Origin of the sequence: Marinobacter alexandrii, from assembly GCA_039984955.1 — a bacterium.
GTDB lineage: Bacteria > Bacteroidota > Bacteroidia > Cytophagales > Cyclobacteriaceae > Ekhidna.
Window position 1 is genome coordinate 1,466,201 of sequence record JBDWTN010000007.1, and the last position, 115,343, is coordinate 1,581,543.

The window sequence follows — 115,343 nt, forward strand, 5'->3', positions numbered from 1 at the left end:
TGGGATTCAGTAAGTATGTAGACGTCAAAGAAAATAACGTTTTGAAACTCACTTATGAACATACTTCTTTGGATAAGCCAAAAAATTCAATCTTTCGTGGCTATAATTCATGGTATTCGCATCAGATAGTTCGCGCTGGATATACAATAGACGGACAGATAATAGGTGGTGGAATTGGAACAGGATCAGTAAGTGATCTATTCGCAGCGAATTACTTCATGCCAAAGGGGAGGTTGCTAATGAGAGCTCAAAGAATACGATTTGATGATGATTACTTCTTTGATGTAATTCAAGATGAATTTAATCATGATCATGAGTGGACTTTTGAAGCAAAATATTCTCAATTCGTAGGTTCCTACCTAATTGGTGTTGATTTAGGGTTCAGTTTTAGACAAAATCAATACTTCATTATCAATAATGATAAAAACAATGTATTCTTTGGGCTAAACTTCACTAAAAGCTTCAATCGATAAATGAAAAAGAAAGTATTGATCACTGGTTGTGCTGGTTTTATTGGTTTTCATACGGTAAAATCCTTAGTCGAAAATGATAATTATGATGTTATTGGTATTGATAATATCAATGATTATTACCCGATGACGCTCAAATTTGAACGATTGATGGCTTTAGGTATTCACCCAGACTTTATTAGATATAGCCAAAATACTTCTAGTAATATTCATGACAACTTTCATTTTGTCAGAATTGATATTACAGATGAAAAATCCATCAACTCACTGTTTGCAAAAAATGAATTCAACTATGTTATTCACCTGGCTGCTCAGGCTGGAGTCCGCTATAGTATAGATAATCCAAATGCTTACATTCAATCAAACGTAGTTGGATTCAATAATATACTAGAAGCATGTCGCTCATTTACTGTGGAGCATCTTGTGTATGCCAGCAGCTCAAGCGTATATGGACTTAACAAAGAACAGCCATTCTCTACTCATCATAAAACTGATGAGCCTATTAGCTTGTATGCCAGCACCAAAAAAAGCAATGAGTTAATGGCTCATACGTATAGTCATCTATTCCAAATACCTACAACTGGGTTACGCTTCTTTACAGTATATGGTCCATGGGGGCGTCCAGATATGGCTCCAATGCTTTTTGCCAAAGCAATAACAAGTGGTGAATCCATTAAAATTTTCAATAATGGGAAAATGGAAAGGGATTTTACCTATGTTTCTGACATTGTAAACGGTATATGTCAGGTAACGAAAACCATTCCAAAAATCAATGAAAAAGGAGTGCAATACAAGTTGTATAACATCGGTAATAGCAGTCCAGTCCAACTTATGGAATTCATTAATATTTTAAGCGAGGAACTAGGAATAGAACCTAAAAAAGAATTTCTACCACTTCAGGAAGGAGATGTGGTAAGCACCTATGCGGACATTTCAGATCTTCAAAAAGAAGTAGGATATCAACCTAAAGTTTCGATCAAAGAAGGAATACGAGAGTTTGTAACTTGGTACAAGAATTTCTACAAACTTCAATCATGATTACTGTTCTTGACTGCAATAATTTTTGGAGTCCTTCAGGCGGTGGAGTTCGTAGATATCACTTAGAAAAAATTGAGTATTTCAAATACCAGGAACATATAAAATATGTATTTGTTATGCATGATAGCAAAACATATAGCGAGCAGATAGGACCAAATGCCTTCATCGAGCATATCAAAGTACCAAAGGTTTTAGGAAACTGGGAATATCGTTACTTATTCAAAAGAGGCCCTCTAGAGCCTATTATATTAAAACATCGACCAGACCTTATTGAAGTTGGCTCACCTTATATCATGCCTTCAATTGTTCATTCAATTGTGAAACGCAATCACCTTAAAACGAAAGTCTTTGGCTTTTGGCATGCAGACTTTCCTGTTACCTATGTAGGTAGATCATTGAAAAACAGTTTTTTAAATCTTCAAAAAATTGGAGAAAATCTAGCATGGAGGTTTGCTAGAAAAAACTACAACCGAATGGATGGTGTGCTAGTAGCCAGTAAGACTATCATGGATCGAATGGATATGAATGGAATTAAAAATTTATACTATTCGCCACTTGGTGTAGATCACCTACTCTTTCATCCGGATAAAAGGGATCAGAATCTTGTTCAAAGCCTCCAAGACGAGAATCCTAATCGCCTAATTTTATTTTTCTCGCATAGGTTTTCCAAAGAGAAGGGGCTTCATATTTTGATAGAGGCCTACGACATTGTGGTAAAAAAAATAGAAATAGAACCAGCAATCGTTTTTGTTGGAACTGGACCTTATGAACATTTAGTCAAGAAAGCTGTCGTAAAGCATAGACATGCCCATTTCAAAGGGTTTATTAAAGATAAGGAAGAAATGGCTAGATACTATGCAAGCGCTGACTTAGGGTTTGCACTTAGTGAATGGGAAACTTTCGGACTTTCTCTGCTAGAAGCGCTAAGCTGTGGGCTTCCACTTATTAGTGCTGGAAAAGGAGCAGCGCCTGAACATATAGAAAAATCAGGAGTCGGAATAACTTTAGCAGAAATCACACCGTTAACTTTAGCAGAAGCAATTATAGATTTTTCCAAGAAGAAGAAAAAAGACTGGAACACTCAAACAAGACAATATGCAGAATCACTATCATGGAAGAAATGCTTTGATCGACAATTGAGTATATATAAAAATGCAATTCTGGATTAAAGGTAAAGCTTAATTTAAGCTAAAAGTATTTAGGGGTTTCGTGAAAAACAATTACCTTCTTTGAAAGGTCTCAATTAGTTAATAAAATAAATTTTATTCAAACCGTTCAATGTGTGATCTTTGTTAACTAACTATGAGTACGCAGAAAACTAAAATTGCCTTATTTGCGGATGTTCTTGAAGAGAATTTTGATGGAGTGAGTATAACTCTTCATAAAATTTTAAGGAATGCCCCCAAAGACAGGTTTGATTTTCTGGTAATCACACCTCATCCGCCTAAGGACTTGAAGTCTATTCCTTATCCGGTTTTTGTTGTAAAATCGTTGAAATTCCCCTTTCAAAAAGGGTATAAACTAGGAATTCCAAATAAGTCTCTAAAGAGAAAATTAGATAAATTCCAACCTGACTTACTTCACTTCACATCTCCATCCCTTCTAGGCAGATTTGCAATAAAATACGCAAAAGCAAAAGAAATTCCTGTCATAAGTATCTATCATACACACTTTCCTGCGTACATCAAATATTATATAGGTAAGCTTGGCGATATCATGGTTGGCCGCTTTATTAAAAAGGTTATGATGTGGCATTATCGCAGCATAAATCTCACATTAGTACCCACAAAACCTATAAGAAAGGATTTAGTGAAGCTAGGAATGCCAAAAAATAAAATGAAAATCTGGGGAAGAGCTATCGAACCTGGTAGTTTCAATCCTAATTATAGAGATGAATCTTTTTTTGATTTAGAGATACCCAGAGAAAATAAAAAAGTCCTTTTCGTCAGTAGACTGATTAAAGAAAAAGATATGCCTGCGATAGTTAAAATCTATCAAAAACTCAGGAAAACAGATATTAAAATCAATCTAATTGTAACAGGTGATGGTCCCAAAAGACAGTGGCTCAAAAATCGAATGCCTGATGCTTTATTTACCGGTAAGAAAACTGGAATAGAACTAGCAAAAATTTATGCATCAAGTGACGTGTTTCTATTTCCTTCTTCTTCTGAGACGTTTGGTAATGTAGTAATAGAAGCGATGGCTTCTGGATTGCCTATAGTATCTGCAGATGCTGGTGGCCCTTCTGAACTTATCATAAACAAAAAGACTGGATTTTTAGTCAAGACAGGAAAATCAAAACAATTCGTAAAGCGGATAATCCAATTGCTAAAAAATCCAACACTGCATGAGAGCATGAGTAAAGCGGCGAGGGAATCAATTGAGTCTCGATCAATTGAGAGCCTCCATGATCAGCTATGGAATATTTATGAAAGTACAATCTCGAGATGTAAAACTGAAAAAATCATTGATTCTCGTTACAAACCTGCTGTACCAAGAATAACTTCTATAGAAAAACCTGCTGTAAATCGATTAAACACTACACATATTTCTGATCAATAAAAGTATAAACCAAAATCGCTAATACTTAAACCATACAGTTTAGATCAATAAAAGGTAACTAATGAAATTTTTTCTGCAACTAGCTATACTACTATTATTTGTAAATGCCTGTTCAAGTCGCGGCGACAATAAAATCAAGAATATTCCTTTAGAAAAATCAAATGAACCTAAGCAGTCTACAAAAAAAACAGAAGGTGACCAATACACCTTAGTCTTTAGCCTTGTGGATAATAGGTCGGTTGTATACATTAACGATTCCATCATTTTTGATACCGGAATTATCGTTGGAGGCACTTATGAAAAAGAAATAATTTTAACTGAATTTGTTGAGGCCGGAAAAACAGAATTGAAAGTAGAATTGTATAATGTAAATCCCCCTAGCGAAACTAAGAGGCCTGGCTGGATGATTGTTTATGATATACTTATCAATGATGAATTGATAGAGTTTGTTAGAGATAAAAAGAATGAAGGGAAAGTAGGGCTTGTATATAGTGAAACTTATGATTTGAGTGATATTTGGTAAAAAATTCTCAGGTTGATCATTTTTTTGACGCATGCCAAAGACCTGTTTTTTGATCACGCCAGCCACCAGTACCAAGATATCCATACATGAGTTCCAAATACCCTTTTGTATCAAATGGAACAGTTACTTCTTCACCTAAAAACGCATCCTTCTTTAGTGGGAAAACAAGTTTTCTAGGTATGTGCTGTCGCTCATTTGGGTAGTCCGCTTCTACAAACGTTCGAATAGTGTCTTCTTCTTCTTCATAAAAGAAGATATCAAAATCATATCCTTTGTACGAAAAATAGATTTTTGGACCTTCATGATTTATCGAAGTGTCATAAAACCTTAATCCTGAAGGCATTTTACCTTTTAGATTTCTGACAGCTTCATAAGAGCTTTCCATCATCGCTACATCTATATCTATGTCATGAGGAATGATTCCTCCAGTACGATGATAACCTAATAACGTACCAAAATCTAGCCAATAGGGTTCACCTGATTCTTTGAGCACAGACACGGACTTCCGAAACATATCTTCTAAAATTTGAAGCTTTCGTTTTCGATATTGACCGGGCAATGCGAATAAAATTACATTTGCAATCCGTTTGATGTATTGGCTCATGCGAATCATGGAACAAAAAAAGGTAAATCAATCAACTATTCAATCATTGGATCAAAAAGACCTACAAAAGCCGATCGATTTAGTCTACACTTGGGTGGATGGAGATGACCTGACATATAGGAAATTAGTCAACAAATACTCTGAAAAGCCAATTGACTTAAACCCTGAGCGTACACGAGATATTTATGAGATGATTAAGTACAGCTTACGATCGGTTGAGAAGTATGCTCCATGGATCAATCACATTTATATTTTTACTTGCCGTCCTCAAAGACCCAATTGGTTGAAATCTGATCATCCAAAAATTTCTGTCATTCATCATGACGAAGTGTTTGATCCCGAAGACGTTCCCACATTCAACTACAATTTAATAGAAAGTTATATTCACAAGATCCCGGGCTTATCTGATGATTTCATTTACCTAAACGATGATTTTCTTTTTGGTAGCAATGTATCCCCTCAAGATTTTTATAGCAAGGATGGCAAGGTATTAATGCATGGAACTTTGTTTGGTGAAAACTTTGGATGGCGAGTCTACAACAAAAAAAATGATATTATCGGGCTGGGGTTGATTGAACATTCTCCGATATTGATCAGAAAAGAATGGTGGCAAGGCATGCAAGATGCTCGTCCTGAATTAATCAAGGAGATTAAATCCCACAAATTCAGAGAGGGAACGGATGTGATGACTTACAAATTATACCGTTGGTATAGCTTAAAATTTCAATCTGCAAATTCTAAGGCAATAAAACTTCCTGAGCTTTTGAAAAGCCATACTTTTCATAAAATCACGAACAATTTCAAAAGACAGCAAAGAGCTTTTAATTGGCTCGAGAAGAAATCGCCTAAGTTCTTTTGTTTGAATGATGATCAAGGAGATCGTCCTAATCCCGAAGTTGTAGAGTTGGTTCAGAATTTTTTAGATGAACAGCATCCTGAAAAATCAAGTTTCGAAAAATAGAAAGTGCTACTAATCTAAGAACTTAATCATGCCTTCATCAACCAACTCATTGCATCCATGATTCTTTTCATCGAAACCAGCACGTCCTACAGGTCGACCTCCAGATACATTTTGTCTCCCCATGTATTCTTCTAATGATTTGGTATAATAATGATTAATTCTCCATCCAATTTCATCATTATTCTGTAGCATTCCTCCACCTTTATACCATTTGTAGTGCCACCAATGGGCACTGTAGGCAAATCGGTTGCTTGATAGAAAGTCACCATTGCCTAGATCTTTATGATCTGAGTAATCCTTTTCTCGCTTGGTGTAAGCTTTTAGTATTGGATCAGTAGGAGTATTGTCATGCCCATTATTTCCGAAATTTATCCGCGGAACCTTCACCCCTTTAATCTTTTTTATATCGACTGTCTTTAACCAATCTAACAGACTCATCTTATCATCAAGTGGATAAAGAAATTCATCTACATCAATTTTCATTAGCCACTGAAACTCTTTGCGGTAGGTTTTAGCTGCATGTGCAAAACCCATATGGTTTTTATTTCTTTGCCACCACTTTGTAGCTCCATCATATTTTGTTCCATCCAGGTGAGTCCATGGATGACGAGTGACAACACCTCGTTCTTCATAAGGCTTTAATAGCTTCTTCGATTCATCGCTTCCATCTTGATCATAGAGATAGAAATGATCTACCCCTACTTTCAAATGATAATCAATCCACTCTTTCAAATACGGATTCTCATTTTTGAAATTTGTCGCGAAGGTTAAGAAATGCTTTTTAGCCATCGATGAATGTTTTATTGTGTTCAAAGTTATACAATGCGCTTTCAATCAGCTTAAGCTATTTATGAAATAACATCATTTAATACTTGTAGAAATTGCTTTGCCTGACTATTTAGTCCATACGGTTCAATCAGCGCTTCATTATCAACTAAACCAGTTTTTCCAGCCTTATAGTAAGTCGCAAATAGTTGTTCAATTTCCTCTGACTGATCGGTCTTTGCCCAAGATCCAGATTGGGTAATACTTATTAACTCATTTAGTTCATCATTATCAGATACTGCAAGAATAGGTTTTCTGGCAAAAAGATAATCATAGAATTTAGCTGAAATCATCCAACGAAAATCATATACTGCACTTAACAGGAGTACGTCCCATGATCTAAGCAATGCTATTGTGTCATCTAAATTGATTTCTTTCTCAACACTTACATAATCCTCTAATTCAAATTCCTTCACTTGATTCCAAAAATCTGAATAAACATTCCCCTTTACCTCTAATTTCACTTGAGTTGGGTCCAGTTTGATGTTTTCAACAAATGCGGCAAATCCCTTTAATAAATAGTTAGATGGGACAAATTTTCGAAACCCTCCATAGTACCCAAAAGTAAATACTTCATTTGGGGAAGTGACTAATCCTTCTTTAAGAAGTTTCTCATTGAAAGCATTTCTAATGAATGTGAATTTTTTATTTAAACTCCCCGAGTAGACTTCTTTGTATGCTAAACAGGAAGTTTCAGTATTCAACACCACTTTTGATGCTGACTCAAAAAACTTACGCTCATATCGTCGGATGGCATTAGCTGTTAGCTTGGGTCTAAGCTCCATTTTCTTTTCAAAAATGGTCCAAGGATCCCTCAAGTCTGCCACCCAAGGTATTCCAAACTTTCTACTTAATTTATCCGCTACTAAAAACCCCGACCATGGGTCTGCATTAACCCAAATTACATCTGGCTTGAACTTTTTGATGAGTTTTTTTCCATTTCGTACAGCCGAGCCAGTATCCCACAAGTACTGATCGAATGGTGTTAACGATTTGCTTGGTTTGCTTTTACTCTTCTTCTTCTTAGGCCCAGCAACTTTAGTGATTACTGGTTTTGATTTGCTTTTTTTCAATCCCTTTGCCAAAAATTGAATGATTGGACGAAAAATCCCTACAAAACCATAATTGACTGCTACATCGCTAGGTATTTGCTCAGTCAATCGAAAATCATTCTTATCATTGAAAGGCTTGCTAGCCAGGACTATTACCTCCCAATTATCCATACCATGTATGCCTTGTACAAAATTGATTGCTCGTTTGGTTCCTATAGTATTATGAGGTGGGAAATAAGGGGAAATTAAAAGAACTCGCTTTGTCAAGAATGTTTTGATTTTTCACAAAGAAACAGAATTATCATGCTTAATAAAATTGATATGCCTTTTAGGGGTTTCGAGATTCGAATCAGACTAATCAGACATCTTTAAGAGCAATTAAGTAGCTTCGCGGCTCCAAGTATTCATAATGGTAGTTATTCGTATTCTTATTAAATCATCCTTATCGCTATTTATTCTAGCAGCGGTTTCAAGTGTGCTTTCTGGTGCTACATCTACGTTAGTAATAGGGAGTATTCATCAAGCCATTGAAGATGATGAGTTCAACTTAAACTCTTTTCTTTTAGAGTTTGGAGGGTTTTGGCTACTATATGGCGCTTTTTCGATTTTGGCATCTTATGCTGTATCAAAACTTATGGAACGGATTATCCATGAGCTTCGAATCGATTTATCTAAAAAAATTATCCAAGCTCCATACGAAGAGATCGAACGAAATCAGTCTAACCTCATACCTATATTGACAACTGATATTGATCGAGTAGCCACTCAAATAAGAACACTGCCCACCGTTACAACCGGACTAGCAACTGTTATTGGAATTTTGAGCTATATGGTATGGTATTCGCCTATCCTTTCTTTATCTACAATAGTTCTTTTCGCGCTTGTCATTGTAATAACGAAGGTTGTTTTACCTCTTATTAGGAAGTATGCATATGGAGCCAGGAGTCACCTCAATAACTTATTTGCTCATTTTGAAGGATTAATATTTGGCATCAAAGAATTGGCATTAAACAAGCGCTTTTCAAAATCATTTATTGAAGACCATATAGTTCCTACCAGTAAAAGGCAAATGCGCTATTATTTGAAAGAAAGTATAGTGGCTTCAATCTATAATCGCTCTACAGATTTAATATTGTTGCTAGGCATGGGGGCATTGGTAGTGATCATATTTCAAACAGGTTTTGTGACACTTGAGTTTTTTGGAAAGTATCTCACCCTTGTCTTGTTTACGCTTGCTCCACTTTCTTCAGCAACAGCTTTTTTGCGGAATCTGAAAAACATCGAAGTATCATTTAAGCATATCGAACAAGTTGGGATTACATTAGAACCATCCTTTGAATATGATGAAGACATTGTCAATGAGGAATGGAAATCAAGTGACCCGCTTGTTGAATTAAAACAAATAGAACATACCTATTATCATGCTGATGAAGACGAGCACTTCAAGCTTGGCCCAATTGATCTAGGTATTAAGAAAGGAGAGTCTATATTCATCGTTGGTGGAAATGGTAGTGGTAAAACAACTCTTGCCAAAATAATGCTTGGACTTTATAAAAATAAAGCAGGGACTATTGAATATCGAGGAGTTCCTGTAAATGTGAAAAATCTTTCGTTTTACAGAAGTAAGTTTTCTGCTGTATTTACCGATTCTTACGTATTCCAAGAACTAGATCATATTGATCATGAGCTTTTAGCTAATAAAGGGCAAGAATTAATTGATTTGCTGGAGCTAAGTAAGAAAGTAAAAATTGCAGATCGTGGTTTTAACACGAAAAATCTTTCTGCAGGTCAGAAGAAAAGACTGTCTTTGATTAGCGCGATATTAGAGGACAAGGAAATCTATTTGTTTGATGAATGGGCTGCAAATCAAGATCCTCATTTTAAAGATATCTTCTACAGTAAGATTATTCCTTTATTAAAGAAAAAAGGGAAAACTTTAATCGTAATCACACATGACGATCGATATTTCCACCTATCAGACCATTTACTGAAACTTAGAGATGGTAAGCTTTTATCATATGAATAGTTGTTTTTATAAGTTCATTTTAACTTACCTGACACAAAATATCATAATCACTCACACATGAAGAAATTCTTTAAAGTATTGCAGCTGTATTATAGACTAGCTTTCGATCCAGATTCTTACTTCAAGCATTATGGTTTTTTGAGGTCGATTAAAACAGATAGACCATTTGATAAAAATGGAAATCCATTGCCGTGGATGAATTATGCCATATTAGATTTTTTTGAAGAAAAGCTAAACAAAGACTTGACACTTTGTGAGTATGGGCTTGGTTTTTCCACTTTATATTTCTCGAAGCGCGTAAAGTCTGTTAAGTCAATTGAGCATGATACAACATGGTTCAATGATATTCAGAGCAGTCTTCAGGGTAAAGAAAATGTAGACATAGAACTCGTTGAACTTGAAAATGGATATGAAAAGGCCATTAATAATGCTAAAGAGAAATATGACATCATCTTAATTGATGGTAGAGAACGAGTGAAATGTGCGACGAATTCTTTTGATCAGTTAAGCCCAAATGGTGTGCTCATTCTGGATGATAGCCAAAGGACAAAATATCAGGGTGCTTTCGATTTCTATGAAGAGAAAGGGTATAGAAAGCTCACCTTCACAGGAATAAAGCCAAGCGGTTTTAGAAGATATGCCTCAACAATCTTTTACAAAGCTGGAAACAATTGTTTAGACATCTGAAAGAGGTTTATAACACTTTAACGAAAGATAGAGCGGCATATACGTTTCCTTGATTTCTTCCTTCGATAAAGTAGATACTTTGTCTATCTGTATAATTAATTTCCAGTCCCAATCTTCCCGAGTTCATCAACCGTTCATATTGTAGTCCCCAAGACCACTGAAAATCGTGATTTTCTTTTCTGGCGAAATTCGCAAAAAAATAATCATCATCGAAGCGAATACGTTGCATGGTCCCTCCGATCATACTTCGATTAAAATAGATTTTAGCATCAAACCAACTATTATTAGATCCTGGTCCAATTCCTGCCCCTAACAATTGCCCCTGATGGGTAAACCCATTTCTAACTACTGAATGACTATAGTAGCGATTATACCTTCTAAAGATTGAATTTTTTGGTTGACCTATGGTCGTATGTTCATAGTTCAGTTTCACATCAATTTGATCAAATTCAAGCAATTTGATAAACCCGACTGTAAAGGCTCTCCCATGCTCGGGTTCAAACCTGAAAATATTACCACCAAAATCACTTTTGGCGAATTCCAAATATGCCTCAAACCCAACTTCAGGATATGTCCAACGCATGGTAAAAGATCCTGTCTGATCTAAGTCATCATTGCCAAAGACTCTATCCTCAGGAGGGTCAAATCTTGCAATAGCTGTTATATAATCCGAAAAAACAAAATCTTGCCAGCGTTTGTAGAACACTCGATTAACACCAAAATGGAGACCTTTGATCCACTTGGGGCTGTAACCAAGTGATAAAGCTGTAAAATACTGATTGGGATTGGTAGACAATTCATTGTTGTAACCTGATTCTGTCATACGACCCCAATATATTTTACCTTCTAATTGCCCAAGAAGAGTATTTACAGGACGATCGGTCCCTAAGTCTAGGTGAGGCATCATACCTCCTGAATTTCCTAAAAGAATGGAATTACGTTGCGCAGGCCCAAATACGATATTTTGTGTCGAAAGACCAACTGTAAACCAATTGAATACTGTCCTGATTTCAGATTGACCCAAATGAAAATTAAAAAAATTATCCAAACCAAATCGTTGCACATAATCAATAAAGCCTCTTTCATTGAATTGATAATTGTATTGGTTTATGTCTGGATTCGTGTTTTCAGCCAGCTCAAACGCTCGATTTTGACTCCAATAAACGACAGGAGCAAAGGTGTATTTGATTCGTCCATATCTCCCTGTAAATCCAGCTTGTGCTTGCGTTGTAAGTCCTCTCCCTTGCCACACCGCTCCATCATTATAGCTTCGTGAATAGTTCGAATTAAAAGATATTTTGGCCCTTACAGGTAATAGTTCAAGTGTTTTTTTCTTATCGTCCAGGCTTATCAAGTATTCACCCCACGGATTCCATGTCAAACTATCTTTTTGATAGCTGTTCACAATTGATGGATGAATATTAATCCTTCCCTGCATCTGCGGATTTTTTAGCTCCAATAGCTTATAATAATCCAGAAGCATGTCATTGGGATCAAGTACTTGCGCTGTACTAGCCACTCTCATAACTAATAAGACCATTATGAAAAGAATATATCGTATACACCAAGTTGTATTATTTAGCATCGACTTCACTTCAATCATCTTAGAGTATTAATGTAAGGGTTGATTTACAAAATTGAAACTTATTTCGAACATACAACGAGCTCAAACTCAAATCTTGCAAATAAGACTATTCCAGTCTGTGGTTTATGTACTACTCAAACTGTACTTTCATTTCAACTTAAGTACCTTTGGCATGGTTTTATCGTTAAAAGAATTCTAAAAAAATTAACATGACACGTTTATTACAGCTAGCAACGCTAGCGCTGATTGCAATCGCCTGCTCAGGTCCTCAAAAAAATAAAGAAGAGGATAAAGCCAAAGAAACCTCTGAATCGAATGAAGCTAGTCAACCTTCTGAAGAGTCTAGTGAAAAAATTGAAGGAGATCAATACAAATTAGTATTGAGGCATGTGGACAACCGAGTAATAGTTTACGTTAATGACTCCACCATTTTTGATACAGGAACAGTATACGGTGAATACGTGAGGAATATAGATTTAACAAAATATGTTAATGCTGGACAAACGGACTTGAAAGTAGAATTATATAACGGAAAGCCTCCCTATGATACCATGAGTCCTGGATGGATGATCGTATATGACATCTTTATAAATGATGAATTGGTAGAATTTGTTAGAGAAGAAAAACAAGATGGTAAAGTAGGCCTTGTTTATACTGAATCGCATGATTTGAGTGATATTTGGTAAAATAAGTAGCCTAAAAATTTCTATTCAAAACGATAAAGCATTCATTGCTTTTACTCCTATTACACCACTACTCAGAACTAACTAATGCTAGGAATTGACATTGTTGACCTTAAAGATCCATTACTTAGCAATCGTACTGATCGCACGCTCGAATTGATAAAAAGTCCTGAAGATGTTTTAATAGAGCATCCTCATTTATTTTGGATTCTATGGTCTGCTAAAGAAGCCATATTCAAATGCAGAAGAGAGCCCATTAACTTTGCCCCTTCTAAGATCCCTGTTGAGATACGAAAAGAAGGTGACCAAATTACTTTTGTATCAAATGAATTAAAGGGAAAGACACTCATAGAGACCGATTATGTGATTTCTTTGTGTGGAGATATTGAAGAAATAGCATTTAACGTATTTGATCGGCAAGGTGAAGATTGGAGCAACGGAATTAGAGATATGATCATTGACTATTTTAAAGAAAAAGGACGTCATTACACGGTGGGATCTGACGATCTCAATCTTCCTATTCTACTTCCTTCAAAATCGCTAATTTCTGTTTCTCATCACTGTCGATTTGGAGCTGTAGCATTTCCTAAAAAGCTGTTGTAGTTCATAACCTCATATTACTTTTACATCTATGCGTAAGAAGAATTTCATTGCCATTTTTCTGGTAGTATTCACAATGATGTTATCATCGTTTGCTTTTTATACTTATCAGATCCTGTATACTCCCAATGTATTGATAGAGGAAGACGATCGCTATTTTGCAATCCCCAAAGGAACTACGTTTAAGCAATTACAGAATAAGTTAGCTGAAGAACGCATTGTTAATGAGTTAGTTTCCTTCAGTTTCCTTGCCAAACTTAAGGATCTTGACACTCAAGTGAAGGCAGGAATGTATTTGATTAAAGGGGATATGACTAACCTTGAGTTAATTAACTTATTAAGATCTGGATCGCAGACACCAATCAAATTGACTTTTTCTAATGCAAGATTACTAAACCAGCTTCCAAAAATTCTGACCTACGGCTTGGCTATAGATTCTGCAGATCTAGCTACTATTCTGCTCCATGACACCACTGCTCAGTACTATGGATTCAATAAAGAAACTTTCATCAGCATGTTTATCCCCAATACCTATGAGGTATACTGGACATCAACACCCAAAGGATTACTAGATCGCATGAAAGCTGAGTATGATCGCTTCTGGAACGAGGAACGATTGCAAAAAGCAAAAAACCTTAATATGACTCCTGCACAAGTTTCTACACTTGCATCTATTGTGCTTGGAGAGACAAACAAAATGGATGAAGCTCCAACCATTGCTGGTGTTTACATTAATAGATTACAAAGAAGGATTCCGTTACAAGCTGATCCTACGCTCGTTTTTGCTATTGGTGACTTCAGCATCCGTAGAATTTTGAATAAAGACAAAGAGTTTGACTCTCCATACAACACTTATAAAAATAGAGGACTACCTCCTGGCCCTATAAACCTACCTAGCATACCAGCATTGAATGCAGTTTTGAATTATGAGGATCATAATTATCTTTATTTCTGTGCCAAAGCTGATTTTTCAGGGTACCACGCTTTTGCCAAAACACTGACGGAGCATAATAAGAATGCACGTAAATTTCAACGAGCATTGAATATGGAACGAATTTATCGATAATGTACACCCACGAGACAGAAATAAGAGTACGATACGCTGATACAGATAAAATGGGGTTCGCTTATTACGGTAACTACCCAAAATATTATGAGATCGCTCGTGTAGAAGGCTTTAGGGCTTTAGGGTTTCCATATAAAGAGATGGAGATCGGGGGTGTTGGTATGCCTGTATTATCAATGAATGTCAAATATCATGGACCTGCACGGTATGATGACTTGCTTATGGTCAAGCTGATCATCCCCGAAATGCCCCGTGCCCGAATGAAATTTCTGTACGAAATAAGAAATGAGGAAGGAAAGCTCATCAATACTGGAGAAACTGTTTTAGCATTCATGAATATGGAGACTGGCAGGCCTGTGAAAATGCCTTTGCGAATGGAAGAATCAATTTCTCCTTTTTTCAAGGACTAAGTTTGTCTGTTTGATGAAAACTACTACTTTTGCGATCCGATTTTCGTCACTATTAGTGAGTAAATTATACGAGGCTGATTGATCTAAAATCTTTTTTCCTCAGAATGAGTAGCAAGCTACTCGAAGATATTTTAGAGGCGTGGCAGAGTGCCCTAGCCGGACGCGACGAATGTGGCGGACCCGCCTTGAGAAAAATTTAAATGAGTAGGAAACTACTCACAAGATTTTGCAGAGACCCAGAGGCGTGGCAGAGTGGTCGAATGCGGCGGTCTTGAAAACCGTTGTACCGCGAGGTACCGGGGGTTCGAATCCCTCCGCCTCTGCATATTACCCTTCATACGGACTGTATGAGGGGTTTTTTCATTTTAGGGGGTCAACAAAGGGGTAAACATTTCATAATCAACCCTCCTTATCTATCTTACACCATCACTAACCTCACTACAATGAAGCAATACTGTTTGATAGTACTTGTCAACTTTATTCTTGGATGTAGCACACAAACCCAAGAAGCAAGTTCGGATCAAAATACATCGGACACTTTATCCTCAGTTCAGCCTTTGGAAATTGACACTATACCTCAAACTCGAATTCAAGTGAATCTAAAGCCTGTTGTGATTCCTGAGGATAATGTTCCACAAACTGACTCCAGTCAGATTCTCATTGTACCAGTTTACAACTTTGTCCCAACTTCCGAGGCTTACGTTTTTTTGAATTTTAATGAAGGCTATTCTTATGATTCAATGACCATGGTCAAATCACACCTTGACTCTGTTGTATTCGATGATATGGAAACAAGACGACGAAGGCTTCCTATGAATAAGGCCAAGGCCTTTCTTGATCTTTCACTCTTAGACTCAATATCGATTTTCAATTATTCACACGAATTCAAATCAATGGCTCGTCTCAAAAGAGTAGAGTACTTAGATGCAAATATCACTGGGGGTTTTGTGGCTGTGTTCGATACTCCAGGATTAAAAGAATGGGAGTTATATGGAATTAGTGGAACTTCTGACTTTATAGAAGGATTCAAATCAGAGTATTTTGAAGATAAGACGCTCAATCAAGCAATTAAAGAGAAGGTTAATCCGGGAAACCTTCGAGCTTATGATGTAACTCATGTCAACCTGCACTCCTATGGGAAAACCCTCAGTGCATACTCATGTGGTGATTATATAGATAATCATAAATCATACCTAATTGAAACAATTGGGGACCAACACGAAGTACTATTTGAGTTAGATGATGATTATACCATTTGGGACATTATCCCGATCCCAATCCAATTAAACCGATATCCTGTTTTGTTAGTACGTTTAGGTAAACCAGAGACAGATTTTATTTGGTATTTGCCAGTCATTTTTGACGGCACAAAGTATCAGTTAGCTAAGGAAAAAGTGGTTCTGTCAAATTTTCTTGATAAAGAGGAAATCGACTCAATAAAATGTAGCAGTGATGCACTTCTCCAAGTGAATGAGAATCTCTCTAACTTGAATAAGTCTCACATCAACCTTTTGCTAAGTACATTCTCAATAGAATGTAGAAATAATGTAGAGTATTCACAATGGAGCAATGGGCTCCTTTTTGAAGTATTGAGTACAAATTCATCTGACTTGATTGAACTCCTTAGCAAGGATGATAATTATGATATTGATTTTATCATCAAGGAAATAGAAACACCAATCAATGATAAATATATTCCTAATGACTTGATCGCAGAAATTGACAGTACAAGTGCAGACGATCCTATAAAAACAAGAATCATCAAAGCACTTCAGGTAGCTCAAAGCAAATACTAATGAAGAATCTTGTTAGAATATGTTCATGGTTCACTCTTATTCTTGGATCTGCTCTCGTACTTACTTCTGTCGTAATGCTATTCTCTAAGGAAATAAGTACTGCATCAGTCTTTACAGAAATATTTTTTGTTTCGGCAACAGTAATTGGATGGACAGGGAGAAAGTATGGATCAAGTGACCATTCAAATAATAAACTCTCGAAGATTTCAGCAATTGTGGTAATTATTTTCGGCTTCCTACTGATTGTATTTATCCCAATTCTCTCCATCAACCTTTTTGGGTTTAACGATTCTTACCTTGCAATCAGGAACATCATAATCATATTTGCCCCAATGGTAATTGTAGCAATTGCAGTCCTAAGATCGAAATGAAGATATCACAACTACTTTCCTGGAAGGGTGAAATAAAAAGAAAGCATTACCTCACTTGGGGTATTATTCTATTTGCTATTAAGTACAATTTAGATCGATTAATCGCGCTAAGCTTTGATCGAAATTGGTATATCATTGACTATTACTTGCGAGTAGATGAGTTATCCAACCTCGAAACTGGAACAACAGCATTTAATTTTTATCTCGCTTTATTAATATCCTCATTGCCATTCTTATGGTCTGGTACAGTCCTCTGCCTCAAAAGAATTCGTAATGCAAACTTGTCTCCAGCTTTAGTTTTGCTCTTCTTTATTCCCTATCTCAACTTCATACTTTTCATAGTTCTCGCTTCGCTTCCTGAGAAAAAACAAAAAGGAGAATCTAAAGAAAACTACCTGAAGCGCATGTTGCCAGACAATAAACTTGGAAGTGCACTTATATCGGTTGGCGTGGCAGTTATCATTACTTTCATACTTGCCTTTCTTTTTGTGGAACAGATGGGTAATTATGGATGGAGTCTTTTTGTTGGTTTACCATTTCTCATGGGGTATTTATCAGTCTACTTATACGGAAGACGAAATCCGATATCATTCAAGGAAGCTTCGATGCTAAGCTTGACAGTTGTTATGGTGTTTTGTGGTACTACATTCATCCTTGCTTTTGAAGGCATTATTTGCTTAGCCATGGGATTCCCAATCTTGTTTGTTGTTGCATGGATAGGAGCAATAATTGCATACGCAATTCAGGATCACCATAAAGCAGCGACTTACAGCTTTCCGATCATTTTTGTTTTAATCGCTGGATTGATTGAAGCAGAAATCGAAAGTTCCCCTCCTGTCCATTCCGTTTCGACTACAGTAATCATAGAAGCCGACAAACAATCTATTTGGAATGAATTGGTTGCTTTTTCCGAAATAGATTCTCCCAAGGAATTCCTTTTCAAAACAGGAATAGCCTATCCTACTCATGCTGAAATCATTGGTACTGGTGTAGGTGCAATACGTGAATGCCATTTTACCACCGGCTATTTTAAAGAGCCAATAACCATATGGAATGAGCCTGAACTCCTAAGGTTTGATGTTGCCCAACAACCACCTCCAATGACAGAGTGGTCATTTCATGAGAAGCTACATGTCCCACATCTTGATGGTTATTTTCGATCTATTGAAGGTCAATTCAAATTAATTCAAGAATCCAACGGAACTGTACTTCTTGAAGGAACAACATGGTACACGCATGATATTTGGCCTGGATTTTATTGGACGCTATGGTCTGACCATATACTTCACAAGATACATTATAGAGTCTTGAATCATATTAAAGAGAAGGTCGAGTGAAGTGGCTCAAAGGGATAGTAGTTTTCATTGTGGCTGTAATTGCCTTGTACTTCGGCTATACCTCTCTAATAGTATTTGATGGAGACATTGAGAATTACAAAAATCGAATAGAATTTGACTCGGAGAAATGGAAGAACTGGAAAGAAACGGAATCCACAATGTCCCTAAGATGGGATATGAGACATAGTTTATTAGATAAGCATGAATTAGTAGGTAGGTCAGTTTCAGAGGTTATCAAGCTACTTGGTAAGCCATCTCGTGAATCCTCCTCCGAGCTATCATACTATCTGGGAATGGCCAGAAGTGGAATTGATACTGGTTCATTGAATTTTACAGTAAAAGATGGGATTGTAACAGGTTATAGAATTTGGCAAGGGTAATATCTTTCATGCTGTAAATAGGTAGTAAATGATTAAGGTTAAGCCTAATAGGATAAGGACCATCAGCTTTGTACGTGACATCTTTTGATACCTCCTCCTTCGATCATAGGAATCCCTGAAGGAATCAAAATCTCTTTGCTCCCTCATTTGACTCCTGAATAAGTTTCTTCTCGCTCTAAAGTCTCGCTTTGTCATCTTCCTTTATCAAACGTTTCTTCAGCTTATCTAATAAACGGTATAACCGCATCTTGGTAGCACTTACCCCAATACCCATCAAAGCACTAATCTCTTCGAAGCTACACATCTCAAAGAATTTCAACTCCAACAACCTCAAATCATCTTCTGGAAGATCGTCCAGAAGATCAATAAGCGATTGCAGGTAGTCAGGTTTTGGCAACTGATTGATTTCTTCCCAACAATTCAGCTTGTCTTCTTCAATAACAAAAATCGGTTTTGCATCTCTGTAATGCTTCCTCAACTCATTCTGAGCTATTCTAAACAGCCATGCCCCGAACGGCTTTCCTTGCCATTCATATTTATTCAGGTTGTCAAGGGACTTGAAGAATGTCGTGGAACACAAATCTGCACTAAGTGCTTCATCATCAGTCCGACGAACAAAAAACCTAAAAAGTGAATCGTAGTATTTTTCATACAGAGGCTTAAATGCAGAGGTATCCTTCTTGGATTTTTCAATCCAGATTCGCTCTTGCTCGATATCAGCATTATGATCTGGCATTCAATGCATTTTCTATAACAATCCAAAAATTCTGCCAAGTCACATGTGACTATTACCATATCGCGGATTGTATAAGAAAAAATGATCAGATTAAAGAAGCCTAAATCAGAACCCAAAGTGTCTGCAGGATCGATGGCAGATATCGCATTTCTATTGCTGATATTCTTTCTTGTAGCAACAACACTTATGCAAGACAAAGGCCTCATGTTGCAACTACCGCCGGATGTCCCTCCTACAGAAACACCAATCAACGAAAGAAATCTTTTCAAGATTAGAATTAACTCAAAAAATCAATTTCTCATTGAAGAGAAGGTTGTTGATGATCTACATAACCTAAAAGAAGAAATCATGGATTTTGTATTAAATCCAAACTCGAATCCTTCACTGTCTGTGTCACCAGATAAAGCCATCATTTCAATAAAAACTCAGCGTGGTACATCTTACGCAAATTTCATAGATGTATTGGATGAAGTGAAGGAAGCTTACTACACCATGTATGGTGATCGAGTTGGACTTTCATCGAAAGAATTTAGAGCACTTGACAAGAAGAATCCATCACAAAATGAGCTTTATCTGATAGCTCGTGAAGGCCTTCCTATGAATATTTCAATTGCAGAACCTGATAAAATCAATTAATATGAGACTTAAGAAAAGAACAAAGGCTGAAACCGAAATATCCACGGCCTCCATGCCTGATATAGTATTCCTATTACTCTTCTTCTTTATGGTATCGGCAACAATCAAGACTGAAGATGAAAAACTAAAGGTTACCATTCCCAAGGCGGAAGCAATCACGAAAGTGGAAAAGAAGTTTCTAATCCGTGAACTCCATGTGGGTTTTCCGAAAAATCAAAAGTTGGGATCAGCTCCAAAAATATCAGCAGACGGAAAATTTCTTGAACTGAACGCACTTAGTAATTGGGTGCAAGAACAAAAAACAAGCTTAGGAGAAGCATATAGTGATCAGATGATTGTTCTTCTACGTGCTCATGAAGATGTTGACATGGGAATTATTGGAGACATCCAAAGTGAACTGAGAAAAAACAATGCAAGAAAAATTCTTTACAGGACGCTGGAAGAAAGTTAAAGAGGGCTTTAAAGCTCTATCTTCTTAGCTTTTTTAATTGTATAGCTAAAAGCATTATAAGCTGCCTCTTTCATTAGCTCAGTATCACCGGATGTGAAGTACTTATCCTTAACATTGCCATTGTTATCGGCTTTCAAAAGGATATGTTTAATCGAATCATAGACGGATTCAATAGGATCAATTATTTCACAATCTGCTTTCATGACCTGCGTAAGATTTGCCCTTAATGCAGGATAATGAGTGCAAGCGAGAAGAAGACGATCGTAATCTTTTATGGGTTTTAGAATCTTTCTAATCGTACGATCAACATCATTGCTGTGTACCTCTCCTTGTTCTACAAAAATCGAAAGCTGCTGAGCAATTCTTTGTCTCACATTCTTGCTTACCTCCTTCAAATGCTTTTGATAAAAGCGGGCTTTTATTGTTCTCCCTCCACCAATAATTGCAATGGTTTTATTAGGACTATTCTCAATAGAATCAATGGTTAGTTCTCGAATGCTGGTTAAGTTTCGATTGGATGCAACCACAGAGCTTGCTGAGTGGCATGCAGCAACAACATGTTGGGCACCATTCTCAAATAGAAAATTAACTACTTTATCAACTCTTGCTTTAAGGACATTGAATTTTAATTTACCATAAGGGACCTCCCCTGAATCAGAAAAATAAATTATTGGAATATCGGGATAATCTCTCTTTATCATAGACAACAAGCCAATTCCTCCAATCCCATAGTCCATTATAGCAATTGGATAATTCATGGGTAAGTCAGTTCGATATTTTTGATATCATTCATATCCTTGGAATCAAATGCTAATATTCTGGAGTGCATTCCAATATTGATTACCTCTACTTTCCTTCCTGGGAATCTACTTTCGAGGTACCATTTCATTTCATGCTGAGATCTGATGGGATTGTATTTTAACATCTGCGACCATCCGGGATCTGTAACTAACCTGTTTAAATTTTTGTGAAATTCAGGTTGTGTAAATCTGTTCATGTAGTGCAAAAACTTACCTTTTAACAGTGATGGCCACTCTTTCACCTTGACTGGAGCTGTCACCATATCCACGATTAGCAACTTCCCATCTTTCTTCAACACACGTTCGATCTCAATCATTATTGGGTCCCAATCGAGGTAACGGTAGGACAGCAATGAAATAACTAAATCAAATGAATGATCCTGAAATGGAAGGGTCGGACCGTCGATTTTTTGAAATTTTATTTGATCATTCCCTTTGTTTAGGTCTCTTGCAAATTCAAGCAACTGATCCGACACATCCACTCCAAGGCCTGAAGAAATACTATCCGATAATTCATTCAGTAGTGCCCCATTTCCACAACCAACATCAAGGACAGAGATGGCCTTATCTGGCAAGTGCTTAAGTATCCAGTTAAATTCATCCTTTCTAACTTTTATGTCTTTAAATGTTTCAGCATACAATGCAGCGACGGAGTTATAAGTATCATCTATTTTCTCCAAACTTGGCTCAAAGCTTTTAAGTGCTTCTGGCTTCATTTGGTCGAGCATCTTTTTCATACTTGCCATCCATCCATGCGATTTTTTCCCTGGACATCCGAAGCAATAAAGATTTCCCTTAGATCTCAACGGAATTTTGTATTTGTCTTTTCTTTCGGAGAATGTAGTATACCAATGATATCCGGCTGTCTTTACTTTCTGCACTCTTGCAAAATATGGAGCGAACCACCTTGCTGACCTACAGCAATGAAATATTGCTTCCGCGTCTTTCGAAAAGGGGATTTCAAGTTTTTCAATTTCAAATGGACTGAATTGTTCTGGATATTGTACTGTTCCATACATCGGCCCATACATACCAGAATGCCCAATAAAATGGAACTGGTCAATTTCATTGCCTTCCTCAGTAATCTTTCGAAACACTTCCCTTATTTCTTGCTTGGACTCAATTGCCTTACAGATAACCTCATTTTCTGACGATGCTAACTCTTTGGCCATTGTCTCTGCAACTCTTTGGAATTGAGCGCCTCCTTTACGGTAGAGCGTAGTATATAAGATTACAATTAGTTCTTTCAAAGCTTCTTTCCTTTGGTAAGATATTCAGGTCTATCGTAAAGTGGGTTGCCTCCTCTTTTTAGTAATTCCAGTATAGTCACATCTTTAGCATTGTAAACTCTTTCCAAATAAGATCTCCATATATTCTCCGGCATAGCATAATACTGTTGAGATAGTTTTTGGAGCATGTCAATTTCTCCTTGTTCCAAGTACTTTGTAAAATGAAAAAACTCTAGGTTCGATACAATCCTTAGTGTTTTGTCATAGTCCTCACCATTTGGAGGGTTCCAGTTTAATGCATCAAATGACGTTTCATAAATAATCATTTCTGCTAAGGATTTTTGAACAATTACTAATGAGTAGGATTGCGAGTTATAATTCTCACTGAGTCTTTTTACTACAATTGAGTAAAGCTTATTAGGTGGGTCATATTTACTGGAATCGTATGAGCTGTGACTAAAGAAGCTGAAGCATAATAAAAGAATGAATGCTGGATATACCAGCTTTGATTTCCATTTTGTTTTCATAAGAAAATAAGTACTCCATAATACTGGAGCGACTAAAAAAAATCTATAGCCCATGCTTCCATTATCCATTACAAAAAAAGGAAGTAAGCAAAGTATCAAAAGTGCCGGCCAACCGATGCGGCTCATTAGATCATCAGACTGATATTCTTTGTTTCTTGCGTAGTAGAAAATGGAGACGATCACCAGACTAGTGAAAATAATTAGATCCAATGTCCACCATAGAGATATGTCCTTTTCCATTATTCTGTAAAATGAAAAGGGGGCAAATTGTGGAATGAAGGAAAACTGATTTTCAAAGCGCATTAAATCACTGATATGAATAATACCTGGAAGTAGCGAAGCGATCACCAGAACAATAAATCCTAGAATAATCCACTTCAATTTTATGTATTTCAGACTATAAATAACAAGTAGTATGATACAAAAACCTCCAATCATTCGATGTGAGAAAATGCAAAATAGAAATGTGATTAGAATAGCTTTCCAAGAATGACTTATTAGTGACGAAAGGAAAAATGTGAAGAAAATCAACCCTAACGCATTCTTTGGAAATTGAATGATGAAAAAAGTCAGGGTGGGGCTAAAAAGGAGGTAACAACCGATGATGAGAACCAACAGCCAATTATTTGAATGCTTTCTGACAATGATGCAGGATGCACTTACCAACGCTGCACCCAATAGAGCAGAGCCAAATTTGAAGGCAAGTATATAATCACCAATAAGCCAGGAAAGAAATGTGAAATACGGGTAAATTATAGAATAGTCAAGCGATTGCAGATATCCATATGTTAACCATGAATGAGATTGCATGACATAATAATAACCGTCCCATCCATTTGGATATGGACTTTTATTTAGCACTATCATTCTCAACCCAAATGACAATAGTCCAAATCCAATAGCCGTCAATAGCCCAAACCTATTTTTTGAAGACCAAGGCATATTCTGATTTTAATTTTTCTCTTAAACTCTTCATGAAAACTGGGCCTGGATCAGGTTTGTCGTGTGGATAGTATGTGCTATCTAATTCAAGAAATAACTTGAAATGTGGTAACTCTTGTTGAGTGTACTCATCATGTCCAATTAAGTATTCTATTGAAGAGTATTTAGCAGTTAAATATTGAATAAGCAATGCGTTTGATGTCAGTTGTTTTACAGTCAACTCATCACTCGATCTTGCTACATTCTCAATTCCAATACTTACATGATTAAAGCCTATTATATGTCTGGCCATAACTGAATCAGGAAGTAAATTATAGATAGATCCATCCCTGTCAATAACATAATGTATACCCACATTTAGACTGCTGTAGTTAGCTATATCCGTTCTATTCTTAGCTAAGTGGTTCTGCTTAAACAGTTCAATAGTCTCTTCGAGTGTAGGTATTACTGTATGGTGAACTACAATCATTTTTGGCTGGTCTATCAAATAAGTATCCAGGCCATAATGCTTTGAACTGTAGCTTTTCGTAAGTTCTTTCTTTACTTCAGAAAAAGTAGAGATTGTGTCTACCTCCACATTAAGGGTAGGAGTAGATACTTGAGCAGTTCTACCAGAATTGTTGCACCCAAAAAATAGAATAAAGAAACTAAGACTCCATTGACTTAATGAATTGGGCATTCTTCTTCTCTATTTCATTAAGAAAATTAGTTGCATCATCAAAGTAAGGAGTATACCATTCTTTGAAATAAAAATGCTCTTTCATTCGATCAGTCTTAAACATATGTCCATGCCTAGCAAAAATTTCGTTTCTAAAATAAGCCAATTCATTACCATCCATTGCAGCTAGATCCTCCTTTGTTAACTCTGCAATTCTTGCCTTTAAATAAAGATTTGATCTATTGTAAATCACTGGCTCTACCAAATTGACTATTAAATTTTGTTCTAACCTTGAATTGGAAATATCTCTATCAAATTCACCGTAATAACTAGGTGCTAGAAATGACCGATAAAAATTTGATTTGATAGCTATTTTCACGTCCGTTACCTTCCCTTCTACCTGAGATGTCAAGAGATCTACAATTTCCAACTGACCAGTTATTTTTAATGTATCTCCTAAATGGTCATTAGCTGTATTGACAGTGTAATTAGCAAGTTTGATTAATGAATTACTATGATTCATAGTGATCTCCATCCTCTCCAATAAATCCCTTTCGATTAGCACGGCCGAATATTCAAACTCGGTACCGTCCATGGTCAGATTTTCATATTTCACAAAGGTATTTTCATCCACATCAACAGCCTCTTCTCTTAAGTGAAAAAAGAGCTGCTCCTTCAGTTTAAATTCATCTTTGCCTTTGAAAGAAAATTCTTTAGGAGTCTCCGTTTTCTCAGTAACTGGAGTTTCTCCATTTGAAGTGTTTGAATTGCTTGAGGAACACGAATAGAAAATCCAAATCAGTAGGGTTAAAAAAAAGAGATTGGTGAACTTCATTTTCTGAATTTTACTGGAAAGGTAAATAAAGTTTGAGTCCAGTCAAATACACTTGAGAATCAATTGCTAGCATCTCGCTGTGTCATGTTTTCGTGAAAAGTTAAGACTATTAGAATGGCTTTGTGATCTATTTCTGGGGCACCCATTGTGAAACTAGATTCAACTTTCTTTGTGGAAAGGTCTGGATGTAAATGATCAGGTCCATATTCCACGTTATGATGATCTGCTGAATCAAATCGAGCTATCTGCTTTCCAGATTTATCAAAAATCATATAACCATAATTCATTAATGAATCTAGTCTTAGAATCAACTTGAATGAACTTAGTCTTCGTTTTGCAGTTATGGCGTTCCCCTTAATAGAAACTACTGTACAATCAAGCTCCTGATCTAATGTTAATAGAGCTGAAAAAATGACCTCATCTTTGGTTAGTTTTCTAGTTTCTAATCTAGATTCCACTTTGAATTTTTTATTCAAATAGTCGAGAAAATTGCCATGTAGAGTGGCTTCATTAAAGTGTTTTTGACACAAATGAAACCCAACCATTATCCCTGAAAGATTATTAGCCATAGTACTTGAAGCAAACATTGAAACATCTTCTCCACAGATCACACAATTCTTGGTTTTAATGTAAATCCCTTGGTCAATAGATGTCGATTTCACTCTTCCATTTACCCAACCCTTGTAAAACTTGTTTTCCTCTTCTTGCCTTTTCTTATAAATAGAAACTCTCAATGATGCCTCATCCTTTTTGATTAAGTCATCAAATTCTTTGTGCATCAGAAACGGAAGATCGAAACCTCCGTCTTTCAATCTCAAGGCTGTATTGGACATTTTTCCCATATCCTTCTCTGAAATAAAGTAAAGCCTACCAAGTGGAATATCATCTTCAAAATTATAGTAGGCACAAAAAAAGAACGTACCTTCAGCAAGAAACAAGAAAGTTTTGTCCGCATCATAAAGCATAGTCAATAGATGACTTTCGTGATACAACTGAACTGAGAATACAGGACTCTCCATAGGAAAATTTCCTAATACAACTTGTATTCCCTTATCAATCTGATTTCCAGTTAGTCGATGAGAATAAAGGAAATCAAAGTATTCAAATAGGTTCATTTCTTAGTCCTTCTGGTCATCAATAGCGCTTTCATCTTTCCATTTCCTAAAAACTTTCAATATCTCCTCGTCAATATTGGTCCGGTCAGCATCATTCCAGTAGTATTGAAATTCATCAAACTCCAAATCCTCTTTAGCATACGATAGAAGATAAAAATCTAAGTATTCAGAATTGTAATCTGAAGCATAGTAGATGTCTCTCAATGAACTTAATAAAACTCTCAGTTCCTTCTCTCCCTTTAATCCAAGATCAACTAAATAAGTGGCATAATTTCGAATTACAGTCTCATTGTCTTCGTAACTCAACCCAAGTTCAACCAATATTCGATCGGTCAATTCTTTTAACTCAAACTGATTGTAAGGCTTTTCGAGTAGAGCAAGCATAGACAAGCTTTCAGTTTCAAAGCCTGCCTGCATCATCTCTACTGCCCAATCAGCCCATTTTTCATCAACACTTCTATTGAATACTTTCCAAGCAAGGATTTCATAAGTTCTTGGAATTGGTTCCATATCAGTCCACTTCATGAAATTTTTCATCACCACACATTCTTACAATCTTAGGCTGAAACGAACCAACAACATCAACTAAGTCTTTTTGAGACTCCATTACCTTCTCGATGTCTTTATAAGCCATCGGTGCTTCATCTAATCCAGAACCAATTACTTCAACTTTGGCTGCATTGATGTGATCTATCACGGTGTTCTTGTCCAAAGTGTTCTTAGCTTGAGTCCGAGACATTGCTCGACCTGCACCATGTGAAGCCGAGTTAATTGATGCCTCATCTCCTTTACCTCTAACAATAAATCCCGGTGCAGTCATAGATCCTGGAATGATACCTAAGACTCCTTTACCAGCAGGTGTTGCACCTTTTCTGTGAACGATGATCTCATCACCATTTCTATCCTTCTCCTTCCAAGCGAAGTTGTGATGGTTTTCAATCATTGTTACAGGATTAGCTCTTAGTCCAACAGCCATTCTCTCGTGGATTTGGTGATGACATGCTGAAGCATATTCTCCAGCAAGATTCATGGCCAACCAATACTCTTGCCCAAGCTCTGTATCTAAATCCAGCCACGCAAGGTGCCTTGCTTCATCGGGTAGCTTACAGTTTTCCATTGCAAGCTTTGTGTAATGTTTTGCAATGTTTGCTCCAAATCCTCTTGACCCTGAATGAGAAAGGACAGCTAAGTAATTTCCTGTTGCTAATCCAAATTCATTATTCTCATCTTCGATTTCAGTTATTCCAAATTCAACGAAATGATTACCTCCGCCTGAAGATCCTATTTGCATTGCCGCTCTATCTTTTAGGTCACCAACAACTCTGATCTCATTGAACAGGCTGTCTTCTAAAATCTCATGGTCTTTTGGTTTTTTGAAAGTCGCTTTCCCAAACTTGGTGTTTCGAACAAGCATCTTCTTTAGATCTTCTTTTCTATCAACTAAAATCGACTCAGGAATATCGTAGATTGTCATACACATTCTGCACCCAATATCAACACCAACTCCGTATGGAATAACTGCATTTTCAGTAGCCAGAACTCCTCCAATAGGTAAGCCATACCCTTGGTGTGCATCTGGCATTAATGCTCCTGCTTTGGCAATAGGGAGCCGCATTGCATTTTCTATTTGATTTAGTGCTCCCTGCTCGATTCCCTCAGCTCCATAGACTTTGTACAAATCTGGAGTCTCCCGAAGTGGCAAGACCGTTTCAATAGGAGTTATAAGTTCTTTTGCAATTGGAGCAAACACCTCGTGATCTACAAAATCTTCAGGTTTTGCCAACACTTCTTGAAGGGAGCCTTTAACATTTTCAATCTCGCTTGAATTAATTACCTCAATAGCAACGCCAATGGCCTTTCCTTCAGGGTAACCCAACTTGATTAATTCTTCGCCTGTAACATGTGTTTTATTTTCTTCCATGATCCAAAGGAAAACACTAAGTACGCAGTGTTTTTGCGTAGTTAAAATTATTATAAAAAAAAGGAGATGTTAATACGCATCTCCTTACCATTTACTTGCCTGGAGTAAAAATTCCTTTCAATTGGTCGACAATCTGTCCGTTACCGGAAACAGTAATCTCTCCAATCTTATCAGCAATTTTCTCGACATATTCCATCTCTTTCAATTTGAACAGCATGTCGTTATCCTCCATCAACTTTGCGGTGTTTAACAAGCTCCTTGTCGAAGCTGTTTCTTCCCTTCTGGTGATCACATTTGCCTGCGCTTGTTTTTGCGCAATCAACACTTGGTTCATGATCTCCTTCATATCACCCGGCAAGATGATATCTCTGACACCACATCCTCTAATCTCAACTCCAAGTTTATCAGCTTTACCTTTCAAAGAACTCAATACATACTTGGTAATCGCTTCCTTGTTTTCCAACAATTCGTCTAATGTCAAAGTACCAATGAATTCCCTCAAAGCAAACTGCATGAAGATGTACAATTGCTTTTCATAGTCTTTGTTATCGACTACTGCTTTTGTCACATCTACCACCTTGTATTGAGTGTAGAAGTTAATCCTCAAGGCTGCTTTGTCTTTGGTCAAAATCTCCTGACCAGACACTTCTAATTGCAATTGCCTTAAGTCCACTTTTGAGACGGATACCTCTTTGGCATTCTTCCAGAAGTAGTATTCTCCTGGTCCCAAAATCTTATCGACTTTATTGTCGACAAACAACACTCCATTTTCATAAGAGTCGACTTTGCATACTCTCACATAAGGCACTAATTCCTTTCTCTTGATTGATAAGAGATCGATCGCTTCAGTGATCTCAATCTTACTTAAGTCTACTTTAACGAAGGAATACTCAGTCAACCCTTTCCAGAAAGTGTACCTACCTGGAGTCAATACGGCTTTAAAGTTGCTGTTCTCGTATTGAATAGTAAGTTCGTTATCGCCGACCTCAACAATTGTAAAGTGTTCTACCAACTTCTCATCCCTCAAAAGCACATTAAGCTCGATTGAAGGATAGAATGGCTTTGACAAGTCGTACTTTACGACTGTTTCAAATGGCTTTATCCAATGAATCCCCTCAGAGATTACTCTTTTGTAATCACCTTTTCTAAACACTAAGCCAATTTTACCAGCATTAATTCTGATCCTTTTCATCACATTTATATTTAATAGATTAAAAATTCATAAGTAGAAAGCAGCGTAGACTAAGCCATCTTTCGAATGTGGAATTATGATTCAGAATGAATCGAGTCAATCAGTTTTCTTATGGGTGATCATCCTTTCACTTTAATCATATGTGATCAACGTTACTCAGTGTCTGCCTTAAGAAAAGTAACATGTCTTTTCAAACGGTATCCTCACTAATTCAAGACATCTCCAGACTGCTCGTAATCCGAAGACTACTTCGCAGGCTAAGCCTATTCTGCTTTCAGAATGGTACCATGTTTTAGAAGATGGCGGCTTCAAACGGAACCTAAATCCGGCGTGTTACCAGTTACACTATCTCAATTAACAGTTGAGAGTGGGATTCGAACCCACAATTCTTGCTGTTCTAACCACTGAACTATCACACTCTAAAGTGTGAGAGGGAGTCGAACCCTCGTCCTGCAAGGTGAGAAAACAACTTCCAGCTTGAGCAGCATATCCCGATCCATAGGGACACTGTGGAGTTATACAGAAACTCTCACCAGGTCTCAATACCTTCAGCTTTTCCACGCTTCCCTTTAGGGGAAGATTTTTAGTGCTAAAGCACAATATTTTCAATATTTAAAGAACATCTTTTGAGCCCCCGACGGGATTTGAACCCGTATGCACTGGAAACGCGCTTCCCTACTAAGCTTCTTTTGAGAGGCCATTCGGTGCTGTGACCTACTGAGCTTTTAACTTCGTTTCAGTCTTCCAGAAACCAGTTTTTTTTTTGCAACCAGTCATCTACTTTTTACTGTGCCCTACCATTCGAGCTACAGGGGCTTATCATCATGTGGGGATCTTAGGATTCGAACCTAATCAGCTAACAGCACCAGATTTACAGTCTGGCCCGACTCTCCAGCTTCGGCGCACCCCCAACATATCAAAGAACTATTCGTCTGAGAAGGAGGATTCGAACCTCCGACCTCCTGCGTCCAAGGCAGGCAAACAACCTCCGTTATCTCCTCAGTTTTTCAAAACCCCTCCATCCTATACAAGGAGTGGAGGGGGCATCTTGCACCATTTGTGCTTCAATCATGATTCAAAGCTGAACCACTACTGCGCAGTCTTTTTGCGTAGTAAATATTTTTTCTATTTTTTTATAAAAAAAATTCTCTGTGCCAGTAAACCGAAATGCATTAGTTCGATACAAAACCATTGATAACTGTCTTAGAAACAGGCATAGAAAATGGACATTGGAAGATCTTATTGATGCTTGCTCAGAAGCTCTTTATGATTATGAAGGGATAGATAAAGGGGTTAGCAGAAGAACCGTGCAAATGGATATCCAAATGATGCGCAGCGACAAACTTGGGTATCATGCACCAATTATTGTAGAAGAGAAGAAGTATTACACCTACTCAGACCCTGATTATTCTATAACCAATATCCCGCTTACTGATCAAGATTTAGGTAAGCTCACTGAAGTGGTAGACATCCTTAAACAATTTAAAGGGTTCACCCATTTTCAGGAATTGAGCGGAATGGTTCAGAAGCTTGAGGACAAGATACATGTATCTAAGACCAAAGAACGACCTATCATTGATCTTGAAAAGAACGAAAACCTCAAGGGATTAGAATACATCGATCCAATTTTTCAAGCAGTTTCCAAGCGGAATAAAATCCGAGTCACTTATCAATCATTTAAAGCAAGGACTCCCGGAACATTTGAATTTCATCCTGCACTTCTGAAGGAATGGAGAAATAGGTGGTTTGTGCTTGGCAAGAAAAAAGCATCAGCCAACTTCATGATGCTCGCTCTGGATAGAATATTGGAAATTGAGAATCTTGAAGTTCCAGCAATCTACTTTGAAAACTATGATCTTTCCAATCATTTCAGAGATGTGATTGGAGCAACCGTGAACGTTGGTGAAGAGCCACGAGAAGTGATGCTTTTCGTGTATGGCATGCATGCACCCTATGTCATTACAAAGCCTCTTCATCATAGTCAAAAGGTTATTGAGAGAACAAGGGAAGGCATTCTTATCTCAATCAAGGTTCAGCATAATTTTGAATTAGAGAAGGAGATACTCTCTTATGGAGATACAATGAAAGTCATTTCTCCAAGTCGTCTGAGATCAAAAATCAAAGAGAGACTCACCCATTCAATAGATCTATATGATACTGAGTTAAGCGATAATAGTATTCGATACTTCAGTAAGAAACTTGAATCGAAAGGTCATCTGATTACCCACCACGTCTACACTAAGAAAGAAGTGGCCAAGATGGGGTCAATACTTCACCACTTTAAAACAGAAAATCCAGGTAACTCAAAGGAAGTTTACGCGATCAGAAATCTACTTGGTAAAATTCCAGATTTAAAACACATTGTCTTGAATGGAAATCTTAAGAAGATACTTTCACAGTTTGAAGCAGATCTATTCCTCACCAAAGCCATTTACTTTGATAAGCCAGCACAATCAAATTGGTATGTCACTTGGCATCAGGACACCACCATTAATGTCAAGGAGAAGAAAGATATAGAGGGGTATGATAACTGGACAAAGAAAGAAGATTTCTTTGGTGTGCAGCCACCGAAAGAAGTGCTCCATGATACGATCACTATTCGGGTCCATCTTGACGACACAACTGATGAAAATGGTGCTTTGAAAGTCCTTCCTGGATCACATAAGAAAAGACTTAGCGATGAAGAAATATCTCTGATTACTCAAAGTAGCATTCCAGCAATCTGTGAGGTAAGAGCTGGTGGTATTCATTTCATGAAGCCATTAATTCTGCATGCCTCCTCAAAGACAACTAATAACAAGAATCGTCGTGTAATCCATCTGGAGTTTAACTCGATTGAGTTGGGAGGAGGATTAGATTGGGGTGAAGATTTGCAAATCTTTAGGAACTAATTCAGGAAATATTCATTATTTTGTAAATAAGAATGAGCCAGCACAGTTATATCAAAGATATTGCCAAATACGGTCTTGAAAATGATCAAGAAAGATTACTTGATACTCTGAATGACCTAATAAAACACTCTAAGAAGACCAAAAAACTGAATTTTGCAATTCAGCTTCAGTCAATACTTAAAGAAGCTATTCATCATCAAAAAACCAATGTTTTGACAAAAGTTGGCTCTGAAATTCATTCATCAAGAGTTGCTGAAAGAGAATTAGGAGATCTTATTCTTGAAAAACTTACTTCCGATTACACCTTTGATAACTTAATAGGTAGCCAAGAAATCAAAGAGCAGTTACAATTCTTAGTTAAAGAACATCAGGCATCTGATATGCTAAATTCATATGATTTGCCTGTGTCGAATAAGGTATTATTACATGGACCTTCAGGTTGTGGTAAAACACTCGCCTCATACGTAATAGCAGGTGAGTTAAACAAAATGATGATTGTGGTAAATCTTGGTGCTATAGTATCTTCTAAATTAGGAGAAACAAGTAAAAATCTTACTAAGATATTCAGACGTGCAGCTGTAGAAGATTGCATTATTTTCATTGATGAGTTTGACACCTTGGGAAAGGTAAGAGACTATGGCCAAGATCATGGTGAAATGAAAAGAGTAGTGAACACAATCTTGCAGTTGTTCGATTACTTACCTCAAAGCAGCATGATAATAGCAGCAACTAATCAGAGAGAAATGGTTGATGAAGCTCTTATGAGGAGATTTGATTTGAGTGTTGAATTCCCATTACCTGATAAAGAGAAAATCAAAAGTTTGATTGATGTTACTTTAAAGAATGGGAAGTTTAAGTTTGATAAACCCAAGTCTGTCAATAAAATAATTGAGGAATCTGTCGGATTATCTTATTACAGCATTCAAAAATCACTTATTACCGCAATAAAAAGAACCCTATTCGAAATTGCAGATTCAAAGGTTAGATCAATTCAACCCAAAGTAAAAGTCGATATATGGAAAAGGTTGATAGATCAGGAAAAACGATCTATCTTGAAATAGAATTAATTATCTAATTCAATTTCTTGATCAGCATCAAGGTCTGCTTCAGCGATATTTACTATCTCATTTATTGCACGAACTTCATTGTAAAGTAAACCTGTCTTTTTTGAGCTTTTCAAATTCTCTTCAATTGTGATCGCCATCGAAAACTCATGTTCTTTTTTATATTTATCTGTAGAAATAACTTGAGTATTTAATAAACAATGTACCGCGAGCTTCAGTCGAGAGTTTTCATCTGTTAGGTCATCAACCCCTATAAGAAATTGAATTTTCTGAGAGTTGGAAGGCGGAATGGGCTTTGACTTGAAACGATTATTCTGGGACCAACTTGACTTTAGTTTTGACTTAAGAGTTGCTTCAGGCATTAGTATTTGATCTCCCGTCTGATTACGGAAAAAAGCAAAAGCCATATGTAATGGGCAATAGCCCAAGTGGTTATTAGTAACAGGTTCAAAACTAAAACACAGTGTCGCTGTAATCTTAAGAAGACCATTCTTCTTCCCAAGGTTATACTGTGTCAGATAGGATGGAAAATTAACAGGAATAAGCTTCATCTTATCAGGCTCAATGGAATCCTCTATAACAATGGTTATTTGATCGTCCGAGGATAGTGTTGCATCGATCTCTGATACCAATCCATTGCCAACTGTCTTCCTTCTCAAGTTCTCCATTTCTTTATCGAAAGGAATTAAATCAGTCGATGCGGAATTTAGTATTAAAGCCTTTATTGATTGAGCTTTAAGTGTGGGATACTGTCTTTGAATTTTAGCCGCAATATTAGCGACTAAGGGTGTTGAAAAACTCGTACCAACATCCCGAAAGTAACCTGTCTCTGGTTTAGCTGATAGTAATTCAATTGACGCTTGTAATCCGGTTCCAATGAATGGACCCATTTTCTCAAAATCACCGCCTTCATATATCACATCAGGCCTAAATAAATTTCTATTCTGCTTATTTACTGGGTACAACTCTTCGAGATTTATGTAGCAGGTCCTTGAATAAAGTGCTGGAAACTCCGGTGACGGTGATATTCCATTAAACACGTCACTCATTAAGTTACCAGCTGAAGCACCAACTATAAGATTATTCATACTTTCAGCCGGAGTACACAAGTTGCTATCCTCCACCTCAAAATAATTTAGATTGTAATCATTCTGATTTGCTGAATCATTATTATTCGCAGTACATATAAATACAATACTATCGGTCTGATGTGCGAACAAGTCAAGTTCATATGCATATGACGAAAATTCCTCGTTGGTTGCTTTAGGTATTTGGTAACATGTTGTCAAAACAAAAATGATCGTTTCAGGATATTTTTGTTTTGCTTGTCTCAATAGACCAATTACTTCACTTGATGATAGATATGCAGAGTTCCCATCCAATATTTTCATAGACAGTAACCTGCAATCCGTCTCAATTTTTCCTCTATATCCAACATCATAAGGACTACGACCAAGAGCTGCCAAAGCTGCGACAGCAGTCCCATGTCCATATCCATCATTCGCATTATCAAGATATACACTGGTAGATGTTAAGTTGAAATCTTCGTCCTTAACCAAAATAGAATCTAAGGGAGTTTCACGGCTTATTCCTGTATCTAATATTCCAACAATTGGAAGGTTAGCGTCAGGGTTGGAAATTTCAAAGCCATAGTCACGTCCTACAACATTTAGCTCGGAGGGTCGGACTACGGTTGAAAAAGATGATGTGACACTCAGTATTGCATCAAAGTTTTTGACAACCTCCTGAATTATTTCATCACTTATATTTCGTACTTCAAGCAAACCACTTGATTCTACAAATTTGAATTCAATGCTTCTTGATTGCAAATAGCTCGATAATCCTTTGTAGATACTGGAAATTTCACCATGACCTACTGGAAACTCAACCAACCTGAAATTCATTAGGTCCCCCAGTTTATCGTAACTTATAATTTGTTCTGTGGTAAGAAGATTAAAGTCTTTGATAAATTTAACTTTCGGGTTGTATTCAGCATTTGGGTTTTTTCCTGATTCTTTGTCAATGAATCCTTCTATATCTTTTAGTAGGATGTCAAACTTATCTTGATCTTCAATCACAAATAAACCTACTCTATTAAACATAGTGAAGGTTACTCCAAGCAATCCAAAATCCTCATACCATGAGGGAAGAAACTTGTCGATTATGAACTGGTCTTGAAAAAGGATTTCGATGTAATCAAAGTGAGTTGGTATGTCAAGTTTGGGATTTCGTTCTTCTACCCTCACCTCTCTATCTCTTGTAAATCTTTTATAAGAATCACTAAAGACTTTTACCATCAACTCGTAATCCTTTTCTGCGTCATCATCCTTGTCTGAATTAAATCCATAATTGAACTGCATTTCCCTTGTGCCTTCAGTCTGAACAATTGTATTCAGTTTAATATGGGGTTGTTTTGCCATGGTGAACTAATTAAACGGTGCCTCAATATAACTTATGGGACCCTTATGAGCTAATTTTACAGAAAAGCCAAATTCTCCATTACCGTATACAGTGCATTTCAGAATACTTTATCAAGTATCTTTTAACCTGGCAACGTTGCAGCAAAGTTACTGCAACAACACAAAAACTACCTTTCGAGCTCAAAAATGAAGATTATGAGCGTTGCAGCGTTACACGCTCAAAAACCTGCGAACCTTTGAATGACCCACGGTCTTCCATATATGGCATGTATCATAATTTGTTAGCGAAGTACCTTGGATCTTTTAGAAAATCATTGCTGTAAATAGTTCAACATTGGATTCCTACATCAAAACCAATTATATCGTTTAATTCTACGGATTATTGATTTAGGTTGGATGTTTCACTTAAAATCTATATTCTCAATCTTTACCGTTTCATTTTGGCGATAATAGATCCAACATTCATATTCAGTCCTTACCATTGCCCCAAAGTCATTTTGACTGTCTACATATCCATCAACGTAATACCTATCATCTCCTAATGATAAAAGCTTCACTTCATTGGGTTCGGGAAACGAAGCTGTGGATGGAGCCTTCAGATGTTCTTTTATAAGGTCATGACTGAAGTTGTAAGCTTCGATACTTAACAAAGCACCCCGCTTCGCAGCTTTCTTCTTTTCATCCTCCTCCAAAACGAATTTCATTACAGCTCTTTTTACACTATCTCTTCTTGCTATCTCTTCTTTCGACAAAGCATCAGCGGTTTCAGATGGGGAGTTGGTGCAAGATGAAAATGCGATAATAGAAACGATAAGAATCATAGTTAGGGAACGCAATCGAAGTAGTGTATTCATAAATGATAATGAAAGAATTATAGTATATATACTTATGCTAAAATACTTAATTATTGTTATCGCCTATCATTATCTCTGTGGAAGAGAAAAAAAGGGTAAAACCAAGCGAAACAATTACGGAAAGGCAGGGTCAAGTTTTGCAGTTGATAGCTGATGGACTGGATAGTTATGAAATTGCTAAACAGCTTGGTAATAGCAAAAGAACTATTGATTCTATCCGTTTGGATATGCTCCGCCGTTTTGATGCTACTAATTCTGCGCACATGGTTGCAATTGGAATTAGAAAGGGTTGGATTAAATAACTTTTGAAGTTTCTGAGCAAGGAAATCGAGCCCCCTAACCCCAAGATCAAGGAGCAAAAATAACTTCGTCAGCCACGTCGCTGAGGTTTCTCTTTTATTTTACTTCAAGCCCCTGTTGAAAGTTTTTTTGATGATGTGGGTATCGGACTTGAACCAAATTCTCCCACACTGAACGAACTGTATTCCCCCGAAGTAGTTTTTATGACTTGATTGCTTCCTACTAAACAAGTTGTGCTAAGCTTTTTCTAAGTGTCTCTTTGTTGAATTTTTTGAATCACTTTCTTAATTGCAGCGTTTGCTGATTGCTTAGTTTCCGGGTCAGTATAGGGATTTTTTAAAACCTTATTTAGCTCCCTTAATTCTCTATTAAGGATTGATAGTTGAACAGCTCTTTTTCTTTTCTTTTTACCCATGATGGATATTTTTTGACTGGAAATACTGTTCAACTTCATGAAGCTTAAACAGCGTCTTCCTTCCAATTTTCTCAAAAGGAAGATCTCCTGACTTCATCATCTTATGAAGTGTTCCTAAGCTTATGTTATACACATCGCATATTTCTTTCCGAGACAATCGAGTAAAGTCTTCATTGACATTAACATCATCAGTTCCGTTGCTATGCTTTAGTTCCAGGACTAAATCTTCGATATCAGTTAATTTTCTAAATAAAACCTGGAAGGGATTTTCGTTTTCCATCACATCATTCATTTTGATTCGTAATGATGCAAGGGTATATCTGTAGATTTAGGTTAACATGTTACAACGATGTTACAATTTTGCATTTCGTTGAAATTCGTCTCGATCTTCAGTTGCTTTTAATGTATTTACTGAACTTTGAGAAAGGAAATCAATTACTCGATTGAATTCTTTTAACCTATTTCTATTTGCGTAATGGTTAAGCTTATCGTTTTTAAAGGATGCTATAGTTCTCAACCCTTTGTCTAAAACATCGAGGTAAGTTTGATATAGTCTTCTGCTTGATGGACCATTTAACTCTTGTGCCACCTTTTCAAAATAGAACTCACTCCCCTTATTCAGGTCTATTAATTTCCCAGAATAGAATTGGATTAAGGCGACTTCAAAAGCCGTTCTTCGACCTTTACTTTCTTCGACCTTTCTGGTATTAGCTGTTATTTCCTCTTTCAGAAATTTGAGAACTGGTTTATACTTCCATTCATAATCAGCTGCAAGTCCATGCTCTTTCAATTCTTGATGTAATCTTTGAATCAATTCGATCTCTTCTAATACAAAATCCTTGTAAAAATTAAGTAGTTTTCTTTCCTGCCATCTTCTGTCAATGAATCTCTTTATTAATGCTGCATCTACATTTTCATCACTTTTATAAGATTCAACTCTTGCTGTTTCTGGAAACCCCTCTGCCTCATTAATTTGATGTTCTGATTTATCATAGAACTTAAATTCAATACCATCTTCACGATACTGATTGAGGTATGCTATTAATTCAAACTCAGCCTTGAGTCTCATATTCAAATTTGAATCTTCCTCCATCACCTAATAGCCAGCTTTTTCGAAACCTTCATAATCGGAATATCTGCTGTTGCTTTCTTCATTAAATTCTTATAGCTCCGCTTCGGAATATTGATGTACTGAAGGAAACTTTTATAGTCCTTGTGTCCAGTGTAATGCATTATAATCTCAGCAGGAACTTCTTGTAGGTAGTACTTTGTAGCAAAGGTTCTTCGACCGATATGAGTAGACATCAATTCATATTTTGGTTTAACCTCTGAAATGGTCTTCTTCCCCTTAAACGAGTCAATTTCAAACGGCTCATCTATACCACAAAGCATTCCAAGTTCTTTTACATAATCATTCATCTTTTGATTCGAGATTGGTCTTATTTCCCCATCAATAATCCTCTCAACTATCTTCTCAGATCTTTTTGTCAGAAGAGGTAGCCAAATCAAATGATTGGTCTTCTTATTTCTAAGTGCAAGATTTAGATCACCATCTTCATCCTTCTTGATATGTTGTATATCTATTCTCGTGTAGTCGCTAAACCTTAAACCTGTATCACAAGACAGAATCAAAAGTTCTCTAACATTCGCCAAATATTTTTTCTCTCCAAGATCTGTATCAATAATTTTCTGGATTTCCTCATCTGTCAGAATAATCTTCAAAGTATCAGGCTGACTAATTGGCTTAAAGAGTTGGAAATTACGATTCTCCAGATACGCTCTTGATAGCGACCAGTTTAAAAAGGATTTGAGAAAACCAAAATACCTCTTAATACTACCATTTTTAAGTTCCGTGTGATTAAGAAAGTAGTTTTGAAATTCTTCAAGTACTATATGATCAAAATCATTTATTAATAATTTCTTCCTTCGGAATTTTTCAAAATCATTGAGGTATTTTTTCAGGGTAACGTATTTCTCATAACTACTTGGTATAGACTTCTTCGCTTCCAAGAATTCATCATAAATTTCCCAAGAACTTAAAACTCTTACCCTTGCTGGCTCTAATACTGATTTGAAATATTCGGTTGTGGCTTCTATCCCTTCTCTCTTAGCCTTCCGATAAGAATCTTCTAATAATCCTCCTATTCTATCCAAATCATTATTATAAGCAACAGCTTTAGGTTCAGATGATAATACCCTTTTCCTATTCTTGCTCCAGTGTTTTGGGTTGATTGAAATCCCTGTGTAAACCTTTTTCCTATAGTTTCGACCATCCACAATTAGAGCTGTGATAGCTGTTTTCTTAGCTTTAGAATCTTTTAGGAAAAAGTTAACCGTAGACATACCCAAATATACATAGGGGTAAACCAAGGGGAAAACAATTTTAGATTTTAGTGAATGTAAGCAAGTGATCGTACACCTGAAAAGGTAATTAAATGCGTTTGTGAAGTGTTTTATGATATATTCCTGCCTGCCATAATACAAAGGTTCAAAAGCCTCCGCCTCTGCAGCACAAGCCCTGATGTTTCCATCAGGGTTTTTTTATTTTAGAACGAATCAAGCTTGCTTGAATGAGTGAGAAAATAAAATCACTCTTCGAATGAAATGAGAAGGGCTTGGATTGCATCAGATTCCACGTTAGGGATCATGTAAATAATCCCTCCGCCTTGCCTGCGGCAGGCAGGCTCTGCATAAAACCCCGAATACATACTGTATGAGAGGTTTTTCATTTTAGGGGGTCAACATCCTTTTCTATCTTATACTACTAATCTCACTACCGATTATTAGGGTTAGAACTTTCCTAACAATTACCTACCTAAGTCTTCTAACAGGGATATTCATAGCACAGACTGTTTTTGAAGAGATCAGTAGCATCATTTGCGATTGCATTGAAATGTTTCAAATAAGACAAAGATTGCATAGTGCTTGGGTAGTCCCTGTGAATTTAAAAATTTGTATATCAAAAATCCTCCACACAATACGCATGGAGGATTTATTACAATACCAAATCAAAAGGATTAGCTATTCCTTCAAAACTTTGATTGCTTGTGTTTTACCATTAGATCTAATATGAGCAATATATGCTCCTCTAGGACCATCGAAAGAAACAGACATACGTCTTCCGTCTATTTTTGAAGTCTTAAATCGAACTTCTGATCCTGATAAATTGTAGAGCTTTACTTCTACCTCTGGATCAAAAACTGATGGAGACTCAATAATGAAATATCCATCTAGCGTTGGGTTTGGATAGCACCTTATTGTTTCCGTTTGATTTTCGATAGCCAACGGAATTTCAACAACTTCTATGGTCACCACCCAGTCCTGAGTTGTTGTCCCATCTAGTGCTGTAACGGTAAAGGTCACAGGTTCAGTAAAGTCTAATTCAGTCTCACTTGCAGGGACACTTGTGGCTCCTCTCGAAAGTATCAACTTAGGACGTAGCGCTGTAATCGGACTGCCTGTTATAGCTTCCAAAAAGATGGTGTGATTTTCATCGTCTATGATCGCTGAGCTGAGTTGTTCGTCCAGTTCAAAAAACACAATGTTTGATTCACCGCCTTCGGGACAGTCTATTCCACCATCTGTGATCTTCCAGCCCTTTTCATTGATCAGATAGGCACGGGCCTCTTCGCTGGCACAGAATTTTCTATTTCCTGCTTCTAAGATAACATCTGATCTTACATCCTGTTTCGACCAGCCAATCAATGTACGATCATAGTTGAGCGTGGATAGTGAAGGAAGCGCTTCAATTATTTCGCTGACCTGGGTTACATCCCAATACCCCAGACTCCTGTCAAATGATCTCGCAGAAAAAAACATACGATACATTTTGGTCAAACTGCTAACATCCCACCGTGAAATGTCACTATCAAATACGATAGCACCTCTGAACATTTCCTCCATGCTGGTAACCTTACTGACATCCCATTGACTTAAATCGCCATTGAAAGCTTTTGCATCTCTAAACATATCACTCATGCCAGTAACGTTACTCACATCCCACTGACTTAGGTCTCCATTGAAATTTTCGGCACTTTTGAACGTACCAAACATAGAGGTGACCTTTCGAAGGTCCGGCTGATCTGTGGCACTAAATGTTTCACCCTCCCATCCTGCAAAGGTCAAAGCCATCTGTTTCCATTGGATATCTCCCCACTGATTGACATCTACGAGTTTAGCTAATTGAACATTTCTGAAATTTGGATATGCCCCTATGATTTCGAGCGAGTAATTACCTGGTGATGAAAAATTCACAGCGAGTGTATTACCGTCAGTTTGATTAGAAAAAGATCCACTAGCCAACCTGTCACCGTTTGCATTTTTCCATATATAATCAAAATCAAATATATCCTGACCACTAAAGGATAAGCTGATCTCCTCATTGTTGGATTCGGTCTTCCAGGTGGTGATGAAAGGATCAAAGTCTTGCGCACTGACCACCCATGCCTGGGTAGTTGTTCCATCTTCTGCTGTGATGGTGTAGGTAATTGGGCTGGACAAATCCACTGCCACGCCACTAGCAGGCTCACTTGTGGCACCATCTGATAGCGTAAATACAGGCACTACATTCGTCAGATCTATGTCATTTATCAGATTGGCCGAGACGATATGTTTTTGCTCATCGATGGAAGAAAAGGGCACCAAATCCTGTAGTTCAAAAGTTAAAAAATCAGTACCTGTGCGTGGAGGAACCACTGCTACACTCACTATCCACTCTTTAGGAGTGGTTGCTCCCGGGCCCGTTACATTGTAGGTTACGGGGTTTGTAAAATCGACGCTGGCACCGACCGCCGGATCACTGGTAGCTCCATCGGATAAGGTGATCGTCGGTCTCAGGCTTGTGGGGTTCGTTCCTCTCAAAACCTCTGCGCTTATCGTTAGGTTTTCATGATCAATGACGGCTCTGCGAGTTTCTTCGTCTAACTCAAATGTTAGCATGTGATCATTTGGGAGCGTATGCACGCTTGATTTGATTGCGTACTGATAGTTTGCAAGATTGCCAAAAGTAGATGAACTTGAGGTAGTCACGACCAACAGATAAAGCTCCTCTCCAGCATTTACGTCAATATCGATTTGTGCTTCTCCAACGCCTAAGGCCACTGAACTACTGACGGGTATGTCATGGTATGTATATGATCCTGAAGTGCCTGTTACCACCTTCCCGACAAACTCAGTCCCCTGAACGTTATCTGTACTTCCTGTCAACTTTAGGGTATACGTTGATGCTGCTGCAGAGTCAATTTTGTGGGTGTTCCAAGCATAAAATGTACTTGGCAGAAACGCTTCAAGGGGACGCGTAAAAACGCCATAGGTGCCTGTTTCTGTGAGGACATCACCAAACCTATTGTCTACTGACCCTTGTGCAATGGAAGATCGCTCGCTTTCTTTAAAGTCCTCACTTATCTGTGAATCGGTATAGTCCCAAACAACCGTACGTGCGGCAAATTCTGCAAATATCTGATCGAAATCATGCCCCTCTTCTGCCAGCAGCGTGTTGATGGCGTTAACTGCATTTTGTTCAACTGATCGCGTATTGTACAGTCTCCCCATAAATGCTTCATCAGAAACAAAGTAAGTAAGGTAGGAAAGTAGGATAGAGCTCTGATAAAATCTTGCAAATGGTTCTCCAGCTTGTGATTCAAGGATTCCCAGATGTGGGTCCAATGTATACCTAGCGATACCTCTTAAGGGTTCTTTGTAATAATTCCAGGTGGCCCAGTTAGCGGAAGCTTCTGCCAGCCACTTTCCTCCTTTTTCTAAGGGCACTTGATAGGAATGAAAATTCTCGTGCAGCCAATAAGAGGTATTGCCCTGTTCTTTGCTGAAGATGTTATTGAGGCCAAAATAATCAAATCCTTCGGATGGTATATTTCGTTCACGGTTGACCCATTCATCCAAGTCTGAATGCTGGTACATCCCAATATCAAACGTATTCTTATCATAAGCAATATCTTGTGCCCTTAGGTAAGCACGCTTCCTTCCTTTATCGAGTTGAGATTCTTCTGTTAGCCAAAGACAATTATAGGTGCCGCAATGACGAAATCTTCTATTTGTTCCAAAAGGAAGTCTGAGCGGCTCTACCTCGCTCGTACATCTAGCACTTAGGTCGTGAACAATCTCATCGATTATTTGATCGTTGACCACTTGAACATCCCATAAATTTCCGTTAAACTCCCCAAGGGAAAATGAATTCATGTTAAAAGAACCTACATTGACATCATCGAACCATACGCCATCCGCATACGGAGACATCACTCCGTTGTTAAACCTGAACAATAGGTGATTACATGTGACTGAATCCAATGTTACATCATAAATATTCTCTATGCCATTGGCTGTAATGCGAAGTTGATCTTGTACCTGACTGATATTGAGAACTCCGGATGTGAAAAATTCCACCGTTTGCCCTTGTGTATTGGGCATTATTTTTAGAGATAAAGTACCGTTAAGTGATGAGAATTCTTCAGCCAGAGAAACGTCTATTTGCTTACCAATCATCCCAGGGTGTCTAAAGACATTATTGATGGTATCCGCGTTGGTCGAAACAGTGACAACATTATTCAAAGTGGTCTTGTCATAATCTCCCGCTAACCGCTGAAGGTAAAGAGTCGTATTCTTGATTTTTAGAATGTTTACTCTCTCTTCATTGCTTGGAAAAGAAGCTAAATCATCGACAAGGGCTCTTACGCGATAAAAATAGGTTACGCCAAGTGTTAATCCGTCATCGGTGTAGGATGTAACGTTTGGCCCTACTTCTGCCAGGTCTTCAAAAATGATTGTATCGCCTTTGATGGCTCTTTCTATACGGAATCCAGTTTCATTGGCAGAATTGTCACTCCAACTTAAAATGGCTTCATCAGTGGGGCTGGGACTGGCCGCAAGCCTAGGAGCTGCTATGGTTGATGCGCCGTTTGAAACAGACACATCTCTCCAGGTGGCGGTACTTCTTTTGTCATCCGTACTGGCATGAGAAACCAGGCCAACAAAGGTATTCTCCCCCATACTGATCGTCTGTCTGTGAATTTCATTCCAGTCTTTTCCATTTTTACTTACGGAGGCTATGAATGTATTTCCCAATCGCTCCATTTTTAACCATAGTGGGATATCAAATCTCTCTGAATCATCCTCGATATATATGAATTCACCATTGCTACGACCCTTGAAAACTGCGGCATTATTGTTTCGATAAAGCTCAGTCATCGCATAAGAAGCTGTAGGATCCAACGTTTCTCTAATCATCACTCCCTGATGATCCCAATTAGCCTTTGGCATCCGAGTAAGCTGCGCAATGATCTCACCATCTCCCTGCAAGGGCTGGTAAACAAAATGAAAAGAATTTGATGTGGTGGTCATTCTGCCGTTTCCGGAAGTCTGGAAAAATCCATCTTCAAAGGTTGCAGACCCTTCCAGACGTTGGGAGCCCACATCCATAGAACTCCAGTAGTAAGGAAGTGCTGTTTCTGAGATGCTTGTGGTCGCATCAGCAACATTTGAGTATGCTGACTCTTCTGTATCGGTGATGGCACTTACCCGATAATGATAGGTCGTGCCAGCGGCTAAATTAGCATCCGACAATGATGTTGTGTTAGCTGGCAGTATGGCGAATGACTCAAACCCACTATCTGCACTCAGAGACCTTTCTATTTTAAATCCTGTTTCAATGCTCGCATTATCTGTCCAATTAAGCGCCACCGTACTGTTTGAGATAGTAGTGGTGGTCAATCCCGTAGGAGCGGGTGGAACTTGAGAATGGACACTTACCGGCTGTATTAGCATCACAAAGGTGAGTGCCAGGTAAATAATAATTTGAAAAATAAACGACTGGGAGGATTTTTTGCTTGAAGTATGATTAATCATGGAGTTATTATTAATAATTCATCACAATTGTAAAGACGCTCTTACCAATTATTTAAAAAACGCCTATCTACAAATGCCCTACATGGATCAAACCATAGACGAAGCAGGTAAAATGACGCATGAAATGAGCATAAAGATTCGGAGGCGAACCTATACCAACCGCCGTATGAATGTTTATCGCGAATTCCATGTGTGCGATTGAAAAACAAATCCTATACACATGAAATGAAAGTGAACAATAGATATCCTATTCTTTTCGTACTAAATCGAGCATTAGTTTTTAGCGGCAAATAGTGTAATGAGTGTAATTTTTTCATGCTTTGATTCCATCTACAAGAGGAGACCTCCAAAACAAAGTAACAATCAGTGGTTGAAAACTCTAAAATGGGCAGTGAATTGGATACAAGAAACTTCAGAAAGAAACTTCTAAAAATGGGTTTACTTATCAAGCTAAATGAGCAACCAAAAGGTATGTCTCATCGGGCGGCTTTCTTATATAAGTTTGATAAAAAGGTCTACGAAAAGCTTAAAGACAATGGATTTGTCTTTCCTTTATAAAGGATTAATCCATCTAAGTTAATTCTCTTGGAATTTAAATTCTCACTCAATACAACATCTCTTAAACTTCTTTCCACTCCTACATGGACAAGGTGAGTTTCTCCCAATCTGTTTTTTATACTGAACTGGCAAAACTTTTCCCTTTGCCAAATCCTGATTGAAAACGCTGACAAGCAATTCATATAACTCAGGGTGCTTTTTTTTCAAGAGGCGCGGCTGCTCAAAAAAGTATTCACTAGCCACTGCAAAAAACTCTTGATGGTTGGTAGTAGCATATCCATCTATATCTGATCTATTCGCTACAATATCTTTGGTTTTTATTCGAATGGTGTTGATCCAAGGAAGAGTGTATTCCTTGGATTCATAGCCTGGCGGGATTCCGTCAATTAATCCATCTTCCTTATCAAAGAGGTGCACAAATTCATGAATCCCCACATTTTTTCGGTCATTTCCATTGTTAAATCCTGCATGCAAAGAAGGCTTAGATAGAATCACTTTACCTTCCATCACCCCACTTCCCACCATCCCGGTGATGACTTCCTCTTTACTACCAATATTAAAATTTCGATCAAAAGATGAAGGATACAAAAGAACTTCATCAAGGAAGCTATATTCCCATGAAGGAAAGCCGAAAAGAGGTATTACTGCACTACTGGCCACTAGCAAACGATCCTCAATGGTTACATCAACCTTAACTCCCGTTATTCTTGTCGTCGCAAAAAACCTTTGGATATCTATTTCAAATTTCAAACGATCTTCAGTTGACAACTGACTGTAGAAATCAATTTTACTCTCAAGTATTTTCTTCCATTTCTGCGGTGTTTCGTATGCTCTAAAGGAGTTTTTCTTCCTAAATAGAAAGTAAAATGAGAAGACAACTATAGAAAGGGCAATTAATAATAGAGTCACGTCTGTTATACTAAATGACAACTAAATAAAGCCGATCACTAATCAATATCTGAATAAGCACCAACATTACTTTCACCTGAAACATTTAAAAAAACAGAAAAATCTTATATAGAACTCTTGAGGAGAGCTAAACCTTAGTCCGCCTCAGTAGCTAGTGCTACTTTATTAAAACTCTGCTTCATTTGTAGAAGCTGTTGTTCGCTGCATAGTTTGGTATCTTCTAAGAAGTAGAAAATGTATTTGCCAAACATGGGATCTACCTGTATATCAGAAATATTGGACAGGTTATTCACTATTTTATTTAAATCTTCTTCTAAATGTGTGCTCATTCCTAAAAATGAAGGAAGATTAAATTCGATAGCAAGGCGAAGAAATCTAACTTCCACATTCGTTGGATCACTCTCTACTACCTCTTTCATGATCTTATCATATTTCATTACCTGAGACAGCTTTGAAAACGGATTCCAAAGTACTTGGGCTAATAAGGCTTCCGATACCGCCTGATATGCTTTCGCAGTTGAGTTTGGGTTCTCTATTTCAGAGATAAACTTGTGGAAGTCTTTCGAAGTATCCGGGGTTTTTACTGCTGCATGAAATTCGGATCTGATTTCACTTAATGACTGACTCCATCCGAAATTGAATAGAAAAACAGATAAGAATAATGGGAGTAATGCTTTCACATTGTATTAAACTCCATTGGAAATGAAATGTTAGATTTTATCGTCAAATAGTCGTGAAGTAGACTTTACTTTAGGTCAAATCCATCAGCGTCTAATTGAAAAGGGAATTTTTCACGATAATCTAATAGTTCCTGTGCCAAGAGTTCAACGTTCATAATCTCTTCTGCACTAGAAAAAGCAAGTTGTTTTCCTAAAGCGGAATAAGCTGCTGTATGACCGTTATAACTTTTTTTGGAAGCATCAACTCCTATTCTGTTCACTCCAACAGTGTAGGATAAGTTTTCGATTGCTCTGGCGGCTAACAAGGTATCCCAAGCATTCACTCGAGTATCAGGCCAGTTAGCTACATAAAGTAATAAGTCGTACTCATATGGTCTTTCCTTAGACTTCTGGGAACGAGCCCATACAGGAAATCTCAAATCATAGCATATCAATGGACAAATTCTCCATCCCTTATACGTTACAATCAATCGTTCTGACCCAGCTGTATAATTCTCCCCTTCGTCTGCAAGATTGAAAAGATGTTTTTTATCATAATGTTGTGAAGAGCCATCGGGGTAAACGAAGTGTAATCGATTGTAAAAGCTATTCTTTTCCTTGACAATATAACTCCCAACAATAGCTGCTTGCTTCTGACCGGCCATTTGACGCATCCATCTAAACGTCTTACCTCCAGGAGGTTCAGCAAGGCTCTCAGGGTTCATTGAGAAGCCTGAGGTAAACATTTCAGGCAGCACAATTAGATCTGTCTTATCTATCGACCAAATTTTCTCCTCGAACATGGCCAGATTGGCATCAATCTGCTCCCAGTGAAGATTAGCCTGAATCAATGAGACATTCAAGTTATTCATGTCTTTGGTATTCTCACCCGATATTCAGCATCTGTCTTACCCTTACTGATATTTGCAAGTTTGCCTTTTATTAGTCGCTTCTTGAAGGGCGTTAAGTAATCAGTGAAAAGCTTACCTTCAATATGATCATACTCATGCTGAATCACACGAGCTTTCATACCATCAAATGTCTCTTCCTGTAGATTCCAATCTTCATCAAAATATTCAATCTTGATCGTTGGTTTTCTATTCACATCAGCACGTATACCAGGTATGCTTAAACACCCCTCCTCAAAAGCCCACTCTTCTCCCAACTCTTCAATCATCACCGGATTGATAAAAGCTTTCTTTATTCCTTTTATTCCTCCCTCATCTTCGTCCTCCATAGGAGTAGTATCTATCACGAAAACTCTTAGAGACTGTCCTACTTGTGGAGCGGCCAAGCCCACACCTTGCGCAGCATACATGGTCTCGAACATGTGTTCTACAAATTCTTTTACGGAATCATCTCCTTCGGCTACCTCTGCAGCTTTCTTTTTCAAAACAGGATCTCCGTACAATACAATTGGAAAAATCATGAAATACTCTCTAAATACGACTGTAAAATTATTGTGGCGCTTACTTTATCTACGTTTCCTTTGTTTCTTCTATCTTTCTTCTTCATCCCCCCAGCAATCATGGCATCCATTGCCATTTTAGATGTAAAGCGCTCATCGTGCAAAACTAATTCCATCGAAGGAAATACTTTTTTGAATCTGTTAATAAATGCTTGAACCAATGGTGTCGCATTCGTATCCCTTCCATCGGTATTTTTGGGCATCCCAATAACAACCCGTACTACTTCTTCTTTTTGAAAATACGACTTAAGAAACTCCTCCAACGTATGGCTAGGTAAAACATCTAGCGCGGAAGCGATAATGCTCATTGGATCTGTGACCGCCAAACCAGTTCGTTTGGCTCCATAGTCTATCGCCAATATTCTTGGCATCAATTGAGTGTACTAAGTACTTTGATTTTTTTGTGAACTTCTTTTTCTAAATCAATGGCCTTCGGAAAGAAAATAGTATTCTCGATCTCAGCATGATAAATCATCTCACGATCAAAAGCTTTCATTTCACTGATAAGTACTCTACCATGCAAGCTTGCTGGACAAATACTAGAAACAATTTCTCTGATTGCTCCAAATTCGTCATCTTCCTGATGTTCAGCAAATTCGTGCTCAAGAGAATATTTCCTATACGTTATCAATTTGCTAAACGGAGCTCTTTCCTTACCATTCTTGATGTCAGCAAGTAATTGGATATATCTAAATGTAGTGTCTTCCTCTTCGTAAATATGCTGAATGAAGTCTTCAACAAATTCAGGAAGAACATTTTTTAGAATTTCATCCTGCTCCCATTTTTTTGCTAAATGAACAATGAATGGGAGTTTGTCTTTAATAAAAATATGATGGCTGTGTTTCAAGTATTCAGTCAAGAGCTCAATTGGATATTTTTTAAGCTCAGAAAAACTAAAACGATGACATGAATCAAAAAGGTAAAAGCTATTTATCACTTGCTCTCTACTTAATCCCCTTTCTTCGCAGATCTCCTTAAGTTTTTTTTCGGGTGCCTCAAAAAAGTCTACACCTAGGTAGTGTAGTGCTCGTGCGTACACGTAGTTTTCGTTTACAACTTGACCAATGGTTTTCTCGAAGACCATACACAAAAATAACTCCTTCATCGAAGCAAGTCAACAGTTTGGGACTCAATACGTTTCATAACCCCTTAAATAACCCTTATTTTTGAGTTTTATTATTGACTATGAGTACGCATAATAATTCCAAACGAGCCATTCGACTTCCTATGTACATTACCATTACACTATGTGTAGGAGTATTTATAGGTGCAAACATGGCTGGATCCACCTCGGCACCCACTTCAAATTTCATGGAGAGCCTAAATAAGTTTAGGCAGGTACTTACCCATATCGAGAATGATTACGTCGATGAAGTAGATAGCGATGAATTAGTTGAAAGTGCTATCACACAGATGCTAGAGGAGCTTGATCCCCATACTTCATACATCCCAGGAAAAGATCTCGAATTGATTCAATCAAGGCTTGAAGGTAATTACCAAGGTATAGGGGTCGAGTTCAACATTTTTAAAGACACCATACATGTGGTGACGCCTTTGAGTGGTGGCCCATCTCAAAAATTAGGAATAAGGGCAGGAGACAGAATTGTGAAAGTGGAAGGCGAAACTGTTGCCGGCATTGGTATTACCAATCAAAAAGTAGTTGAACTGCTAAGAGGACCTGGAGGATCAGAAGTTACCGTAAGCATAAAACGTGAGGGAGAAGATGAGTTGATTGACTTTACAATTGAGCGGGATGTAATTCCACAATATTCTGTAGATGTATCTTATATGGTCAATGATAAAATAGGATACATCAAAGTAGCACGATTTGCCAATTCAACCTATCTAGAGTTCAAAGAAGCACTTCTTAAACTCAAAGACCAAGGTATGGAGAAGTTGGTTATCGATCTTACAGGCAATCCTGGAGGATACCTCAATAGAGCCGTACAAATAGCCGATGAAATTTTGAGTGGAAGACAAATGATCGTTTATACCAATGGCAAGGAGAAGCGCTATGTAGAAGAACACTACTCCGGTGAAGCCGGAGATTTCGAAGAAGGCTCACTAGTGATTATGGTTGATGAAGGTTCCGCATCTGCTTCAGAAATTGTTGCCGGGGCAGTTCAAGATCATGATAGAGGACTCATTGTAGGGCGAAGATCTTTTGGTAAAGGTTTGGTGCAACTACCTATTGGTTTGAATGATGGATCAGAACTGAGGCTAACCATTTCCAGATACTATACGCCTAGCGGAAGAAGTATTCAAAAAACGTACACCGGTGGCAATCTTGACGAATATTACAAAGAAGCTTATGATCGATACGAGAATGGAGAGTTATATTCTTCTGACAGCATAAAATTCAATGACTCACTTGCATATAAAACTGATAAGGGGCGAATAGTGTACGGAGGCGGTGGTATTACCCCAGATTTCTTTGTCCCCTTGGATACCACTCAGGGCAGCCGATATATGAATCGATTATTTAGTACAAATTCGCTGCAAGAATTCACAGTTAGTTATGCACAGGAGAATAGAGACTGGCTAGCAGACATGGGTTTTGACAAATTTAGAAATGGATTTGAAATAACTGATGATATGCTTGATGAACTAGTCTCAATCGCTGAAGGCAATAAATTAGCATTTAATGATACAGCGTTTAATCGATCGAAAAATTTGATTAAACTTCTATGCAAAGCATACATCGCAAGGGGAATTTGGGATAATGAGGGCTTTTATCCGATCTTTAATGAGCAAGATGAGATTTTTCAGAAAGCAATAAAGCTGATGGATGAAGCAGATAAAATAGCAGCCAGATAATGACTTACTATCACAGATTAGGTGAAATTCCTCCAAAAAGACATACTCAGTTCAGACAACCAGATGGTAGTTTGTATGCTGAAGAATTAGTATCGTCACGTGGATTTTCAGGCATCTATTCTAATTTGTATCATACCTATCCTCCAACAAGGGTAGAAAAAGTAGGGAAATCCATTCCTTGGAAAACTGAGATTGCAAAAGATCACACATTAAAACAAACTCATTTAAATACATCAAAAGTCGAAACGACAGGAGATGATTTTCTGGAAGCACGAAAGATTCTATTCAAGAATAAAGATGTTTCCATGGCCATTTGTCATCCTACTTCACGAAGGATGGACTATTACTATAAGAATGGACAGGCAGATGAAGTCATATTCATCCATGAAGGCAATGGGTACTTACACTCTCAGTTTGGAAAGCTAAAAATAAAACAAGGAGACTATGTCGTCATCCCCAGAACAACTATTTATCAGTTAGAATGGGATAATGGGCCGTTGAAGTTATTGATTATTGAGTCCGTCAACCCTGTGGAGACAGTCAAAAGATACAGAAACGAGCTAGGCCAACTACTTGAGCATTCTCCATACTGTGAGCGCGACATTCGTCCGCCCTCAGAACTAGCCACCGAAAAAGACAAGGGCGAATATCTTATGAAAATAAAGCATGATGACATGCTTCATGATTACTATTATGAGCACTCTCCATTTGATTTAATTGGATGGGATGGCTATTTATACCCTTATGCCCTTTCAATACACGATTTTGAGCCAATAACAGGCAGAATACATCAACCGCCTCCTGTTCATCAAACTTTTCAAGCACATGGATATGTGATTTGTTCGTTTGTTCCGCGACTTTTTGATTATCACCCGCAAGCTATCCCGGCACCATACAATCATTCCAACATTGATTCCGACGAGGTGCTTTACTATGTTGAAGGAAACTTCATGAGCAGAAAGGGAATTGATAGAGGTTCTTTTACACTTCATCCCGGAGGATTACCCCACGGCCCTCATCCTGGAACTGTTGAAGCAAGTATTGGAGCGAAAGAAACAAAGGAATTGGCGGTAATGCTCGATACGTTCGGCCCCCTCTATGTCACCGAAGTTGGCCTGGAATATGTGGATGAAAACTATCCCATGAGCTGGAAATAATTTCATTTTCCTTGTAACCTTCTTAAATACTGGAAGTATTTCCAATACAATTCAGGCATCAAATTGCACCTTATAACATTTATTAACGGCAATTAACATCTGAATTCGTAAAATTTGAATGTGTTGTGCAACTTTTTCACAGTTGCACACATCTTTAAATCAAGGTTAGGTTTTCAAACAAGAAGTAATAGACGCTCATTCAGAAACAAGGACTAACAATGAAACCCAAGCTCAATAAACTCATAACGCTACTGCTGCTACTCGGCACTTTTGCTTTCTTAATGGAAGCGGAGGAAAGAATATCAGCAGTTGCTCAAAAAGGGCTTTCTAAATGGGCGTCTCTACTTCCTGTGAAACAAGAAAACCTTCAAACAAACTCCATTAATCCTTATGCTCAAAATGTTTCGTTCTTTGACGCATTTCTCTCTGAGCAGTCAAAAAAAGTTAATTCTTTAAACAATTAGGGAAGCGAATTTTCGTAGTGTTTTTAACAAAGTATCTCAGTTTTTCTGATTGTCTTATTTTTGTTGAAACTTGTCACCCATATGAATAATGATTTTTATCTCGATTTTCTTGCCAAATGGCAACAGATCGTATCTATTCTCGTCTTCGTAACATTAGGTTTTGGTGTATTAAACTATATCTTTTATAGGATTAGTTTTTCATCAAAGAAGACCTTTAAAGAGAAGTTTGATCTTGCAAGCGAAAAAGAATCCAAAAAGCTTTTAAGCGGACACATTTTCGTAGCGATTGCACTTTTCTTATTCTGCAACACATTGGAATACGAAACAATGAAGCTAGATGGACTCTGGTTTTTCATTCGTTTGTTTGTTTCCATGTGTATTGGCGTACTCTATGGTTATATAGCCCAGTTGATTATTAAATTCTACTACCCTGGTGTATTAGAAAAGAAACTGAAAAAATTAAGATTTACGCCAAGAATCAACCCAGAGAACGGAAACAAAATGAAACTTCTTAGCGAAGCTGAAGAAGATGCATATCTTGATGAAGGTATGCAGGCTGAAGAAAACGTTTTCTCTGTTGATTATGACGTGTGGATTGATGAATCCACAGGGTATACTAAAATCGAAAAATACAAAGGCCATTTAAGTGCTCTGGAATGTGACCGTTGTGGATTCCAAACGCTTCGACTTCAGAAAGAAGAAATAATTAGCGAAGCTTCAGATACACAGGATGGTGAATTACTGAAAGAGTATAAGTGCTCTTATTGTAATAGAATTAAACGTAAGAATGTTGTTCTTACCCATAGGATCAAAGAGGGTGGAGAAGGAAGTCAACTTATTGATAATCCGCTTGATCACGATTCTAGAATTTCTGTTGTGAAAATCGAAATTCATGGCGTTAACGGAGAGCTCAAGGAATATGATTTCCAAAACTTAGATCAAGCCAAAAACTTTCTGAATGAGTTTAATTTCGAAAAACTAGAAGCTTAGGCTAACCTTTTCATATTTATGATTAGAAAAAAAATTGGGCTCTTTATTGGGCCCTTTTTATTTTGTGTCATTTTTTTCGGAAGTCCATTTGACGGTCTGAATCAAGAAGCTAATGCCGTTTTGGCAAGTACACTTTGGATAGCCACTTGGTGGCTTTCTGAGGCCCTTCCCATCTCAGCAACTGCCTTATTGCCCATTGTATTACTCCCTCTTACTGGTGGTGCTCCAATAGCACAAACAACCGCCGCATATGGAGATAAAATGCTTTATCTATTCGTTGGTGGATTTATCATAGCCATAGCAATGCAGCGGTGGAACTTGCACAGAAGAATTGCACTACACATTATTTCTGCCGTAGGTACAAACTCCAGGTTTATCGTTCTGGGCTTTATGCTGGCCACAGGGCTTCTTTCTATGTGGATATCCAATACAGCTACCACACTGATGATGGTTACCATAGGTACAGCACTTATCGCTGAAATGAAAGAGCTGACAGGAGAATCAGGGAAACTCTTCTTTAAATCACTTTTGTTGGGAATTGCATTTTCCGCCTCCATAGGTGGCGTGGCAACACTGGTGGGGACTCCAACAAATCCAATATTCGTCTCTATTGCCAACAAACTTTATGATCAAGAATTCAGCTTTGCTAATTGGATAGCTTTTGCCTTGCCCTTTTCCTTGATCATGCTAACATTTTGTTGGATTGTGCTTACCCGATTCGTATTCCCACTGCACAAAGTAGAATTACCGATAGGAAAAGAAATGATCCTAAGAGAAAAAAATGCTCTTGGCAAAATGAGTCAAGAAGAAAAAGCCGTTGCAATTGTTTTTATTGTCACTGCTTTTTTATGGATTACAAGATCCTTTTTACTCAATCAGTTTATTTCTGGGATAAATGACACGGTCATTGCCATTGCTGCAGCTCTGATGATGTTTATCATTCCTTCCAAAGAGAAAAAGGGAAAAGCGCTTCTAACATGGAATGAAGCTGAAAAACTACCGTGGGGGGTAATTATTCTCTTTGGGGGTGGCTTGTCAATAGCTGCTGCTTTTCAAAGCTCAAAGCTTGCCGAGTGGCTTGGGCTTCAACTTACCGGAATTGCTGAGCTCCCACTCTTTATTACTATCCTTATCATTGCTCTGGTTGTCAATTTTTTAACAGAAGTTACTTCCAATGTTGCTACAGCTTCGATTATGCTACCTGTATTGGCTTCTTTAGCTGAGGCCATTGGTGTTCATCCATTTTTGCTCATGATACCTGCTACCATGGCAGCTTCATGCGCATTTATGCTTCCTATAGCCACAGGACCAAATGCTATTGTTTTTAGCTCAGGAGAGTTAAAGATGGGCGACATGGTAAGAGCAGGTATTTGGCTCAACCTCACCTCCAGCATCTTAATAAGTCTTCTTGTTTATTTTTTGCTTCCTGCCTTTTTGTGAGTATTTGCAATGTATACGCCAATCCCGACCGCTACCATTCCTACATAGTGTAGGGCATATAAGTTTTCGCCATCTACAACTCCCCAGATTACAGCAAATACAGGAATAATATAAGTTACTGAGGACGCAAACAAAGCATCTTTCATTTGAAGAATTTTATTGAAGATAATAAGCGCGATAGCAGTGCCAAAAACACCTAGCAAACAGATATAGAAAGTTGCCATTCCAGTTCCGTCCACATTCGTGACTTTATACCAGAAATCCGTGAAGCCAAACAAATAGATAGAGGCAAAAGGTCCGACAAGCAATAAAGAAACGCTCGTTACCGTAACTGCATGAATCTCATTTAATTTCTGCTTGATTAAGTTAAGGTTTGAAGCATAGCAAAGTGTTGCAAGAACCACTAGCAATGCATATGCATTAATACCAGTAAGTGAGTTTCCTTTTCCTGCGCTTATTAGAATAGCGGTACCAATAAACCCAATCAACACTCCTAAGTAAACTTTTTTAGTTTGTTTTTGCCTAAAAGCAAAAAGAGCTATCAAGATTGTAAATAATGGAACTAAGCCATTTAAGACTCCAGTAATGGCACTTTCCAATCGGGTCTGAGCAATCGCAAATAAAAATGCAGGTATCAAACTACCTAGCAGTCCGGCAATAAATAAAAAAACAATCTTCTTGCTATCAACAGTCTTGAATCGTTTTAATGCTGACGGGAGTAAGAATAACGAGGCTGCTACAATACGTAAGGAACCCACTTCTTGAGGCGCTAAACCTAAGAGCCCTTTCTTGATGAGTATAAAAGAACTACCCCAGATAAATGCCAAAATAAATAGCAATATCCAGGCTAAAAGAGGTGATTTTTGCATGCGTGCAAGATAGGAGTATTTGGAGAAGAAATGTTATAGCAATGAATACACAAATCGTGTCAAAGCGGAACTTCGTTCAGGTTCTGTTAGGATGTTTACATAAATGTCAGGGTTTGAATTCCTCAGGACTTCAATAAATTCTTCTTCATAATTTGGTGATATAAGAATAGATCCACTTATAAAATCTATTTTTAATCTTTTTAAAGAGGCTGCAGGAGAACTAATGGGATTAAAGCTTCTACTTATGCTCTTGATTTCGGAAATTTTGATGCTCATCATTTTTATAAATCCGATTTTAATAGTCAGAAGGTCTCCTTCAACAAAATACTTCAACCCAAACCAAAGAAATCCAACCAAGGAATAAATCAGCATCCACATAAAAATCTGAGGTCCCTTATGTCCGTTTGTTAAAATAAAAGTGATGATAAGTATCCCCCATAAAAAAATGCCAAGCAGTATACTTTTTCTTGAGGTAAAGGCTCTCATGTTAGGCAATCACTTCCGCAAAAAGTTCAGGTACTTGCAGTAATGTCTCTTTCACCTCTTCGTACGATTCTGACTCTACAAGTGTCGTTCGTACAGGTTTGAAATTGGGAATACCGCGGAAGTAATTCGTGTAGTGTCTTCTCATCTCAAAAAGTCCCTGTCGCTCACCCTTCCATTCTATTGAGAAATCGAGATGCTGCACAGCAACTTTGACGCGCTCATCCAGTGATGGTGCATGTAAGTGCTCACCTGTATTCATGAAGTGCTTGATCTCATTAAAAATCCATGGATAACCAATGGCAGCTCTGCCTATCATAATGCCATCTACACCATATCTGTTTTTGTATTCCAGAGCTTTTTCTGGAGAGTCAATATCTCCATTTCCGAAAATGGGAATATGAATATCCGGATCATTTTTAACCTCTGCAATTGGGCCCCAGTCAGCCTCTCCTTTATACATTTGTTTCCGGGTGCGTCCATGTATGCTCAAGGCCTTTATTCCCACATCTTGTAATCGATGAGCAACTTCTTTGATCTTAATAGTGGAATCATCCCAGCCAAGTCGCGTTTTCACAGTGACAGGTTTATTAACTCGCTTCACAATTTCAGCAGTCATTTCTTGCATTTTAGGCAAATCAAGAAGAATTCCAGCGCCTGCGCCTTTACAAGCTACTTTCTTAACTGGACAGCCATAATTTATGTCAATAATCTCTGGGTTAGCTGCTTCCGCAATGGAGGCCGCCTCTCTCATAGATTCAATTTTATCTCCAAAAATTTGAATCCCAATAGGCCGCTCGTAATCATAGATATCAAGCTTTTGTACACTTTTTTCTGCATGACGAATAAGGCCTTCAGAAGAAATGAATTCCGTATACATGAGATCGGCACCATTTTGTTTACAAACAGCACGAAATGGCGGATCACTCACATCTTCCATGGGTGCGAGTAGTAATGGAAACTCTCCTATTTCTATGTCACTGATTTTAACCACCTTGAACGATTATATTTGCCCGCAAAGTTAGACATATGCAGGAGATTCTCAGAAACAACCCGGAAGATAAGCACAGAGCAAGAGCGTGGGCTTTTGGGCTTGGTCTTTCCGCCTACATATCAATTGTTATGATTCTGGGTAGTGGCGGTAGTGAAGTGGATACGGATGCGATTTTGCGATTGGATCCAATTTTTCTTCTTGCAATTCAAGGAATTGTAGCTACACTCATGTTTATTGGCGTTTCCGCTCTCTTCATTGGAATTGCACTTAAGATTCCATTTTCTGAGTTTTTCCCAAAAGTTAGCTTGAGCACAGTTGTAATGGTCATACTCATTTCAATCAGCTTCATGGTCGTTAATAGTGCCATTGGAGAATGGAACATGAATCTTGATTTTGGAGATTCTGAATTTGCTAATTGGGCACAGCAATCTGAAGAGCAATTGAAAGTTTTGACCGAGCATCTAACCAATTTTACATCCACTACTCATTTCATCTTAGCATTTGTCGTTGTTGCTATCATTCCGGCAATAGGTGAAGAATTACTTTTTCGAGGATTGATTCAGAATTTTTTCTCAAAGGCCTTTGCAAATCATCATGTGGCGATTTGGATCACAGGATTTCTTTTTGCTGCAATTCATATGCAATTTTTTGGTGTTATGCCTCGTATGTTTTTAGGAGTTCTTTTTGGCTATTTATATCACTGGAGCGGAAAACTAACAGTGGCAATGATTGGTCATTTAGTAAACAATGGACTAGCATTAATAGCTCTTTATCTGGCTAACAGTGGGACTATTGAAGTTTCTCCTGAAGAAATAGAGCAATCAGCACCTTGGCCCGCAGTACTTGTTTTTGTGGTAATTTCATTTTTTCTGATCAGATCATTCTATAAAAAGTTCCAACATGCATGATTGGCAATCCGTGTTCAAAGATGATCGTGAATATCGCGCATTGATCGTGAAAGATGTCCTCGAAGACTTGGATATGCATCCGGTCATTGTTAATAAAAAAGTTTCTGCTTACGGTTTCGGGAATTTTGAAATCTTTGTAGCCCCCGATCAAGTGATTCGTGCAATAAAAGTTATAAAAGAAGAAATCAAGTTTGAGTAAATATCCAGATCTAGCCCCACGTTTTTTCTCTGCCATTATTGGCGGAATGATTATTATACTCTCATTGATATGGAGTGAATGGGGATTCCTTGCTGTATTCCTCTCTATTTCATGTTTGACCATGTGGGAATTTTACAGGTTGATGAGACTTCAAAGTTACTTACCTATTCGATTATTAGGAGTCGCTATTGGTGCTTTACTATTCATATTCACTTTTCTCATTGAAACGGATATACTACCTCCACGATTCTACGTAGCATTGTTTCCTTTAGCCTCTTTTGTTTTTCTCATCAAACTCTACAAGAAAAGTGATGTACACCCATTTATCAATATTGCACTTTTCTACCTTGGTATTTTATATGTAGCAGTTCCATTTGCATTGATTAATATTCTTGTTTTTTATAATGGAGAATATTCATACGAAATCATTCTTGGTTTACTATTTCTAACCTGGGCTAACGATGTTGGTGCATATTTTACGGGAATCCTTTTCGGTAAGACCAAACTCTTTGAGCGCATCTCTCCCAAAAAATCTTGGGAAGGTAGTATGGGTGGAGCGGCCTTCTCTATTCTTACAGCGATTGTTATAGGCCTCTATTTTAAAGGTCTAAATCCTGTTGAATGGATAAGTGTCTCCATAATCGTAGTAATAGCAGGTACTTATGGTGATTTAGTCGAGTCTCATTTTAAGCGCTCAATGCAAATAAAAGATTCAGGTACAATTATCCCAGGACACGGAGGTTTTCTAGATAGATTCGATAGCCTGTTAATTGCCGTACCATTCGTGGTAGTTTTCTTGAAATTATTCTAGAGAGAAGTATAAATCCCGTTAGCTTTGCAACTGAAGTAAACAACAAACCCCTTTTTATTTTATTCCTATGGCATATATAGAACCCGCGCCAATAAAGGACAGAGATAATCCATTTGAATCCATGATGTCACGCTTCCAAATTGCCGCCGAGCATCTCGGTCTGGATCAGGAAGTATATGATGTTTTGAAGACACCTGCTAAGCAAGTCATTGTCTCGCTTCCGGTGACCATGGACAATGGATCCATCAAAGTTTTTGAAGGATATCGTGTGATCCACTCTACTATCTTGGGCCCATCTAAAGGTGGTGTTCGATATGACATGGATGTAAATATCGATGAAGTGAAAGCACTCGCTGCATGGATGACATGGAAGTGTGCAGTGGTAGACATCCCATACGGTGGAGCAAAAGGAGGCATCAAATGTAACCCCCGAAAAATGTCTGCCGGTGAAGTGGAAAGGCTTACCAGAGCCTTTACACAAGCCATGCATGACGTTTTCGGAAAGGATAGAGATATTCCAGCTCCAGATATGGGAACCGGACCAAGAGAAATGGCTTGGATGATGGATCAATATTCTAGAAATCATGGTATGACGGTAAATTCAGTTGTAACTGGAAAACCGCTGGTTCTTGGTGGGTCTCTAGGAAGAGAGGAGGCGACAGGTCGTGGTGTGATGATCTCTGCTCTTGCTGCCATGGAAAAACAAAAAATTAACCCATTTAAAGCTACCTGCGCCATTCAAGGTTTTGGGAATGTAGGATCATGGGCTGCCCAGCTTTTGGAGGAGAGGGGTGTAAATATTGTCGCTGTTAGTGATTTATCAGGTGCCTATTACAATGCTGAAGGCATCAATATCAAGAAAGCCATGGAGTACCGGAATGGGAATAATGGTAGTCTGGAGGGATTTGCTGGAGCTGAAAAGATTGACTCTGAAGATTTGCTTCTCCTGGAAGTAGATGTTCTCGTTCCCGCAGCAATTGAAGATGTAATTACTCAGGCAAATGCTGATAAAATCAAAGCCAAGATGATTGTAGAAGGAGCTAACGGCCCTACTTCAGCTAAGGCTGATGCCATTATCAATGAAAAAGGAATACTTGCTGTACCTGACATCTTAGCTAATGCTGGTGGTGTGACTGTTTCCTATTTTGAGTGGGTACAAAATCGACTTGGGTACGGATGGACTCGTGAACGTGTAAGTAGGCGTTCAGATCGAATTATGAAAACTGCTTTCGACAAAGTCTACAATACTGCCAAAGAATATGATGTAAGCATGCGTATTGCTGCATACATCGTCGCAATTGATAAAGTGGCTAAAACCTATAAATTCCGAGGTGGCTTTTAAGTCGTGGGACGGCAGTCAATTGCTTGAAATGTCACCCTGAAATTGTTTTCAGGGTCTAGATGCTGACTGCTCCGCGACGGAATAAATTCAGTATGACTTAACTAAAGAAATATGAGACTACACAAGGAGGGTATTAAGATGATCCCGCTAATGGCGGTCTTCACTGGTGGGCTTTATGTATTGCTTTACTGGTTGATCCCATTTGCAGCGGTTCAAATAATTTTGGCTATAGCAGCAGTCATCTTCATGGTTCTTGTCATTCGATTTTTTCGTGATCCCAAGGTGATTACACCACCAAGGGATGGAGTAGTTTATGCTCCTGCCGAGGGGAAAGTAGTGGTAATAGAGCGTGTATATGAAGGCGAATACCATAAGGATGATCGCATCCAAGTCTCCATTTTTATGTCCCCCCTCAATGTGCATGTAAATAGAAGTCCCGTAAAAGGTAAGGTTGATTTCTTCCAATATCACCCAGGTAAATTTCTAGTAGCATGGCATCCAAAATCCAGCACAGATAATGAACGCACGTCTGTAGGCTTTAAAACTGAAAATGGGGTAAATATCCTAATGCGTCAAATCGCTGGAGCTGTCGCGCGTAGAATTGCTTTCTATCCAAGCATCGGCGATCCAATGGAACAGGGAACCTCTGTCGGATTCATTCGATTTGGTAGTCGGGTAGATTTATTTCTTCCACTTGATGCAGATATCAAGGTCAAGATTGGTGATCTAACAAAGGGTGGAGAGACAGAAGTAGCTACACTTAAATGACAGAATCTTTTAGAAAAAAAATTATTCAAGTTTGCAATGACAAAATTGCAACTAAAGGTGAAAACGTTGGGCTTTCCTTTTATGCCTTCTTTGCCAATAAAAATGATAACCCAAAATTATTGATGGAAGTAGCAGAATGGTGGATTCTCGAAAACGAACTTGACCATTTTGAAAAAGCTGTTAAAATCAAAGAAATGGTAGAGGAATTTCCCGCCCTCTGATACCTTCCTAAATCTCTCTTTTCAAGTCTTCAACTATCCTTAAGGCGTCTGACTTATCTTTTGAAACTACTCTGAAATCATCTTGAACACTTTTTTTAGCAGCTTGGTCTATCCCCATTTTAGAAATGGTTTTTGGAATGATTTCAACGGATTTATATAAATTATTTTCTAAGGCATATTTCATGCCTTTACCTATATACTCTTTCGCTTCGTTGGATGGCACTCCGAAACCTGAAAGGTCTGCCAAAGCAATAAATTTTTCTTTGTCAAATGAATCAACTGCGTTCTTAAATTCTGCAAAAAAAGTAGCTCCTAATTCTTCAGTGAATTTTTTATCCCAAAAATTCTTAAGCTCGAAGTGAAGTACATGATCATTTGTGCTAATAACTTTAAAGTATTCTGAAAGCTGCATACGTATTTCTTTAAGTGACATCAATCTATCAAAATATGTTAAATGATAGTATTTAAATCGATCACTTAAAACTTCTCCCTGCTCAATGGCAGTTTATCAAGGATAACAGAAAATCACTTCCTACTATAATTCGGGGCTTCTCTTGTGATATGGATGTCATGTGGATGGCTTTCAGCAACTCCTGCTCCCGAGATTTTCACAAATTTAGCATTCTGCAAATCTTCAATACTCCCAGCACCACAATAGCCCATTCCAGCTTTCAACCCACCTACCATCTGATAAAGTACTTCTTGCACTGAGCCTTTGAATGGCACTCGCCCCACGATCCCTTCAGGAACAAGCTTTTTGATGTCATCTTCTGCATCCTGAAAGTAACGATCTTTTGATCCTTCTTCCATCGCTTCTACAGAGCCCATTCCACGGTATGATTTAAATTTTCTGCCTTCATATAGGATCACTTCACCCGGCGCTTCTTCGGTACCTGCCAGCAATGAACCAATCATTACGGTGTTTCCTCCTCCAGCAATGGCCTTCACTACATCTCCTGAGAATCTAATACCTCCATCTGCTACAACGGGGACTCCTGAGCCTTTAATGGCTTGTGAAGACTCGAACACTGCAGAAAGCTGTGGTACTCCTACTCCTGCAATCACCCGTGTAGTACAAATACTTCCAGGTCCAACTCCCACTTTCACAGCATCAGCACCTGCTTCTACCAATGCTTTAGCAGCATCGGGGGTCGCAATATTTCCTACAATTGTTTCCAAATCTGGAAAAGCTTTTTTTATTCTCTTGGCCATATCAATCACACCCTTTGAATGACCATGTGCGGTATCGATGGACACTAAGTCCACACCTGCTTTTACCAACGCAGCAATTCGATCTTCAATATCCGGAGTGACACCTACTGCGGCTCCCACTCTCAATCTACCATACTCATCCTTACAGGCGTTTGGACGATCTCTATTTTTCAGAATGTCTTTGTATGTAATTAGTCCAGTCAGTTTACCCTCTTTGTCGACGATTGGAAGTTTCTCTATTTTATGTTCTTGAAGAATGGCTTCCGCCTCATTCAACCCTACTTCTGCCGTGGCAGTAATTAGGTTCTCTTTAGTCATTATATCTTTTACCGGTTTCTTAGGCTTTTTCTCAAAACGTAAATCACGGTTGGTCACAATGCCAATCAGTTTATTCTCTTTGTCAACAACAGGGATCCCTCCAATCTTATTTTCTTTCATGATCGCTTCCGCATCACTAACTGTTGCATCGACATGAAGCGTGATTGGATCAAGAATCATCCCACTCTGGGATCTCTTCACTTTGCGAACCTGAATGGCCTGCTGATCAATTGTCATATTTTTATGAATAATTCCAACACCGCCTTCGAGCGCCATGGCAATAGCCAATTTCGCCTCGGTAACTGTATCCATTGCAGCAGAAACCAAAGGAATATTTAATCGAATGTTTCGAGTAATCTGTGCTGATGTTTCAGTGTCTCGCGGGAGTACTTCAGAATAACCTGGTAGAAGAAGCACATCGTCATAGGTAAGTGCTTCAAAGAGGAATTTATCGTTTATCGTCATGGCAAATAATACTGAACTGTTATGATTATTTGCCGTGCAAAATTATGTCGGTTGCATAGAATAAGTACTATCGCAAGACATATTTTTACAAATAGAATGAGCAGAATGCTCAACTCGGCTATTGAGCCATGTCAGCAGTTGTTGTTGATATGTATCAAACAGCCCAATTATCAATTTTAATACGTATGGATATTTGGAGTTCATTTTACGACCAGCTTCTCGAGACCACTTGGCTAGAATTCATCGCTGTAATATGTGGTATTCTAAGTGTTTGGTTTAGTAAACAAGAGAGTATACTCGTTTACCCGTTCGGTATAGTGAGTGTTATTATTTTCGTTTATCTGACCTACGAATATGGCCTCTATGCAGAGACAGGAATAAATGTATACTATTTTGTAATGAGTGCCTATGGCTGGTGGAATTGGAAAAACACGAAGGATATTGCTTCAAGTCAGATACCAATTACTAAGAGTACTAAAGGCGGACATATCGTCAATGTAACCACATTCATTTTAGCCTCGATTTTTATCTACATGATGCTTATCAAATTCACAGACAGTACTGTGCCTTTGATCGATTCAATAACTACCGGTTTAGCCATTACAGGGATGTATTTAATGGCACTTAAAAAAATTGAGCATTGGTTATTTTGGATCGCTTGCGATCTAATATCCATACCTCTATACATCTATAAAGGACTTCCTTTTACAAGTCTACAGTTTCTTGTTTTTACTTATCTGGCTGTATTGGGATGGATTTCTTGGAGAAGAAAATTAACAATGGATGAATAATAGGAAAGTATCATTCTCCTGACAGGAGTAATTTATCCCTTAAGCTTAAATATTTCTCGCTTCCACTCGAAAAAACGATCTAAGGAAGATTTTTCAAACATGATTAGCACAAAATGAAAAAAATAGTGGTTTTGGGTCCTGAATCTACCGGTAAAAGCGAACTATGCCAGCATCTAGCTAGACATTATGAAACCGAATGGGTACCAGAATATGCTAGGTTCTATTTGGATCGATTGGCAGAAGAGTATCAACAACATGATCTGAAATCAATAGCAGAGGGCCAGTTAGCTTGGGAAGATGAAAAAGCTGAATACGCCAACAAATATTTAATCTGTGATACCAATCTTATTGTGATCAAGGTATGGAGTGATCATAAATATGAAAATACAGAATCCTGGATCCAAGCTCAGCTTGATAACAGAAAATATGATTTCTACTTGCTTAACAATATAGATATTCCATGGATCCCGGATCCTCAGCGGGAACATCCAAAGCTTCGAAAACACTTCTTTGATGTATTTAAAAGTTACCTTGAAAAAAATGATCAGCCTTATGCTATTGTTTCAGGAATTGAAGGAGATCGAAAAAAATGTGCAGTGGACGCAATTGAAAATTATTTCAGCGGCACAAAAAATGCCGGAATTGATCCGGCATAATTCTTTTAGTTTGACTTCAGTATGTTTTTAAATTTCTTAGCTACTTTCTCTATTTTAGGTCGAGAGACATTCACTATATAACCGTTGTTAGGATGTTTTTCTTCATAGTCCTGATGATACTCTTCAGCTATATAGAAAACATCTAACTTACTCAACTTAGTGGCTATAGGCTTAGAAAAATCGGAGGCCAATTCCTTTATTTTAGCTTCTGAAAGTCTTTTTTGTTTCTCGTTGTGATAGAAAATTTCTGATCGATATTGAGGTCCTACATCTGGCCCTTGTCTATCAACTTGCGTTGGATCATGGGCTGTGAAAAAGATTTCTAAAAGTGTTTCATAACTAATAACTGATGGATCATAGTATACCTGAACAGCCTCTGCATGCCCTGTCCTACCAGAGCTTACCATTCTATAATCTGCTGTTTTCTTATCTCCTCCTGAATATCCTGAGACTGCTTCAGCTACCCCAACGATTTGTTCAAATGACGCCTCCACACACCAAAAGCATCCACCGGCAAAGGTGGCTGTATCCAGTTTTTGATAATTAATCACTTGGGGCTCAGCCTTAGGTTCTTTACCTCCGTTACCCTGTGTTTGGCAACTGAAGAAAAAGAAACTTGCTATTAATGCTATATACTTCATGTTTTCAAATTTGTAAATAAGATACGGATACAGTGATGTTATTGATTTTTTATTCTTCAATATGTAACCGTTCTTACAAATCAGATGTTTTAAAATTCGATTCTATAACTTAGGTTGGGGAAGAAACTTACTTGTGAATCGGAACGAATTTGGCGAGCACCTGGATCATAAAAGCGGAAAGACTCATTTGCTCTTTGTGTAAGGTTTTGAACATTCAAAGCAATAACGGATGTAAGTTTCGGTCTGTTTCTTCTGTAGCTAATACCAATATCCATTCTGAAGAAATTATCCAATTTCAGATCATAATTTCTACCAAAATCAAAACGAGTGCTTCCTTCATTAATCGATCTGGTAACGTCTGGTGGAGCCTGTCTTTTTCCACCAGCAAAAATGAATTTTCCATTTAAGCCAATGGTATTGTTTCCATTTTTCCCCACTGGAATCTCTTTTCCCGCTAAAAAATTAAATATGTATCCACCATCAAATTGTGTGCTTCTTTCTACTCCATCTGCCCCTGTGTACAAGGATTTATAGAGAGAGGCAGTAGATAGCATGTAAAATCCATTGGTGAGGAAGCGCTCTAGCGTTAGCTCCAGACCGTAATTTCTTCCAGTCCCATCGTTGGCTAGTTCCGTGCTGGTATAGCCATCAAAAGTGTTAAGTGTAGAAAAGGAAAGAGCTTCAGCATCTGATATCGTATCATTGGGCCAAACAGGAACATCATATAAGTATTGGTAATACATCTCAGTCTTGAATTTCAAACCAGGCTTAAGCATTTTTTCAAAGCCCAATGCCACATGAGCTGCACGTGTAAAGCCAAGATCTTTGTTGTTTTGGACAAAACCCCCTCCTTCCAACTGTTGCCTTGCTGTGTAAAGTGCTACCGTTTCCATTCTACTATGAAGTCCTGCCCCGCCAGAGAAGGTATGAGTTCCTCTATTCCATCTAAATCCTGCGCGTGGTTCTATATATGTTTGGCTATTAAGTGCGAAATGGGAGACATGAATCCCAGAATTGAATGTTAATTGATCAGATGGCCTATACTGCCAATTGCCAAATCCTTGAATGAATCCTGCGTGATCATTCTCATCAAGTGTCGTGATGTACCTATTCTCTGCTTGAAACAAGAACTGATTTTCAAGATCAAATCCCAATCTGCTAAAAACGGTACCGATCCGAAGTGCATGTCGAGCAGAAATTTTTTGATTGTAAAAGGTTGAGAATCTTAATTGTGTTTCTACAAAATCCTCCCTTTCATAGAGTTTTACATTCAACGAATCAGAATTATTTCTCAGTTTGCTAAATGATCCAGAAATTATTGTTTCAAAAAATGAGTCATCTGAAACATAAAAGACGTTTGTAATGCCAGCAACTCCCAAAGTCTGATCTTCGGATTCAACCAAAAAATCCCCAAATACTTGATTTGGATTAAAATCATACGTGTTTCGACCTCCTAGACCCCATATAGAAAATGAGCCAAATTTTTTCGTGGGTACTCGTACCTTAAAGGATAAATCCTGAAAAGCTATGTCCTCTTCTTCTCCTAGAAGATCCAAACCTAAATTGGTCAATAATGAAAGGGTTGAATATCGATAATTAACTAGATAAGATGAACGACCTTCTTTGGAGATAGGGCCTTCTGAAGCAGCGGCAACTCCCAACAAGCCAGCCTGAATGGCATGCTCATGTTTATCAAAATTTCCTTGCCTTAGCTGCAAGTCAAAAATTCCAGATGTTGCATTTCCATATTGAGCTGGGAAAGCACCGGTGAAAAAATCTGAGCTAGCCAAGACACTAGAGCTTAACATACTAATCCCTCCAGCGGAAGATCCTATTGAAGTAAAATGATTTGGATTGGGTATTTCCACACCTTCCAGTCTCCATAAAATTCCCTTAGGAGAGTTTCCCCTAATTACGATTTCGTTTAGGAGATCATCACCCCCGGTTTGCACTCCGGCATAAGTGAGTGCCGCCCTTGCTGGATCATCAAAAGTGGCAGCAAATCGGCTTGTTTCTTCTACTCCTAACGAGATGGCGCTTACCGTAGCAAGCTCATTCCTTGGCTCGCCTTTTTTCTGATTTTCTGCTGTTACGACTACCTCATCCAATTGCTCTAAAGACTCGGTGAGCTTTGCATTGATTATAGCCTCTTTTCCTGTGCTCACCAATATTTCGGGGATGTTAACAGGGAGGTATCCTAGGTAAGAGACGTTTAATGATCTTCGACCAATAGGGACATCATCGATTCGGTAATATCCATTTATATCAGATATTGCTCCTATAGGAGGATCAATGCCGACAACCATTACCGTTGCTCCTATGATAGGAGTACCGGATTGTTCATCTACGATTTGTCCTTTTACGGTTTGTGTCAGTGTCTGAGAAAAAGTTGAAGTAGCTAGACAACAAATAACAAGAAGTAAGTTCAGTTTGAGCATGTGAGTGATTAAAAGTTTTACCAAGGACGTACATAGATACTCAATGGCTTCAAAATGCTTTAAATTTTTATAAATTTTAACACAAACTTCGACTGCCAGTATAACTTTGATGATATGTTAAAACCATATTTTCAGAAGGAAAAGATTGAGGCCGGATGTGATGAAGCAGGAAGAGGTTGCCTTGCTGGTCCAGTTGTTGCTGCTGCTGTGATCCTTCCTAAAGATTATAAACACAAAGAATTAAATGATTCAAAGCAACTCACCAAAAAAAAACTTTATTCTCTCAGAGAGGATGTTTTGAATGATGCCCTCTCATGGGGAGTTGGGACAGCATCTCCAGAAGAAATTGATGATATAAATATTCTTAATGCAAGCTATTTGGCTATGGATCGTGCCGTTGAGAAATTGAAGGTCAGTCCTGGACTTCTACTCATAGATGGAAATCGATTTAAAACTACAAGTGAAATTCCATTCGAATGCATCATCAAAGGGGATGGAAAATTTCTCTCAATTGCAGCTGCGTCCATTCTGGCCAAAACACACCGTGATGATCTGATGCACAAGCTAGCAAATGAATTTCCGGGATATGGCTGGGAAACTAATGTTGGGTATCCCACGAGAGTTCATAGAGAAGGATTAAAAGAAATGGGGAGTACGCCTCATCACCGTTTGAGTTTTCAGTTATTACCAAGACAGCTAGAATTGTTCCCTGAAAATATTGGGACAAAAACTAATTCACTAAAGTAGATGCAATCTTCTCTCTATCTAATGGCTTCTCTAGCATGGAAGTCACAAAAGGATTCTCATCAGCTTTGCGCTGATCTGAAGGATCAATAGATGAAGTAAGAATATAGATCTGTTTACCCTTGTTGGTCAACTCTGGTAATGCTTCTAGGAATTCCCACCCATTCATAACGGGCATGTTTAAATCCAGAAATATAATGTCCACCGATTGACTCTTAAGAAAATCTATTGCTTCTTCTCCATTCATTGCCTTGTAGATTTCCACAGTAGCATTCTCTTTTCTTATCGCTAGCTCAGCTAGCGTTAGAAAGATAGGATCATCATCCACAAGTAATATTTTACTAGGATTTTGCATCAAAATACACCTTAAACTTGGTTCCTTTATTCAATTCACTCTCTACCTCAATACGGCCATTTATTGCCTCTACTTGCTGTTTTGTCATATAAAGACCCATTCCATGACCACTTTCCTCATCTGCATGAAATCGTGAACCTAGTTGAAACATTTTATTTCTATATCTATCCAAATCAATTCCTCTTCCCTCATCCGCAACTGTTAAAAGTACTTCTTTTGATTCTTTTTTAGCACAAATTGTAATTTTTCGTCGATCTTCCGTTACCCCGTACTTCATCGCATTGGTAATCAAATTATGAAGAATACTTTGTAAATACGCCGGTAAAATCCTAAGAGACAGGTCATTCGGAATGCTTACATCAAATTCGATGTTTTTCTCAGTTGCTGATTTTCTATTGAGCAAGAAGACATCATTGACTACATCTAAAAGATTAACTTCCTCTTTTTCAAGCATAGATATGTCCTTTTCAAAGTTGAGAAGGTCATTAATTGCATCAATCGCTAAATTCAACTTTAAAGCTGTTGCCTTAAGCATATCAAAGTACTCTTTGTTTCCAGGGTCATCCTCAATAATATTGAGAAGTCCGACGAGATTTGCAACTGAAGACCTGAAGTTATGCGAGGTGATGTATGAAAAATCCTTAAGGCGTTGATTTTGCTCTATTGTTTTGCTAAAAAGCTTATGCAATTCGATTTCGTTTTGGGAGCGGATTCGAATATTAACTAGCATTTCTGAAAAAAGCTCAAGCAATAGAACTTCTTTTTCACTTGCATTATGGGCTTCTTTAACCCAATCAAAGCCAACAAAACCAACACACTCTTTTCCATGAATCATTGGCATGGTCATCAAACTCTTCACATTTTGTGATTCCAATAGTTCTCTGTAAGCTAATTTTTTGACCTTTTTGGAATCAACTATTAGCATTGGCTTACCGACCAAAGTGGAATTTTCCATCTCTGGCACTATATCTAAGGGAAGATTTTGACTATTACTAATTTCCGAATTTACCCCTGGAGCACACCACTCATATGTGTTATTACAAATACCTTTTTCCTTGTCTAAATCGAAAACGTAGGATCTATCTGCTCCTACAAATTCTCCAAGCTCTCTCAAAGAGTCATTAATAGCATTTTCAACTTCTTCCAGAGGTAAATCAATGTATTTAGTAGATAGTTCTATTAGTATTCTTTGCATTTCAGCATATCGCATCAATGCCTTTTCTGCTTCCTTTTCTTTCGTAATATTTCGTATCGCTCCGTCGAAATATATTTTCCCGTCTACTCCCTTTATTTTTATTGAATTGAGGTAGCCCCAGAAAGTGCTACCATCTTTTCGTCTAAATTCAATTTCTTTATTCTCAACCGATCCTTTTTCAACCACCTCATCGCCTACTTCCTTCCTCTGGTTTGGGTTTTTGTATAATTCCATAGGATCCATCGCCATAATTTCTTCGGTAGAATTATGGCCAAACATTTTTACAAACTCGTCATTTACATAGATGATCCCTTTTCGATTTTCACTTCTATATATGGCTTCATTGATGTTTCTATTTATACTTTCAAGCAACTGTTCTCTCGAACGAATTTTCTCCAAAAACTCTTTTTCCTTCGTAACATCACGAATAGCGCCATCCCAAAAAAGATCCCCCGCATCATTTTTATGCATGATGGTACTTACAAGCCCAACAAATTCTGAATTATCCTTTCTTAAGAATACCACTTCCTCATTTTCATAGGAGTGATTTGCGTTCAACCTATTGATTAAGCGAATACGATCTTTGGGATCCTTATACATTTTAGAGATTGCTCGATTTTTCACATCATCCTCAGATGAAAAACCAAACATTCTTACAAATGCCTTATTTACATATATCAGCCCATCTTCGGCACTGCGAAAAACAGCCTCACTTATATTCTGGTTGACAGATTCCAGAAGTTGGTTAAAGTCCATACTCTTAGTCAATTAGCTGGTTGACTGTTATTGTAAAAGAATAAAAGTCCTAGTCCTTTACCATCAGGTAATTTCCTTTGACTTTAATTTCTCGGTGGTTAATCTTAAAAATTTGTTGCCCATCTGAGTCCAAAACTCCCCAGGCGTTGTTATTGGATACCAAAATCTGGCTTCCATGATCTTCTAGTTGGTCATAAGCAGGTCTCAAGATGAATACTCCTGACCCATCTACCAAACCAAATTGACTATCTATATTCTGCACAAGATAATTACCTGTACTTAATCTGCGTATAGATTTCCAAATAAGTTCTAATACCTCATTTCCCTCTTTATCCACCAACCCGTACATGCCATTTACTTCTACAATTGACTTTCCCTTTTCGAATGAAGAAACAGATTCATAATATGGTTGAACACGGATCTGCTCATTTTTATTGATAAACCCCCATCTACCTCTTAATAAAATTGGTGCGCGTCCTTCTTGAAATGAACCAACTTGATCATACCGATTGCTAATTCTTAATCTCCCTTTATTATCCACAAAGCCCATTCTGTTTTCTTTTGTTATCGAAAAAAACCCTTCACCATACCCTGAAATGTTTTGATAACCCTCCTCATATCTAAGTATTCTTTCACCTTCAGAATTCAAGAGAATAGAAACTCCATCATTACTTAACTCATAATGATCTGACCACAATTTTATACTTTCAAACTCCGGATAAATCTCTATTTCTCCTTTTGCATTTAGCAACCCAAAGTTCCCCTCCTCTCCCAAAATCAGTGTAAATGCTCCTAATTTCTTTATTGGCCGAGCGGTAGTTTTATGCATTTTTAAGTCATTTTTATAAATGGTATAACCCCTTCCTCTCCTTCCCGCTAGAATATCTCCCAAATCTATAATTTCTTCATACTCTGGCCTTACAGACCATAGACCATTGGCATTTAATACGCCCCAGCGGTTTAAATATAAAATCAGGTACTTATCGTAAGAAGTAATTATACTATCGTATTTGAAAACTCCAATCTCATCATTTAAATGATCAATGATTCCCCAGTGATTGTTTCTCTTACCGATCAATTGATTTCGTAGACCATAGTTCAGCTGCTGGTATGGAAGTCGATTTTTCACTCCACCTTTCAAGTCAAGAAGGAACCACTCATTCTTCTGAAGACCAAGAAAGAGGTTATCGACAAATACAATTGAATCATACCCTGAGATAAACGATTTTCCATTTTCTTCAAGAACTGACCACTTCCTCGTCCTACTATTTTGCACGACCAGGTAATCAACAGCTATATCCTTAAGAAGGAACTCATGATTCTGAAGTAAATTATTATTCTTTAATACCAAGTGATGAGCCCCATTTAAATAGCCAACTAATAGTCCACTTTTGCTGGTTGAAAGAGAATCACACTCCCACGTGAGCAGGACAGTATCCGCTTGATAAATAGTCCATTTTGGGAATGAAACAGGATTCATTCCAATTCCCTTTTTTTCGTAGTTCTTATTTACAAAATCATGAATAACTTTTCCCTCTATGGATAAAAATCCTGCATACCCATCCCTGAAAGCTATCCATCCATCATCAAATGACAATGAATCTAATCCCAATTGCATCAGTTCTCCACTAGAATAATAAAGATCAGTTTTATGACTTTTTTTCTTGCCAATGAACAGTCCGTTCGACTCAACGACAGACTTGTATTGGAGAGGCACCAAGACCTGATTATCAAACGAGACAATTCCAAATTGCAAATACTTACCATTAAAGTCACCTACTAACCAATGTGATCCAATGGGTTCGATTGTGAAATAATTGAAACTTATCAATGTATTTCCTTTGGAATCCAGTATTCCATGAAACAGTTTATTGCTAAATTTTCCTTTAATTGATGCTTTGAAAAAATTAGGAGCGGAAGGTGTAATTGAATAAAATTTCTGACCTGTCAGTGATTTGTTTCTGACAGTAATTAAGCCCCAGAGTTCTCTGTCTCTAAACCCTATTACTCCGTTATGAATTTCTGTTGATCCATCTGACCATCCTAATTTTTCATATACAGGAGGAACTGTGACATTTCCTGTCTCATCCTTTATGCCATAGTAACCGTCTTTCTCAAAAACGCTGAAGTCTTCAGCGTATGAGATTAATGCACTAGTAAAAAATATAAATAATATTAAGCTTCGCATTCTCCCGCAAACAAATATAAAGCGGGCTATTTTTTTTCTGCTTCTGCGGATTCGAGATTAAACAAGTCATTAAGCACCTCTACCAATGTCTCTGCCTCTCCCCGCTTACAAGCAGCTTTCAATTGTAACACGGGAAGTTTGATTACTTTTTGAATCATACTCTTAGTGACTACATCTAATAGCTCCATTTCCTTATCCGATAGCTTCTTATGTCTTGCTAATTCTTCTTTTCTAATTTGATTCAAAGCATTTTTCAGCTTTTGGATGGTTGGTGAAACACCCATTTCATTTTTCCAATTGCCAAACCCTTTTAGTTCTTCTTTTACGATTCGCTCAGCGTCTGGAATAGATTGTTCTCTCACGGAACGAGCCTTTAACGTTCGTTCGGTTAACTGATCAACGTTGTAAAGAGAAATTCCAGGAACGCCTTCAAGATCAGTATTTAAACTTCGAGGTACTGATAAGTCAATCAAGAGCTTATGGATGGAATCTTCCTTGAAGTTTTTTGCTGAGACTATTGGAGATGATGAAGAGACTGCAGAAATGATCACATCATTATTAGAGAGGACTTCATCCAAATCTGAATAGTCACAAACCGAAAGGTTTTTATCTTCTGCAAGCTTGACTGCTTTAGACTTGGTTCGATTTACTAACGTAATTGTAGCTTCCTCACTATTGAGATTGTCCAATACATTTTGACCTATCTCACCCAATCCGATAAGCGCAATTCTTGGTCCTGAAATATTATCAATGAATCCTTTTATCAAATCAACTGCTACTGATGCCACTGATGCTGTACCATCCTGAAGTCTCGTTTCCTGAACTACTCGTTTGTTGGCAAAAAATATGGTGTGCATCAACCTATGAAGATGTGGTCCTGCAAGGTTGAGGTCTGCGCTTTGCTGATAGGCCCTTTTTACCTGATTACTTATCTGGATATCGCCTAAGACCTGAGATTCTAATCCCAAAGCAACTTTAAAAAGGTGCTCGGAGGCTTCAATAGAATTAAATTGGTTGATATGTTCTGAAAGAACCTTTAAAGAAATGTTTTTGAAGCTTGCTATCAGACTAAGAATTTCGTCTTCCTTACTAGCATCCGATGAAAAGTAAATTTCCGTTCGGTTGCATGTAGAAACCAAAAGAGCCTCTTCGATAGAAAACATCTCTTTTAGCTTGAGTAAGAAATCACTTGATTCTAACTCACTAAAAGTGACCTTCTCACGAATTTCAATCGGAGTATTTTTATATGACAGTCCTAAAGCCTTAAATCCTTCCATCTCTAATCTATCAGGGTCGCAAAAATAATCTTGTACAGTGTATATTAGGTGTGATAAAAGTCAGTCATCGCTTATTTAGAATTATTATAAATAGTGTTAAAGTATATCTTAAAATCTTTATCTAAAGCAATAGGTTTTACCAAAACCGAAACTAGGGGCACTTTAGTTCTGATTTTTATCATTTTTATTACCCTCCTTATATCAAAATATAGAATCTCATCTTTGAAAGACCGATCTTATTTATCTCAAGATAGCAGCGCACTCAAATGGATTGAAGAAGTTCATTCATCCATTGAACTTAAAAAAGTGGTGAAAGCTCCTATTGATAATGGAACCGACATCAAAAAAAAGAATTTCGATGCTATTGTCAAAGTTGATAGAACTGAATTGCCTTCTCTTGGGACTCATGCAATCCCGGAGATTCTTGATTTGAATCAAGCTTCGGCAGAAGAATTACGCAAGGTGAAAGGCATTGGCCCTGCCTACTCCGAAAGAATTGTTAAATATCGAAATATGCTAGGTGGATTTAATGACACAACACAGCTTGAGGAAGTGTATGGGCTAGAATCAGGGGTCATTTCTGAGCTTTTGAAAAATTTTGCAATTCAATCCTCAGTTTCAAGATTTGAGATCAACTCTGACTCTATAAAAAGCTTAGTAAAGCATCCTTATATCAGCTATGACTTAGCAAGAGTAATCATCAATTATCGAAAGGTTCATGGGGACATAAATACTGCCGAAGAATTTCGGAAGATAAAGGCCGTTGATGAGTATACTTTCTTGAGATTAAAGCCATATTTGGAATAGGAAATGCAAAAAATCCTAAAGTCATATTTAAGAAGACTTAGCAATCTCTCAGGAAATAACAGATCGCTTCTACTCTTGCGGTTGCTAAAAGATCAATTTATAGATATCCATGATTTCGATTATGCGGAGAATAAAGCAAGTTTTGAAATCATCAAAAAACTTGTAGAACAGCAAAAAAAAATCCCCCTCTGCAGCGAAATAGATAGTAGAAGCAAATCATCCAATGAGTTAAGCAAGCGCTTAAAAAGAATCATGCGAATCGAAAAATTCATTTTCGAGGAACGTGGAGCTAGAGATTTATACATTGGATGGCCATTCATTAAAGGAAAATTCTCCGACGATACATTAGTAAGATGCCCACTTCTTTTTTTCCCTGTTTCTGTTGAGAAGAACGGAAATGATTGGGTTCTATCTAGAAGAGATGATGTCAATATTACTTTGAACAAAACCTTCTTATTAGCTTACTCTTACTACAACGATATCTCGCTTGATGAAGACTTGATTGAAACAGTCATCGATGATTATGATAGTGATTCTACCGTTTTCAGGACTCAGCTATATGAACTTCTCAAAAACAGTGGTGTAGAAATAAATTTCAACCAAGAAAATTTTGCCGATGAGCTCAAAAATTTTACTGATCTAAAAAAGTCGCAATTAGAATCCTCAGAAAAGACCGGAGCTCTAAAAATGTTTCCTCAGGCGGTCATCGGAATTTTTCCACAGGCTGGATCGTACCTTGTTCCTGATTATGTGAAGCTATTGGAAGATCAGCAAGACACGGATCTCGAAGAATTTTTTGTGAAGAAAATTCAAAAAGAAAATGAAAATCAACTTGCACTTTTTGATAGAGTAAATGAGGAAAATACCTTTACCCCTTTTCCTTTAGATGCTTATCAAGAGCACGCTTTAAAGGAAATAAAAAAAGGAAATTCACTGGTCGTTCAAGGCCCACCAGGTACTGGCAAATCTCAGTTGATCAGTAATTTGATATGTGATTTTGTAGCAAGAGGTAAAAATGTTCTTTTAGTATGCCAAAAAAAGGCTGCTCTGGATGTGGTTTACAATCGTCTCAAAGAAAAAGAGATGCACGATTTTGTTGCTTTGGTACATGACTTTAAGAACGACAGAAAACCTATTTACGAACAAATTGACCAACAGATAGAGTCCGTTGAAGTATATGAAAAGAAGAATAACAGCCTGGATGCCATTCAATTGGAAAGAGGGTTCCTTCAGGCGAGCAGGCGTATTGATCAAATAGTTGAAGAACTTCAAGAATTTAAAGAGGCTCTGTTTGATGAATCAGAATGCGGTAAGTCTGTGAAGGAATTGTATCTCAGCAGCAGCCCTGATGATGATAGCTTCAGCATGAATCTGGAGTATCGAGCATTTCATTTTTCAACACTTAATGAAACCGAAAGAAGATTCAGAACCTTTCTAAACTACTTTGATAAATTCGAGAAAAGAACACACTTCTGGGCAAAGGGGCCCTCATTTGCCAGTTTTCAAACCAAGGATTTAGTCCACCTAAAAAACATCCTCTTTGCGGTTCCAGATTTCAATAGCAACTTAATTGCATCTTCAAACAAGTTTTGCTCTCAACCTATTGATTTTGAAACTGGGGAATACCTATCAAATAAACTTCCTGAGCTTTTAGAACTTTATGAAGGGTTAAAAGAATCCCCTGTTTACAAGGTTTTTCAGCAACTTCATACGGAGAGGCCTGGGAAGGACCTTAATTGGCTTTCACAAACGGAGCGAGCCATGATGGCCTGTTTTCGAGGTGTTGGGCTGGAGAGTAGTCTGAAAGCTGAGGATCTCGGACGTTTTCAGGAAGTGCTTCAATCTGCAATGAGGTCGCGAAAGAATCCGTTCAGTTGGTTAAGATGGAGTTTGTTTTCTAAAGAAAAAACCTTCCTCAAAAGAGTTCTTGTTGCCAATGACTTAAAAAGTAATAAGCGAGGATTCAATGTTTTGGTAGAAAGGGTTGACAATCGGTTGAATTTTGAACATTCCTTGTCGCAAATTCAGGATGAGCCTTGGTTACATAACTTCCCTCCAAGCTTTCGAAAAATTGACCTTCAAGATTGGTTCTACTGGCAGAAAATGGGGCTCAATATGTTTGCAGTTGCTCAAACTGTAAGATCTCTTAATGAATATATTCCAGTAAGCAGGATTGAATATAATGGCTATCTGAAAAGACTGGATCAGCTAATTATTTTAATACAGAATGTCCCACAACAGCTTACTCTCTGGAGTAGATATCTAAATATCCATCAAATTCGAGCAATCATCTTGGAAAAAGAGGACCCACATAGACTAGAAAAATTGCTCAAAAAGGATTTTGACGCTATATGTGAATATCATAGGTTGAAAGCTGACCTATCATCAGAAGAAAGTAAAGTTTTGGGGGAAATAACTTCAAGCAACTCTGGATCTATAGAAGAAGGAGTGAGGCTATTCCATAACAGCCTTGCGTTAGCATGGATTGATCACATTGAATCAAAGTATCCCGATTTGCGAAATGTCGCCTCGGGGAAGCTCGATGATCTAGCGGATGAACTAAGAGAAGAGATTGAAGCGAAGAGACTTGCTAGTAAAGAAATATTGCTTCTAAAGTCTCGTGAAAAAACGTACGAAAAAATTGAGTACAATCGGTTGAAGAATAGAGTTACTTATCGTGACCTTCAACATCAAGCCACCAAAAAAAGAAGAATATGGCCTATTCGAAAAGTAATCTCAGAGTTTTCAGAGGAGCTTTTCACTTTGCTTCCGTGCTGGATGTGTTCACCTGAAAGCGCTTCTGCTATTTTTCCTATGCAAGAAAGTTTCGATCTTGTCATTTTTGATGAAGCTTCTCAGTGCTATGCCGAAAGAGGTATTCCTGCCATGTATCGTGGACGCCAAATAGTGGTTACAGGTGACAGCATGCAGCTCCAACCCAGTGATTTGTACAGAGTGAGGTGGGATGAAGACGATGATGAAACTCCAGAGTTAGCGATCGATTCACTTCTAGATTTAACTAAGCATTATCTTCCTGAAGTAAGTTTAGCTGGTCATTATAGAAGCAAATCTCTTGAACTAATAGATTTTTCAAATCAACACTTTTACAAAGGACGATTAAGGTTACTTCCAGACTATGAATACGCGAATAAAGTAGAGTCTAGCATTGATTATGTACAAACAAAAGGAATCTGGGATGATGGAGTAAATGAAATAGAGGCAAAAGAGGTTGTGGAACAGGCTATGACATTTCTTAAAGTAGAACCTGATAAAGAGATTGGCATAGTCACTTTCAACTATAAACAACAAGGATTGATACTTGACCTTCTTGAAGAAAAATCAGCTGAAAAAGCTGTGTTGATTCCCGATTCTCTCTTTGTGAAAAATATTGAAAACGTGCAAGGGGATGAGCGTGACATTATCATTTTCAGTATCGGATATGCTCCTGATAAGAAAGGAAAGATGAAACTTCAATTTGGCAGCCTAAATGCTGATGGTGGAGAAAACAGACTTAATGTGGCGGTAACTCGTGCACGCGAAAAAGTGGTACTCGTTACGAGTATTCTCCCACAACTTCTCAGGACGGATGATACCAAAAATGAGGGACCTAAGCTTCTGAAGAAGTATCTTGAATATGCATGGGAAGTAAGTACTAGAAAATGGAAACCTCAAATACCAGAATATAAAGAACATCATGTTGATTGGTTTTTAAGAAATCGAATTCAAGAAAAATCATTTCACGAGTTCGAAGGATTTGAGCTTGCAAAGGAACTCCCATTTTCAGACCTCTCAGTTAAGAAGAAAGGAACTTATACTGGTTTGATTTTGACTGATGACGAGCGATACTATGAGGCGCTTTCACCTAAACAGATTTACGCTTTCCAGCATTTCCATTTAATTATGAAGAACTGGCCTCATATCCGGTTTCATAGTAGAGAATTTTGGTTAGATCCGGATAGTGCAAAAGAGAAAATGCGAAAATTTTTATATTCGAATACCTAGTTATGAATAATCGCTATACTAAATCTGTATTATTTACTCTAATAATAAGCTTTTTAGTCTTCACAACCTTTACGCTTAATTGGCTTGTTTTTGAAATACCTAATGAGAACGTAAACATTTATATTCTTTCTATTACGTTGAGCTATACATTATCTATATCTGCCATAGGGACAATAGTATTTTTGAATGAAAAGTTTGATACGAAAAAGAAAGGAAGCTGGCTAACCTATATAGTGTTAACAAGTTTCGTTGGTTGCTTCCACTTTTATCTAAAATATAAAAATGAAATAAATCGCATCTCCATTGAGACAAATCAAAGAATGAACAAGGTCCAAATTCACTGAGCGAATTCAACTCTCGCTCCAATAGATAAAATAAATGGTAGTGTATCTCTCCGCATGTACTGTTCCAATGACATTGAGTAATTACCCGAATAATCAAACGTATAATTTTCCTCTAACACAAATGAGTGATCAAATAAATCTCCCAAACCACTCCCTCTGGGTGCGCCTGTCTTAGAATCAAAAAGCTCGACTTCTTTGAGCTGTTGTTTTAAAATTCCTCCAGTGGAATCCAAAAGTGTATATTGGAAATAGAGGTTATAAAATGGGTAAGACGAAGCGTTCCTGAATGTAGCAAGAATGTTATATGATTTACTTGAGTCAGGAATATCAAAAGTAAATGTTTGGACAGAGTCTAAATGCCAGAAGGCCTCATCCATATCATTGAAATCCTCATAAACTCTACTTGAATCACATGAGACAAGAATAAAACAAAACACAAGGATTGAAAGGTATCTCATATCAAGATTTTTCTGGTTTTTTACTCTGAGGTTTCTTACCGCGATATTTATTTCGCTTATTTTTCTTTTTCTTGTTTTTTCCACTAAACTTCCTGTCCATAGCCTCTAGGTCGCTATTGATTGAGGAAGTTTCCAATTGATCAACCTCTACTTCATTTTCAGTAAGTGATGATGGCTTCTTTCCTTTTTTGTTTAGCGCTTGAATTTCCTTGACTCTTTCAACATCGACTGCTTGCCAGTTGTTATCATCATCGTATCCAAACCACATGATCTTTCGAAAGATATCTGTCTTTTGAAGCCTCGCAGAACCTCGTTGGGTCTGAAGAGCAGATTCTACCTCAGGAATATCCTCAAGGGCATCCATATATGTATCCAATTCGTAATTAAGACAACATTTTAATCTTCCGCACTGTCCGGATAGTTTGCTCGGATTCAAGGATAAGTTTTGGTAGCGTGCAGCAGAAGTGGAAACATTTTTAAAATCTGTCAACCATGTAGAACAACAAAGCTCTCTCCCACAAACACCCAATCCACCAATTCGTCCAGCTTCCTGACGCACGCTGATCTGACGCATTTCTATTCTTATGCGAAACTCTCCTGCGAGCATTTTTATAAGTTCACGAAAATCTACACGGCCCTCGGCGGAATAAAAGAAGGTGGCTTTTGTTCCATCAGCCTGAAACTCTACATCAGTGAGTTTCATTTCTAGTTTTGTCTCTTGAATAATTTCTTTTGTACGGTACATTACCGTCTCTTCTCTATTTCGTGCCTCATCCCAGCGATCTATATCTCTGCTTGTTGCTTTGCGATAGATTTCACGAACAGTGTCATCATCCTTAATGGCTTTTTTGGACATTTGAAGTCTTACCAGCTCACCTTGCAACGAAATGTATCCAATATGATGACCATTGGGAACGTCTACTACTATTGGGTCTCCAGTAACAATATCTAGTTTTTTTGAATTCCGATAGAACTCTTTACGACCATTCTTGAAACGAACTTCTACAATGTCGAATCTGTGCATCGCCGGCACATCCATGTTTGAAAGCCAATCAAACACATTCAACTTATTACAGCCTCCAGTACTACAATGCCCATTGTTCTGACATCCGGCTGACCCACCTGTTCCGCAACTTGCACATCCCATAGTTCCGTAATCTAATTGATATCTTCAGGAATTTGAACTTCGAAAATAAGTAATCTACTGGCCAAGGGCTTTTAAGTCAAATCCTATATCTCCTCTAAAGCGTTTTCCTTCCCAAGTGACCTCCTGGCCGCCAGCATAAGATTTACTAAGTGCCTCTCCAAGGTTTTTGCCCAAACCCGTCAAAGCTATCACCCTTCCTCCATTGGTCACGAGTTTTCCATCTTTCATTTTTGTACCTGCATGAAACGGCAAGACCGTTTTTACATCACCAATGATGATTTCATGACCTTTCTCATAAAATTCAGGGTAACCTCTACTGACATACATGACTGTCGACGCTGTAAAGCGCTCATATTCTATTTCCGTATCAATAAGGTTTTTGTCCGCGGCAGCTACCAATAATTCTAGGAAATCTGTTTTTATTCTAGGCAAAACCACTTCAGTTTCAGGGTCGCCCATTCTGACATTGTATTCGATGATGTATGGGTCTCCTCCAACGTTGATTAACCCAAAGAATATGAATCCACAATAGTCTATTTTCTCTTTCTTCAAGCCTTCTATTGTTGGCTTAATGATTCGGTTGTTTACCTTCTCTTTGAAAGCTCTATCTGCAAAGGCAACCGGTGATACCGCCCCCATTCCTCCAGTATTTAAGCCAGTATCTTTTTCTCCTATCCGCTTATAGTCTTTCGCTTCCGGTAAGATTCGATAGTCTTTTCCGTCAGTAATAACAAAAAATGAAACTTCAATGCCTTTTAAAAATTGTTCGATCAGGACTTTCTCACTTGCAGAACCGAATTTCTTGCCTTCTATTAGTTCTCTAAGTGATTTTCTTGCTTCTTCAAGTTCCTCAGTAATGATCACTCCTTTTCCACCGGCCAGACCATCTGCTTTTAAGACATAGGGTGGATCCAGGCGCTCCATGTACTTGATCGTTTCATCAAGATTTTCTTTGGTAACTGTTATCGCGTCCGCTGTGGGGATGCCATGCTTCTTCATGAATTCCTTAGCGTATTCCTTACTACCTTCTAAAATTGCTCCCTTGGCTTTGGGGCCTATAATTTTAAGGTTTTCGAATTTTTTATCTTCCCTTAAGTGATCTACAATTCCATTGACCAATGGATCTTCCGGCCCAATGATTAACATTCCAATGTCATGTTTCTCAATCGCATCCCCAACCTTATCAAAATTGTTTATGTCTAGATCAAGATTCGTCCCTACTTTATTTGTGCCCCCGTTCCCAGGAGCAATAAAGATTTTTTCGCATTTGGGACTCTGCTTCACTTTCCATGCAAAAGCGTGCTCACGGCCACCAGAACCAAGTATTAGAATATTCATTTTAGGTTAGTTTGGAATCGAAAAGCTAAGTTCACCGTATTGTGTCTTTTTTCAAAGAGAAACGTAGGCTAGTGCGCATATTCAGACATGAACTTCACTCTCATCAATCGCACTTCATCTTCGGAGTAGTATTCTCTTAGCTCATTCATTGCAACAACAAGTTCATCAGTTTCCGCATTTAAGAAATAATCATAGATATCATCTTGGCGATCATCATCCAATAATTGGTCGATATAGTAGTCAATATTAAGTTTAGTACCTGAATAACAGATATTCTCCACTTCCGCTATTACCTCCTCGTATTTCATTCCACGAGCTTCAGCGATTTCTTCAAAGTCCATCTTCTGATCAATATGCTGAATGATGTAAATCTTATTTTTTGATTTAGTTCCTGAAGTCTTAACCAAGACATCTGAAGCAGTAACAATGTCATTTTCTTCGATGTAGTCTTCAATCATTTGAAGAAATGGTTCACCAAATTTCTTGGCTTTACTTTCACCAACCCCAACAATCTGTTTCAAGTCATCCATGGTAGTTGGATAAACCGTGCACATCTCTTCCATGGAAGGGTCACTAAAGATGACATATGGAGGAATATCTTCTTGATGAGCAATATCTTTTCTCAATGCTTTAAGCATTCCAAAAAGTGTCTTATCATAGGCACTCACATTGACTGGTACCTTATCCATTTCATTCTCATCGTCTCCATCAGCTGTGTGCTCATGATCTTTTGTTAGATTGTGAGCATATGGATCATTCAGAAAGTTTTCACCTTTTTCAGAAACTTTAAAAACTGAAGGGTTTTCAATATCCTTTTTCAAGAATTCATGAAGAAGTGTTTGACGAATGACTGATCTCCAGAAATTTTCATCATCATTTATTTCCTTTCCTTTCCCAAATACCTCAAGCTTATCATGATCATAGCTTTTTACGTGCTGTGTTTGCTTACCTACTACAACTGAGGATAAGTGATTTATATCAAAACGCGCATTGGTCTGCTTTACAGCCTTAATGACAATCTGGATAATTTCTTTCCCTTCAAATTTCTCTTTTGGATGGACACAATTATCACATTGACTACAATTGTCTTCCTTATATTCCTCACCGAAATAATGAAGTAACTGCTTCCTTCTGCAAATTGCAGAGTCCGCATAAGAAGCCATTTCTTCGAGAAGAAAACGTGCATTTTCTCGTTCGGTAACAGCTTTGTCTTTATTAAATTTTTCGAGTTTTAGAATATCATTATATGAGTAAAACATGAGGCAATGGCTGTTGATGCCGTCTCTGCCTGCGCGACCAGTTTCTTGATAATAACCCTCAATAGATTTAGGAGCATCATAATGTACCACAAAACGCACATCAGGTTTATCAATACCCATTCCAAATGCAATAGTCGCTACGATCACATCCACGTCCTCATTGAGAAATCCATCTTGATTCTTCATCCGTTCTTTGGACTCCATTCCAGCATGATATGGGGCAGCATTAACATCGTTTACCCTTAAAAATTCAGCGATTTCTTCTACCTTCTTTCGGCTTAAGCAATAAATGATTCCACTGTCTCCTTTGTGGCTTTTGATAAATTTAATGAGCTGTTTCTTGGCGTTCTGCTTTGGCCTTACTTCGTAATAAAGGTTTGTCCGATTAAAGGAGGACTTAAAAAGTCTTGCCCCATCCATCGACAAGTTTTTTTGAATATCCAGCTGGACTTTAGGTGTCGCCGTTGCAGTAAGCGCAATCATCGGAATATCTCCAAGTTGAGCAATGATATCTTTAATTCTTCTGTATTCAGGTCTAAAATCATGTCCCCACTCTGAAATACAATGAGCCTCATCTATAGCCACAAAAGAAATCTTCGCTTGCCTAAGAAATTCAACATTCTCTTCTTTTGTAAGAGACTCAGGTGCTACGTACAATAGTTTAACGATACCCGATATGGTATCTTTTTTAACCCTATTGCTTTCAGACTTAGTTAAAGTAGAATTTAAAAATCTTGCATGCACACCTACTGCATTCATTTGATCTACCTGATTTTTCATCAAGGCAATCAGTGGTGAGATCACAATAGTTGTTCCATCCTGAACTATAGCTGGAAGCTGATAGCACAGGGACTTTCCTGCTCCAGTGGGCATTATCACAAAGGTATTCTGCCTATCAAGAATATGATTGATGATATCTTCCTGTTTTCCTCTGAATTTATCGTAACCAAATACGCGTTTGAGGCTTTCCTTAAGACTCACTTCTGAAGTTGTCTCCATTCTCCGGTTTGATGTAAAGTAAAAAGTTAGTTAAATCCTTGATCGCAAACAAATTGTCCTGTTAAGAGTAGAGAACGTAATCCGACGCTAGTAGGATAAGCTATATTTGTGATGATAATTTCTAACGCGAATTTCTCACAAAATTTTATGAGTACAAATATTTATGTGGTGATTATGGCCGGCGGCAGTGGAACGCGGTTTTGGCCTTATAGTAGAGATGCAAAACCTAAACAGTTTTTGGATGTAATAGGTACTGGTAGATCACTGCTACAAATGACTTTTGATCGCTTTAATGAAATCGCTACTACTGATAAGATTTGGGTTGTCTCTAATGAGAAATATGAGGATTTGATTCAAGAACAATTACCTGAGTTAGAAAAACATCAGATTTTACTAGAAACAGAAAAACGAAATACTGCCCCATGTATCGCTTATGCTTCTTACAAGATAATGAAGCAAGATCCTAACGCGGTTATTGTGGTAAGCCCATCGGATCATGCAATATTCAAAGAAAAAGAATTTAGAGAAGTGATCCATACTTCTGTTGAAGCTGCCAATAATGATGAGAAACTAATTACGATTGGCATCAGACCTAATAGACCTGAGACGGGATATGGTTATATACAATACTTGAGTGACCCGGGTGTTTCTGTTAAAAAAGTAAAAACTTTCACAGAAAAGCCAAAAACTGATTTGGCTGCTAAATTTCTTGAAAGTGGAGATTTTCTATGGAATTCAGGGATTTTCGTATGGTCAATAGACTCAATAATAAAAGCTTTTGAAAAGTACGAAGATGAAATGGCTGCCCTTTTTGCCTCGGGCTTGAATGACTATTACACAGATGCTGAACGTTCATTTATCAAAAAAACGTACAGTCAATGTAAAAACATATCCATAGATTATGCAATCATGGAAAAAGCCGAGAACGTATATGTAGTCCCGGGTGATTTCGGATGGTCAGATTTAGGATCATGGAATACACTTCATGAAATCAAAGAGAGAGATTCAGACGAAAATGTTATTGAAGGGTCAGTAATGACTTATGATTCAACGAATAATTACATTAAAGGTAAGAAAGGAAAAGTTACCGTTGTTCAAGGATGCGAGGGAATGTTAATTGCCGATTTTGATGATGTACTCCTCGTTTGTAAGAAGGAAGATTCTTCTGTTTTTAGAGATTTTATTACGGATGTAAAGGCTGAGAAAGGAGATAAGTACATTTAACCTTTTCGTTGACGTTGTACCTCATATAGTACCATACCAGCAGCCACTCCAACATTCAAAGATTCTATTGACCCTATCATAGGTATCTTGGCTATTTCATTGGACAGGCCCATTAATTCTGAGGATATACCCCTCTCTTCAGATCCCATGATAATAGCTGTAGGTGAAGTGAAGTTTAGTTCATCTAATGTATTGTCTGTCTTTTCCGAACAAGAGACAACATTTATTCCAGAATCCTGAAGAAATCTAACAGCATCCAATAGGTTTTTTTCCCTACAAACTGGTAAATAATTAAATGCTCCAGCGGAAGTCTTTACCGCATCTTCATTGATTTGTGCTCCGCCTCTAGACGGGATCACTATACCATCTACACCAAGACATTCTGCGGTTCTTGCAATAGCACCAAAGTTTCTAATATCAGTGATCTCATCCAACAATAGAATCAATGGGTTTTTTCCTTGCTCGTAAAGTTCCGGAATCAAATGCTCCAGCGTATAGTATTGAACCGGAGATATCAACGCCACTACTCCTTGATGATTTTTTTTTGTGAACTTGTTTATTCTTTCCAGCGGGACCTTAGAAATAGGTGTAGAAGTATGATGTAATTCTCCCATCAACTCTTTATACAGGTCCCCTTTGAGATTTTTTTGAATAAAAACTCGCTCTAGATGTTGACCAGATTTTATCGCTTCAATAACAGCTCGTATTCCGTAAATAATATCAGCTTTTTTATTCATTGACTCCTCGACGCATCGTCGCAATTTGCGTGTACCACTGCTCTTCCAAATCTTTGCTTCTTCTAAGAGAGTAAGTTCTAGACGCAAAAAAAGTGGAGATAACTGTAAACTCAAAGGCTTTTCCATCATCATAATACCACTCCTCAGCATTTGCTGATCGATATACTTCATCTGGCAAACCAAAGGTTATGTACATCATTCCCCTATCTGTTTTCCAACCCGGTTTGAAGTCTGTAAACATGTTATTGGCATTCTCAATCAAATCGTAGTATTTGCGAATAGCATTCCTAGCTCTGGACTTAGTAGAATAGGTATTCATCCAAAATGAATCGAAAGATTGTTTGAGATTTCTTGACTTCAGCATAGATTTTCTTTCCTGCTCACTTGTCAAGTAAAGCATAGATTCAACTAACTCGCCTAGCTGCCTATACTCTGGAAAGTAGGGAGGAACCTTAAGCATCGTAACACCTACTGTTGACAATGAATCCTTCTGAACTACATAAAAATGATTTTCTAAAAAGTTGACCGAATCCCCAAAAATGAAAGAGGTGTCCACGTCTATCTGGGGGGCAAGTAGGCTCATATCGGCCATTGGAGGGTCTGCAGGTGGGAAAGATTCCTGATACTGCCGAGCTAAAAAAGTACTATTACCCTTCCATGAGAACTCAGAGCGATTGATGTAATTTGTTAGAATCGGTAGGCCATCACTATCCAATGGATAAATTGAAGGAAAAGAAAGATTCCCTACAGCAAGATTGATATCGTAATAGTAGAACTTTTCAAGCTGAGAAATTTTCACAACTAATAATTTCTCCTCTAAAAATTCGAGTGAAATCTTAATCATAATTTCACCAGTCACTTCTTTCAAAGTATCTATTCTTGTGGCCTCTATTAATTTATGATCTTCGGATTCATACCCACTTTGAGCTAAAAACTCATATTGCCAATCGTTAATGGAGTCTGCTGCTATTTGCATGAAAACATAAATACCCTCCTCCACTCTTACTACCCTGTGTGAGAGTTTCAGGTCAGCGTTAGGGTCATATTGCCAAGCAATATTGACTCTTGTGAAATTTATTGCATTTGCAGAAAACCCAAGCAAAACGATTATTAAGCCGAATAAAAAACGATGCTTAAACATAAGTGTCCAAATTAGCGATATAATTGATTTCTTTGCACTCTTTAAAACAAAAATCGTACAAGATACCCCAGCAACCATGAGTGTCTACACTACCGAAATAGCTTCAGATAAAATTCCCTCAGATAATGTAATTCACCAGAGATTACTTTCTGCATACCATCATGCAAAAAAATTTATCAAAGGGGATCTATTGGAGCTAGGTTGCGGGGAAGGACGCGGAGTGGAGTTACTAGCCACACTTGCAGATTCTTATATCGGCATTGACAAAATTGAAGCGGTTGTAGAAAAGCTTCAAAAAAAGCATAATGACTTTAAGTTCATGAGTGGCGTATTCCCCCCTTTTCCATTTGAAGACAACTCCTTTGATACTATTATTACCTTTCAGGTGATTGAGCATGTAAAAGAAGATCAAAATTTCATTAAAGAAATTCATAGGGTTCTTAAACCAGGTGGTCAAGCATTAATTACCACGCCAAATATTAAAATGACACTTTCCAGGAATCCGTGGCATGAGCGAGAATACACTGGAGATGAGTTAACCTCTCTATGTAAGAACTACTTTGATAAAGTGGAGATGAAGGGCATTGAAGGCAATGAAAAAGTACTTGAGTATCATGAAAGAAATAGAGCATCAGTTCAGCGAATCATGCGGTATGATTTTTTTAATTTGCAACATAGGTTACCTGCTGGATTACTAAGAATACCTTACGATATTCTAAATAGAATGAATAGGAATAAACTGAAAGAAACTGGTGATAAATTGGTAAAATCAATAACTTTTGAAGACTTCAGCTTAGAAGATCAAAATGAACAAAACCTTGATTTATTCTGTTTATTAACTAAATAATCGAGCTTACTCCGATTTATTGAATTGATAATTTCTTAAAAACAGAATATTTTATGTCAACCAAATTAGTAGCAGAATTGAACCAACTACTTTCAGATTTTCACTTGTATTATCAAAATACACGTGGGGCACATTGGAATATCAAAGGTCCCCGTTTCTTTGAACTTCATGCAAAGTTTGAAGAGCTTTATACTGAGGCACTTACTAATATTGATGAAATAGCTGAGCGCATACTAACAATCGGAGGAAGACCTCACCATGCATTGGAAACATATCTGGAGACTTCAAATATTAAGTCGGTCAGGGATCAGTCAAATGATGAAGCATTAGTGAAAATGGTCATCGAGAATCTAAGTACTTTAGTAGATCAGGAAAATAAAGTAAAAGCGTTAGCCGTTGAAGCAGAGGATAATGAAACGGAGGACATGATGATTGGCCTTGTGAATGTGCAAGAAAAAACCCAATGGATGTTTAATTCATGGTTAGGTAAGTGAATCACTACATAACAAAATATAGCAAATACCTGCTTTCTGCTTTTTTGATTGCAGGTATTTTTGTTTTAGCTCCAGCGCAAAAGAAAAAAAAGAGACGGGCTCAAAAAATCGAGTCTGTCATATCGACCGGTCGGTCTTACATAGGAACTCCATATAAATGGGGTGGGAATACAAAAGCTGGAATAGACTGCTCAGGCCTAATCCATAATTCCTATAAAACCATCGGCATAAAACTTCCCAGAACAGCAAAAGAACAATCTAAAACCGGAAACAAGAAAGGTTGGGAAGGTATTCGAAAGGGGGATCTTGTTTATTTCAAGTTTAAGAAAAAGGGAAGCAAATGGTATCATAGTGGTATGATCACGTATGTTGCAAAGGATAAAATACTATTTGTACATGCCTCCTCCTCTAGAGGTGTTGTAGAATCAAACTTGCTTAGCGATTACTACAAAAAGAATGTAAGAAATTTTAGAAGGGTGATAAAATAGAGACTCTTTAGTCTTAAATTGAATACTATGAAGTATTTTCTTTATAGCATTCTTCTTTTTTCAGTTAATTATTCTATCGCTCAAGAGTCCGATTCTGGCAATCCAAAACAAATCTTGTTAGATAACACCAGCAAAGGAGTATTAAATAAAGCTTCTCGAATAAATCAAGGCAAAAAAAAATCACAAATAAAGTCTGTAGCTCATTTTTTTAATGATACTCTAGAGATTGAGTTACTACATATAAGAAATGGAGAGTATTGGACATATCATGTATCCCTCAAAAGCAAGGAAGAGAATTTGGTCAATACTTATGAAGTAGACTATGATTTTAACGACTCCTTTATCGATGAAATCAAAATCTATAACTCATCAGATCTCTTTTTCACAATTAACCTTGAAAAACATAAAATTTGGTCTAGCAACAACCAAAAGGGGAGATCTTTAAGTCAAGGAATTTTGCTATTCAAGGTTATTAATAACATTCTTTATTATAAATATTTTAAGGAAAGTGTAGTTCGCTCTGGTGTGGATTATCGAACAGGATCTTTTGATGAAAAAATATTTTTTCAAGAATTAGTCATAGTAAAAGGAGGTGTGGAATTCATAAATTCTGAAAACGATGTGCGAAAATACGAATTGCATGGCTCCAAATTGAGCTTCACTGAATATTGAAAGTAATAAGAAGTGAAGCTAGCCAGTCTCGATCGCAGCGGCGAACCACCCGGCGACCTCTACACCGCCACTGCTTTACCTTATTTAAAAATGTGGAGCTAGCCGGTCTCGAACCGGCGACCTCTACACTGCCAGTGTAGCGCTCTAGCCAACTGAGCTATAGCCCCATGTCGGCAAATATAATCGGATTGTTTATTTAAAGAGTTCTTGGATTTCTATCGGTACGCGTTTCAACTTTTGTGTCACTCGTTCAATCAAACACCAATTCGATTTCACCTGAACAAGCAAGTCTTCTTCTTTGTAAATTTTCACAATTCTATCTGAAAACGGACCTCTGTAACTCGCTACAAAAGTCTTGATTGTGATTTCTTCATCAAGAAAGGCTTGCTTCCGATATTCAACATGATGAGTGCGCACCATCCAGAAGTATTTTTCATTTATCTCATCGCCGATTTCCGATAGCCAATGTTCTCGTGAGATATCAAGTGCCCACTGCATGTATACAAGATTGTTTACATGATTATTGAAATCTAGATGAGATTCTAAAACTAAGATACTTTTTTGGAAGATTTTCATTAAGCATATTTCAGTATAAAATCTCTGACACTATCATCTGCATTGAGCTCAAGCTTTTTCTTGAGACGATTGATTTTACTTTTTACTGATCCAAGCGTGAGGTGCGTAACATTGGCAATCTCTTTGTTAGACATACCGATCTTTAGGTAGGCACTCAGTTTAAGGTCTTCAACCGTCAGACTCGTATTATCGGATTTAAGTTTGTCAAAAAATTGCGGGTGTACGTCTTCAAAGCGATGAATAAAACTATCCCAACTCTTATCCAAGGAGTAGCTATCTGATATCGCTTTTCGCATTTCTTTCAAGCTTGGCTTAAGGTCATCCGTCATGCGATTCTCTATAAAACTTACCTTTTGCTCTAGATCATTAAGTAAGTTGTTCTTTTCTAAGGTGGCCATCGCCATCGTGGCAAGTTCTCGTTCTCTGGCTGAAAGGGCCTCTTCTGATAGCTCCTGTTCTCGTTCCCTCAGTTCTTTCAACCTTTTATTCTTTTCCGTTAGTTGCACATTGGAGTTTCGCTTGATTTGGTAGGCTCTGTAGATCGATATTGCGATAAATAATATGAATATCGAAAAGCCCGTTATCCCAAACTTAATCCATCGCTCTCTCGCCAATTTCTGTTCGTATACTAGCTGCTGTCGTCGTTTCTCTTCCTCTGATCGACTCCTCTCTTTGTCTAATTCATATTGATATTCAGCCCTTGCTACTTCCATGGCCTTCTCTTCTGTATATATACTATCTCTTAGCTGAAGAAATTTAGCCAAGTACGCATATGCCTTTTTGTCATTTCCTATTGATTGATAGACTCTATGAGCAATATGATAAATATCTTTTTGATGGCGTATATTCTGTGTTTCTTCGGACATTTTCAGCAACCAATCAGTAACTTCAATAGCCTCATCCAATCGACCTATTTTTAATGCACATTCAGCTCTTACCACACTTAATAGCAATCGCTCTTTAGGCAAATCGTACTCTTGCACAATCGCAAGACCTTTGTTTTCAAATTCTAGTGCCTCAGAGCAAGCCCCTACTTCAGATTTTAATCCTGCCAATCTTTCCAGTACATAAGCTACATCATCCATGTTGCCCATTTCTTCATGAAGGTTGAGGCTCTTTTCATAGTACCAAATAGCAGAATCCATTAGGTTCAGCTCCTTATAATAATCTCCCACATCCGCTGCAGTATATGCAGTGCTGAATTTATCTTCCAATGATTCATGAAGACGATATGCTTTCATAGAAAAATTTAGAGCCTCTTCATAATCTTGCATTGAATAAAAAACCTGACCGATAGCACCTATTACAGAAGCAGTCAATGAGGCATACTCATGCTCTTCCGCTAATCGTTGTGCTCTTTTCAAGACATTTATAGCATCAATCAATCGCCCTTTATCTTTGTAAAGCGTTCCTAAATTCAAATACGTAACTGCTGCATTGTAGAACTTGCCAACAGCCTCGCTTTCTGCGGCACCTTCTTCAAACATTTCAATTGCTCGATCTATTTCTCCTCTGACGGAATAAATATTTCCTCGAAGCATCTTCGCCGTACGCTTGCTATTGAGATAACGTTCCTGGCCAAAATCCTTCCCCTTAAAAAATTGATCCTGAATAGAATCAGATAATAGCGTATTGGCCAGCGCTTCATTATAGTTTCCTTTGTAATAGGAAATAACCGCTAAGTCATAATAAGATACTCCATAAGTTCGCCACACCATAATTTGGTAATCTTCAGAAATGAGGTCGAGCTTTTCTTGAATAAAAGAGAGATTACTGGTGAGGATTGATGCAGCAGAATCATAATTGCCGAGCTTTCGTTGATACTTTGCCTTCATTAAACTACTGCTAATAACCCCTTCTATGAACGCTTCCCTCTCTGAAGCTCTCAACAAACTATCAGCCAATAATCCTGCAGCTTCAACATCCTTCTTCAAAAGCACTCCAAACTTCACATTAAGTGAATCTATGTTCTCTTTGATATTTTGACCTGAAATAGAGGAAAAAACACTAAATAGTACTAGCAGAGCAATGAGATGATTTTTTTGAATGGTGCCCATAAAATATAGCTGATCTCTATTGTCTAAGATAGCCTAAACTGTACTATTTATTTTTTGCCTTTTTTTAATAAAAGTATTGAATCGCACAAAAAGGTACTGCAATAGATCTAGGCATACTGAAGTATGAAATCCCTAACACTATCATCCGCACTTAGCTCAAGCTTTTTCTTGAGGCGATTGATTTTACTCTTTATTGATCCAAGTGTGAGGTGAGTAACATTGGCAATCTCTTTGTTAGACATACCTATCTTTAGGTAGGCACTCAGTTTAAGGTCTTCAACCGTCAGACTCGTATTATCGGATTTAAGTTTGTCAAAAAATTGCGGGTGTACGTCTTCAAAGCGATGAATAAAACTATCCCAGCTCTTATCTAAGGAATAGCTATCTGATATTGCTTTTCGCATTTCTTTCAAGCTTGGCTTAAGGTCATCCGTCATGCGATTCTCTATAAAACTTACCTTTTGCTCTAGATCATTAAGTAAGTTGTTTTTCTCTAATGAAGCCATTGCCATGGTGGCAAGTTCTCTTTCTTTAGCAGATAAAGCTTCTCCAGAAAGTTTCTTCTCTCTCTCTCGTAGTTCTTTTAAATGTTGATTTTTTTCAGTTAACTGCGTATTAGCTGCTCGCTTTATTCGATAGCTTCGGTAAGCTAGAACAGCTATGAGTGCTATTAAAATAATAAGTCCAATCGCTCCCGTTTTGTACAATCGCTCTCTGGTAAGCTCTTGTTGATAGGCCAATTCTCTTTTTTCCTGCTCCGCTTCGAGTAATTGTTTTTCTTTTTCAAACTCATATTCGGCTTCCAAACGAGTTATTTGCTCAGTGCTTTCTTTATTAAACAGGTCATTCTGTAGGTCATTCGCAATTTTCAGATATTTGTAGGCTTCCACATAATCACCTCTTCTTTCATATAGTTTATAAAGTGAGTTCGCGAGCTCTTCCATTTTAGGTTTAATCTCATTTCTTGCTGCTACATTGTAGCCTTCTAAAAGTACTTTTTGGGCCTCTCCGAAATTATTCTGAATTGTATAGTATTCTCCCAAATCAAGATACACACTAGCAAGGTCACGCTCACTCTCACACTTTTTTGCTATAGTTAGCGCTTGTGTTATGTAATGATAGGCTGAGTCGTATGAACCCTCAGACAGGTACAGATCGCCGAGTTGTGTTAATGGCAAACTTGAGGTGCATTCAGAACCACTAGATGTGGCTAGATAGATAGAATATCTATAATTTTCTTTTGCTTCTTCATTACGATTTAAATGCACCAACACATTACCTATGTTTAGCAATGTATGAGCTCTTCCAGATTTGTTCCCGGTGATACTATCATATTTTGAAGTTTTAGAGTAGTATTCATAGGCTTTATCAAACTCCTCTCTCTCCAAATAGATATTCGCGATATTATTATACAGATTGGCGGTCATGTTTATATTCTCACCTTTTTCAAAGTAGAGTAAGGCCTCCTGATACATTTCCAGAGCTTTTGAATACTTTCCTTGTTCGCTGTAAGACACAGCAATGCTTGCATTCGAAATTGCTACGCTCTCTTCATTATCAATACTACTGAATAGCTGAAGTGACTTTTGAAAAGCTTCTCTAGCCGAATCATATTGTGATTTTCTGAAATATGTATTTCCAATTGTGTTAAATGCATCCGCTTCAATTTGTACAAAACTGGAAGCGCTCGCCAGATCTGCCGCTCGCCGACAGTAATAAAGTGCTGAATCTAAACCACCCACATATGTATAGCCTAAGCCTATATTTCTTAACGCTTGAGCCTCTCCCTTTGGAAAGGAAATTGAATCCGCTAATCGATACGCCTCTCGAGCAAACACAATGACGGAATCAGCATCAGTATATCGCATCTCAAAAGCTAAAGCAATCAAGGTATTTACCCTATTCGTATCTGAGGCTTGGTCTATTAATTCATTTTTTAGACTATCTCTTTTAACCTCTTGAGCTAACACTTTTGAGTTAAGTGCTATGAGTAATAAAAAAAAAGACCCTTTGAAGAAAATTGCTTTCATCGAAGATATAGCTGTATCAACCATTGGATTCTTATTTAATATTCAATTTCAGTCAAAAAAAGCAGATTGAATAGAATTTGTGAAAGAAAAAAAACAATCATGCTAACCATTTGCTATCCCTAAATATTTAAATCCGTCCCACAAGTATTGCAGTTTTGTGACATCTAAATATTTAGTTTCATATGGTAGTGATACTAAGGCGGAGCATCCGTAGATAGCGGATGTGAATAGAGCGGCTCGTTGGTGGGGCCGCTTTCTTTTACAAAAGAAACGCAATTATTTTAAATGCTTAACATCTAATAAGAAACACAAACTATCCGCCATGAAAAAAATCTTTAGCCTCTTACTTGTCGGTATCTCCTCTATTAGCTACAGTCATGATATTCGAATGGCCATTTTTGAGATCACCGAAAATGATTCCGGTTTACAGATGAATATATCTGTTGATCGATATTATTTCTATGAATCATTGAAAAATGAATTTGAAGATCATGCTACTAGAGATTTTGAAAACATGGCGTGGGAATATCTCCAGAGTAGGGTAGCGATTGAAGTTGACGGAAATTGCACTGCTTTTGAAATCACTGAGATAGAATATGGAGAAGAAAATATCTATTTAAAAGGCTCTTTGAATCTTCAGCTTGAAGATATCAAAGAAGTAAAGATGACCAATACATGCATGGTTGACTTAGTAGAAGGCCATGACAACATTATGAAATTAAAATTGAATGATCGAACCCGATCATTCAGACTCAACAGCAAGCGTACTTCCACCATTGCTTCTTACAACGACTAAACCATTAATTATGAATAAGAATACTCAATTACGACTACTCATTGTATTTGCTACAATGATATTCCTCCCCGGTTGTGGAGAAGACTCAAAAGAAGATGTCATGGATGAATTTTCTGCTACTGTTACAGTTTCTGCATCTCAATCATCTGTTACAGAAGCTGCAGGAACTGCAAGTTTCACCATCGCTATAAGCGAACAGAATACATCGGGTACTGCGATAAACATTCCGTTTTCTATCACTGGAACAGCAACTGCAAACAGTGATTATGAAATAAATGAAACAACTGCAATCATTGCAAATAATGAATCTTCTGCGACTGTGCAAGTAACAATTACTGACGACACGGAGATGGAAGAAAATGAAACAATTATACTTTCTCTTGGAAGTCTTCCTAGCATCATCTCTTCTGGAAGTACTACGGAAGCTATGATTATCATTTCTGACAATGATGCGCCTGTGTCTGTGGAAGAAGTTGTCGTAACCGTTGATAATACCACAAGCAATAGTGTCTCTGTTGGTCAATGGGCCGATAATGGAGCTGACAGTTACATTGTTGTGATTAACACTGAAAATTCCTTTACTAATCTTTCTAATCAAAGTAGCCTGCTACCGAGTACTTCATATTTGGGCTTTGGGCAGCAAGTTGTTTATAACAATGCCTCCATTGCCTCATTTGAGCTCTCTCTACTGTCGTCAAATTCTACTTACTATTTGAAGGTTGTGCCTGTTTCAGCAGGATCTTACGATAACGATCAAGAAGCAACAAGTGTCACTACTTCTGAAACATGCGAAACTTCTAGCACAACAGAAAGTCAGGTTTGTTTTGATATTGGATCTGATACAAGAACCATAAGTTCAAATCAATATCCAAGTCATGCAGTAGGCAACTTTCCAAACGGAACTCCCACGGCTATAGAGGTAACACGCGAATTGGATCTTACTCCTCAATATACAAATCAGGCAATCTATATCTATAACGAAACAGGTCCTCCAACTCCAATGAATGATAATTTCTGGCAATTTGGCATGGCAGTAAATGGAGTTGAGTTTCACCCAATGGGGTTGAAAGCTTGGACGGTTCCTGATGGCAATTCAAATGCTGGAGAAGAAAACTGGGAGTGGCAAGCCAAAGTAACAGAAGAAGGAGAAACAGACTTGGATGCTTTTGGGGCTCATGTAACTTCTCAAGGCAATTACCACTATCATGGTGACATTGTTGGCTTAGCCGATGAAGAAGACGGAACGACGCATTCTTTGATTTATGGATTCGCAGCAGATGGATTCCCTATCTATTATAAGTACGGATACTCAGATGCTAATGATCCAACTAGCTCAATTGTAGAATTAGAAACAAGCTACCAATTGAAAAGTGGAGCTCGTACAGGAACTGGCACTGCTGGTGTTGACTATCCTGACGGTAACCACGATGGGTCATACATTCAAGATTATGAATATGTAGCGGCATTAAGTGATTTGGACGAGTGTAACGGGCGGACTGGAGTTACACCAGAGTATCCCAATGGTACTTACTACTATGTTATTACCTCTAAATTCCCTGTAGTGCCTAATTGTTTCTATGGCACACCTGCAGATGATTGGAAAATAGGGAAATAAGAAATAGATACTAAGGCGGAGCATTTGCCAACTGGTGAATGCCAACGAGCGACTCAAAAGTGAGTCGCTTTTTTTATTTACAGATTAAAAAATCCGGCATTTGTTCTTGCTTAACAAATGACTGGATATTGCGAGCTACATCAGACACTAGTGTAATCTTGCCACCTCCAATTTTCGGATTTGCATGTCCATGTGTGTGATCATGAGCTGGATCACATTCCTCTACAAAATCCTGAGCATTTTCATGAACGATTATTGGTCGATCTAGTAGATCACTTTCATCGCCACTATTTAATTTCCAAAGATCTGTTTGTAAGGTAAATCTTCCATTTCCTTCTCTATCAATTATCACATTTCCTACGTCCCCTATGAATGGTCGTGCCCATACATTTCCTAAACTTCGATCATTGCACGCAGCGACAAACTTGCCAGCATTCCAGTGACGACCAGGGAGTTCCACAGATCCTTCGTGAATATGAATAGCTTTTGAGGTATTGGGAGTCATGCCTGAGAGGGATATCTCAATAGTTACTACATCTCCTGTTTGAAAAAACTCTGCTTTCCCAACAACAGTTTCATTCATTTCATATTCTCTGTCACCAACCTCATTTAGTGAGTAAATTTCTGCTTCTGCTACTATTTCAGGTTCTGATACCTCTTCTGTCTCAGAAGGTCCACAAGCAATAATGATTAAAAGCGGAAGTACGAAAAGCTTTTTCATGTGTATAGTCTATTTAAATTGGCCACCAGTTCGCCGGAGCGATCCGTCCGCCGAAGCGGGAACTCGCATGAGATTATCACCATCTGTTGTCCGTTGGCTGAAGCCGTTCAAACGTGATTTTTGTTATAATCATGCTCATTTCATAGCATAAAGATAATTCACAGATACAACAATAGTAAACGAGAGTTCCCCAATAAAAGTGCAAGACTGCATGTAAAACAGTCTACACTTCATTCCGTTTTTAGAATGCATATTGCCAACCTAGGGTCAGCAAATTACTTGTTTTCAGTAGCAGTAGAGAAACAATAATATTTCGAGTCCAGATCATTTGATAGCAAATATCATTTTGATTCGGTTAATTAGCTACTCAATCAATGTATTTTCTATTGAAATCAGAGATAAAATCAGTCATCGATTCAAATTTCGGAAAGCATATATCCATCAGTGAAGCAGCCTACGAATTTCTGAATGAGAATTTTCACGAAAGAGAATATGCTCAAAGATCATTTTTGGTTGAAAGTGGGGTGACTGCAAAGTATTTTTATTTTGCTCTGTCTGGTGTACAGGCAGGGTATCTCTTAAATAGTAAAGGAGAAAAAGTCATTTTCGGATTTTCATATCAGGGATCTCCATCAGGTATTTATGATTCTTTCGTAATGCAAACTCCATCAAACTATTTTATGGAGGCAATCACACCTTCCAGACTTATTGCAATCAGTAAAGAAAAGTATGACCAGCTTTTCAAATTATTTCCAGAATTCTACCAGTGGAGAACTCATTTTATGGAAGGAATTTTATTTGGGAGAGGAAGTAGAGAAGTAGAGATGCTTACACTCACGGCAAAAGAACGTTTTGATGCGTTTATAAAAAGATGTCCTCAAGAATTGATGCAGATTCCCCAAAAATATCTGGCCAGTTATCTAAATATGAAACCCGAAACATTTAGTCGGTTGCGAGCTCTTCGTGATTAATTGATCTATATCAATCTTTTTGTTGTTTAGATACAAGAGCTTTGACTTGTCACAAAAACAACAAAAGATGGAAGTAAATTTCGAACAGATACTACAACAATCGAATAAGGTTAAGAACTACATAAAATCTGATATTGCTGAACTGCCCAGTGATAGACTGAATTGGAAAATCTCTGATAAAAAGTGGTCTGCTATTGAAGTAGTCAGTCACTTAAACAGGGTTTATGAAAAGTATCTTGACAACTTTGAAATTGCCATATCTGGAGCTCCCAAACTACCAAACGGGCAGTTTTTAGAAAGCCAGCATACAATTATTGGAAGGATGTCTATCTACGCCATGAAGCCTAAGGGCAAAAAACGTAGGTTTAAAATGAAAACGTTCGACTTCTTTAACCCAATAACTGAACCAGATAAGATGCATGAGACTCTTGATCTATTTCTTAAGAACAAGGAGACATTCAATGAATTAATCAAACGTGCCAGAAGTAAGAACCTAAAAGACATTAAGATACCCACGGCTCTTGGACAAAAAGTGAGATTTTATGTGCCGGAATGCTTTCAGTTCATACTCGCACATGAAGATCGTCACTTAGTTCAAATAGCTGAAGCAGTAGAAAAAGCTCATTAAGCCTTACCAAACTCTCAAAAGAGAAAAACCAAACCCAAGAATGACGTAGAGAAGTATTGAGAATAGACTTAAGAGCAAATACTTGATAATCGCCAAAAATGATTTTTGCCGATGAAAGGAAAACGAGATATATACTATGTACAAAAAAAGAAAAACCATATTCAGCTGAGGAGGAATAAAGATCACGTACACACTAAATAGCATATAGATAATTCCAATAAGTATGTAAATACCTGAAACATAAAATCCAACTGTCAGATACTCCGCCAGATTATATTTCTTGCTAAAGAAAAGTTTATTCGAAATGCCAATAGAAAATACTAGAAAAAACATGATATGATTAATATGAGCAACCATGTATTTTCCTGCATTAATGAACACTCTAGCTAGTTCATGAACGTTTTCACCTTCCATTTGAGGTTGTCCCTCAAATGGATCATAGCCAATAACAGATCTTAGAATCAAATAAATAGCTGTCAAGAGCACAAAAAAGGATACCGGCTTATAATACGACTTTCTCTTACCCTCAATGAAGGATCTCAATAGTTTCCCAGGGTCAACCATTAGAAATTTGATGGTCGAAAGAAGGGGTCCTTGCAACGCAAATGTTGAGCTGAAAAAGTCGTCCAGTGTGTCACGAAATGTGATTCGTTGAATAGAAGCCGATTGACTGCAGTTATTACAATAATTCCCTTCAGTTTTCGATCCGCAATTCAGGCAATTAGATGGGTTGGGCTTACTCATGGTTATCCATGAATTTAACTCTTTTTGGAATAAAGGGAAATGCTTAACAAATCATCTAAAGAAGAGTTGCATGAAAATTGCTTGATTTTATCTAGAGTAGTTCATATACAAAGAAATCATATAATGAGATCCAATCAATCATCTATGAATCATAAAAAATCAATCAAGGAAATTTATGATGAAAATAGATATCTATATGCCAAAAGGACATCCGTCGAAACTAAAGTGTATGATCCCACGGTAACAAAGGTTTTCTTAGATCAATTTCATGCTAAAAGAAAAACACAAAAGAAAATAAGAGTTTACCTCTTTATGCTGAGCTGCTTTCTTACAATGCTTATCGTTTTTGGTATTGCAGAAGGAATTAACAAGCTTGTTTAATAAGAAAAAAAGCGGCTCATATTGAGCCGCTTAATCGCAAAACCTTAGGTTTTGCTTAATATTTTCTATGAACTATCGAAGAAATTAGAAATTTGGAGTGAGTGGTAATATTTACAATAAATAATCAGTGCTTACCATTACCTCATTGGCGAAACAAAAAAGGCCTGCAAATGCAGGCCTTTTTTTAATTGTCATCATCTTTTGAGTTCGGTGAATGATCAGTTCAAAGCATTATTTAGAGCCTGATACCAAAACCAAGATCAATGTTCCAGGCGTTGGCCTCTTTAAATATGGATTCTGCATCTGGATCATCATATACACTTGATAAGGCATAATTAAATCCAAAATCGATGAAGTAATCAACCTTATCACCAATAAAGAAATAATTCATTCCACCGTTGAGAAACATAACTACCCCTCTGGCATCAACCGGATTATCGTCTTTCTCCCACTTCTGCTTCACTTTATCTCCGTCTTCTTCAAAATAATTGATTTTCACGATATTGCCCACATTAATAGAAGGGGTAACTCCTCCATAAATTCCAATTTTCTTGCTTAAGGACTTTCCCATGTTCAATGGAATCGATAAGTAACTCAATCGCTGACGAAATTTGTATTTCTCATCAGTCTCACTTCCAGAAGAAGATTGTAGCACAACATCATCAGTCTTAAAGAAGTAGCTGTCCCCCGTGTTCATATACTTAAGACCAGATCTAATAAATACAGATTCATTTAAAGGAATATCCGCCAGAGCTGCTAAGTAAAAACCAATCCTAACAGAATTTTTCACCTCTGATGTGGCACTTCCACCTGCATCTATGTAAGCTTCCCTGAAAGTATCAAATCCATATTGAGTCACCAGATCCTCTGTTAGATTAGAGACATTCATTCCTGTAGAGAAAGAAATCTTTATTTGACTATAAGATATTAATGAACACAACACAAGGGTCCAAACAATGAAACTCTTTTTCATCTTCTAATTTTTTAAAGCTCAAATTTAATTCCCTGCGCTAAAGGAAGTTCAGTAGAATAATTGATCGTGTTTGTTTGACGTCTCATGTATGCTTTCCAAGCATCCGAACCTGACTCTCGTCCTCCCCCTGTTTCCTTTTCACCACCGAATGCTCCTCCAATTTCAGCGCCAGATGTTCCAATGTTCACATTTGCTATGCCACAATCAGAACCCGCTTGTGATAGAAACAACTCAGCTTCTCGAATATTAGTAGTCATGATCGCAGAAGATAGTCCTTGAGGTACTGCATTTTGAATTTCAATTGCTTCTTCCAGATCTGAATACTTGATCAAGTACAAGATCGGAGCAAAAGTCTCATTACAAACAATCTCATAGTCTGCTTGCGCCTCATACATTGCCGGCTTTACATAGCACCCAGACTCATATCCCGATCCTGAAAGCACTTCACCTTCAACAACAGTAGTTCCCCCTTCTGATTTCACTTTTGAAATGGCCGCTTGATACATTTTTACTGCATCTGTATCGATCAGCGGTCCTACATGATTGTTTTCATCCAAAGGATCACCAATACGTAACTGACCATATGCTTTGACTAATCGTTCTTTTACTTCTTCGTAGATACTATCATGAATGATTAACCTTCTTGTCGAAGTACATCTTTGTCCCGCTGTTCCTACAGCTCCAAATACAGCTCCAGGAATCACAATATTCAGATCGGCATGCTGAGAAATGATCATTGCATTATTCCCGCCTAACTCCAAAATATGTTTGCCCAATCTGGCTCCTACTACTTCACCTACTGCCTTACCCATTCGCGTTGAGCCTGTAGCCGATATCAAAGGTACTCGTGTATCTGCGGCAAGTTTTTTACCGATCTCTACGTCTCCAATGACAAGTCCACATACACCTGGGTGTATTCCATTTTTTTCGAATACTCGCTGTGCGATTTTCTGACACGCTATAGCAGAAATAGGGGCTTTCTCCGATGGCTTCCATACACATACATCTCCACATACCCATGCAAGTGCTGCATTCCAAGACCAAACAGCTACGGGAAAGTTGAAGGCAGAAATGATTCCGACAATTCCTAATGGATGCCACTGTTCATACATTCTATGCGATGGTCGCTCCGAATGCATAGTCAACCCATATAACTGTCTAGAAAGACCAACTGCAAAGTCGCATATGTCTATCATTTCTTGTACTTCACCCAATCCCTCTTGTAGAGATTTACCCATTTCATAAGAAACTAAAGACCCTAGTTCCTGCTTATACTCCCTGAGTTCATTTCCAAGCTGGCGTACTATTTCCCCTCGTTGAGGAGCGGGGAGGAGTCTCCATTCTTTAAATGCTTCTTGCGCCTCCTTAATTACTTGATCATATGCACTGTCATCCGCAAGCGTGACACTTGCTATCTCATTTCCATTAACGGGTGAATATGAAGTAAGCTTAGCTCCAGATGAATTCAGCCACTTATGGCCAATAGCAGCTCCTTTATTGTCTGCTTCTACCTGAAGTCTCTTCAAAATCTCTTGGATATCCTGGGTCATTATTAAATAGTTGTTATGAATTGGAGTGCAAAGCTAAGAAATGCGTGGAAGGGTAGAAATTATTTCGTAAATTGAAATTCGAAACATGGGGAGCCCTACCACCACACGCACTATTGGCCCCCGGTCTGTTTTCTCTGAAACACAAAAAAGAAAGGTACATCACCTTTTTAATGTATTGGATATAGACCGGAACGGGCAGCTTCAGCCGAACGATTTTGTAAACGTTGGGAAAAAGATTGTTGCGCAATTACAGCTCAGTGAAAATTCGAGAAGCGCTCGTCTTATTCTATTGAAGTCGCATCGTTTATTTGTACAACTATTGACTGATCTGAATAATCCTGAGCTTACGCTTACTTTATGGGATTGGATAGCCTTTTTCCGCGATCAAATTGAGTCAGGAGATTGTACCATTCTTGATCATTACATACAACGAACTTCAAGGCATGTATTTGATCTATTTGATATGAATCGTGATAAGTTGATCTCACGCGAAGAATATGCGAACATGTTATTTATTTACAATATTCCACAAAGTCTAGCTATCCAAGGATTTGAAGAATTGGACTCAAATCAAGACCATTTCATTTCTGCTGACGAAATGGTTGCGGGATTAGACAATTTCTTTAAGTCAAGTGACCCAGAAGCTAAGGGGAACTTGATTTTTGGTGACTGGACGTAACTAAAAAATTAACTTCCAACGGAAGGCCCACTTCCACCTTAATTTATAATCCTTTATACCAGCGCTGTTCAAGATTTCTTTCAATTCATGTTTCTTGAATCCTCGAGCTACCGAAACAGCTGCATCGTTTTTTACCATCGTCGATTTAGAAAACAAAGAGGTGAGTAATGAAATACTCCAGTAGGCTAAAGGATGCCTATGTAAATCATTTATAATCACTCCAGTTCTGGCCTGCTGTCTAAATTGTCTAAACAGCGTAGCTAATTCTTGATTTGTAAAGTGATGAGTAAACAGACAGCAATGAATGATATCAAACACCTGCTTTTTAAATTCCTCACTGAAAATATTAATTGGTTGATAAGAGATTTCAGAAAACCTCATGGTATTGGATTCTGCGTACTCTACAATATGATGATTAGCATCAATACCTATGAAAGAGGATTTCACAGAATTTTTCCTACTCCACTTGGCCATCTCTACCATGATATCTCCTCCTCCACATCCGAGATCGGCTAAAATCACCTCCGACTTATTATTAACCATGTTCTTGAAAGCATTCACACTTATTTGGTTGCCTCCCAACCTTCGATTTATGGTATTTAGCTCTCTTAGTGTCTGACCTACTACCTCACCTGAGATATTCAGATCGTCCATTATTTCAATCTCATTGGAACGAGACTCAAGCATCGATATGAGATTTCAATACAGCACTTTCCATTGTGAGCCCTGGTCCAAAAGCAAAGCTTAACATGTGTTTTTGATCATCTTTAGATGTCATCGAATCAAAAATTGACTTTATGACAAAAAGAACGGTAGGAGAAGACATATTACCATGGGTTCTTAATATTTCTCTTGCCGGATTATTTTGATCCTCCGATAAGTTCAGTTCCTCTTCAATCACGTCTAAGATTTTCCTTCCTCCTGGGTGAATTGCATAATAGTCAATCTCATCAATCTTCATTTCTATTTCAGAGAGCAGCCTATTCGTAAGCTTACCGATTCCTTGTTTAATAACATCCGGCACTTTGCTACTTAGCCTCATCTCAAATCCATGATCTCCGATATACCAACCCATTTCGCTTTTTCCTTGCAGAGCTAAATCGCTGTAGAATTTTTTTATTTCCAATGATCTAGAAGAAGGTTTTGATGAAATCATCATTGCAGCAGCGCCATCTCCGAAAATTGCATTTGAAACAAGGCTCTCATCATCTGTTTTTTCTTGCAGATGAATACTGCACAATTCTACGCAAACCATCAAAACATGCGCATTCTCCTCAGCTTTCACAATATTTTGAGCGACTTTCATCGCATTAAAAGCGGCATAGCATCCCATAAAGTTTATTGAGGTGCGTTCTGTTTGAGTGGATAATTTTAGTTGATCAATAAGTTCAATATCTAGGCCAGGAGCATACATACCTGTACAACTAACCGCAATAAGGTGTGTGATTTCGTTTGGCTCAATAGGTGAATCTAAAATGGCTTTTTCACAAGCTTCCCTAGCTAGATTTATTGCATGGTCCTGGTACAAAAGCATGCGTGGTTTAGCAGAAGGGAAAGCTGCATCCTCTTTAAAAAAACTCTTCCCATTAAGGTTTTCTGCAAAGTCACGAAGTACAGAGTAGCGTTGTTCAATCCCACTGGCCCGATACAACATCCGCAATTTCCTTTCTTCTCTCCTCTCTAGTTTAAGATGACTAACCATAAAGTCAGCGATCTGATTTTGATCTGCTAGATTAGCGGGTAATGCGGTTCCAATACTATGAATATATGCTGACATCTAAGAGTTGTTCATTAATATTAACCAACTTTTGACCGAGAAGATTACTTTCATTTGAAAAAATCAACACTACTTCATCTTCGGATACCATTTTCTTTTTTCCTAATGCCTGTTTTCTTGCTTGCAGTGGCAGTTTCGGAACACATTAGCTATGAAAATCTTTTTTTATCATTTCTAATTCTTCATCTCCTTGTATATCCAGCAAGCAATGGATACAACTCCTATTTCGATAAGGATGAAGGAAGTATTGGAGGACTTAAAGTTCCACCAAAAGTGACCAAAGAACTTTATTGGGTATCACTCATTTTTGATTTGATTGGTTTGATTCTAGCCCTTTTAATTTCATGGGAATTTATGGTCATGATTTTCATTTATGGGCTTATTTCAAAAGCGTATAGTCATCCGAATTATCGACTAAAAAGTAGACCAATCATTGGTTGGTTAGCTGCTGGTGTATTCCAGGGGTACTTTACTTTCATCCTTAGTTACATTGCCATTACTGATACTTCTTTGATTCAATCATGGACATGGGATATTCAAATACCTGGAATCCTTAGTAGCATTTTATTATTGGGTTCTTATCCCATGACTCAAGTATATCAGCATGAAGAGGACTCGAAAAGGGGAGATATCACAATCAGCCTAAAACTGGGAGTATTAGGCACATTCCATTTTACTTCAATTGCTTTCTTTCTAGCGAGTTTAGGTTTCGTAGGGTATTTCATTGTCTATCATTCCCTAAGTGACGCAATAGTTTTTCTAAGCTCTATGACTCCCATCTTAGCGTATTTCGGCGTATGGTACTTAAAAGTAAGAAAGGACAGAAGTAAAGCAGACTTCACCTCCACTATGAGGCTTAATTTTCTATCCTCTATTATGCTAAATGCTTTCTTTATTTACCTCTGGCTCAGCTAAAAGGAGTTCCGTGAGTTTGTTTCATTAAATATTTGGTAACTGGAGAAACAGATCTAGCGATTGCTACTGCAACTTCTGAGGTAATTGGGGATCCAAATAATTTTTGAATATTTCTTCCTGCCCATAATCTCTTAGCGAAGAGGTTATTCCATTGATCTGTGTAGTTTCTTTCTAATGCTTGTCGATCAATACCATGATCAAAGAAATCGATAATCGACTCACTCAAAATCTTTGACGAATGAATAGCCATTGCCATCCCATTTCCACACAAGGGAGTGATCATTCCGGCTGAATCACCAGACATCAGTATATGATCATAAACTGGCTCTTTTTTCTCAAATGTGATTTCATTGATCACTTCAGGTTTTTCAAACAAAAAATCTGACTGATTGAAAATGCGTTTTAAGTATGGATTTTTCTTTAATACTTCTTCTTCCATTGCATCAATGGAACCAAATTTTTTAAGATTACTCCTGTGAGATAAATAGCAAAGATTAAATGTCCCGTTTTCTATTTTACTCACTCCACAATAGCCCTTATTAAAGTTGTGTAGCTCCACTACATTATCGGCAACTTCATCTGTTTTGATGTGGTATTTTACTCCAATATATGGATACCTCTTATGGATAAATGGCCTTTCTAGTGACTTATCAATCTTACTCCTTTTCCCAAATGCTCCAATGACAATTTTGGCTTCATGATTTTCGCCCTCCTTATCCTTGATAAGGAAGCGGTCATCTTTGAAACTTGAAGAGACAACTCTGGTATGAACAATGTCAAGTGAATCCAATGCTTTCTTAGCAAGCCACTGATCATATGACTTTCTGCTTATACCAAATCCTCCAAGATCTAATGCCATTTTTAAGCTCTTACCGGATGAAGAACTTAAGTGAAATCGAGAAATTTTTGCAGGCTTAAGTTCTGATGGGAAAAGTTCATTTTTTTCTAAAAAAGGAATGACTTCATTCGATATATACTCACCACATACTCTGTGAAAGGGATATTTCTTTTCTTCAAACAGCAGGACATTAAGTCCCTTTCTACTTAAAAGTATTGCATTGATTAGTCCGGCTAATCCACCACCTATCACTATTACATCTTTCACTTCTCGAAATTATGGAATAAAAAAAGCCTGTCTTTCAAAGACAGGCTTTTTTTATTGCGATATATCTATTTAAAGACCTAGCCCGTAATGTGCCTTACTGCCATCAGGATAGATTCCTTCAATTAGAATCCCATCCGTTCTAGGACGTTTAAAATAGTTTTGAAGATCTTGAATGTTCCTAATCTCTTCATTATCAATGCCTGTAATAATAAACCCTTCTTTCATACGAACTTCTTTCCATTTGCCATTTCCCAACTCCCTGACTTGAACCCCACCATCAATATCCAATTCTTCTTTTAGCGCATCAGTCAAATCGACAAAAGTCGCGCCCTCAACTTTAAAATCAGAAGCAAGCTCCACTACCTCCAATGTACCTTCTGCATTTCTTAGTTCAGCCAATACTATTTTCTCTTTTCCATTTCTGATAAACTTTACCTCAACTTGGTCTCCAGGTCTCTTTACAGCTACTTGTTCCTGAAGCTGGGCTACACTATTTACCGGCTTATCATCTATAGCTACAATTACATCTCCTCTCTCCATACCCGCTCTATCAGCAGCTTTTCCAGCCATTACTCCATTCACGTAAATCCCTTTTAATACATTGAGATCATATTCTTCCGCAAGCCCGGCATCCACATCCCTAATCGAAATCCCCAATAATGCTCTCTGCACCATCCCATACTCTACTAAATCACTAACTACCTTTTTTACAAGTGAAACAGGAACGGCAAATGAATATCCCGCAAATGCCCCTGAAGGGGATGCAATAGCTGTATTTATTCCTACCAATTCTCCATTGAGGTTTACCAGTGCTCCACCACTATTTCCAGGGTTTACCGCCGCATCAGTTTGGATAAAAGATTCTATTCTATAGTCTCCATTTAAGATATTTATATTTCGCCCCTTTGCACTTATTATCCCAGCTGTGACTGTCGACCTAAATTCATACGGGTTACCAATTGCGAGCACCCATTCTCCTATATTAATATTGTCTGAATCACCGTAATTAATTGATGTAAGATTGTTCTCATTCACTTTTAAAACGGCTAAATCAGTGCTCGCATCTGTACCTATCACCTTAGCTTGATAACTTCTATTGTCATTTAAGACAATCTCGATCTCATCTGCATTCTCAATAACATGATTATTTGTGACGATATATCCATCAGAAGATATAATCACTCCAGATCCGGCTCCTCGTGCAGGACCTCCTCTTCGTTCGTATCGTTCACCAAAGTAGTCCTTGAAGAAATCGTTAAAAGGACTATTCGCACGCATCCCTTCTTTATAAGTAGTCCTTATATGCACAACTGAAGGTGTGGCATTTTTAGCTGCAAAAACGAAGTTTAAACCTTCCGGCACTACAAAGTCTGATGAGTCAAAGACATAGTTTGTTAAACTCACAGGGCTTGAAGTATTTCCTGTTGTTTGAATTATCCTATGGTTAGGCGCAATCAGCGAAAATCCTACGACCGCCACAATACCTCCAAAGAGTGACGAAAAAACCATGGCCATGATAAAACTTCTCTTACTCATATCTTCTTCAATTTTTTACTTATGATTTATACTCCATAAAGACACTTTTAGTTTTCATTCTGTGGAAAAACACTAAAAGGATTAACTATTCTTAACAAAAGATAGGTGCTGATTAAACTCCTTCCATTTTCAAAAAAAAGGGCATCCGCCTACTGGCGGACACCCCAAATCACCTACTCAAAACACTACTTAACTACTATCTGTTTTTTTGCTGACTTCTTTTCATCCTTTGGTAAAAGAATGGTCAAAATTCCATCTTGATATGAAGCATCTACTTTTTCTTTGTCTACCAAATCTGGTAAATAGAACGTTCTATTAAATGATCCATAGTAACTCTCCACACTGTGGAAGTTTTTTTCCTTCTTCTCGTTCTCAAATTTTCTTTCTCCACTTATTGTAATTTGATCTTTATTAAGATCAATATTGAAATCACCCTTCTTCATTCCTGGCACATGCAACTGAATCTCAAATTCTTTTTCAGATTCAGCAATATCCACCTTAGGTGAAAACTTAGGTACAGTGCCTCCTACTAATTCATCAGTAAAAAAATCATCAACAAGACTTTTAAAACTTGTCGGTCTGTAGTCGTTTCTATTGTACTTTATAAGTCCCATGTTCTATAGTTTTTAATTAAAAATAATTTATTGAGTAATGATCGAATTCTGTACCAACTGATGCAATGAATAAAAAATCATGTCATTATGTCTTAATTATGAAAATAGATGATGAAAAATAATGACATTGTGTCTTATTTATAAAAAAAAGTATTACTTGAAAATTTTTTAATGTCTTGCATTGAGAATTGTAAATTGGATGCTTACATTTGCACTCCTTTTTAAGGAAAATTCTCCCTTAGCTCAGCTGGTTAGAGCATCTGACTGTTAATCAGAGGGTCCTTGGTTCGAGTCCAAGAGGGAGAGCTTAAGCTTAGCAGAAATGCCGGGCTTTTTTTATTTTCAGGCTTTCAAGAAACAGTACTCTCAGAGTCCTTGGGTGGAACGCCACTCCGACGGTTCGCCGCAGCGATCGAGCCCAAGAGAGAGAGCTTAAGCTCAGCAGAAATGTTGGGTTTTTTATTGTTCCCAAAATTCTTGAATTTAATAGCCTACATACTGGAAGTCGCAAAAAAGAGTATCGCTAGTTTATTCGTTCAGTCATTCTTATCCACTGGATTGAAAGTTCTATTGATCGAATTTTAACAAAATTTGATCTGATTGAAATCACATTTATAAATCGCTTTCTTACCTTTGGATCATAAACCACTACAACTCTTGGGAACTTTTCAAAAGGTACTACTTGTCGACGATGATGATATCGTCAATTCTATAAACTCAGTTATCATCAAGCATGCAAAGTTTGCTACTGAAGTAGAATCAATTAATAATGTGCAAACAGCCATTGATTTTTTGAAAACCACAGGGGATACTCCTGACGTGATTTTCTTGGATTTAAATATGCCTGGTTTAGATGGTTGGGATTTTATGGAAGAGTATGAAAAGTTAAATATCACGGACGGCACTAAAGTTATTATGTTGACATCCTCCATATCTGCTAAAGATGAAGAACGGGCTTCCTCTTCCAAGCAAATTGCCGCTTTTATTTCTAAACCGCTTTCCCCAGAGTTGTTAGAAAAAATTTACAGTAGTCATCTGATAAGTTCCTAGTTCAGACGTAAAGCAAATGTGGCTCCTTTCCGAGGCTCGCTCTCTACCCTAATTCCGCCTCGGTGATAATCCATGATTGTTTTAATGATGTAAAGGCCTAGGCCAGCTCCTTCCACATGTGAGTGTAATCGTGAATAAGGCCTGAATATTTCTTCTTTAAACTTGATCGAATCAAAACCTAAACCATTGTCTTTAATAATTAGTGTAGTATGCGAATTGACTTCTTTGGTCTTGATTTTTATTTGAAGAGGTTTTTCAGGGTCTCTGTAAGACAGGGCATTTGATATTAAATGCTTTAATACCACTTTCAACTGTGCTTTTGGATAGGCAATAGTGGGGCATTCTGAAAAATCTTTTTTTATAATGGCATTTGCACTTTTAATCTTACTTAAAGAATTGGAAACTACCTCTTTAAGAACCTCATCAATATCTAGAAGCTCTTTATCTGCACCAAGTTCTTCTCGCACTTTGTTTACCTCAACAAGCGCATGTACAATCTTTTCTAATTGTTGATTTGTCTTCCTAGCGTTGTTAAGTATTGCTTTAAAGTTAGAAGGGTTCACGTTTTCTTTCCCTAGCATCTCTAATAGAGATCCAAGGTTAGTTATAGGAGCTTTCAGGTCATCCGCAGTGCTGTACGAAAAATGAATAAACCTATCTATCTCTTCTTGTGAGTATCGCAAGCGATCTGCCATTTCATTAAAGGAGTTAACAATGTCACTTGTTATGCTGTTTGAACTCAGCTTTATTCTTGCATCCAGATTGCCATCACCAATTCTTTCTGCACCCGATCTTATATCCTCCAACGGGCGCCATATTTTATAGCTAAAAGTGTAAACGGCAAGCAAGGAAAGAATGATGAAAAGAAGAGTGAGTGTTACAATCCACTTCATTGAAAGCACTTCTTCTTGCTCGACAATCTTCACCAGAGCTTCGGTAAACATTTCATGACGCATCAAAACACCTTCTACTTGTTTATTAAACTGATCCTCTTCTTGTTCTACTCTTTCTGACACAAAAACTGCTTCTTCCAGCCGACCTTCCTCCAGAAGATTTACAACTTCTATTGCATGGTTTTCATAGCTAGTATGATCACTTGCAAGCTTCTTAATTGATAATAACAAGCCTTTCAATTTGATTCTCTGAGCCTCTTGATTTGTCCGCTTTAATGCTTCTGAAACTTCGTTTTCTGCCTCCAGTAAGTCGATATCCACAAGCTGCGCTAAATATCTAAAAGTACTATCTGCCAAAGCAAACCCTCTTAGAGCTGCATCATTCCCTGGAGCCATTTCTTCTGAATAACGAATAGCACGCTCAAAATTGATCGCCTGCTCAAGTTGGTTTGTCTCTATTTGGGTAAGTATCTCGATTATTGGTAAATCGATATTAGCTACATCATCAATATCTTTATGTGTAGCTACGATTCGAAGCAACCCAAATGCCCCAAGAATCAAAATAAGGAAAATAATAAATGTACTTCTCCGAAGGATTACTTCTTTAATCCTGTTAGGTCTTCGAGTCATGGTAGGTAGGTAAAAGCCCTAATCTAATTCAATTTTGGCGGTCATCACACGAATTGCATCATCTAAATTCATTGTTTCTAATTTCAATTGCTGCAGAAGCTCTTCGTATGTCTCCCGACTTTCCCAATTTAATTTAATCAAATCTATCAATGCCAAAATAGTAGACAGAGGATGCCTGATGGTATGTGATGTATAAAAAGCATGATCAGATAGTTTTTTGGCAAGTTTTTCTTTCTCTTTTTCCTCAATCTTCAAAGTACTTAACTCGTTTCTGTGTAGAAAGTCTTCCTTGAGGCGCAACAATGCGTCGTAACATTGACTAATCATTGAAGCTGATGTCAACAAAACAAATTGATCTCGTTCAATAAAATCCTTCTTTGTTTTCCACTCTACCGTAATGACTCCAAAAAGTCTGTTATCATTCCACACTTGAAAACTCGCCCATGAGGTGAGTCGATTCTTAATTAAGTGGTCAAGTGTTAGTTCTTCTAACGCTGGATTATCATCAGTACTGTCAACGTGTATTGATTGCTCAGCCTTCAAGAGTTTTATGAAGTTTGGAAATGTTGATGCATCCAGTGCTTTACCAGAAGAAGACTCCTCCGTTTCTGCATTGAAACTTTGAATGCTTTCAAATTCATCCTTTTCATTTCTATAAAGCCAAAAAGATGTCTTATAAGCACTTAGCGATCTACAAACAGTCGGAATGAGCTCTGAAATAAAATCTTTGAATTTCCCACTCAGCAATGGTTCAGACATTGCCATTTTCATAAAAGATTCGATTCTATTGTCTTTAGTTTCACTCATTTAATATAGAAGAGGAAATGTAAAGAGGTTTTTCCAGAAATCATCTAAATCTATTTTGCGAAAATCTGAGCATCATCCTTAAAAGATTTAAACTCTAGCGCATTTCCAGAAGGATCCATAAAAAACATGGTTGCTTGCTCACCCACCTCGTCTTCAAATCTGACATATGGTTCAATAATGAACTCTATTCCTGCATCTTTAAGTTTTTCCGCAAGATCATCCCAATCACTTCTGCTTAAAACCACACCAAAATGAGGCACAGGAACTGCCTTGCCGTCAACAGGATTAGTTTCCGCATCTCGCTTATTTTCAACCATATGGATTACAAATTGATGTCCATATAAATTGAAGTCTACCCAGCAATCAGAAGATCTACCCTCTTCAAGGCCCATTATATCCCGGTAAAAACTTCTTGTCTGATCCAAT

General features: G+C 37.7%; 110 protein-coding genes and 6 tRNA genes (2 of these 116 running past the window's edge). 52 read left to right on the plus strand and 64 right to left on the minus strand.

The features are described from left to right. From ABJQ32_12790 to ABJQ32_12810, 5 genes are all read left to right on the plus strand, one after another. Nucleotides 1-473 carry the end of a capsule assembly Wzi family protein gene (locus ABJQ32_12790; protein ID MEP5290522.1) on the plus strand. It extends 1,078 nt beyond the left edge of the window, so only the last 473 of its 1,551 coding nucleotides appear in the window; its start codon lies off the left edge, out of view; its stop codon occupies nt 471-473. Next, nucleotides 474-1,508 (plus strand): NAD-dependent epimerase/dehydratase family protein, encoded by a 1,035-nt coding sequence (locus ABJQ32_12795; GenBank protein ID MEP5290523.1) that lies wholly within the window; start codon nt 474-476, stop codon nt 1,506-1,508. Next, nucleotides 1,505-2,677: a glycosyltransferase gene (locus tag ABJQ32_12800; GenBank protein ID MEP5290524.1), complete on the plus strand. Its 1,173-nt coding sequence runs from the start codon at nt 1,505-1,507 to the stop codon at nt 2,675-2,677. Before ABJQ32_12795 ends, ABJQ32_12800 begins: the two co-directional genes overlap by 4 nt. A gap of 133 nt (nt 2,678-2,810) precedes the next feature. Further along, nucleotides 2,811-4,070, plus strand: a complete 1,260-nt coding sequence (locus ABJQ32_12805) for a glycosyltransferase family 1 protein (protein MEP5290525.1) — start codon at nt 2,811-2,813, stop codon at nt 4,068-4,070. 61 nt (nt 4,071-4,131) lie between these two features. Then, nucleotides 4,132-4,593, plus strand: coding sequence for a hypothetical protein (locus tag ABJQ32_12810; protein ID MEP5290526.1), 462 nt, complete (start codon nt 4,132-4,134; stop codon nt 4,591-4,593). 16 nt (nt 4,594-4,609) lie between these two features. Here ABJQ32_12810 and ABJQ32_12815 read toward each other — a convergent pair whose 3' ends face one another. Next, complete coding sequence (locus ABJQ32_12815; GenBank protein ID MEP5290527.1) at nt 4,610-5,197, minus strand: LicD family protein; 588 nt, start codon at nt 5,195-5,197, stop codon at nt 4,610-4,612. 7 nt (nt 5,198-5,204) lie between these two features. On the opposite strand from ABJQ32_12815, the gene ABJQ32_12820 reads away from it, so the two are divergent. Beyond that, on the plus strand, nt 5,205-6,158 hold the full coding sequence (locus tag ABJQ32_12820) for a Stealth CR1 domain-containing protein (GenBank protein MEP5290528.1): 954 nt from the start codon (nt 5,205-5,207) through the stop codon (nt 6,156-6,158). A 9-nt stretch (nt 6,159-6,167) separates the two neighbouring features. On the opposite strand, the gene ABJQ32_12825 is transcribed toward ABJQ32_12820, so the two are convergent. Beyond that, the gene (locus ABJQ32_12825; protein MEP5290529.1) at nt 6,168-6,947 is read right to left on the minus strand and encodes a glycosyltransferase family 92 protein; all 780 of its coding nucleotides are present in this window, start codon (nt 6,945-6,947) and stop codon (nt 6,168-6,170) included. Nucleotides 6,948-7,006: 59 nt separating this feature from the next. After that, nucleotides 7,007-8,302 (minus strand): hypothetical protein, encoded by a 1,296-nt coding sequence (locus ABJQ32_12830; protein MEP5290530.1) that lies wholly within the window; start codon nt 8,300-8,302, stop codon nt 7,007-7,009. Nucleotides 8,303-8,444: 142 nt separating this feature from the next. Here ABJQ32_12830 and ABJQ32_12835 point away from each other — a divergent pair, with 142 nt between their 5' ends. Beyond that, nucleotides 8,445-10,061 (plus strand): cyclic peptide export ABC transporter, encoded by a 1,617-nt coding sequence (locus ABJQ32_12835; protein MEP5290531.1) that lies wholly within the window; start codon nt 8,445-8,447, stop codon nt 10,059-10,061. A 57-nt stretch (nt 10,062-10,118) separates the two neighbouring features. Then, nucleotides 10,119-10,748 (plus strand): hypothetical protein, encoded by a 630-nt coding sequence (locus tag ABJQ32_12840; GenBank protein ID MEP5290532.1) that lies wholly within the window; start codon nt 10,119-10,121, stop codon nt 10,746-10,748. A gap of 7 nt (nt 10,749-10,755) precedes the next feature. Here ABJQ32_12840 and ABJQ32_12845 read toward each other — a convergent pair whose 3' ends face one another. Beyond that, nucleotides 10,756-12,267, minus strand: a complete 1,512-nt coding sequence (locus ABJQ32_12845) for a hypothetical protein (protein MEP5290533.1) — start codon at nt 12,265-12,267, stop codon at nt 10,756-10,758. Between the two features lie 275 nt (nt 12,268-12,542). On the opposite strand from ABJQ32_12845, the gene ABJQ32_12850 reads away from it, so the two are divergent. The 9 genes from ABJQ32_12850 (at nt 12,543) to ABJQ32_12890 (ending at nt 18,976) form a co-directional block, all read left to right on the plus strand. Then, nucleotides 12,543-13,019, plus strand: a complete 477-nt coding sequence (locus tag ABJQ32_12850) for a hypothetical protein (GenBank protein ID MEP5290534.1) — start codon at nt 12,543-12,545, stop codon at nt 13,017-13,019. Between the two features lie 84 nt (nt 13,020-13,103). Further along, nucleotides 13,104-13,619: a 4'-phosphopantetheinyl transferase superfamily protein gene (locus ABJQ32_12855; protein ID MEP5290535.1), complete on the plus strand. Its 516-nt coding sequence runs from the start codon at nt 13,104-13,106 to the stop codon at nt 13,617-13,619. Between the two features lie 28 nt (nt 13,620-13,647). Beyond that, nucleotides 13,648-14,682 carry an endolytic transglycosylase MltG gene (gene mltG / locus ABJQ32_12860; protein MEP5290536.1) on the plus strand — a complete coding sequence of 345 codons (1,035 nt, stop codon included), beginning with the start codon at nt 13,648-13,650 and terminating at the stop codon, nt 14,680-14,682. Further along, nucleotides 14,682-15,092: a thioesterase family protein gene (locus ABJQ32_12865; protein MEP5290537.1), complete on the plus strand. Its 411-nt coding sequence runs from the start codon at nt 14,682-14,684 to the stop codon at nt 15,090-15,092. Before mltG ends, ABJQ32_12865 begins: the two co-directional genes overlap by 1 nt. Nucleotides 15,093-15,330: 238 nt before the next feature. Beyond that, nucleotides 15,331-15,415 (plus strand) — tRNA-Ser (locus ABJQ32_12870). A 120-nt stretch (nt 15,416-15,535) separates the two neighbouring features. Then, entirely contained in the window at nt 15,536-16,888 is a 1,353-nt protein-coding gene (locus ABJQ32_12875) for a hypothetical protein (GenBank protein ID MEP5290538.1), read from the plus strand. Beyond that, nucleotides 16,888-17,259, plus strand: a complete 372-nt coding sequence (locus ABJQ32_12880; protein ID MEP5290539.1) for a hypothetical protein — start codon at nt 16,888-16,890, stop codon at nt 17,257-17,259. The genes ABJQ32_12875 and ABJQ32_12880 overlap by 1 nt, the downstream gene beginning before the upstream one ends. After that, nucleotides 17,256-18,596 carry a DUF805 domain-containing protein gene (locus tag ABJQ32_12885; protein ID MEP5290540.1) on the plus strand — a complete coding sequence of 447 codons (1,341 nt, stop codon included), beginning with the start codon at nt 17,256-17,258 and terminating at the stop codon, nt 18,594-18,596. Before ABJQ32_12880 ends, ABJQ32_12885 begins: the two co-directional genes overlap by 4 nt. Beyond that, entirely contained in the window at nt 18,593-18,976 is a 384-nt protein-coding gene (locus ABJQ32_12890) for a hypothetical protein (GenBank protein ID MEP5290541.1), read from the plus strand. Before ABJQ32_12885 ends, ABJQ32_12890 begins: the two co-directional genes overlap by 4 nt. 175 nt (nt 18,977-19,151) lie before the next feature. On the opposite strand, the gene ABJQ32_12895 is transcribed toward ABJQ32_12890, so the two are convergent. Further along, a complete protein-coding gene (locus ABJQ32_12895) occupies nt 19,152-19,712 on the minus strand; it encodes a sigma-70 family RNA polymerase sigma factor (protein ID MEP5290542.1) in 561 nt (186 codons plus the stop codon). Between the two features lie 81 nt (nt 19,713-19,793). On the opposite strand from ABJQ32_12895, the gene ABJQ32_12900 reads away from it, so the two are divergent. Both ABJQ32_12900 and ABJQ32_12905 read left to right on the plus strand, forming a co-directional pair. Next, nucleotides 19,794-20,348, plus strand: coding sequence for a biopolymer transporter ExbD (locus ABJQ32_12900; protein MEP5290543.1), 555 nt, complete (start codon nt 19,794-19,796; stop codon nt 20,346-20,348). A 1-nt stretch (nt 20,349) separates the two neighbouring features. Then, nucleotides 20,350-20,799 carry a biopolymer transporter ExbD gene (locus tag ABJQ32_12905; protein MEP5290544.1) on the plus strand — a complete coding sequence of 150 codons (450 nt, stop codon included), beginning with the start codon at nt 20,350-20,352 and terminating at the stop codon, nt 20,797-20,799. Between the two features lie 8 nt (nt 20,800-20,807). Here the strand turns inward: ABJQ32_12905 and ABJQ32_12910 are convergent, their stop codons facing one another. The 12 genes from ABJQ32_12910 to ABJQ32_12965 all read right to left on the minus strand — a co-directional run bounded on the left by ABJQ32_12910 (nt 20,808) and on the right by ABJQ32_12965 (nt 31,021). Beyond that, on the minus strand, nt 20,808-21,557 hold the full coding sequence (locus ABJQ32_12910) for an aspartate/glutamate racemase family protein (GenBank protein ID MEP5290545.1): 750 nt from the start codon (nt 21,555-21,557) through the stop codon (nt 20,808-20,810). Then, nucleotides 21,554-22,849, minus strand: a complete 1,296-nt coding sequence (locus ABJQ32_12915; protein ID MEP5290546.1) for a class I SAM-dependent methyltransferase — start codon at nt 22,847-22,849, stop codon at nt 21,554-21,556. Before ABJQ32_12915 ends, ABJQ32_12910 begins: the two co-directional genes overlap by 4 nt. Beyond that, a complete protein-coding gene (locus tag ABJQ32_12920) occupies nt 22,846-24,297 on the minus strand; it encodes an EpsG family protein (GenBank protein ID MEP5290547.1) in 1,452 nt (483 codons plus the stop codon). Before ABJQ32_12920 ends, ABJQ32_12915 begins: the two co-directional genes overlap by 4 nt. Continuing rightward, a complete protein-coding gene (locus ABJQ32_12925; GenBank protein ID MEP5290548.1) occupies nt 24,275-24,976 on the minus strand; it encodes a peptidoglycan recognition family protein in 702 nt (233 codons plus the stop codon). Before ABJQ32_12925 ends, ABJQ32_12920 begins: the two co-directional genes overlap by 23 nt. Further along, entirely contained in the window at nt 24,945-25,790 is an 846-nt protein-coding gene (locus ABJQ32_12930; GenBank protein ID MEP5290549.1) for a YARHG domain-containing protein, read from the minus strand. Before ABJQ32_12930 ends, ABJQ32_12925 begins: the two co-directional genes overlap by 32 nt. A gap of 59 nt (nt 25,791-25,849) precedes the next feature. Then, on the minus strand, nt 25,850-26,905 hold the full coding sequence (locus tag ABJQ32_12935; GenBank protein ID MEP5290550.1) for a hypothetical protein: 1,056 nt from the start codon (nt 26,903-26,905) through the stop codon (nt 25,850-25,852). Between the two features lie 3 nt (nt 26,906-26,908). Further along, a complete protein-coding gene (locus ABJQ32_12940) occupies nt 26,909-27,442 on the minus strand; it encodes a hypothetical protein (protein ID MEP5290551.1) in 534 nt (177 codons plus the stop codon). After that, entirely contained in the window at nt 27,417-28,826 is a 1,410-nt protein-coding gene (locus ABJQ32_12945) for an RtcB family protein (GenBank protein ID MEP5290552.1), read from the minus strand. Before ABJQ32_12945 ends, ABJQ32_12940 begins: the two co-directional genes overlap by 26 nt. A 91-nt stretch (nt 28,827-28,917) precedes the next feature. Further along, nucleotides 28,918-30,018 (minus strand): slipin family protein, encoded by a 1,101-nt coding sequence (locus tag ABJQ32_12950; protein ID MEP5290553.1) that lies wholly within the window; start codon nt 30,016-30,018, stop codon nt 28,918-28,920. Between the two features lie 358 nt (nt 30,019-30,376). Beyond that, nucleotides 30,377-30,437: transfer RNA gene (locus tag ABJQ32_12955), tRNA-Ser, on the minus strand. A gap of 408 nt (nt 30,438-30,845) precedes the next feature. Continuing rightward, nucleotides 30,846-30,928, minus strand: a tRNA-Tyr gene (locus ABJQ32_12960). Nucleotides 30,929-30,949: 21 nt separating this feature from the next. Beyond that, nucleotides 30,950-31,021, minus strand: a tRNA-Pro gene (locus ABJQ32_12965). Nucleotides 31,022-31,169: 148 nt separating this feature from the next. Here ABJQ32_12965 and ABJQ32_12970 point away from each other — a divergent pair. Together ABJQ32_12970 and ABJQ32_12975 are read left to right on the plus strand one after the other, a co-directional pair. Then, complete coding sequence (locus ABJQ32_12970; protein MEP5290554.1) at nt 31,170-32,909, plus strand: WYL domain-containing protein; 1,740 nt, start codon at nt 31,170-31,172, stop codon at nt 32,907-32,909. A 32-nt stretch (nt 32,910-32,941) separates the two neighbouring features. Next, a complete protein-coding gene (locus ABJQ32_12975; protein MEP5290555.1) occupies nt 32,942-33,970 on the plus strand; it encodes an ATP-binding protein in 1,029 nt (342 codons plus the stop codon). A gap of 2 nt (nt 33,971-33,972) precedes the next feature. Here ABJQ32_12975 and ABJQ32_12980 read toward each other — a convergent pair whose 3' ends face one another. Then, nucleotides 33,973-36,393, minus strand: a complete 2,421-nt coding sequence (locus ABJQ32_12980) for a S8 family peptidase (protein ID MEP5290556.1) — start codon at nt 36,391-36,393, stop codon at nt 33,973-33,975. Nucleotides 36,394-36,794: 401 nt separating this feature from the next. Continuing rightward, nucleotides 36,795-37,247 (minus strand): hypothetical protein, encoded by a 453-nt coding sequence (locus tag ABJQ32_12985; GenBank protein MEP5290557.1) that lies wholly within the window; start codon nt 37,245-37,247, stop codon nt 36,795-36,797. A 77-nt stretch (nt 37,248-37,324) separates the two neighbouring features. On the opposite strand from ABJQ32_12985, the gene ABJQ32_12990 reads away from it, so the two are divergent. Then, nucleotides 37,325-37,549, plus strand: a complete 225-nt coding sequence (locus ABJQ32_12990; protein MEP5290558.1) for a helix-turn-helix transcriptional regulator — start codon at nt 37,325-37,327, stop codon at nt 37,547-37,549. 245 nt (nt 37,550-37,794) lie between these two features. On the opposite strand, the gene ABJQ32_12995 is transcribed toward ABJQ32_12990, so the two are convergent. The 12 genes from ABJQ32_12995 to ABJQ32_13050 form a co-directional block, all read right to left on the minus strand. After that, entirely contained in the window at nt 37,795-37,962 is a 168-nt protein-coding gene (locus ABJQ32_12995) for a hypothetical protein (protein MEP5290559.1), read from the minus strand. Further along, nucleotides 37,955-38,242 (minus strand): helix-turn-helix domain-containing protein, encoded by a 288-nt coding sequence (locus ABJQ32_13000; GenBank protein ID MEP5290560.1) that lies wholly within the window; start codon nt 38,240-38,242, stop codon nt 37,955-37,957. Before ABJQ32_13000 ends, ABJQ32_12995 begins: the two co-directional genes overlap by 8 nt. A gap of 72 nt (nt 38,243-38,314) precedes the next feature. Then, the gene (locus ABJQ32_13005) at nt 38,315-39,031 is read right to left on the minus strand and encodes a hypothetical protein (protein ID MEP5290561.1); all 717 of its coding nucleotides are present in this window, start codon (nt 39,029-39,031) and stop codon (nt 38,315-38,317) included. Nucleotides 39,032-39,054: 23 nt separating this feature from the next. Continuing rightward, on the minus strand, nt 39,055-40,305 hold the full coding sequence (locus ABJQ32_13010) for a tyrosine-type recombinase/integrase (GenBank protein ID MEP5290562.1): 1,251 nt from the start codon (nt 40,303-40,305) through the stop codon (nt 39,055-39,057). Nucleotides 40,306-40,550: 245 nt separating this feature from the next. Beyond that, a complete protein-coding gene (locus ABJQ32_13015) occupies nt 40,551-40,691 on the minus strand; it encodes a hypothetical protein (protein ID MEP5290563.1) in 141 nt (46 codons plus the stop codon). Nucleotides 40,692-40,983: 292 nt separating this feature from the next. After that, complete coding sequence (locus tag ABJQ32_13020; GenBank protein ID MEP5290564.1) at nt 40,984-45,819, minus strand: BspA family leucine-rich repeat surface protein; 4,836 nt, start codon at nt 45,817-45,819, stop codon at nt 40,984-40,986. A 600-nt stretch (nt 45,820-46,419) separates the two neighbouring features. Beyond that, nucleotides 46,420-47,286, minus strand: a complete 867-nt coding sequence (locus ABJQ32_13025) for a zinc-dependent peptidase (GenBank protein MEP5290565.1) — start codon at nt 47,284-47,286, stop codon at nt 46,420-46,422. Between the two features lie 134 nt (nt 47,287-47,420). Further along, nucleotides 47,421-47,966, minus strand: coding sequence for a hypothetical protein (locus ABJQ32_13030; GenBank protein ID MEP5290566.1), 546 nt, complete (start codon nt 47,964-47,966; stop codon nt 47,421-47,423). 65 nt (nt 47,967-48,031) lie between these two features. Further along, a complete protein-coding gene (locus tag ABJQ32_13035) occupies nt 48,032-48,817 on the minus strand; it encodes an amidohydrolase (protein ID MEP5290567.1) in 786 nt (261 codons plus the stop codon). After that, on the minus strand, nt 48,814-49,374 hold the full coding sequence (def, locus tag ABJQ32_13040; protein MEP5290568.1) for a peptide deformylase: 561 nt from the start codon (nt 49,372-49,374) through the stop codon (nt 48,814-48,816). The genes ABJQ32_13035 and def overlap by 4 nt, the downstream gene beginning before the upstream one ends. Further along, nucleotides 49,371-49,784, minus strand: a complete 414-nt coding sequence (gene ruvX, locus ABJQ32_13045) for a Holliday junction resolvase RuvX (protein MEP5290569.1) — start codon at nt 49,782-49,784, stop codon at nt 49,371-49,373. Before ruvX ends, def begins: the two co-directional genes overlap by 4 nt. Next, nucleotides 49,784-50,518 carry a hypothetical protein gene (locus ABJQ32_13050; GenBank protein MEP5290570.1) on the minus strand — a complete coding sequence of 245 codons (735 nt, stop codon included), beginning with the start codon at nt 50,516-50,518 and terminating at the stop codon, nt 49,784-49,786. Before ABJQ32_13050 ends, ruvX begins: the two co-directional genes overlap by 1 nt. Nucleotides 50,519-50,598: 80 nt before the next feature. On the opposite strand from ABJQ32_13050, the gene ABJQ32_13055 reads away from it, so the two are divergent. The 5 genes from ABJQ32_13055 (at nt 50,599) to ABJQ32_13075 (ending at nt 56,281) form a co-directional block, all read left to right on the plus strand. Further along, nucleotides 50,599-52,230, plus strand: coding sequence for a S41 family peptidase (locus tag ABJQ32_13055; protein MEP5290571.1), 1,632 nt, complete (start codon nt 50,599-50,601; stop codon nt 52,228-52,230). Continuing rightward, a complete protein-coding gene (locus ABJQ32_13060; GenBank protein ID MEP5290572.1) occupies nt 52,230-53,387 on the plus strand; it encodes a homogentisate 1,2-dioxygenase in 1,158 nt (385 codons plus the stop codon). The genes ABJQ32_13055 and ABJQ32_13060 overlap by 1 nt, the downstream gene beginning before the upstream one ends. Nucleotides 53,388-53,605: 218 nt before the next feature. After that, nucleotides 53,606-53,851 (plus strand): hypothetical protein, encoded by a 246-nt coding sequence (locus tag ABJQ32_13065; protein MEP5290573.1) that lies wholly within the window; start codon nt 53,606-53,608, stop codon nt 53,849-53,851. 81 nt (nt 53,852-53,932) lie between these two features. Further along, the gene (locus tag ABJQ32_13070; protein ID MEP5290574.1) at nt 53,933-54,841 is read left to right on the plus strand and encodes a hypothetical protein; all 909 of its coding nucleotides are present in this window, start codon (nt 53,933-53,935) and stop codon (nt 54,839-54,841) included. 18 nt (nt 54,842-54,859) lie between these two features. Further along, nucleotides 54,860-56,281 (plus strand): SLC13 family permease, encoded by a 1,422-nt coding sequence (locus tag ABJQ32_13075; GenBank protein MEP5290575.1) that lies wholly within the window; start codon nt 54,860-54,862, stop codon nt 56,279-56,281. On the opposite strand, the gene ABJQ32_13080 is transcribed toward ABJQ32_13075, so the two are convergent. The 3 genes from ABJQ32_13080 to dusB are packed head-to-tail and all read right to left on the minus strand — an operon-like array spanning nt 56,254 to nt 58,627. Beyond that, on the minus strand, nt 56,254-57,150 hold the full coding sequence (locus tag ABJQ32_13080) for a DMT family transporter (protein MEP5290576.1): 897 nt from the start codon (nt 57,148-57,150) through the stop codon (nt 56,254-56,256). The genes ABJQ32_13075 and ABJQ32_13080 overlap by 28 nt on opposite strands. A 33-nt stretch (nt 57,151-57,183) precedes the next feature. Continuing rightward, the gene (locus ABJQ32_13085) at nt 57,184-57,636 is read right to left on the minus strand and encodes a PH domain-containing protein (protein ID MEP5290577.1); all 453 of its coding nucleotides are present in this window, start codon (nt 57,634-57,636) and stop codon (nt 57,184-57,186) included. Nucleotide 57,637: 1 nt separating this feature from the next. Further along, complete coding sequence (gene dusB / locus ABJQ32_13090; protein ID MEP5290578.1) at nt 57,638-58,627, minus strand: tRNA dihydrouridine synthase DusB; 990 nt, start codon at nt 58,625-58,627, stop codon at nt 57,638-57,640. A gap of 35 nt (nt 58,628-58,662) precedes the next feature. Here dusB and ABJQ32_13095 point away from each other — a divergent pair, with 35 nt between their 5' ends. From ABJQ32_13095 to ABJQ32_13120, 6 genes are all read left to right on the plus strand, one after another. Continuing rightward, entirely contained in the window at nt 58,663-59,535 is an 873-nt protein-coding gene (locus ABJQ32_13095; GenBank protein ID MEP5290579.1) for a type II CAAX endopeptidase family protein, read from the plus strand. Beyond that, nucleotides 59,528-59,734, plus strand: a complete 207-nt coding sequence (locus tag ABJQ32_13100; GenBank protein ID MEP5290580.1) for a hypothetical protein — start codon at nt 59,528-59,530, stop codon at nt 59,732-59,734. The genes ABJQ32_13095 and ABJQ32_13100 overlap by 8 nt, the downstream gene beginning before the upstream one ends. Beyond that, a complete protein-coding gene (locus tag ABJQ32_13105) occupies nt 59,727-60,545 on the plus strand; it encodes a phosphatidate cytidylyltransferase (GenBank protein ID MEP5290581.1) in 819 nt (272 codons plus the stop codon). Before ABJQ32_13100 ends, ABJQ32_13105 begins: the two co-directional genes overlap by 8 nt. 67 nt (nt 60,546-60,612) lie before the next feature. Further along, on the plus strand, nt 60,613-61,887 hold the full coding sequence (locus tag ABJQ32_13110) for a Glu/Leu/Phe/Val dehydrogenase (protein ID MEP5290582.1): 1,275 nt from the start codon (nt 60,613-60,615) through the stop codon (nt 61,885-61,887). Nucleotides 61,888-61,998: 111 nt separating this feature from the next. Then, nucleotides 61,999-62,655 (plus strand): phosphatidylserine decarboxylase family protein, encoded by a 657-nt coding sequence (locus ABJQ32_13115; GenBank protein MEP5290583.1) that lies wholly within the window; start codon nt 61,999-62,001, stop codon nt 62,653-62,655. After that, complete coding sequence (locus tag ABJQ32_13120) at nt 62,652-62,876, plus strand: DUF6500 family protein (protein ID MEP5290584.1); 225 nt, start codon at nt 62,652-62,654, stop codon at nt 62,874-62,876. The genes ABJQ32_13115 and ABJQ32_13120 overlap by 4 nt, the downstream gene beginning before the upstream one ends. A 7-nt stretch (nt 62,877-62,883) precedes the next feature. On the opposite strand, the gene ABJQ32_13125 is transcribed toward ABJQ32_13120, so the two are convergent. Together ABJQ32_13125 and guaB are read right to left on the minus strand one after the other, a co-directional pair. Further along, the gene (locus tag ABJQ32_13125) at nt 62,884-63,309 is read right to left on the minus strand and encodes a hypothetical protein (GenBank protein ID MEP5290585.1); all 426 of its coding nucleotides are present in this window, start codon (nt 63,307-63,309) and stop codon (nt 62,884-62,886) included. A gap of 92 nt (nt 63,310-63,401) precedes the next feature. Beyond that, entirely contained in the window at nt 63,402-64,871 is a 1,470-nt protein-coding gene (gene guaB, locus ABJQ32_13130) for an IMP dehydrogenase (protein MEP5290586.1), read from the minus strand. A gap of 128 nt (nt 64,872-64,999) precedes the next feature. On the opposite strand from guaB, the gene pnuC reads away from it, so the two are divergent. After that, the gene (gene pnuC, locus ABJQ32_13135) at nt 65,000-65,662 is read left to right on the plus strand and encodes a nicotinamide riboside transporter PnuC (protein ID MEP5290587.1); all 663 of its coding nucleotides are present in this window, start codon (nt 65,000-65,002) and stop codon (nt 65,660-65,662) included. 113 nt (nt 65,663-65,775) lie between these two features. Further along, entirely contained in the window at nt 65,776-66,318 is a 543-nt protein-coding gene (locus tag ABJQ32_13140) for an ATP-binding protein (GenBank protein MEP5290588.1), read from the plus strand. Between the two features lie 5 nt (nt 66,319-66,323). On the opposite strand, the gene msrA is transcribed toward ABJQ32_13140, so the two are convergent. Both msrA and ABJQ32_13150 read right to left on the minus strand, forming a co-directional pair. Further along, on the minus strand, nt 66,324-66,959 hold the full coding sequence (msrA, locus tag ABJQ32_13145) for a peptide-methionine (S)-S-oxide reductase MsrA (GenBank protein ID MEP5290589.1): 636 nt from the start codon (nt 66,957-66,959) through the stop codon (nt 66,324-66,326). A gap of 89 nt (nt 66,960-67,048) precedes the next feature. Further along, nucleotides 67,049-69,397: a TonB-dependent receptor gene (locus ABJQ32_13150; protein ID MEP5290590.1), complete on the minus strand. Its 2,349-nt coding sequence runs from the start codon at nt 69,395-69,397 to the stop codon at nt 67,049-67,051. A 114-nt stretch (nt 69,398-69,511) separates the two neighbouring features. Between ABJQ32_13150 and ABJQ32_13155 the strand changes: the two genes are divergently transcribed. Then, on the plus strand, nt 69,512-70,144 hold the full coding sequence (locus ABJQ32_13155; protein MEP5290591.1) for a ribonuclease HII: 633 nt from the start codon (nt 69,512-69,514) through the stop codon (nt 70,142-70,144). Here the strand turns inward: ABJQ32_13155 and ABJQ32_13160 are convergent. From ABJQ32_13160 to hemA, 4 genes are read right to left on the minus strand one after another with little or no spacing between them, the layout of a single operon-like run. Continuing rightward, on the minus strand, nt 70,128-70,496 hold the full coding sequence (locus ABJQ32_13160) for a response regulator (protein MEP5290592.1): 369 nt from the start codon (nt 70,494-70,496) through the stop codon (nt 70,128-70,130). The genes ABJQ32_13155 and ABJQ32_13160 overlap by 17 nt on opposite strands. Further along, nucleotides 70,483-72,447: a PAS domain-containing protein gene (locus ABJQ32_13165; GenBank protein ID MEP5290593.1), complete on the minus strand. Its 1,965-nt coding sequence runs from the start codon at nt 72,445-72,447 to the stop codon at nt 70,483-70,485. Before ABJQ32_13165 ends, ABJQ32_13160 begins: the two co-directional genes overlap by 14 nt. A 49-nt stretch (nt 72,448-72,496) precedes the next feature. Then, complete coding sequence (locus ABJQ32_13170) at nt 72,497-74,635, minus strand: WG repeat-containing protein (protein MEP5290594.1); 2,139 nt, start codon at nt 74,633-74,635, stop codon at nt 72,497-72,499. A 26-nt stretch (nt 74,636-74,661) separates the two neighbouring features. After that, complete coding sequence (gene hemA / locus ABJQ32_13175; GenBank protein ID MEP5290595.1) at nt 74,662-75,912, minus strand: glutamyl-tRNA reductase; 1,251 nt, start codon at nt 75,910-75,912, stop codon at nt 74,662-74,664. A gap of 222 nt (nt 75,913-76,134) precedes the next feature. Between hemA and ABJQ32_13180 the strand changes: the two genes are divergently transcribed. Further along, nucleotides 76,135-76,719: a helix-hairpin-helix domain-containing protein gene (locus ABJQ32_13180; protein MEP5290596.1), complete on the plus strand. Its 585-nt coding sequence runs from the start codon at nt 76,135-76,137 to the stop codon at nt 76,717-76,719. 3 nt (nt 76,720-76,722) lie between these two features. Further along, on the plus strand, nt 76,723-80,721 hold the full coding sequence (locus ABJQ32_13185) for an AAA domain-containing protein (GenBank protein ID MEP5290597.1): 3,999 nt from the start codon (nt 76,723-76,725) through the stop codon (nt 80,719-80,721). 337 nt (nt 80,722-81,058) lie between these two features. On the opposite strand, the gene ABJQ32_13190 is transcribed toward ABJQ32_13185, so the two are convergent. The 4 genes from ABJQ32_13190 to recQ all read right to left on the minus strand — a co-directional run bounded on the left by ABJQ32_13190 (nt 81,059) and on the right by recQ (nt 86,266). Next, entirely contained in the window at nt 81,059-81,523 is a 465-nt protein-coding gene (locus tag ABJQ32_13190) for a gliding motility lipoprotein GldH (protein ID MEP5290598.1), read from the minus strand. A gap of 1 nt (nt 81,524) precedes the next feature. Next, a complete protein-coding gene (ricT, locus tag ABJQ32_13195; GenBank protein MEP5290599.1) occupies nt 81,525-82,670 on the minus strand; it encodes a regulatory iron-sulfur-containing complex subunit RicT in 1,146 nt (381 codons plus the stop codon). A 54-nt stretch (nt 82,671-82,724) separates the two neighbouring features. Continuing rightward, nucleotides 82,725-84,008 carry a phosphoribosylamine--glycine ligase gene (gene purD / locus ABJQ32_13200; protein ID MEP5290600.1) on the minus strand — a complete coding sequence of 428 codons (1,284 nt, stop codon included), beginning with the start codon at nt 84,006-84,008 and terminating at the stop codon, nt 82,725-82,727. A 68-nt stretch (nt 84,009-84,076) separates the two neighbouring features. Next, nucleotides 84,077-86,266 carry a DNA helicase RecQ gene (gene recQ / locus ABJQ32_13205; protein ID MEP5290601.1) on the minus strand — a complete coding sequence of 730 codons (2,190 nt, stop codon included), beginning with the start codon at nt 86,264-86,266 and terminating at the stop codon, nt 84,077-84,079. Nucleotides 86,267-86,413: 147 nt separating this feature from the next. On the opposite strand from recQ, the gene ABJQ32_13210 reads away from it, so the two are divergent. Continuing rightward, on the plus strand, nt 86,414-87,490 hold the full coding sequence (locus ABJQ32_13210) for a mannose-1-phosphate guanylyltransferase (protein MEP5290602.1): 1,077 nt from the start codon (nt 86,414-86,416) through the stop codon (nt 87,488-87,490). Here ABJQ32_13210 and rlmB read toward each other — a convergent pair. Then, nucleotides 87,487-88,227 carry a 23S rRNA (guanosine(2251)-2'-O)-methyltransferase RlmB gene (rlmB, locus tag ABJQ32_13215; GenBank protein ID MEP5290603.1) on the minus strand — a complete coding sequence of 247 codons (741 nt, stop codon included), beginning with the start codon at nt 88,225-88,227 and terminating at the stop codon, nt 87,487-87,489. The genes ABJQ32_13210 and rlmB overlap by 4 nt on opposite strands. Next, a complete protein-coding gene (locus ABJQ32_13220) occupies nt 88,220-89,368 on the minus strand; it encodes a GWxTD domain-containing protein (protein MEP5290604.1) in 1,149 nt (382 codons plus the stop codon). Before ABJQ32_13220 ends, rlmB begins: the two co-directional genes overlap by 8 nt. Nucleotides 89,369-89,444: 76 nt before the next feature. On the opposite strand from ABJQ32_13220, the gene ABJQ32_13225 reads away from it, so the two are divergent. The 4 genes from ABJQ32_13225 to ABJQ32_13240 are packed head-to-tail and all read left to right on the plus strand — an operon-like array spanning nt 89,445 to nt 91,869. Further along, nucleotides 89,445-90,215 (plus strand): class I SAM-dependent methyltransferase, encoded by a 771-nt coding sequence (locus ABJQ32_13225; GenBank protein MEP5290605.1) that lies wholly within the window; start codon nt 89,445-89,447, stop codon nt 90,213-90,215. A gap of 53 nt (nt 90,216-90,268) precedes the next feature. Continuing rightward, complete coding sequence (locus tag ABJQ32_13230) at nt 90,269-90,709, plus strand: DNA starvation/stationary phase protection protein (protein MEP5290606.1); 441 nt, start codon at nt 90,269-90,271, stop codon at nt 90,707-90,709. Next, complete coding sequence (locus ABJQ32_13235; GenBank protein ID MEP5290607.1) at nt 90,706-91,197, plus strand: C40 family peptidase; 492 nt, start codon at nt 90,706-90,708, stop codon at nt 91,195-91,197. The genes ABJQ32_13230 and ABJQ32_13235 overlap by 4 nt, the downstream gene beginning before the upstream one ends. Nucleotides 91,198-91,224: 27 nt before the next feature. After that, a complete protein-coding gene (locus tag ABJQ32_13240; protein MEP5290608.1) occupies nt 91,225-91,869 on the plus strand; it encodes a hypothetical protein in 645 nt (214 codons plus the stop codon). 93 nt (nt 91,870-91,962) lie between these two features. On the opposite strand, the gene ABJQ32_13245 is transcribed toward ABJQ32_13240, so the two are convergent. The 4 genes from ABJQ32_13245 to ABJQ32_13260 all read right to left on the minus strand — a co-directional run bounded on the left by ABJQ32_13245 (nt 91,963) and on the right by ABJQ32_13260 (nt 96,532). Next, nucleotides 91,963-92,036: transfer RNA gene (locus ABJQ32_13245), tRNA-Ala, on the minus strand. 25 nt (nt 92,037-92,061) lie between these two features. Next, complete coding sequence (locus ABJQ32_13250; protein MEP5290609.1) at nt 92,062-92,445, minus strand: acyl-ACP thioesterase domain-containing protein; 384 nt, start codon at nt 92,443-92,445, stop codon at nt 92,062-92,064. Further along, a complete protein-coding gene (locus ABJQ32_13255) occupies nt 92,445-94,502 on the minus strand; it encodes a tetratricopeptide repeat protein (protein ID MEP5290610.1) in 2,058 nt (685 codons plus the stop codon). Before ABJQ32_13255 ends, ABJQ32_13250 begins: the two co-directional genes overlap by 1 nt. 107 nt (nt 94,503-94,609) lie before the next feature. Beyond that, nucleotides 94,610-96,532: a tetratricopeptide repeat protein gene (locus ABJQ32_13260; protein ID MEP5290611.1), complete on the minus strand. Its 1,923-nt coding sequence runs from the start codon at nt 96,530-96,532 to the stop codon at nt 94,610-94,612. A gap of 322 nt (nt 96,533-96,854) precedes the next feature. Here ABJQ32_13260 and ABJQ32_13265 point away from each other — a divergent pair, with 322 nt between their 5' ends. Beyond that, a complete protein-coding gene (locus ABJQ32_13265) occupies nt 96,855-97,328 on the plus strand; it encodes a DUF6702 family protein (GenBank protein MEP5290612.1) in 474 nt (157 codons plus the stop codon). Nucleotides 97,329-97,338: 10 nt separating this feature from the next. Further along, on the plus strand, nt 97,339-98,943 hold the full coding sequence (locus ABJQ32_13270) for a YHYH protein (protein MEP5290613.1): 1,605 nt from the start codon (nt 97,339-97,341) through the stop codon (nt 98,941-98,943). A gap of 73 nt (nt 98,944-99,016) precedes the next feature. Here the strand turns inward: ABJQ32_13270 and ABJQ32_13275 are convergent, their stop codons facing one another. Next, nucleotides 99,017-99,664 (minus strand): superoxide dismutase family protein, encoded by a 648-nt coding sequence (locus tag ABJQ32_13275; GenBank protein ID MEP5290614.1) that lies wholly within the window; start codon nt 99,662-99,664, stop codon nt 99,017-99,019. Nucleotides 99,665-100,038: 374 nt separating this feature from the next. Between ABJQ32_13275 and ABJQ32_13280 the strand changes: the two genes are divergently transcribed. Next, nucleotides 100,039-100,635 (plus strand): Crp/Fnr family transcriptional regulator, encoded by a 597-nt coding sequence (locus ABJQ32_13280; GenBank protein ID MEP5290615.1) that lies wholly within the window; start codon nt 100,039-100,041, stop codon nt 100,633-100,635. Between the two features lie 67 nt (nt 100,636-100,702). Beyond that, nucleotides 100,703-101,263, plus strand: coding sequence for a DinB family protein (locus ABJQ32_13285; protein MEP5290616.1), 561 nt, complete (start codon nt 100,703-100,705; stop codon nt 101,261-101,263). A gap of 3 nt (nt 101,264-101,266) precedes the next feature. On the opposite strand, the gene ABJQ32_13290 is transcribed toward ABJQ32_13285, so the two are convergent. Continuing rightward, nucleotides 101,267-102,007, minus strand: a complete 741-nt coding sequence (locus tag ABJQ32_13290) for a DUF3667 domain-containing protein (GenBank protein ID MEP5290617.1) — start codon at nt 102,005-102,007, stop codon at nt 101,267-101,269. A gap of 144 nt (nt 102,008-102,151) precedes the next feature. On the opposite strand from ABJQ32_13290, the gene ABJQ32_13295 reads away from it, so the two are divergent. Next, complete coding sequence (locus ABJQ32_13295; protein ID MEP5290618.1) at nt 102,152-102,388, plus strand: hypothetical protein; 237 nt, start codon at nt 102,152-102,154, stop codon at nt 102,386-102,388. 235 nt (nt 102,389-102,623) lie between these two features. On the opposite strand, the gene ABJQ32_13300 is transcribed toward ABJQ32_13295, so the two are convergent. Together ABJQ32_13300 and ABJQ32_13305 are read right to left on the minus strand one after the other, a co-directional pair. Next, a complete protein-coding gene (locus ABJQ32_13300) occupies nt 102,624-103,361 on the minus strand; it encodes an outer membrane beta-barrel protein (GenBank protein MEP5290619.1) in 738 nt (245 codons plus the stop codon). 11 nt (nt 103,362-103,372) lie between these two features. Further along, nucleotides 103,373-104,911, minus strand: coding sequence for an aldehyde dehydrogenase family protein (locus ABJQ32_13305; GenBank protein MEP5290620.1), 1,539 nt, complete (start codon nt 104,909-104,911; stop codon nt 103,373-103,375). A gap of 85 nt (nt 104,912-104,996) precedes the next feature. On the opposite strand from ABJQ32_13305, the gene ABJQ32_13310 reads away from it, so the two are divergent. Next, nucleotides 104,997-105,590, plus strand: coding sequence for an EF-hand domain-containing protein (locus ABJQ32_13310; GenBank protein ID MEP5290621.1), 594 nt, complete (start codon nt 104,997-104,999; stop codon nt 105,588-105,590). On the opposite strand, the gene ABJQ32_13315 is transcribed toward ABJQ32_13310, so the two are convergent. Together ABJQ32_13315 and ABJQ32_13320 are read right to left on the minus strand one after the other, a co-directional pair. Next, complete coding sequence (locus tag ABJQ32_13315; protein ID MEP5290622.1) at nt 105,591-106,277, minus strand: methyltransferase domain-containing protein; 687 nt, start codon at nt 106,275-106,277, stop codon at nt 105,591-105,593. Beyond that, entirely contained in the window at nt 106,270-107,367 is a 1,098-nt protein-coding gene (locus ABJQ32_13320) for a type III polyketide synthase (protein MEP5290623.1), read from the minus strand. The genes ABJQ32_13315 and ABJQ32_13320 overlap by 8 nt, the downstream gene beginning before the upstream one ends. A 54-nt stretch (nt 107,368-107,421) precedes the next feature. Here ABJQ32_13320 and ABJQ32_13325 point away from each other — a divergent pair, with 54 nt between their 5' ends. Next, complete coding sequence (locus ABJQ32_13325; GenBank protein ID MEP5290624.1) at nt 107,422-108,282, plus strand: UbiA family prenyltransferase; 861 nt, start codon at nt 107,422-107,424, stop codon at nt 108,280-108,282. Here the strand turns inward: ABJQ32_13325 and ABJQ32_13330 are convergent. The 3 genes from ABJQ32_13330 to ABJQ32_13340 all read right to left on the minus strand — a co-directional run bounded on the left by ABJQ32_13330 (nt 108,275) and on the right by ABJQ32_13340 (nt 111,537). Next, entirely contained in the window at nt 108,275-109,387 is a 1,113-nt protein-coding gene (locus ABJQ32_13330) for an NAD(P)/FAD-dependent oxidoreductase (GenBank protein MEP5290625.1), read from the minus strand. The genes ABJQ32_13325 and ABJQ32_13330 overlap by 8 nt on opposite strands. A 69-nt stretch (nt 109,388-109,456) precedes the next feature. Continuing rightward, a complete protein-coding gene (locus ABJQ32_13335) occupies nt 109,457-110,923 on the minus strand; it encodes a Do family serine endopeptidase (protein MEP5290626.1) in 1,467 nt (488 codons plus the stop codon). 185 nt (nt 110,924-111,108) lie between these two features. Continuing rightward, nucleotides 111,109-111,537, minus strand: coding sequence for an Hsp20/alpha crystallin family protein (locus tag ABJQ32_13340; protein ID MEP5290627.1), 429 nt, complete (start codon nt 111,535-111,537; stop codon nt 111,109-111,111). A 232-nt stretch (nt 111,538-111,769) separates the two neighbouring features. On the opposite strand from ABJQ32_13340, the gene ABJQ32_13345 reads away from it, so the two are divergent. Both ABJQ32_13345 and ABJQ32_13350 read left to right on the plus strand, forming a co-directional pair. Further along, nucleotides 111,770-111,843 (plus strand) — tRNA-Asn (locus ABJQ32_13345). 351 nt (nt 111,844-112,194) lie between these two features. Continuing rightward, nucleotides 112,195-112,587 carry a response regulator gene (locus ABJQ32_13350; protein ID MEP5290628.1) on the plus strand — a complete coding sequence of 131 codons (393 nt, stop codon included), beginning with the start codon at nt 112,195-112,197 and terminating at the stop codon, nt 112,585-112,587. On the opposite strand, the gene ABJQ32_13355 is transcribed toward ABJQ32_13350, so the two are convergent. The 3 genes in view from ABJQ32_13355 to ABJQ32_13365 are tightly spaced (at most 50 nt apart) and all read right to left on the minus strand, a layout consistent with a single transcriptional unit that may run on beyond the window. After that, a complete protein-coding gene (locus tag ABJQ32_13355; protein MEP5290629.1) occupies nt 112,584-114,110 on the minus strand; it encodes an ATP-binding protein in 1,527 nt (508 codons plus the stop codon). The genes ABJQ32_13350 and ABJQ32_13355 overlap by 4 nt on opposite strands. 18 nt (nt 114,111-114,128) lie before the next feature. Next, the gene (locus tag ABJQ32_13360) at nt 114,129-114,917 is read right to left on the minus strand and encodes a hypothetical protein (protein ID MEP5290630.1); all 789 of its coding nucleotides are present in this window, start codon (nt 114,915-114,917) and stop codon (nt 114,129-114,131) included. Nucleotides 114,918-114,967: 50 nt separating this feature from the next. Then, nucleotides 114,968-115,343: the 3' portion of a VOC family protein gene (locus ABJQ32_13365; protein MEP5290631.1), read on the minus strand. The gene runs 44 nt beyond the window's last position; the window shows 376 of its 420 coding nt (coding positions 45-420); the start codon falls outside the window, past its right edge — the gene reads right to left on this strand; its stop codon occupies nt 114,968-114,970.

What these genes read in the sequence shown, in the direction of transcription:
- ABJQ32_12875 (MEP5290538.1), top strand. Translation starts at nt 15,536, where the DNA reads ATGAAGCAATACTGTTTGATAGTACTTGTCAACTTTATTCTTGGATGT.
- ABJQ32_13065 (MEP5290573.1), top strand. Translation starts at nt 53,606, where the DNA reads ATGAAACCCAAGCTCAATAAACTCATAACGCTACTGCTGCTACTCGGC.
- ABJQ32_12885 (MEP5290540.1), top strand. Translation starts at nt 17,256, where the DNA reads ATGAAGATATCACAACTACTTTCCTGGAAGGGTGAAATAAAAAGAAAG.
- ABJQ32_13015 (MEP5290563.1), bottom strand. Translation starts at nt 40,691, where the DNA reads ATGAAAAACCTCTCATACAGTATGTATTCGGGGTTTTATGCAGAGCCT.
- ABJQ32_13110 (MEP5290582.1), top strand. Translation starts at nt 60,613, where the DNA reads ATGGCATATATAGAACCCGCGCCAATAAAGGACAGAGATAATCCATTT.
- ABJQ32_13020 (MEP5290564.1), bottom strand. Translation starts at nt 45,819, where the DNA reads ATGATTAATCATACTTCAAGCAAAAAATCCTCCCAGTCGTTTATTTTT.
- ABJQ32_12905 (MEP5290544.1), top strand. Translation starts at nt 20,350, where the DNA reads ATGAGACTTAAGAAAAGAACAAAGGCTGAAACCGAAATATCCACGGCC.
- ABJQ32_12940 (MEP5290551.1), bottom strand. Translation starts at nt 27,442, where the DNA reads ATGAAAAATTTCATGAAGTGGACTGATATGGAACCAATTCCAAGAACT.
- ABJQ32_13290 (MEP5290617.1), bottom strand. Translation starts at nt 102,007, where the DNA reads ATGAGTAAGCCCAACCCATCTAATTGCCTGAATTGCGGATCGAAAACT.
- ABJQ32_12900 (MEP5290543.1), top strand. Translation starts at nt 19,794, where the DNA reads ATGATCAGATTAAAGAAGCCTAAATCAGAACCCAAAGTGTCTGCAGGA.
- ABJQ32_12805 (MEP5290525.1), top strand. Translation starts at nt 2,811, where the DNA reads ATGAGTACGCAGAAAACTAAAATTGCCTTATTTGCGGATGTTCTTGAA.
- ABJQ32_12925 (MEP5290548.1), bottom strand. Translation starts at nt 24,976, where the DNA reads ATGCCCAATTCATTAAGTCAATGGAGTCTTAGTTTCTTTATTCTATTT.
- ABJQ32_13100 (MEP5290580.1), top strand. Translation starts at nt 59,528, where the DNA reads ATGCATGATTGGCAATCCGTGTTCAAAGATGATCGTGAATATCGCGCA.
- def (MEP5290568.1), bottom strand. Translation starts at nt 49,374, where the DNA reads ATGATTTTTCCAATTGTATTGTACGGAGATCCTGTTTTGAAAAAGAAA.
- ABJQ32_13265 (MEP5290612.1), top strand. Translation starts at nt 96,855, where the DNA reads ATGAAAAAAATCTTTAGCCTCTTACTTGTCGGTATCTCCTCTATTAGC.
- ABJQ32_13295 (MEP5290618.1), top strand. Translation starts at nt 102,152, where the DNA reads ATGAATCATAAAAAATCAATCAAGGAAATTTATGATGAAAATAGATAT.
- ABJQ32_13275 (MEP5290614.1), bottom strand. Translation starts at nt 99,664, where the DNA reads ATGAAAAAGCTTTTCGTACTTCCGCTTTTAATCATTATTGCTTGTGGA.
- ABJQ32_13115 (MEP5290583.1), top strand. Translation starts at nt 61,999, where the DNA reads ATGAGACTACACAAGGAGGGTATTAAGATGATCCCGCTAATGGCGGTC.
- ABJQ32_12975 (MEP5290555.1), top strand. Translation starts at nt 32,942, where the DNA reads ATGAGCCAGCACAGTTATATCAAAGATATTGCCAAATACGGTCTTGAA.
- ABJQ32_13035 (MEP5290567.1), bottom strand. Translation starts at nt 48,817, where the DNA reads ATGAATAACTTGAATGTCTCATTGATTCAGGCTAATCTTCACTGGGAG.
- ABJQ32_12815 (MEP5290527.1), bottom strand. Translation starts at nt 5,197, where the DNA reads ATGAGCCAATACATCAAACGGATTGCAAATGTAATTTTATTCGCATTG.
- ABJQ32_13320 (MEP5290623.1), bottom strand. Translation starts at nt 107,367, where the DNA reads ATGTCAGCATATATTCATAGTATTGGAACCGCATTACCCGCTAATCTA.
- ABJQ32_13005 (MEP5290561.1), bottom strand. Translation starts at nt 39,031, where the DNA reads ATGAGACTCAAGGCTGAGTTTGAATTAATAGCATACCTCAATCAGTAT.
- msrA (MEP5290589.1), bottom strand. Translation starts at nt 66,959, where the DNA reads ATGAAGTATATAGCATTAATAGCAAGTTTCTTTTTCTTCAGTTGCCAA.
- ABJQ32_13165 (MEP5290593.1), bottom strand. Translation starts at nt 72,447, where the DNA reads ATGGACTTTAACCAACTTCTGGAATCTGTCAACCAGAATATAAGTGAG.
- ABJQ32_12855 (MEP5290535.1), top strand. Translation starts at nt 13,104, where the DNA reads ATGCTAGGAATTGACATTGTTGACCTTAAAGATCCATTACTTAGCAAT.
- ABJQ32_13285 (MEP5290616.1), top strand. Translation starts at nt 100,703, where the DNA reads ATGGAAGTAAATTTCGAACAGATACTACAACAATCGAATAAGGTTAAG.
- ABJQ32_13060 (MEP5290572.1), top strand. Translation starts at nt 52,230, where the DNA reads ATGACTTACTATCACAGATTAGGTGAAATTCCTCCAAAAAGACATACT.
- ABJQ32_13340 (MEP5290627.1), bottom strand. Translation starts at nt 111,537, where the DNA reads ATGGGACTTATAAAGTACAATAGAAACGACTACAGACCGACAAGTTTT.
- ABJQ32_12835 (MEP5290531.1), top strand. Translation starts at nt 8,445, where the DNA reads ATGGTAGTTATTCGTATTCTTATTAAATCATCCTTATCGCTATTTATT.
- ABJQ32_13250 (MEP5290609.1), bottom strand. Translation starts at nt 92,445, where the DNA reads ATGAAAATCTTCCAAAAAAGTATCTTAGTTTTAGAATCTCATCTAGAT.
- ruvX (MEP5290569.1), bottom strand. Translation starts at nt 49,784, where the DNA reads ATGCCAAGAATATTGGCGATAGACTATGGAGCCAAACGAACTGGTTTG.
- ricT (MEP5290599.1), bottom strand. Translation starts at nt 82,670, where the DNA reads ATGGGATGTGCAAGTTGCGGAACAGGTGGGTCAGCCGGATGTCAGAAC.
- ABJQ32_13355 (MEP5290629.1), bottom strand. Translation starts at nt 114,110, where the DNA reads ATGACTCGAAGACCTAACAGGATTAAAGAAGTAATCCTTCGGAGAAGT.
- ABJQ32_12810 (MEP5290526.1), top strand. Translation starts at nt 4,132, where the DNA reads ATGAAATTTTTTCTGCAACTAGCTATACTACTATTATTTGTAAATGCC.
- ABJQ32_13085 (MEP5290577.1), bottom strand. Translation starts at nt 57,636, where the DNA reads ATGAGAGCCTTTACCTCAAGAAAAAGTATACTGCTTGGCATTTTTTTA.
- ABJQ32_13185 (MEP5290597.1), top strand. Translation starts at nt 76,723, where the DNA reads ATGCAAAAAATCCTAAAGTCATATTTAAGAAGACTTAGCAATCTCTCA.
- ABJQ32_12920 (MEP5290547.1), bottom strand. Translation starts at nt 24,297, where the DNA reads ATGCCTTGGTCTTCAAAAAATAGGTTTGGGCTATTGACGGCTATTGGA.
- rlmB (MEP5290603.1), bottom strand. Translation starts at nt 88,227, where the DNA reads ATGAATAAAAAAGCTGATATTATTTACGGAATACGAGCTGTTATTGAA.
- ABJQ32_13080 (MEP5290576.1), bottom strand. Translation starts at nt 57,150, where the DNA reads ATGCAAAAATCACCTCTTTTAGCCTGGATATTGCTATTTATTTTGGCA.
- ABJQ32_13310 (MEP5290621.1), top strand. Translation starts at nt 104,997, where the DNA reads ATGGGGAGCCCTACCACCACACGCACTATTGGCCCCCGGTCTGTTTTC.
- recQ (MEP5290601.1), bottom strand. Translation starts at nt 86,266, where the DNA reads ATGGAGACAACTTCAGAAGTGAGTCTTAAGGAAAGCCTCAAACGCGTA.
- ABJQ32_13075 (MEP5290575.1), top strand. Translation starts at nt 54,860, where the DNA reads ATGATTAGAAAAAAAATTGGGCTCTTTATTGGGCCCTTTTTATTTTGT.
- ABJQ32_12795 (MEP5290523.1), top strand. Translation starts at nt 474, where the DNA reads ATGAAAAAGAAAGTATTGATCACTGGTTGTGCTGGTTTTATTGGTTTT.
- guaB (MEP5290586.1), bottom strand. Translation starts at nt 64,871, where the DNA reads ATGACGATAAACGATAAATTCCTCTTTGAAGCACTTACCTATGACGAT.
- ABJQ32_13360 (MEP5290630.1), bottom strand. Translation starts at nt 114,917, where the DNA reads ATGAGTGAAACTAAAGACAATAGAATCGAATCTTTTATGAAAATGGCA.
- ABJQ32_13255 (MEP5290610.1), bottom strand. Translation starts at nt 94,502, where the DNA reads ATGGGCACCATTCAAAAAAATCATCTCATTGCTCTGCTAGTACTATTT.
- ABJQ32_12820 (MEP5290528.1), top strand. Translation starts at nt 5,205, where the DNA reads ATGGAACAAAAAAAGGTAAATCAATCAACTATTCAATCATTGGATCAA.
- ABJQ32_13270 (MEP5290613.1), top strand. Translation starts at nt 97,339, where the DNA reads ATGAATAAGAATACTCAATTACGACTACTCATTGTATTTGCTACAATG.
- ABJQ32_13160 (MEP5290592.1), bottom strand. Translation starts at nt 70,496, where the DNA reads ATGCAAAATCCTAGTAAAATATTACTTGTGGATGATGATCCTATCTTT.
- ABJQ32_13010 (MEP5290562.1), bottom strand. Translation starts at nt 40,305, where the DNA reads ATGTCTACGGTTAACTTTTTCCTAAAAGATTCTAAAGCTAAGAAAACA.
- purD (MEP5290600.1), bottom strand. Translation starts at nt 84,008, where the DNA reads ATGAATATTCTAATACTTGGTTCTGGTGGCCGTGAGCACGCTTTTGCA.
- ABJQ32_13260 (MEP5290611.1), bottom strand. Translation starts at nt 96,532, where the DNA reads ATGAAAGCAATTTTCTTCAAAGGGTCTTTTTTTTTATTACTCATAGCA.
- ABJQ32_12980 (MEP5290556.1), bottom strand. Translation starts at nt 36,393, where the DNA reads ATGGCAAAACAACCCCATATTAAACTGAATACAATTGTTCAGACTGAA.
- ABJQ32_12945 (MEP5290552.1), bottom strand. Translation starts at nt 28,826, where the DNA reads ATGGAAGAAAATAAAACACATGTTACAGGCGAAGAATTAATCAAGTTG.
- ABJQ32_13120 (MEP5290584.1), top strand. Translation starts at nt 62,652, where the DNA reads ATGACAGAATCTTTTAGAAAAAAAATTATTCAAGTTTGCAATGACAAA.
- pnuC (MEP5290587.1), top strand. Translation starts at nt 65,000, where the DNA reads ATGTCAGCAGTTGTTGTTGATATGTATCAAACAGCCCAATTATCAATT.
- ABJQ32_13000 (MEP5290560.1), bottom strand. Translation starts at nt 38,242, where the DNA reads ATGGAAAACGAAAATCCCTTCCAGGTTTTATTTAGAAAATTAACTGAT.
- ABJQ32_12995 (MEP5290559.1), bottom strand. Translation starts at nt 37,962, where the DNA reads ATGGGTAAAAAGAAAAGAAAAAGAGCTGTTCAACTATCAATCCTTAAT.
- ABJQ32_12935 (MEP5290550.1), bottom strand. Translation starts at nt 26,905, where the DNA reads ATGAACCTATTTGAATACTTTGATTTCCTTTATTCTCATCGACTAACT.
- ABJQ32_13125 (MEP5290585.1), bottom strand. Translation starts at nt 63,309, where the DNA reads ATGTCACTTAAAGAAATACGTATGCAGCTTTCAGAATACTTTAAAGTT.
- ABJQ32_13300 (MEP5290619.1), bottom strand. Translation starts at nt 103,361, where the DNA reads ATGAAAAAGAGTTTCATTGTTTGGACCCTTGTGTTGTGTTCATTAATA.
- ABJQ32_13280 (MEP5290615.1), top strand. Translation starts at nt 100,039, where the DNA reads ATGTATTTTCTATTGAAATCAGAGATAAAATCAGTCATCGATTCAAAT.
- ABJQ32_12985 (MEP5290557.1), bottom strand. Translation starts at nt 37,247, where the DNA reads ATGAATACACTACTTCGATTGCGTTCCCTAACTATGATTCTTATCGTT.
- ABJQ32_13070 (MEP5290574.1), top strand. Translation starts at nt 53,933, where the DNA reads ATGAATAATGATTTTTATCTCGATTTTCTTGCCAAATGGCAACAGATC.
- ABJQ32_12950 (MEP5290553.1), bottom strand. Translation starts at nt 30,018, where the DNA reads ATGAAAAGGATCAGAATTAATGCTGGTAAAATTGGCTTAGTGTTTAGA.
- ABJQ32_13210 (MEP5290602.1), top strand. Translation starts at nt 86,414, where the DNA reads ATGAGTACAAATATTTATGTGGTGATTATGGCCGGCGGCAGTGGAACG.
- ABJQ32_13095 (MEP5290579.1), top strand. Translation starts at nt 58,663, where the DNA reads ATGCAGGAGATTCTCAGAAACAACCCGGAAGATAAGCACAGAGCAAGA.
- hemA (MEP5290595.1), bottom strand. Translation starts at nt 75,912, where the DNA reads ATGGAAGGATTTAAGGCTTTAGGACTGTCATATAAAAATACTCCGATT.
- ABJQ32_13050 (MEP5290570.1), bottom strand. Translation starts at nt 50,518, where the DNA reads ATGAAGGAGTTATTTTTGTGTATGGTCTTCGAGAAAACCATTGGTCAA.
- ABJQ32_12825 (MEP5290529.1), bottom strand. Translation starts at nt 6,947, where the DNA reads ATGGCTAAAAAGCATTTCTTAACCTTCGCGACAAATTTCAAAAATGAG.
- ABJQ32_13155 (MEP5290591.1), top strand. Translation starts at nt 69,512, where the DNA reads ATGTTAAAACCATATTTTCAGAAGGAAAAGATTGAGGCCGGATGTGAT.
- ABJQ32_13315 (MEP5290622.1), bottom strand. Translation starts at nt 106,277, where the DNA reads ATGCTTGAGTCTCGTTCCAATGAGATTGAAATAATGGACGATCTGAAT.
- ABJQ32_13055 (MEP5290571.1), top strand. Translation starts at nt 50,599, where the DNA reads ATGAGTACGCATAATAATTCCAAACGAGCCATTCGACTTCCTATGTAC.
- ABJQ32_13305 (MEP5290620.1), bottom strand. Translation starts at nt 104,911, where the DNA reads ATGACCCAGGATATCCAAGAGATTTTGAAGAGACTTCAGGTAGAAGCA.
- ABJQ32_13225 (MEP5290605.1), top strand. Translation starts at nt 89,445, where the DNA reads ATGAGTGTCTACACTACCGAAATAGCTTCAGATAAAATTCCCTCAGAT.
- ABJQ32_13335 (MEP5290626.1), bottom strand. Translation starts at nt 110,923, where the DNA reads ATGAGTAAGAGAAGTTTTATCATGGCCATGGTTTTTTCGTCACTCTTT.
- mltG (MEP5290536.1), top strand. Translation starts at nt 13,648, where the DNA reads ATGCGTAAGAAGAATTTCATTGCCATTTTTCTGGTAGTATTCACAATG.
- ABJQ32_12880 (MEP5290539.1), top strand. Translation starts at nt 16,888, where the DNA reads ATGAAGAATCTTGTTAGAATATGTTCATGGTTCACTCTTATTCTTGGA.
- ABJQ32_13190 (MEP5290598.1), bottom strand. Translation starts at nt 81,523, where the DNA reads ATGAGATACCTTTCAATCCTTGTGTTTTGTTTTATTCTTGTCTCATGT.
- ABJQ32_12895 (MEP5290542.1), bottom strand. Translation starts at nt 19,712, where the DNA reads ATGCCAGATCATAATGCTGATATCGAGCAAGAGCGAATCTGGATTGAA.
- ABJQ32_13140 (MEP5290588.1), top strand. Translation starts at nt 65,776, where the DNA reads ATGAAAAAAATAGTGGTTTTGGGTCCTGAATCTACCGGTAAAAGCGAA.
- ABJQ32_12930 (MEP5290549.1), bottom strand. Translation starts at nt 25,790, where the DNA reads ATGAAGTTCACCAATCTCTTTTTTTTAACCCTACTGATTTGGATTTTC.
- ABJQ32_12910 (MEP5290545.1), bottom strand. Translation starts at nt 21,557, where the DNA reads ATGAATTATCCAATTGCTATAATGGACTATGGGATTGGAGGAATTGGC.
- ABJQ32_12800 (MEP5290524.1), top strand. Translation starts at nt 1,505, where the DNA reads ATGATTACTGTTCTTGACTGCAATAATTTTTGGAGTCCTTCAGGCGGT.
- ABJQ32_13220 (MEP5290604.1), bottom strand. Translation starts at nt 89,368, where the DNA reads ATGTTTAAGCATCGTTTTTTATTCGGCTTAATAATCGTTTTGCTTGGG.
- ABJQ32_13150 (MEP5290590.1), bottom strand. Translation starts at nt 69,397, where the DNA reads ATGCTCAAACTGAACTTACTTCTTGTTATTTGTTGTCTAGCTACTTCA.
- ABJQ32_12850 (MEP5290534.1), top strand. Translation starts at nt 12,543, where the DNA reads ATGACACGTTTATTACAGCTAGCAACGCTAGCGCTGATTGCAATCGCC.
- ABJQ32_13170 (MEP5290594.1), bottom strand. Translation starts at nt 74,635, where the DNA reads ATGCGAAGCTTAATATTATTTATATTTTTTACTAGTGCATTAATCTCA.
- ABJQ32_13240 (MEP5290608.1), top strand. Translation starts at nt 91,225, where the DNA reads ATGAAGTATTTTCTTTATAGCATTCTTCTTTTTTCAGTTAATTATTCT.
- ABJQ32_12865 (MEP5290537.1), top strand. Translation starts at nt 14,682, where the DNA reads ATGTACACCCACGAGACAGAAATAAGAGTACGATACGCTGATACAGAT.
- ABJQ32_12840 (MEP5290532.1), top strand. Translation starts at nt 10,119, where the DNA reads ATGAAGAAATTCTTTAAAGTATTGCAGCTGTATTATAGACTAGCTTTC.
- ABJQ32_13230 (MEP5290606.1), top strand. Translation starts at nt 90,269, where the DNA reads ATGTCAACCAAATTAGTAGCAGAATTGAACCAACTACTTTCAGATTTT.